This window comes from Streptomyces griseoloalbus, assembly GCA_014650015.1.
Classification (GTDB): domain Bacteria; phylum Actinomycetota; class Actinomycetes; order Streptomycetales; family Streptomycetaceae; genus Streptomyces; species Streptomyces griseoloalbus.
Map to the genome: position 1 here is coordinate 57,672 of BMUD01000019.1, position 87,440 is coordinate 145,111.

Genomic DNA, 87,440 nt, shown 5'->3' on the forward strand with positions numbered 1-87,440 from the left:
GCGAGCGGGACGGCTGGAAGGACTTCTACCGCGCCTGCCGGGAGGTCTCCGCGTGAGCGGCAGGGGGAGCGGTGCGGCGGGGCCGCTGCTGCTCGGGGTGCGGCATCACGGGCCCGGGTCGGCGCGGGCGGTGCGGGCGGCGCTGGAGGAGGCGCGGCCGGGCGTCGTGCTGATCGAGGGTCCGCCGGAGGCCGACGTGCTGATCCCGCTCGCCGCCGAGGAGGACATGCGTCCGCCGGTCGCGCTGCTCGCCCATGCCGTGGACGAGCCCGGGCGCTCGGCCTTCTGGCCGCTGGCCGGGTTCTCACCGGAGTGGGTCGCGATCCGCTGGGCGCTGGAACACGGGGTCCCGGCCCGCTTCATCGACCTGCCGGCCGCACACACGCTGGCCCGGGGGCGGGACGAGGGGGGAGAGGGGGAGGACGGGGAGGGCGGCGGTGGGGAGCCGGCGGCGGGCGCGGATGTGCGGGTCGATCCGCTGGGGGTGCTCGCCGGGGCGGCCGGGTACGACGACGCCGAGCGGTGGTGGGAGGACGTCGTCGAGCACCGGGGCGTGGGGAACGGCGACGCGGTCGCGCCGTTCACCGCGCTCGAGGAGGCCATGACCGCGCTGCGCGAGGAGTACGGAAGCGGGGGACACGGGCGGGACCTCGTGCGCGAGGCGCACATGCGGCTGCGGATCCGGGCGGCGCAGCGGGAGTTCGAGGACGGCGTGGCCGTGGTGTGCGGAGCCTGGCACGTGCCGGCGCTGCGCCACAAGGCCGCCGTCGCCGCCGACCGGGCCCTGCTGAAGGGGCTGCCCAAGGTGAAGACGGACATGACCTGGGTCCCCTGGACCAACCGCAGGCTCGCCCGGGTGAGCGGCTACGGCGCGGGCATCGACTCCCCGGGGTGGTACGCACACCTGTTCGGTGCCCCGGACCGGCCGGTCGAGCGGTGGCTGACCAAGGTAGCGGGGTTGCTGCGGGCCGAGGACCGCATCGTGTCGTCCGCGCATGTCATCGAGGCCGTACGGCTGGCGGAGACGCTCGCCGCGATGCGCGGGCGCCCGTTGCCCGGGCTGAGCGAGACGACCGACGCGGTACGGGCGGTGATGTGCGAGGGCTCCGACGTACCGCTGGCGCTGGTGCACGACCGGCTGGTCGTCGGCGAGGTGCTGGGGGAGGTGCCGGCCACGGCGCCCGCCGTGCCGTTGCAGCGGGACCTCGCGCGGATCCAGCGCCGGCTGCGGCTGAGACCGGAGGCCGCGCGGCGGGAACTGGAGCTCGACCTGCGCAAGGAGACCGACGCGGAGCGCAGCGGGCTGCTGCACCGGCTGCGGCTGCTCGGCATCGGCTGGGGAGAACCGGCCGCCTCGCGCGGCAGCACCGGGACCTTCCGGGAGACCTGGCGGCTGCGCTGGGAGCCGGAGCTGTCCGTGCGGGTCGCCGAGGCCGGCGTGTGGGGGACGACCGTGCTCGCCGCCGCGACGGCCAGGGCCGAGGCGGATGCCGTCGCCGCGCGGGGCCTCGCCGAGGTCACCGGGCTCGCCGAGCGCTGCCTGCTGGCCGTACTGCCCGAGGCGCTGCCCACGGTGATGCGGATCCTCGCCGACCGCGCGGCCCTCGACACGGACGTCGGCCACCTCGCCCAGGCGCTGCCCGCCCTGGTCCGCTCGCTGCGCTACGGCGATGTGCGGGGCACCGGCACCGCGGCGCTGGCCGAGGTCGCCGCCGGTCTCGCCGAGCGGGTCTTCGTCGGACTGCCCCCGGCCTGCGCCGCGCTGGACGCGGACGCCGCCGAGGAGATGCGCCGCCATGTCGACGCGGTGCACGGCGCGGTGGGTCTCCTCGGCGACGCCCCCGCACCGGGCCCCGGGGATCTGCGCGCCCGCTGGCGGTCGGTGCTGCGCACGCTGTCCGTACGGGACACCGTGCCCGGCGTCATACGGGGGCGGTCCGTGCGGCTGCTGCTGGACGACGGGGAGCTGGCGCAGGACGAGGCGGCGCGGCTCATGGGGCTGGTGCTGTCGCCGGGCACACCACCGGCGGACGCGGCCGCGTGGATCGAGGGCTTCGTCGGCGGAGGGTCCGGCGGCGGGCTGCTTCTGGTCCACGACGAGCGGCTGCTCGGGCTGGTCGACACCTGGCTGACGGGCGTACCGGCGGAAGCGTTCACGGACGTACTGCCGCTGCTGCGGCGGACGTTCTCGGCGTACGAGCCAGGGGTGCGGCGCACCCTCGGTGAACTGGTCCGGCGCGGGCCGGGGAGCCGCGGCGGCACGGCGACCGCCGGTGCCGGAAGACCCGGCTTCGCGCCCGGCCTCGACACCGCGCGCGCGGACGCCGTGCTGCCGGTCGTACGGCTGCTGCTGGGAAGGGACGGGGACGACGAGGCGGCGCGCGTCGCCGGTTCGGCGGGGGTGCCGGGATGACGGACACACGACACCAGGGGGAGGTGCGCATGGCGGACGCCATGACGACGGCGACGACGGACCCGGCGCGGGAGCGGCTGCGGCGCTGGCGGCTCGTGCTCGGCGGGAACGCGGCCGACGGGACCGGGTGCGCGCTGTCCGGGCAGGACGCGGCGATGGACGGGGCACTCACCGCGCTCTACGGCACGGGGGACAAGCCACCGGCGGGCCGGGACCGTTCGGCGGGGCTCGGGGCGTCGGCGCCGTCGGTGGCACGCTGGCTCGGGGACATCCGGACCTACTTCCCCTCCTCCGTCGTCCAGGTCATGCAGCGCGACGCCATCGACCGGCTCGGGCTCGCCGCGCTGCTGCTGGAACCGGAGATGCTGGAGGCGGTCGAGGCCGACGTCCACCTCGTCGGCACGCTCCTGTCGCTCAACCAGGCGATGCCTCAGACGACGAAGGAGACGGCACGGGCGGTCGTGCGCAAGGTCGTGGCGGACCTGGAGGAGCGGCTCGCCGCCCGCACCCGCGCCACCCTCACCGGCGCCCTCGACCGCAGCGCCCGCATCAACCGGCCGCGCCACCACGACATCGACTGGAACCGCACGATCGCGGCCAACCTCAAGCACTACCTCCCGGAGCACCGGACGATCGTGCCCGAGCGGCTCATCGGCTACGGGCGTGCCTCGCGGTCGGTGAAGAAGGAGATCGTCCTCTGCGTCGACCAGTCCGGGTCGATGGCGGCGTCCGTCGTGTATGCCGCGGTGTTCGGGGCGGTGCTCGCGTCCATGCGGTCGATCGACACGCGGCTCGTCGTGTTCGACACGACGGTCGTCGACCTCACCGACCAGCTCGACGACCCCGTCGACGTGCTCTTCGGCACCCGGCTGGGCGGCGGTACGGACATCAACCGGGCGCTGGCGTACTGCCAGTCGCGGATCACCCGGCCCGCGGAGACGGTGGTCGTGCTGATCAGCGACCTCTACGAAGGGGGGATACGCGACGAGATGCTCAAGCGGGTGGCGGCGATGAAGGCGTCGGGGGTGCAGTTCGTGACACTGCTCGCGCTGTCCGACGAGGGTGCGCCCGCGTACGACAGGGAGCACGCGGCGGCGCTCGCCGCGCTGGGGGCGCCGGCGTTCGCCTGCACCCCCGACCTGTTCCCGGAGGTGATGGCGGCGGCGATCGAGAAGCGGCCGCTGCCGATACCGGACGTGGTCTGAACGCACGGCGGGCCGGTGGGCCGGGAGCCGGCGGGCCAGTGATGAGGTGTCGACCGTCCTCGTCCGACGTGGGCCGGAACATACGGACATGACTACTCATCGGTAACAAAGAATCAGGGGGTGACGATCGAGCTGGTCCTGCACGGCCATGATGGAGGCGATCACCGACCTCCCGCCCATCGTCGTCAGCGACCTCTTCGGCATGCATCCCCACACCGCCTACGCCTCGGCCCAATACGCCCAGAACGACTGGTCGGAGACCTCGAAGCCATCCAGGCCACCAGCGAAGGCGTCCACGGCCTCCCTACCGCGCGGCGGCACTCGGACTGAAGTGGTCGTAGGAGGAACCTGCGGTCAGGTCGCCAGATGCCGCCGGCGCACCGGACCGGGTGCCGGGTCGCCGCGGTTGGGACCAAGATCAAGTGCTCTGACGCCAACGGCTGTACGGATGGTCCCCGAGGCCGGTCCAGGCCACCGAATAGCGCGGGGTCGGAACACCGACTCTTCACCAGGGGGCTTGCGCAACCTCCGGAGTCGCGTGCGAGGATCGACGCCGTTCGAATCCAACGCGTGAGGCGTCCTCGACCCGCACGACGCACGACGCGTCCCCACTCGTCCCGCCGTCCGGGAGGAACCGCTCCCCTTGACCTGGTCAGCAGCCTTGTCCGGTGCCGCTCCGCGCGCGATGCGCACGGCGGCCGGTCGGCGTGCGGTCCAGGTGGCACTGCTGGTGGGCGGGGTGTTCGTGTTCGGCGTGCTGTGCGGGGAGCGGGCGCAGGCGGCGGACGGCACCCCGGTGGGGGAGAGCCCGTCCGTCTCTTCCGTCTCCGTCACCCGCGGCGCGTCCGCCGCCGGAGGCATGCCGTCGACCGACCCGGGCGCGCCGCCGTCCGAGTCGAACGATCCCGAACCGGATGGCGTCGTTCCCGTGCCGCCGCGCCCGGATGCCGCCGACCCGATCCGCCCGTTCACCGCGACGGCGACGGCGACGGCGACGGCGAGGGCGACCGCGACGGGGAGGGCGACCGCGACGGCAACCGCGACCGCGACGGTGACCGCGACGGTGATCCGGTCCGCGGGTGAGCGGGCCGTGCGCCCGGTCGGGGAGCTGGTGGGCGCGGTGACCGGTGGTCCGGGCGACACGCCGGGGAACCTGCCCGCGCTGCCCGCGCTGCCCGGCCTGGCGCACCCCGCGCCGCTGCCGGAGCTCCCGGGCCTGCCCACCGTCCCGGGGATCCCCCTGCCCGAGCCGACCACGCCCGGCCCGGGTCCGGCGACCCCGACGTCCCCGCAGACCACCGTGCCGGCTCCGAACGGACCGGAGAGGCCGGAGAGACCGGCCGGCACCGCAGGGCCAGGGCACGTCGCCCACGGTCCGGAGTCCACCGGTACCACCGGTGCGACGCACGGCGACCGCGGACACGGCACCGCGCGGGACGCCGCGCACGCCGAGCCGGCTCCCGCACCGCACGCTCCCTCGGACCGGTCGGACGGCAGGCCGGGCCAGCGTTCGGCCGCGGACAACGGCACGCCGCGACACGGTGACGCGTACGCCGTCACCGCTCCTCACCGGCCCCCGCTGCGGCTCGTGCCCGGCGCCGTCGCGTGCGCCGAGGCGACGGGGACACGGGACCGGTACCGGGACGTTCCGGTCTCACCGGCCTAGCGGCACCTCCCTCCCTCGCCGCGACCGCGTAGGCGCGAGGGGGAGCAGCAGGCCTGCCCGCCCGCGGACCCCTTCCGTGTCCCGGCGGAAGCCGCCGGACCACCCTCGTGGACCTCGGCCCGGCGGCCGGACACGTCCCCGGCTTCCGAAGGCGCCCCCTCACCCGGGGCCTGGACCTGTCGGGCACCGTCCGGGCCGGGGCGGAGCCGCTCGGTTCCGGTCGCGCGGTCACCGGAACCGAGCGCCTCGCCGAGTCGGTCACCCCGGGCTACGTGCGGGGCCACTACCCGTACGGCACCCCGTACAGCGTCTGACCGGGACGCGCGGCGGCGGCCGAGCCGCACGCGGCCCGCACCACCAGCACCACCCGCACCTGACTCACGGGTAAAACTTATGAGTAACACTTACGGGTGAACAAACGACTCCACGGGGCATCAGGCCCCGGACAGCCGAAAGCCGTCGGCTCGTCCGGGCGGCACCTCGTGGAGGGGCGGCCGCCCCCATTGGGGTGGGGGCCCGCCGCCCGCACCTCGGAGAGCAGGGCGTTCACCGCCCCTCCAGGTGGCACGGAAGGGCCTCACCGGGTCAACCCCAGCCCGGTGAGGCCCCTCACGGTCGGCACGCCGTGCCAGAGATGGCGGCATCATGTGACAGGTATCACCGCTCATGTGTGACCCGCGATTTAGAGAGGCCCCCCAAGCGGCGATAACCTGCGAGACGGACATGCCGCGCGCTCGGACACCGTGTGCGCCTCCCTTGTGACACAGCGGACGTCACGTTGCCCTTCGCGGCACGCCCACGCATCCAACGAACCGCGAGATCACTGATAGGGACGGAAGCGCGTGGACCTGTTCGAGTACCAGGCGAGGGACCTCTTCGCCAAGCACGATGTACCGGTGCTGGCCGGTGAAGTCATCGACACGCCTGAGGCGGCCCGCGCAGCCACCGAGCGTCTCGGTGGCAAGTCCGTAGTCAAGGCCCAGGTGAAGGTCGGTGGCCGCGGCAAGGCCGGCGGCGTCAAGCTCGCCGCGACCCCGGACGAGGCCGTCGCCCGCGCGACGGACATCCTCGGCATGGACATCAAGGGCCACACGGTCCACAAGGTGATGATCGCCGAGACGGCCCCGGAGATCCTGGAGGAGTACTACGTCTCCTTCCTCCTCGACCGTGCCAACCGCACCTTCCTCTCCATCGCCTCCGTCGAGGGCGGCATGGAGATCGAGGAGGTGGCGGCCACCCGCCCCGAGGCCGTCGCCAAGACCCCGATCGACGCCAACGAGGGTGTGACCCCCGCCAAGGCCCGCGAGATCGTCGAGGCCGCGAACTTCCCGGCCGAGGTCGCCGACAAGGTCGCCGACATCCTCGTCACCCTGTGGAAGACCTTCGTCGCCGAGGACGCGCTCCTCGTCGAGGTCAACCCGCTGGCCAAGGTCGCCTCCGGTGACGTCATCGCCCTGGACGGCAAGGTCTCCCTGGACGAGAACGCCGAGTTCCGGCAGCCGGAGCACGAGGCTCTCCAGGACAAGGCGTCGGCCAACCCGCTCGAGGCGGCCGCCAAGGAGAAGAACCTCAACTACGTCAAGCTCGACGGCGAGGTCGGCATCATCGGCAACGGCGCGGGTCTCGTCATGAGCACCCTGGACGTCGTCGCCTACGCCGGTGAGGCGCACGGCGGCGTCAAGCCCGCCAACTTCCTCGACATCGGTGGTGGCGCCTCCGCCGCCGTCATGGCGAACGGCCTGGAGATCATCCTCGGCGACCCGGACGTCAAGTCCGTCTTCGTCAACGTCTTCGGCGGCATCACCGCCTGCGACGAGGTCGCCAACGGCATCGTGCAGGCGCTGCAGCTGCTCGCGGACCGCGGTGAGGAAGTCACCAAGCCGCTGGTCGTCCGGCTGGACGGCAACAACGCCGAGCTGGGTCGCAAGATCCTCTCCGACGCCAACCACCCGCTGGTCCAGCGCGTGGACACCATGGACGGCGCGGCCGACAAGGCCGCCGAGCTCGCGGCTGCGAAGTAAGGGACGAGGGACTAAACAGCCATGGCTATCTTCCTCAACAAGGACAGCAAGGTCATCGTCCAGGGCATGACCGGTGCCACGGGCATGAAGCACACCAAGCTCATGCTGGCCGACGGCACGAACATCGTCGGTGGCGTGAACCCGCGCAAGGCGGGCACGTCCGTCGACATCGACGGCAACGAGATCCCGGTCTTCGGCACGGTCGCCGAGGCGATGGAGAAGACCGGCGCCAACGTATCCGTCCTCTTCGTTCCGCCGGCCTTCGCCAAGGCCGCCGTCGTCGAGGCGATCGACGCCGAGATCCCGCTCGCGGTCGTCATCACCGAGGGCATCGCGGTGCACGACTCCGCCGCGTTCTACGCGTACGCCGTGGAGAAGGGCAACAAGACCCGGATCATCGGCCCGAACTGCCCGGGTCTGATCACCCCCGGTCAGTCGAACGCCGGCATCATCCCGGGCGACATCACCAAGCCCGGCCGCATCGGCCTGGTCTCGAAGTCCGGCACGCTGACGTACCAGATGATGTACGAGCTGCGGGACATCGGCTTCTCCTCGGCGGTGGGCATCGGTGGCGACCCCGTCATCGGCACCACGCACATCGACGCGCTCGCCGCGTTCGAGGCCGACCCCGACACCGACCTGATCGTGATGATCGGTGAGATCGGCGGCGACGCCGAGGAGCGGGCCGCGGCCTTCATCAAGGAGAACGTGAAGAAGCCGGTCGTCGGCTACGTCGCGGGCTTCACCGCGCCCGAGGGCAAGACCATGGGCCACGCCGGCGCCATCGTGTCCGGTTCCTCCGGCACGGCCGCCGCCAAGAAGGAGGCCCTCGAGGCCGCCGGCGTCAAGGTCGGCAAGACGCCGACCGAGACGGCGAAGCTGGCGCGCGCGATCCTCGCCGGCTGAGTCACCGGCACAGAGCACGGCACGGGTGGGCCCGTTCCCCGCAGGGGGACGGGCCCACCGTCGTCTCACGGACGGACTGCCCACCGTCGTCTCACGGACGGACTGCCCGCCGTCGTCTCACGGACGGGACGGGCCCACCGTCGTCTCCGCCCACGGCCGGTCACCGCACCGCGACCAGCGGCAGGGCTACCGGATCGAGCGTCGTCTCCGCCCAGGGCAGGTCACCGCGCCTGTGGTGTCAGCCGCTCCGGACCCTGCGACAGCTCCTCCCGCAGCCTGGCGCGCAGCTCCCGCTCGTCCTCCGACAAGGGGCCGGGTGCCACCCGCGGCGGAACGCCCCGGACCGTCTCACCCGGCGGCACCGGAGGCTCGTAGCGGGTGGGGGCCGTGCGCAGGGTGAGCGCCGTGGTGCCGATCAGGGCGACCGTGAAGGCGATGGCGGCCCGGGTCCAGAAGCGGGCCCGGCGCTCGCTGCGGCCGCGCACCGCCGGCGGGTCGGCCGACCGCAGCCGCCCGGTGGCGGCCAGTTCGGCCAGCCGCTCGTGCAGCTCCCGCGGATCCGACAGTTCCGGCAGCTGGGCGGCGACGGTCTCGCGTGCGTGCAGCAGCCGGCCGGCCGTCGCCCGGGTACTGGCCTCCGTCTCCGCCGCCGTCTCCGGCAGACCGAGGCCGACACCGTCGTACAGCAGGAGCGTGCGGCGGTACGGCGGCGGCAGGTGCAGCAGGACATCGAGGAGCGCGCGGTCGTCGTCATCGGGCGGCGGGGGCTCGGGCTGCCGGTAGCGGCGGCGGTAGCGGTGCCACGGGGAGAGCGCCCACTCGTGCGCGGCCGCGCGCACCCAGCCCGCCGGGTCCGGGTCGCGGGCCACCTCGGGCCAGCGGTCCCAGGCCAGTTGGAAGGCCCGCTCCACGGACTCGCGGGCGAGGTCGCGGCGGCCGGTGAGCAGATACGTCTGCCGGACGAGCGCGGGGGTGCAGAAGGAGTACAGGGCGTCGAAGGCCTGAGCGGGCGTCAGGTACCGGGAGTCCTCCCGGGCGGTGGCGGACCGCGCCGACGACGGCGGGGGTGCCTGCGTGAACGCGGAGGGCTCCGGCAGGACCGTTCCACCGCCTTGGCCGCCATCGCCCGGCCTGTCCGGACATACCGTCACCACCGTGGTGCCCTCCGCCTCCTGACGACCATGAAGACCCCGACGGCCCTCACGACTCCGACGACCCGACACGGGCGCCCGTGTCCCGGCGTCGGTGGTCCCTTCCGCCGGCTCGGCCAGACCGGCCAGCAGCTTGGCGTACGCCTCCCGCCGCCGGCCGCGCGGTGTGCTGCGGCCGGACTCCCACGCGCGCACCGTCTCGGGCCGGACGCAGACCCGCTCGGCGAGCTGAGCCCGCGTCAGCCCGCCCGCCTCGCGCAGGCGTCGGCGTTCCGCGGGCGGGGGGAGTGGGGTGACAGGGCTCCGCGTCACTGGGCGCCCCTCCGTACGTAAAAGTACATAAACGTATATTGAGCGACACAGCGATGGTTCGCCCGTTACGCCTGGAAAGCGCGTGTCGTTGGGAGCATGGCGGACGTGACCCCGATGACCGCTCGCCGTTCGACGCCGGCCGCCCTGCGCACCCGGATGCGCGACCGCTCGCCCGGGCTGGCCTCCGCCCTCCTCGGCGGAGCCCTCGCGGCCGGGCTGGGCCTCGCGGCGTTCACCGTGCTCGTGACGCTGCTGTGGATCAGCTCCCCCTACCCCGACAGTGGACCCGGCGGCGCGCTGCACATCGCCGCGGCGCTGTGGCTGCTGGCGCACGGCGCCGAACTGGTCCGCACCGACACCCTCTCCGGCCTCCCCGCGCCCATGGGCGTCCCGCCGCTGCTGCTGCTCGCGTTGCCGGTGTGGCTGCTGCGCCGGGCGGCCCGTGACGCCGCGGACGGGGACGCCGACGACGAGGCCCCGCTCGTCCCCGGCCGTACGGCCTGGGCGGGCGTCGTCCTCGGCTACCTCGCCGTCGCCACGCCCGCCGCGCTCTACGCCGCCGGGGGTGTGCTGCGCCCGGCGTGGGCGTGGACCGGCGTGAGCGTGCCCCTGGTCGCCGTGGTGGCCGCGGGGGCGGGGGTGTGGGCGGCGTACGGCCGTCCGAGCGGCCCGCTGGAACGGGTGCTGGGCGCGGTGCTGCCCAGGGGCGCACGCCATCTGGTCCTCGGGCCCGACGGCCGCCCCGGGCTGGCGGCACGGGCCGCGGCGGCCGGGGTGGCGGTGCTGACCGGGGGCGGGGCGTTGCTGCTGGCGGTGTCGCTGGCCTGGCACGGCGGGGAGACCCGGGCGGCCTTCGCGCGTCTGACGGAGGACTGGTCGGGATGGCTGGCCGTGCTGCTGCTCTGCGTCACGCTGGTGCCGAACGCCGCGGTGTGGGCGGCGGCCTACGCCCTGGGCCCCGGCTTCCTCCTCGGCACCGGCGCCCCGGTGACCCCGCTGTCCTCGGCACCGGCCCCGCTGCTGCCGCGGTTCCCGCTGCTGGCGGCGGTACCGGACGCGGGAGCGGGGACGTCGGCGAACTGGGCGGCCGCGGTGGTGCCGGTGGCGGCCGGAGCGGTGGTGGGGTGGTTCGTGGGCAGGAGCGCCCCGTCGGGCGGAGGCGCGCCCGGCGCGGCCTGGACGCGCGGCCGGACCGCCGGGGCGGCGGCGCTGGCGGCCGTGCTGTGCGCGGCCCTGCTGTCCGTCCTCGCCGGGCTCGCGGGCGGCCCGCTGGGGGTGGCCTCGCTCGCCCGGTTCGGCCCGGTGTGGTGGCAGGTGGGAGCCGCGACGGTGGCGTGGCTCGGGCTGACGGCGGTCCCCACGTCGCTGGCGGTACGAGCCCGGCGCCGCCGTCCGCCCGCCGGCGGGACAGCCCCCGGAGCCCGTCGGTCCGGTCCGGCGCCCCGACGCCCCCGGTGGCCGACGGCCCCGGGGCCTGGGCCCAGGCCTTCACCGCTTCTCCCGGGACGGGGGCTCGGGTGGCGAGCAGGACACACCGCACGGAGGCGAACTGCGGCAGCCGGCACCTCCGCACCCGCACGACGACCCGGACGACTGTGCGACATCCCGTGAGTTCCCCTGAGCCCCGCAGAGTCACCAACCTCGTGGCCAGGGGGCGCCCTCTCTGTGGTGACCCTCCGCACCCTGACGCGACTTCGGCATTCCTGAGCCGACCAGGCCTGGCACCGGCATGTTTGCCGGTCATGCCCCCGGGTCCTCCGTCACGGGCAGGCACTCGGCGAGCAGGTCGACGACGTCGCGCCAGGCTCGCTGCGCGTGCTGTGGGTGGTAGCCGACGCCGGGGACCACGGGGTGGTCGACCGGCGGGTGGTGGAAGGCGTGCAAGGCGCCGCCGTAGACCGCGAGGCGCCAGTCGACGCCCGCGGCCTGCATCTCGGCGGTGAACGCGTTTCGTTGCGCGGGCGGCATGATCGGGTCTTCCGACCCGACCCCGGCCCACACCGGGCAGCGGATGCGCGCCGCCTCGCCCGGTCGGCCCGTGGTAGTCGCGTTGACTGTCCCGATCGCGCGCAGGTTGACGCCGCCTCGCCCGAGTTCCAGCGCGATGGCGCCCCCGGTGCCGTAGCCGATGGCGGCGATCCGGTCGGGGTCGGTCCGGGGCTCGGTGCGCAACTCGTCGAGTGCCGCGTGGCCGATGCGCCGCATCCGGTCGGGATCAGCGAGCAGCGGCATGCAACGGGCCAGCATCTCCTCGGGGTCACCCACATAACGCCCGCCGTGCAGGTCGAAGGCCAGCGCTACATATCCCAGCTCGGCGAGAGCATCGGCCCGGCGGCGCTCGACGTCGCTGAGCCCCATGCCCTCTGGTCCGACCAGCACCGCGGGCCGGCGGTCGACACCGGCCGGGAGCGCGAGGTGCCCGATCATCGTCAAACCGTCGGCCGGGTACTCGACCGTGCGCGTCGTAATCGTCGTCATGGGACTGGACTGTAGTGATCGTCGAGCCCGGTCCGGCCGGTGTTCTGCCGCTGGCAGAGCAGCGTAGGTGTCCTTCTGACATACGGGACGGGCCCGGAGCTCAGCGCTTCAAGATCATCCCGTTGCCCCTTTGGCGCGCATCTCGGTCACTGCTTCCCGTGGCAGCGCAGACCGCCCGCTCCGTCCCGCGCCGGTCCTGCTTCTCCCGCGGCGTCTGCCGGCCGGACTCCTCGCCGGCGCCCCGCGGGAGCGCGGACGGGCGGCCGTCGTGGGCTCCCACACCTTCATGGGTCCCGGGTGGGAAGCGTCAGTCGGTCGTGCCCAGCAGGCCGCGCAGTTCCTCCGGAAGGAGGTCGGTGCAGGACTGGCGGGCCTCCTGGGTGAGGGCGTCGTTGGTACAGGTGTAGTAGTCGCTGTAGACCAGCTGGGCCGCGAAGGACGCGGCGACCAGGGCGAGTGCCAGGGACGCCGTGACCAGACCGCTCACCGCGGCGGTGGTCTGCGGGCGGCCCGTCTGCTCGGGTGCCGGGGAGTCCGGGTCCGGTGTGCGGGGCTTGGCACGCAGGGCGCTGACGCCCCAGTACAGGGCCAGGGCGCCCAGCATCAGCGCGACGTAGGGCCAGCTGAAGAGGGCGAAGAAGAAGGCCCACATGCCGGACAGCAGGGCGAAGCGCGCCCGGCGCTGGGCCGGGTCCGTCGGGTCCCAGCGCGGGCCGGGGCCCTGGGGCCCGCCCCCCTGCCCCTCCGGGCGGCCCGGGCGCTCGCCGAACCCGCCGGGGGAGCGGCCGGGCTGCCGGTCGCTCCAGCCCCAGGGGGAGCGACCGCCCTCCCCGCCGGACGGGTGCCTCGGCTGCCAGGGCCGGTCGGGAGTCCCCTCCGGCGGCGGCGCGAACGGATTGTCGTCCTGGGAGGACTGGGAGCCCTGGGTGTCGGGGGAGCTCCCGGGGTCCTGGGGTCCCCGCGCCCCCTCCGCGCCCTGGGAGTCACGGCGCCGGCCGTCGCCGCCGCCGCCCCCGCCCTGGGGCGCGTCGGGCGGGGAGGCGGGGCGCTCCCGCAGCAGCATGGCGCCACGCTCCCCTCCCTGGGCCGACTGCTGGGGGAGCGTGAGGAATCGCGGGCTGCGGTCCGGCATCAAGTGAGCGTCTTCCCCTTTATGAAGCACGGCGTGTGTCCGGCGCGACCGCCTCGCACGACGTTTCGACTACGACTGAGCAGTTGAGCCGGCGCGTTCGTGTCGGCTCTCCGGCCCGGGTCCGTCATCCTGTGAACGCTCGGTGCGCGGTGCGCGTTCCCACGCGCCCCCGACGTCCCGGATCCGGGCCCGGCCCCGGCCTTCCCGGACCGGCTCTTCCCAGACGCTACCTTCCGGCCATCCCCCCGTCCCGTGGGGGCCGCCCGGTGTGCCGGTATCGTTGCTGACGGTCGGCCGCTTCGTAGGCTTCCCCGTATCCGGGGGCACGAAGCATTCGTATGAATGTACAAAGCGCTGTGCCGCCGATCGTACAGACGCTCCCCGAGAAAGGGCCCCACCGTGGCCGCCAAGCCCGTGGCCGAGCGCGCCAGGCGTCTCGTCGTGCTGGTCTCCGGATCCGGCACCAATCTGCAGGCGCTCCTCGACGAGATCGCCGCCACCGGCACCGAGGCGTACGGAGCCGAGATCGTGGCCGTCGGCGCGGACCGCGAGGGCATCGAGGGGCTGGCCCGCGCCGAGCGCGCCGGGCTGCCGACCTTCGTGTGCAAGGTCAAGGACCACCCGACCCGCGAGGAGTGGGACGCGGCGCTCGCCGAGGCCGTCGCCGCCCACGAGCCGGACCTCGTGGTGTCCGCCGGATTCATGAAGATCGTGGGGAAGCGGTTCCTCGCGCGCTTCGGCGGGCGGTTCGTCAACACGCACCCCGCCCTGCTGCCCAGTTTCCCCGGAGCCCACGGTGTGCGGGACGCGCTCGCGTACGGCGCCAAGGTCACCGGCTGCACCGTCCACTTCGTCGACGACGGCGTCGACACCGGGCCGATCATCGCGCAGGGCGTGGTGGAGGTCCGGGACGAGGACGACGAGAGCGCTCTGCACGAGCGCATCAAGGAAGTCGAGCGAAGGCTGCTCGTCGAGGTCGTGGGGCGGCTCGCCCGCAACGGCTATCGCATTGAGGGACGAAAGGTAGTTATCCAGTGACCGCCGAGAGCAACAAGCGGGCCATCCGACGGGCGCTCGTCAGCGTCTACGACAAGACCGGCCTCGAGGACCTCGCGCGCGGCCTGCACGAGGCCGGCGTGGAGCTCGTCTCCACCGGGTCCACCGCCGCGAGGATCGCCTCCGCGGGCGTCCCCGTCACCAAGGTCGAGGAGCTCACCGGCTTCCCCGAGTGCCTGGACGGCCGCGTCAAGACCCTGCACCCGAAGGTCCACGCCGGCATCCTCGCCGACCTGCGCCTGGAGGACCACCAGCGGCAGCTCGCCGAGCTGGGCGTGGAGCCCTTCGACCTCGTCGTCGTCAACCTCTACCCGTTCCGCGAGACCGTCGCCTCCGGCGCCACGCCCGACGAGTGCGTGGAGCAGATCGACATCGGTGGCCCGTCCATGGTGCGCGCCGCCGCCAAGAATCACCCCTCCGTCGCGGTCGTCACCAGCCCCGCCCGCTACGGCGACGTCCTCGCCGCGGTCGAGGACGGCGGCTTCGACCTCGCCACCCGCAAGCGGCTCGCCGCCGAGGCCTTCCAGCACACGGCCGCGTACGACGTCGCCGTCGCCTCCTGGTTCGCCTCCGAGTACGCCCCCGTCGACGAGTCGCGGTTCCCCGACTTCCTCGGCGCCACCTGGGAGCGCAAGAGCACCCTGCGCTACGGCGAGAACCCGCACCAGCCCGCCGCGCTGTACGTCTCGGGCACCGGCGGCCTCGCGGAGGCGGAGCAGCTGCACGGCAAGGAGATGTCGTACAACAACTACACGGACACGGACGCCGCCCTGCGTGCCGCCTACGACCACGACGCCCCGGCCGTGGCGATCATCAAGCACGCCAACCCGTGCGGTATCGCCGTCGGCGCGGACGTCGCCGAGGCGCACCGCAAGGCGCACGCCTGTGACCCGCTGTCGGCGTTCGGCGGCGTGATCGCGGTGAACCGCCCGGTGTCCAAGGAGATGGCCGAGCAGGTCGCTGAGATCTTCACCGAGGTCATCGTCGCGCCGGACTACGAGGAGGGCGCGCTCGAAGCCCTCACCAAGAAGAAGAACATCCGCGTCCTGCGCGCTCCCGAGGCCCCGGCCGCCCCGGTCGAGGTGAAGCCGATCGACGGCGGTGCCCTCCTCCAGGTCACCGACCGCCTCCAGGCCGAGGGCGACGACCCGGCCACCTGGACCCTGGCCACCGGCGAGGCCCTCTCCGAGGCGGAGCTGGCCGATCTCGCCTTCGCCTGGAAGGCCTGCCGCGCGGTGAAGTCCAACGCGATCCTGCTCGCCAAGGACGGCGCCTCCGTCGGCGTCGGCATGGGTCAGGTCAACCGCGTCGACTCCGCGAAGCTGGCGGTGGAGCGGGCGGGCGCCGAGCGCGCGGCCGGTTCCTACGCCGCCTCCGACGCGTTCTTCCCCTTCCCCGACGGCCTGGAGATCCTCACCGAGGCCGGTGTGAAGGCCGTGGTCCAGCCCGGCGGTTCGGTCCGCGACGAACTGGTCGTCGAGGCCGCGAAGAAGGCGGGCGTGACGATGTACTTCACGGGAACCCGTCACTTCTTCCACTGACGGCCCGTGCGTCCGGCCGCCCGCGCGGGCGGCCGGACGCACGATCCCCTAGGCGTCGACCTCGTACCGGCCGACCTCCAGGAAGTACCGCAGTTCCTCGGGCGTACCGTCGATGACCTCCTCGGCCGCCGCGCGGAGCGCGTCGCTGATAGCGGGGTCGGCCAGCAGCCGCGCGACGGCGACGCGGTCGTCCTCGGCCTGCGCGAGGCGGTAGCCGGTTTCGAGGAAGGCGCGGGCGGTCTCCGGGGTGGGTGCGTCGAGGATCGCGTTGATTTCCCGGGTGACGCGCTTACCGGCGTAGGGCTTGGCGAGGATTGTGGTGATGGCGACGCGGTCGTCCTCGAACTGGGCGAGGCGGTAGCCGGTTTCGAGGAAGGCGCGGGCGGTCTCCGGGGTGGGTGCGTCGAGGATCGCGTTGATTTCCCGGGTGACGCGCTTACCGGCGTAGGGCTTGGCGAGGATCGTGGTGATGGCGACGAGGTCGTCCTCGAACTGCGCGAGGCGGTAGCCGGTCTTCAGGAAGGCGCGCATGTCCTCCACCGTGCCGTCGAGGGCTTCGTTGGCCTCCCGGGTGACGCCCTTGCCGGAGTCCGGATCGGCCAGGACGCGGGCGATGGCGAAGCGGAGCTCCTCCTCCGACATCTCGTCCACCGGCGTGCCGGGGTCCTCCGTGCCCGATGCCGCCGGCACGGTGACGGACGTCGGGGCCGTCTCCGTCGCGAAGGCGGGGGTGGTGAGAAGGAGGGCGGGTGCCAGAGCCGTGGTGGCGACCAGCAGTGCACCGCGGGACAGTCTCATACGTGAACCTGCCTTGTGAGTAGGGGTTTTCACGGCGGCGGCCGAGGCGGTCGCCGCTTCGAACATCCTTTCACTTCCCCGGGTCGGAGATCACTGCCGGATCCGGGCAGATCCGACGCCGCTTCCTTGCCGGTGCGGACCGTCGAGGTCACGTGGGACCGCGCAGCGCCGCCCAGGTCTTGGCGCCCACGTCGCCGTCGACGTCCAGCCCCTGGTCGCTCTGGAACCGCCTGACCGCCGACATGGTGTCCTTGCCGAACTGGCCGTCGACGCCCGAACGGCCGACGCCGTACCCCCGCTCGGTGAGCATGCACTGCACCTGGACCACGCGTTTGCCGCTGTCGCCGTAGACGGTGAGCCGGCTACCGGAGTAGTACGTGCACTGGGAGTTCCAGGGCGGAGTGGCGGTCCTGGTCGCCGACTCGGTGGGGGTGGGGGCCGGTGGACGGCCTTCGCCGCCCGATGAACCGGCGGTGCCCGGATCGTCGTCCCCGTCGCCCGCACCACCACCCGAACCCCCGGCCGCCTCACGGGGCTTCGCGTCGGCGCCCTCCTCCTCCGCCTTGCCGTCCTCGTCCTCACCCTGCTTCTCCTGCTCCGCCGCGCCGCCGGACGGCGAGGCGGACGGAACCGGCAGCAGCGAGGCGGCGTCGTCGTCGGCGGTGCTGCCGCCGGACGCCGCGGGGGAGGCGGAGGGCACGCGGTCGAGCGGCGGGCGGGTGAGCAGATAGGCGCCGACCGCCACGGCGCACACGGCGAGACCCGTGGCGACGGCGAAGTAGGGCTTGCGCCACCACCGGTGCCCGCGCTCGGTCACCGTCGGAGCCCCGTACGCGCCCGGTGGCGTCGCCGGTCCGAACCCGGACCCGGACCCGGGAACGGACCCGGGGCCGGGAACGGGCGCGGCGACCCGCTCGGTCGGCGTCCGTGAGGGGCCGGCCCGTCCGGCGGAGACGTTCTCCAGCGCGCCGTACGCCTGCTGCCGGGTCAGCAGGCGGGCGCCCAGCGGCTCCTGCCAGGTGGGGACGCCGCGGCACTGCCCCGCCGCCGTGGCCGCCTCCACCAGCTGCCGCGGCGTGGGCCGGCCGACGGGGTCCTTGGCGAGACAGGCGGACAGCAACGCGGTCAATCCGTCGTCGGCGGCGGCGAGTGCCGCCATGACCTCCGGGTTCGGCTCCTCGAACGCGACGCGGTGCATCACGTCCACGCCGGTCCCGTCGCCGAACGGCGCGTTCCCGGTGGCGGCGTAGACGAGTGTGCCGGCGAGCGAGAACACGTCGGAGGCGGCGTCGCAGCGGCCCTCGCGCAGGTACTCGGGGGACATGTAGGCGGGCGTGCCGACCCGCGCACCGGTCGTGGTGATCGCGCTGCTGTCCACCGCCCGCGAGATACCGAAGTCGATGACCTGGACGCCGTGCAGCGTGAGGATCACGTTGGACGGTTTGAGATCCCGGTGGATGATCCCGGCGTCGGACAACGCCGACAGGGCCTGCCCGAGCTCGCCGACGAGCCACCACACCCCGGTCGCGTCCAGCGTGCCGCAGCCGCGGACGGCGTCGGCGAGGTTGAGGCCGGGGAGGTACTGCGTGGCCATCCACAGCAGCGAGTCCGCGAACCCGGTGCCGAGCAGCCGCGGCGCGTACGGCCCCCGGACCCGGCCGTGGACGGCGGCCTCCCGCTCGAACCGCCGCCGGAACTCGGGATCCTCCGCGTACTCGGGCCGGATCACCTTCACCGCGGCGAGTCCCGGGCGGTCGTCGGCGGGCCGGGCCAGATAGACCCGGCCCATACCGCCGCTCCCGAGCCGCCCGAGCGGCACGTACGGCCCGATCCTCGCGGGATCCCCGGGCTGCAGCGGTGCGGCACCGGCTTGCCGCACGGCGGCTTCGCCGGACGCCGACGGGTACGGCGGCCCGGGCCGCTGGTCTGTCATGAATGAGTCCCCCGACTGTCCTTACGTCCATAAAGTGACGGTGTGTCACTCCGGCTGACGGGAGGTTACCGTCTCGCGGGCGGGGGAGTGGCCCGGAGTCACGGACGAGTGCGGGCCGCGATCCCTCTGACGAGGTCCCGCGGCCCGGCCCTGCGCGATCTTCAGCTCCCGCTCGTGGTCTCCTCGTCGTGGTCCCGCCGGTCACCGTGTGCCGCCGGGCAGGCCGGCCGCGGCGCTTCGTACGACGGCGGCACGACAACGACGCTGTACGGGGGAGTCGTCCCCCCTCCCCCGATGTCTCGGGGTCGACTTTCCCCAGTCCAACGGGGGAGGGGGTAAGGGACGCCTTGGTGAAGCGGCGACGCTTCGGTGCGGTACGCCGAGTCCCGGGGGCGGGCTGTCAGTACCGCGGTCGCCTGAACCACTCGGCGCTGGTCCGCTTCGCCGCGAAGATGATCACCAGGACCGACACGATCATGATGAGCAGTCCCAGGCCGTAGAGCGCCAGCGAGAAGATGCCGCTGACGATCGCGAACGAGGCGTACACGATGGAGCAGACACGGACGCCGTTGCCGCCCTTGGCGTACTGCAGCAGCAGCACCAGGCCGAGTATCGCGAAGACGGCGGCCAGGCCCAGGAAGAAGACGACGACGCCCTTGCCCAGGTCGGCGTAGCGCTCGGCCTCGGCGTCCCCGGTGATGCCGGCCTCCAGCATCGTCTCGTCCCACTCGGACAGCGCCTTGACGTACGCGCCCGCGATGATGACGTGGGCCACGGCGATCACGGCGAGCAGGATCTGCGCGGCGCGGGTGAGGCCCGGCATCTGGGTGGGGACGTAACCGCCGCCGTACGGCTGGGACACCGGCGGGGCCGCGGGGTAGCCGTAGCCCTGCTGCGGGGCGCCGGGCTGCTGGGGGTAGCCGTAGCCGGGTCCGGCCGGGGGCTGCTGGGGCGGCTGCCCGTAAGGGTTGTTCGGGTCGCCGAAACTCATGGCGGTTCTTCCTCCGTTTGTGCTTCAGGTGCGGGGACGACGCGAGGCACGGCGCGGAGGAAGTTCTACAGATGCGGTCCGTCCCCCCGGTTCTGCCCGCGGCACTGTGCCGCTCATCGTTCTTTACCGTTCTGTTGCTTGTCCAGCCGTACGCCGTATGTGTTGTGCAAGTGCAACATCACCGATCTTGGCCGGATGCGGGGGAAGAGGATCGGCTGTGGCGGCGGGCGCCGCGGTCGCCCGGAATGCGGGCGGATTGGAACCGGGGCCCGGTCATCCGCGAGGATGGGGCCATGACCGCCCAGATTCTCGATGGCAAGGCCACCGCAGCAGAGATCAAGACCGATCTGACCGCCCGCGTGGCGGCGCTGAAGGAGAAGGGCGTCACGCCCGGCCTCGGCACGATCCTCGTGGGGGAGGACCCCGGCAGCCAGAAATACGTCGCCGGAAAGCACCGTGACTGTGCCCAGGTGGGCATCGCCTCCATCCAGCGCGAACTGCGGGGCAGCGCCACGCAGGAGGAGATCGAGGCAGTCGTCCGGGAGCTGAACGAGGACCCCGCCTGCACCGGCTACATCGTCCAGCTGCCGCTGCCCAAGGGCATCGACGAGAACCGCATCCTCGAACTGATGGACCCGGAGAAGGACGCCGACGGTCTGCACCCGATGAACCTCGGCCGCCTCGTCCTCAACGAGCCCGCCCCGCTGCCCTGCACCCCGAACGGCATCATCACCCTGCTGCGCCGCCACGGCGTGGAGATCAAGGGCGCCGAGGTCGTGGTCGTCGGCCGCGGCGTGACCATCGGCCGCCCGATGCCGCTGCTGCTGACCCGGCGCAGCGAGAACGCCACCGTGACCCAGTGCCACACCGGCACCCGCGATCTGTCGGCCCACCTCAGGCGCGCGGACATCATCGTCGCCGCCGCCGGTTCGGCCCACCTGATCCGTCCCGAGGACGTCAAGCCGGGCGCGGCCGTCCTCGACGTCGGCGTCTCCCGCAGCGCCGAGGGCAAGATCGTGGGCGACGTCCACCCGGGCGTGGCCGAGGTGGCCGGCTGGGTCGCCCCGAACCCCGGCGGTGTCGGCCCGATGACCCGGGCCCAGCTGCTGGTCAACGTGGTCGAGGCGGCGGAGCGCAGTGTCGGCTGAGCGGAACTCCCCGGACGCCGCCGGGGCGCGGGAACGGGACGAGGACCTCACGGTCCGCGATCCCGTCAGCGCGCCCGACGCCGAGGGCGTGCCGCGGCGCACCACCCGCCGGTTCCCGCTGTTCACCAGGGACACCGCGCGCCCCGAGGGCGGCGGCAGGGCGGCGTCCGGTGACGCCCCCGCGCCCGCCCGCCAGTGGCCGATCCTCGCCGTGCTGCTCACGGTCGGACTGGGGCTGCTGCTGACCGCGCTGGATCTGTTCCGGCTCGGCACGCTGCTGATCGGCGTGGCCCTGCTGGCCGGGGCCGTGCTGCGCTGGCTCGTGCCGGACGTCGGCATGCTCGCGGTCCGCTCCCGCTTCACGGACATCGTCACCTACGGCGGGCTGGGCCTGGCGATCGCGCTGCTGGCGCTGATGGTGCAGCCGCATCCGTGGCTGGAGATCCCGTTCCTGAAGGACACGCTGCACTTCACGGTCAGCGCCTAGCCGGAAGCGATCGCCGCGAACGGCGGACCGCTCGCGAACGGTGGACCGCCCGCGAAGGGTGGACCGCCCGCGAAGGGTGGACCGCCCGCGATGGGTGGACGCCGCGAACGGCGGACCCGGCGAACGGCGGCCCGTCCACACCCCCGTGAGAGGACGGGCCGCCGCCGGGATCAACACTCCTGCACGGCGAAGCGCCTGTTCAACGGCTGCCCGGCCGCTGTGGCACGGAAGTGACCGTTCCGCTACGTCCCACGGAATCCCCGTACAGCCTCGCGATGTGTCAGCCGTGAGGCGGGAGTGCCGTCCGGTGCCCAAGTAATCGTCCATGTGGTCGGTCTGTGTCGATGTATTGACAAGTTCGCGGAAGTACGACGAAGTGGTGGTACTACAGGGCTAGCGTGAACAATTGGGGCGGCCCGGGACGCCCTGTTCGCTTGCTCCGGGTTCCGTTCGGTCGAGGGGGTGACCGATGGGACACTGGGCCGCAAGCGATGAGGCGTGCGAGGGTGCACGCCCGCAGCCCTGATGCTCCTGTGCGCCCCCACCCCGGGAACTGGGACCCCGCCTGGCAGCATCCCTGTGGGTAGCCAGAACGGGGACTCGGCAGAGGGCACCATGCGCGAGGGAAGAACCAGCACGAACCGGGGGGAAGAGGGGGGAAGCAATGCCTCGTTGGAAGGCCTTGCCGGATGAACTCGATCCGCAGATCAGAGAGTTCACGAGCCAGCTCAGGCGGGTCGTGGACCGCAGTGGCCTGAGCGTCGCGTCGGTCTCCGACCGCACGGGCTACAGCAAGACGTCCTGGGAGCGGTATCTGAACGGCCGGCTGCTCGCGCCCAAGGGCGCGATCGTGGCCCTGGCCGAGGTCACCGGGACCAACCCGATGCACCTCACGACCATGTGGGAGCTCGCCGAGCGTGCCTGGAGCCGCTCGGAGATGCGTCACGACATGACGATGGAGGCGATCCGGATCTCGCAGGCGCGTGCCGCGCTCAGCGAGCTCGCCGGGCCCTCGGCGGGTACGGGCGGCAGGTCCCGCAACGGTGGAGCCGCGGTCCGTCCGGGCGTCGCCGGACCGGCCGGTGTCGCGCCGACCGTGCCGCCGCAGCCGACCGCCTCGGACGTGCGTGATGCCTCCGGCGACGTGCGGGACGGCGGCGGGTGGGGCGGCTCGTCGGGGGCGAACTCCTGGGGGGTCACCGGATCCGCAGGGTCGCCGCAGGCGGGCCGTCGTGGCCCCGGTTCCGCGGTCGCCCCGCCCGCCGGGGGAGGACCCGTGCCGGGGGAGTACGGCGCACCGCCCCCGGGACCGGCCGGTCCCGGCCGCTCGGGCGGTGGTCCCGGCCGCTCCGGCGGCAAGCGGCGGACGTCGACGTTCATCGCCGGAGCGGTGGGGGCGCTGGTGCTGATCGCCGCCGCGTTCTACGTCACCGGGACCGAGAACGACAAGAACAGGGACGACGCCCGGAAGTCCCCGTCGCCCACCGCCACCACCGACGCGAACCTGCCCCCGGGGGTGAAGTGCAGCGGTGACAGCTGCAACGGCAAGGACGCGGAGGTCATGGGGTGCAGCGGCGACCTGGTGACCACGACGCGGACCGCGACGGTCGGCGCCGCCACCGTGGAGATCCGCTACAGCGAGGTCTGCGCCGCGGCATGGGGGCGCATCACCCAGGCCGCGCAGGGGGACACGGTCGAGATCACCGCGGGCACGTCGAAGCAGAGCGACACCATCACCGCGGCCGGCGACACGGTCACGTACACGCCGATGGTGCCGGTCGGTGAGGCGACGGAGGTGGAGGCCTGCGCGGTCCTGGCCGCCTCCGGCGAGAAGGGCTGCACGGAGTCGGAGTGAGGGAGCAGGCGCCCGGGGTGCTTCCCGAGGCGCCCCGTTCCGGTCGGACCCGTCCGTGCCGCTCCGGAAGTTCCGGAAGCGACGCGACCCCACCCGCATGGGCCCATACGGACGTACGCATGTGGGGGATTCGTGGGGACGCGCATGCGGCGCCGAAAGGCGGGCACGCGACAAGTACCCCCACGGGAGTCCGGCGCGATCGGTCCCCGACGGCGGTCGCCTCGTCCCCACCTCTCCCGGACGGAGCGGCCGCCTTCCCGTGCCCCACGCCGCCCGTCCTGTACCCCTCACGGGGGCCGGGTACCCGGACGGTCACACTCTGTGGGACGGGCCACAGGGAGCCCGGACGTCGACGATCGTGGATGCGCGATAGCCTGACCGCTGGATCTCTCTTGACGCCAAGAGATCGATCATTCAAAACGGTGATCGATCATCGCGGCGGGATCCCGCAACCCGGGGCAGGGACCGCCCCACCGCCAGCTGTCATACGGAGAACGCCATGACTCGCACTCCCGTGAACGTCACCGTCACCGGCGCGGCCGGCCAGATCGGTTACGCCCTGCTCTTCCGCATCGCCTCCGGTCAGCTGCTCGGCGCGGACGTGCCGGTCAAGCTGCGCCTGCTGGAGATCACCCCGGCGCTGAAGGCCGCCGAGGGCACGGCCATGGAGCTGGACGACTGCGCGTTCCCGCTCCTGCAGGGCATCGACATCACGGACGACCCGAACGTGGCCTTCGACGGTGCCAACGTCGCCCTCCTCGTGGGCGCCCGCCCGCGCACCAAGGGCATGGAGCGCGGTGACCTCCTCGAGGCCAACGGCGGCATCTTCAAGCCGCAGGGCCAGGCCATCAACGCCCACGCCGCGGACGACATCCGGGTCCTGGTCGTCGGCAACCCGGCCAACACCAACGCCCTGATCGCCCAGGCCGCCGCGCCGGACGTACCCGCCGAGCGGTTCACCGCCATGACCCGCCTGGACCACAACCGCGCCCTGACCCAGCTGTCGAAGAAGACCGGCGTCCCGGTCTCCGAGATCAAGAAGCTGACGATCTGGGGCAACCACTCCGCCACCCAGTACCCGGACATCTTCCACGCCACCGTCGCCGGCAAGAACGCCGCCGAGGTCGTGAACGACGAGAAGTGGCTGGCCGAGGACTTCATCCCGACCGTCGCCAAGCGCGGTGCCGCGATCATCGAGGCCCGTGGCGCCTCGTCGGCCGCCTCCGCCGCCAACGCCGCCATCGACCACGTCCACACCTGGGTCAACGGCACCGCCGACGGCGACTGGGCTTCCATGGGCATCCCGTCCGACGGCTCCTACGGCGTCCCGGAGGGCCTGATCTCCTCCTTCCCGGTCACCGTCAAGGACGGGAAGTACGAGATCGTCCAGGGCCTGGAGATCAACGAGTTCTCCCGCGCCCGCATCGACGCCTCCGTCAAGGAGCTCGAGGAGGAGCGCGAGGCGGTCCGCGGCCTCGGCCTCATCTGATCCGACCCGCTTCGGGCCACGGGCCCCGTACCGGTTGTGCCGGTGCGGGGCCCGCCGCGTTCAGCGCGTCGGGCGCGTTCAGCGGCCCAGGCGCTTCTCGAACCAGTGGTCGGCGTAGACGTGCTCGGCGTAGGCCGGGATCTCGGTGTAGCCGCACGCCCGGTACATCGCCTGCGCCTCGGTGAGCGCCGCGTGCGTGTCCAGTCGTACGACGGTCCAGTCGCGGCGCAGCGCCTCCACCTCCAGCGCGTCGAGGACGCGGCGCGCCAGACCCAGCCGCCGGGCGTCGGGGTGCACCCAGACGTGCCGGATCTCGCCGGTCCCGGCCGCCTGCCGCCGCAGCGCCCCGCAGCCCACCGGGCGGCCCTCCTCGTACGCCACGAAGAACGCGCCCGCCTCCCCCGACACCTCGTCCGGGCCCACCAGGTCCGTCCGGTCGAAGCCCTCGGGGAAGCGGACGTCGAGCTCGTCGGCGTAGGCGTCCAGGCAGGCGCGGGCGTCCGGGGCGTGACCGTCGACGTGCTCGACGGTGATCGCCGCCAGCCGCAGCAGGCGCCGGACGGTGGCCATCGCCTCGCAGAGCCGCGCCCGCCGGCCGGTGTCCAGCCCCGCCAGCACCCCGGCGGCGAGCGAGTCGGCCCGGCGGTTCTGCTCGGTGACCTCGACGCGCCCGGCCGGGGTCAGCCGGACCGTGCGCAGCCGGCTGTCGTGCGGGTGCACGCTCAGCCGGACCATGCCCTGCCGTTCGAGCGTCTTCGTCATCCGGCTCAGATACCCGGCGTCCAGACCGAGCCGGCTCCTCAGCTCGCGCAGCAGGACCCCGTCCGGGCCGTCGTGCTCCGCGATCTCGAACAGCAGCCGGGCCTCGCCGAGCGGCCGGTCCTGGCCGAGGTAGTGGTCGTTGAGGGCGCCGATCCGGCGCGTGAAGTAGCGATGGAACCGGCGGAAGTCCGCCACCTGCTCCGTCGACACCGACTCCATGGTCTTTGACCTTAGTCAAAGGATCGCGGGGGGACCGGAGGTGGCCCTGCCGCACCACGGAACGCAAGCCATTTCTCCCATTCGCCCTCATGTTCCGTGAGCCGGCGCACTTTCGGCCGTGGATCGCGCATGCATTCGGGGGCGAAGGGCAGGCGCACCCGGTCCCGTGGGTCACACCCGTGTGACGCACGGGCGCCGAACAGGAACGGAAGGCAGTAACCGATCATGGCGGACAGCACAGAACGTCGGGCGCGCGACACCATCCACGCCGGGGGCGAGTGGCGCGCGGCCGTCTCGGGGGCCACGCGCGAGATCCTCGACCCCGCGGACGCCCTGCCGTTCGCCGTGGTCGCCGAGGGCGACGAGAAGGACACCGACCTCGCGGTGGCCGCCGCCCGGCGCGCCTTCGACGCGGGCCCGTGGCCGCACACGCCCGTCGCCGAGCGGGCCGCCCTGCTGCGCCGCGTCGCCGACCTGCTCGTACGGGACCGGGAGACGCTCGGTCTGCTGGAGAGCCGGGACGCGGGCAAGACCGTCGAGGAGGGGCGCGTCGACATCGACTGCGTCGCCGACGCCTTCCGCTACTTCGCCGACCTGGTCGCCGGGGAGGCCCCCGGACGGGTCGTCGACGCGGGCTCGCCCGACATCCACAGCGTGGTCGTGCACGAGCCGGTCGGCGTCTGCGCGATGATCACGCCCTGGAACTACCCGCTGCTCCAGGCCAGCTGGAAGATCGCCCCCGCCCTCGCGGCCGGCAACACCTTCGTGATCAAACCCAGCGAGATCACCCCGCTCACCACCGTCGCGCTCATCGAGCTGCTGACCGAGGCCGGGCTGCCCACCGGGGTCGCCAACATCGTCACCGGGCCCGGTCACACCGTCGGCGCCCGGCTCGCCGAGCACCCCGACGTCGACCTGGTCTCCTTCACCGGCGGCCTGGCCAGCGGCACCAAGGTCGCCCAGGCCGCCGCCCCGAGCGTGAAGAAGGTCGCCCTCGAACTCGGCGGCAAGAACCCCAACGTCGTCTTCGCCGACGCCTGCGCCACCGAGGAGGGCTTCGACACCGCCGTCGACCAGGCCCTCAACGCGGCCTTCATCCACAGCGGCCAGGTCTGCTCGGCGGGCGCGCGGCTGATCGTCGAGGAGTCGGTCCGCGACCGCTTCGTCACCGAACTCGCCCGCCGCGCCGGGAGGATCAGGCTCGGCCGGGGCACCGCGGACGGCGTCGAGTGCGGGCCGCTGGTCTCCGAGCAGCAGCGGGCGAAGGTCGAGGCGTACGTCGAGTCCGCGCTCAAGGAGGGCGCGGTGCTGCGCTCCGGCGGCAAGCGGCCCGCGCCCTGCGCGGAGCGCCCCGAGGCCGGCTACTTCTACGAGCCGACCGTCCTGGACCGCTGCCACCGCGAGATGCGGGTCGTGCGCGAGGAGGTCTTCGGGCCGGTCCTCACCGTCGAGACCTTCCGCACCGAGGACGAGGCCGTCACCCTCGCCAACGACACCGAGTACGGGCTGGCCGGCGCCGTATGGACCGCCGACGCGGGGCGCGCCCGCCGGGTGGCCGGACGGCTGCGCCACGGCACCGTATGGATCAACGACTTCCACCCCTACCTCCCGCAGGCGGAGTGGGGCGGCTTCGGCAGGAGCGGAGTGGGCCGCGAGCTCGGCCCGGCCGGACTCGCCGAGTACCGCGAGACCAAGCACGTCTACCAGAACCTGGCGCCCAGGCCGGTGCGCTGGTTCGCGGGCTGAGCCGCCGCGACCGCCGGACGGGCCCACGCGCCGCCCTCTCCCGACGTCGCCGTCCACCCACCTGTCCCGAGTCCCCGGAGGAGTACCACCCCGATGCCGGATCACACCCACGAAAACGCGCAGGATCACGCCCCCACATACGACTACGTCGTCATAGGCGGCGGCACCGCAGGTTCCGTCATCGCCTCCCGGCTGACCGAGAACCCGGACGTCACCGTCGCCGTCATCGAGGGCGGCCCCAGCGACGTCGGCCGCGACGACGTGCTGACCCTGCGCCGCTGGATGGGCCTGCTCGGCGGCGAGCTCGACTACGACTACCCCACCACCGAGCAGCCGCGCGGCAATTCGCACATCCGGCACAGCCGCGCCCGGGTGCTCGGCGGCTGCTCCTCGCACAACACGCTCATCGCGTTCAAGCCGCTGCCGTCCGACTGGGACGAATGGGAGCGGGCCGGCGCCAAGGGCTGGGGCGCGGTGCAGATGGAGGCGTACTACGCCCGCCTCAAGAACAACATCGTCCCGGTCGACGAGAAGGACCGGAACGCCATCGCCCGCGACTTCGTCGACTCCGCGCAGGCCGCCTTGGACGTGCCGCGCGTGGAGGGCTTCAACAGCAAGCCGTTCCACGACGGCGTCGGCTTCTTCGACCTCGCCTACCACCCGGAGAACAACAAGCGCTCGTCGGCGTCGGTGGCGTACCTCCACCCGGTGATGGACGACCGCCCCAACCTGACGATCCTGCTGGAGACCTGGGCGTACCGGCTGGAGCTGAACGGCACCCGCGCCGAGGGCGTCCACGTGCGCACCAAGGACGGCGAGGAGATCCTCGTCCGTGCCCGGGGCGAGGTGGTGCTGTGCGCCGGCGCCGTCGACTCGCCCCGGCTGCTGCTGCACTCCGGCATCGGCCCGAAGGCCGACCTGGAGGCGCTCGGCATACCCGTGACGCACGATCTTCCCGGCGTCGGCGAGAACCTGCTCGACCACCCCGAGTCGGTGATCGTCTGGGAGACGAACGGACCCATCCCGCAGAACTCCGCGATGGACTCCGACGCCGGCCTGTTCGTACGCCGCGACCCCGGACACCCGGGTCCCGACCTGATGTTCCACTTCTACCAGATCCCCTTCACGGACAACCCGGAGCGACTGGGCTACCGGCGCCCGGAGTTCGGCGTCTCCATGACCCCGAACATCCCCAAGCCGAAGAGCCGCGGCCGGCTGTACCTGACCAGCGCCGACCCGTCCGTGAAGCCGGCCCTCGACTTCCGCTACTTCACCGACGAGGACGACTACGACGGCCGGACCCTCGTCGACGGCATCCGCATCGCCCGCCGGATCGCGGCGACCGAACCGCTGGCCGGCTGGCTCAAGCGCGAGGTGGCCCCCGGCCCGGACATCACCGGCGACGAGGAGCTCGGCGAGTACGCCCGTAAGGTCGCGCACACCGTCTACCACCCGGCCGGCACCTGCAGGATGGGTGCCGCCAACGACGAACTGGCCGTCGTCGACCCCGAGTTGCGGATCCGCGGCCTGGAGGGCATCCGGATCGCGGACGCCTCCGTCTTCCCGACCATGACCGCCGTGAACCCGATGATCGGGGTCCTCATGGTCGGGGAGCGCGCCGTCGACCTGATCGGTGGTGACGCGTGATGAGTACCGTCACCCCGTCCACCGGCACCGCAGGCGACACCCCCGCCGCCCCCGTCTTCTGCGTGGACGGGCTGTGGAAGGTCTTCGGCCCGAAGGCCGGCCGCGTACCCGGCGACCCCGAACTCACCGCCCTCGACCCGGCCGAGCTGCGCTCCCGCACCGGCTGCACGGCCGCCGTCCGGGACGTCTCCTTCGACGTGCGCAAGGGCGAGGTCTTCGTCGTCATGGGCCTGTCCGGCTCCGGCAAGTCCACCCTGGTGCGCTGTCTGACCCGGCTGATCGAGCCGACGGCGGGCACCATCGCCATCGACGGCGAGGACGTCCGCGCCATGGACAAGGCACGGCTGCGCACGCTGCGCCGGCATCGCGCCGCCATGGTCTTCCAGCACTTCGGCCTGCTGCCGCACCGCACCGTCCTCGACAACGTCGCCTACGGTCTGGAGATCCAGGGCATGCGCCGGGCGGAACGCCGTGAGCGGGCCGCCGAGGTCGTCGCCAAGGTCGGCCTGGAGGGCCTGGAGCAGCGCAGGCCCGCCCAGCTCTCCGGCGGCCAGCGGCAGCGCGTCGGACTGGCCCGCGCGCTGGCCGTCGACCCCGAAGTGCTCCTCTTCGACGAGCCGTTCAGCGCGCTCGACCCGCTCATCCGGCGCGACATGCAGGAGGAGGTGATCCGGCTGCACCGCGAGGAGGGCCGCACGATGGTCTTCATCACCCATGACCTCGGCGAGGCGCTGAAGCTCGGCGACCGGATCGCCCTGATGCGCGACGGGCGCGTGGTCCAGCTCGGCACGCCCGAGGAGATCGTGGGTTCGCCCGCCGACGACTACGTCCGCGCGTTCGTCCGGGACGTCCCGCGCGAGCAGGTCATGACCGTCCGCACGGCCATGCGCCCCGCCGCCTCCGCCGAGGAGGCCGCCACGGGCCCGGCCGTCCGCCCCGACGCCACGGTCTCCGAGGCCATCGAGGCGGTGGCCCGCGCCGGCACCCCGGCCCGCGTCCTGGACCAGGGACGCTGCCTGGGCGTGGTCGACTCGACCGCGTTGCTGGACGTGGTGGCAGGCGGCGTAGCCGCCCCACCCGCCGTAGCCGCGGGCAGCCGTGCCGCCGGGGCGGCACGGGTGGCGGCGGCTACGGCGGCCGAGCGCCGCGAGCCGGCACCCCCCACCGCCACCACCAGCGAGGAGCCGGTGTGATGGCGACGCTCACAGCCACGACCCCGAAGGCCCCGCCGCCGGGCATCCTGACCAGCCGAACCGCGCGCAAGCTCGTCGTGCTCGCGGTGGCCGCCGCCGTCCTGGTCCCCCTGGCCGCCACCCGCTGGACCGACGGCACCTGGCCCGACGCCCTCACCATCGACCTCTCCCGACCCCTCGGCGACGCCAGCGACTGGATCATCGACAACCGCGACAGCCACCCGCTGTTCCTGTACTTCTTCGGCCACGTCAGCAACGCCGTCGTCATCGCCGTACGCGCCGTCTACCTCGCCCTCCTCGCCGTCGGCTGGGCGGGGGTGACCGCCGTCGCCGGCCTGGTCGCCTGGCGTGTCGCGGGTGCCGGGCTCGCTCTCGCAACCGCCGCCGCGTTCGTCGCCTGCGGACTGCTCGGCATGTGGGTGCCGACCATGCAGACGCTCGCCCTGATGGCCGTGGCGGTCGCCGCGTCCGTCGTCGTCGGCACCCTGCTGGGGCTCGCCGCCGGACTGTCCGACCGGATGAACCGCGCCCTGCGCCCGGTCCTCGACACCATGCAGGTGCTCCCGGCCTTCGCCTACCTCCTGCCCGTCGTCCTGGTCTTCGGCATCGGCGTCCCGGCGGCCGTCCTGGCCACCGTCGTCTACGCCGCCCCGCCCATGGCCCGCCTCACCGCGCTCGGTCTGCGGGGCGCCGACAAGGAGGTGCTGGAGGCGGTCGAGTCGCTCGGGGCCACCGCCCGTCAGCGCCTGCTGACCGCCCGTCTCCCGCTGGCCCGCAAGGAACTGCTCCTCGGCCTCAACCAGACGATCATGATGGCGCTGTCCATGGCCGTCATCGCCTCCGTGATCGGCGCCGGCGGTCTCGGCGACCGCGTCTACCAGGCGCTGGCCTCGGTCGACGTGGGCGCCGCGCTCGCCGCCGGCATCCCCATCGTGCTGCTCGCCGTCGTCCTCGACCGGGTGACCGGCGCGGCCGGAGCGCGGCTCGGGCAGCCGCCCGCGCCGAACGCCCGCGCGCTGGGGGCGTACGCGCTCGCCGCCGCCGTGGCCGTCGCGGTCGCCGGACGTCTCGCGGGCCGCCTGGAGTGGCCCGACGGGTGGGTCGTGGGCATCGCCGAGCCGGTCAACCGGGCCGTCGACTGGATGACCGCCCACCTCTACTCGGGCGTCCCCGTCATCGGCGGCACCGCCGACTGGGCGGGCCACTTCACCACCTGGGTCCTCGACCCGCTCCGGGACGGCCTGCAGTGGCTGCCCTGGTGGGCGGTGCTCCTGATCGTCGCCGCCCTGGCCTGGCCGATCGGCACCTGGCGCACCGCGCTCACCGCCGTCCTCGCCATGGCCGCGATCGGGGTGCTCGGCGTGTGGAAGCCGTCCCTGGACACGCTGTCGCAGGTCCTCGCCGCCGTCGCCGTCACCCTCGTCATCGGCTTCGCGACCGGGATCGCGGCCGCCCGCAGCGACCGCTTCGAACGGCTGCTGCGGCCGGTCCTGGACGTGTTCCAGACGATGCCGCAGTTCGTGTACCTGATCCCGGTCGTCGCCCTGTTCGGCGTCGGCCGTGCCCCGGCCGTCGCCGCCGCGGTCGTCTACGCGCTGCCGGCCGTCGTCCGCATCACCACCCAGGGCCTGCGCCAGGTGGACCCGGCCGCCCTGGAATCGGCCCGCTCGCTCGGCGCGAGCGGCGCCCAGCAGTTGCGCCAGGTCCAGCTTCCGCTGGCCCGCCCGGCCCTGCTGCTCGCCGTCAATCAGGGCGTGGTCCTGGTCCTCGCCGTCGTCATCATCGGCGGCCTGGTCGGCGGTGGCGCGCTCGGCTACGACGTCGTCTTCGGACTCGCCCAGGGCGACCTGGCGACCGGCCTGGTGGCCGGGGCCGCGATCGTCTGCCTGGGCCTGATGCTCGACCGGGTGACACAGCCGACCGAACGCCGTGCGACGAAGGGAGCGTGACCATGCGACCGCGTACCACCACGGCGGTGGCCGCCGGCTCCGCGCTCCTGCTGCTGACCGGCTGCGGTGCCGCCGACATGACCAAGCAGGCGTCACCGTTCGCGAACGCCCAGGGCGCCCGGACGGTCACCCTGTCCGTGCAGTCCTGGGTGGGCGCGCAGGCCAATGTGGCCGTCGCCCGGTACCTGCTGGAGCACGAGCTCGGTTACCGCGTCGACACCGTCCAGGTCGACGAGGTGCCCGCCTGGGACGCGCTCAGCCAGGGCCGGGTCGACGCGATCCTGGAGGACTGGGGCCACCCCGAGCAGGAACAGCGCTACGTGGAGGACAAGAGGACGATCGCGCCCGGCGGCGACCTCGGTGTCACCGGGCACATCGGCTGGTTCGTGCCGACGTACTTCGCCAAGCGGCACCCGGACGTCACCGACTGGAAGAACCTCGACACGTACGCCGAGCAGTTCCGCACCCCGGAGAGCGGCGGCAAGGGCCAGCTGATGGACGGCTCACCGTCCTACGTCACCAACGACAAGGCGCTGGTGAAGAACCTGAAGCTGGACTACCAGGTGGTGTTCGCCGGCTCCGAGGCCGCGCAGATCACCCAGATCAAGCAGTTCGCCAAGGAGAAGAAGCCCTTCCTCACCTACTGGTACACACCCCAGTGGCTGTTCGAGAAGGTGCCCATGACCGAGGTGAAGCTGCCCGCGTACCAGGAGGGCTGCGACGCCGACCCGGAAAAGGTCGCCTGCGCCTACCCGGTCACGCCGCTGCAGAAGTACCTCAACGCGGACTTCGCGAAGGACGGCGGCGACGCGGCGGACTTCCTGAGGAAGTTCAGGTGGACCACCGAGGACCAGAACGAGGTCTCCCTGATGATCGCCGAGCAGAAGCTCCCGGCCGAGGAGGCGGCGAAGAAGTGGGTGGACAGCCACGAGTCCGTCTGGAACAAGTGGCTGCCCTGACGCTCACTTCGGCAGCAGCTCGGCCGCGATCTCCCGCAGCGCCCGCGCGGCGCGCAGCTGGAGTCCGGGCCCGAACGTGATGCGGGTGGCCCCGAGTGCGCCGAGTTCGGCGGGCGAGGGGCCCCGGCCGGGCAGCGCGTTCACGTTCAGCGGCCCCTCGATCCCCGAGCGCAGCAGGGGCAGCACGCCGGCCGGGGCGCCGATCGGATACACGCAGTCGGCGCCCGCGGCCACGTACAACGCCGCACGCTCGATGACCCGTTCGGGGTCGGTGATCCCCCTGACGAACGTGTCGATCCGGGCGTTGAGGAACAGCCGGTCCCCGGCCGCCGCCCGCACCTCGGCCAGCCGGTCGGCGTGCCGGTGCGGGTCCTGGAGCACCCCGTCCTCGGAGTCCTCCAGGTTGCAGCCCACGGCGCCCGCCTCCAGCAGCCGCTCCACCAGCTCCTTCGGCGCCAGCCCGTACCCTCCCTCGACGTCCGCCGACACCGGCACGTCCACCGCCCGGGTGATGCGTGCGACCGCCGCGAACATCTCGTCCGCCGGGGTCCGCCCGTCCTCGTGGCCGAGGGAGGCGGCGACCCCGGCGCTGGGCGTCGCGAGCGCCGGGAACCCGGCCTCCGCGAACACCCGGGCACTGGCCGCGTCCCAGGGGCCGGGCAGGACCAGCGGATCGCCGGGGGCACGGTGGTGGTGCAGGGCGCGGAAGACGCCGGCCCCGTCCGGCCCCGCGTGCTCCCCGGCGGTCACCACTGCGTGCTCCCGGGAGGGATCCGCCGGCCCACCATCAGCCGGTTCCAGCTGTTGATGACGGTGATCAGGGCGACGAGGTGGGCGAGCCGGGCCTCGTCGAAGTGCCGGGCGGCCCGCTCGTACACCTCGTCGGGCACGAAACCCTCGGTCAGCACGGTGACCGCCTCCGTCAGCGCCAGCGCGGCCCGTTCCCGCGCGTCGAAGGCGTCCCCGGCCTCCTCCCAGGCGTCCAGCAGATCGAGCTGCGACTCGCTCACCACCCCGTCCTTCCGGGCGATCGCGAGATGCATGTCGAGGCAGAACGCGCAGTGGTTGAGCTGCGAGGCCCGGATCTGGACCAGCTCGGCCAGCCCGGGATCGCCGAGGCCCTTCTTTGCGGCGGTGCTCACGGCCAGCAGGGCGGTGCGGACACCGGCGTCGAGGTGGGTCGTGCGAGCCGTCACGCGTGCTGCCCCGGCGTGTAGTGGCCCGGAGTCTTCCGGCACGTCACACCGAACCGGTTCCACGCGTTGATCACCGTGATCGCGGCGATCAGCTGCGCCAGCTCCGCCTCCTCGAAGTGCTTGGCGGCCCGCTCGTACACCTCGTCGGGCACGAAGCCGTCCGTCAGCACCGTCACGGCCTCCGTCAGCTCGAGCGCCGCGAGCTCCTTCTCCGTGTAGAAGTGCCGCGACTCGTCCCAGGCGCTGAGCTGGATGATCCGCTCGACGCTCTCGCCGGCCGCGAGCGCGTCCTTGGTGTGCATGTCCAGGCAGAAGGCGCAGTGGTTGATCTGGGAGGCGCGGATCTGCACCAGTTCGCGCAGCGTGGGGTCGAGACCCTTCCGGGCGGCGGCGTCCAGCCGGACCATCGCCTTGTAGACCTCGGGGGCGTGCTCGGCCCACTCCAGCCGGACGGGCAGCTCGGTGGCGTACGAAGGTGCCGTGGTCATCGTCTCGGTGTTCGTCATGCCTCGACCCTAGAAGGGGAGCAGCCCAGGAGTATGGTCCATTTCCATGGCAGACCGCTGGGCCACTTTCGGCATCGACCTCCACCTCGAACCGACCGGTCCCGGCCTGCGCCGGGGCCTGACCGACGCGCTGCGCGAGGCCGTCCGCGGCGGCCGGCTCGCCCCGGGGACCCGGCTGCCCTCCTCCCGCTCCCTCGCCGGCGACCTGGGCATCGCCCGCAACACCGTCGCCGACGCCTACGCCGATCTGGTCGCCGAGGGCTGGCTCACCGCACGGCAGGGCTCCGGCACCCGGGTCGCCGACCGCGCGGTGCCCCGGCCGCCGGCCCGTCCGCCCGCCCCGGGGCGCGCCCCGGGCCGGCTTCCGTACGACCTCGTCCCCGGCACCCCCGACCTCGCCTCCTTCCCCCGCGCCGAATGGCTCAAGGCCACCCGCCGCGCCCTCGCCACCGCCCCCCACGACGCCTTCGGCTACGGCGATCCGCGCGGCCGTCCGGAACTGCGCACGGCGCTCGCGGACTACCTCGCCCGGGTACGGGGCGTGCGCGCCGACCCCGAACGGCTCGTCGTCTGCTCCGGGTTCGCCCACGGCCTGCGCCTGCTCTGCGACGTCCTGCACGCCCGCGGCGCCCGCACCCTGGCCGTGGACTCCTACGGGCTGGACGTCCACTGGGGCCTGGCCGCACGCGCCGGACTGCGCACCGCCCCGCTCCCCTTCGACGCCCTCGGCACCCGCGCGCAGGATCCGGGTGACGTCGGCGCGGTGCTGCTCAACCCGGCGCACCAGTTCCCGCTGGGCGGTGCGCTGCGTCCCGAGCGCCGCGCCGCCGTGGTCGACTGGGCCCGCCGCACCGGCCAACTGATCCTGGAGGACGATTACGACGGCGAGTTCCGCTACGACCGCCAGGCCGTCGGCGCGCTCCAGGACCTCGACCCCGACCGCGTGGTCTACCTCGGCACGGCCAGCAAGTCCCTCGCCCCCGGACTCCGCCTGGGCTGGATGGTCCTGCCGCCGTCCCTCCTGCCGGACGTCGTCGCCCACGGAGACGGCCGGTCCGTCGGCGTCCTGGAACAGCTCGCCCTCGCCGAGTTCCTCACCTCCGGCGCCTACGACCGTCACGTCCGCGCCGCCCGGCTGCGCTACCGGCGCCGCCGGGACGCCCTGGTCGGCGCCGTCGCCGACCGGGCACCGGACGTCCGTGTCACCGGCATCGCGGCGGGACTGCACGCGGTCCTCCGACTCCCGCCCGGTACCGAGCAGTCCGTGGTCCAGGCCGCGACCTGGCAGGGCCTCGCCGTCCACGGCCTGTCCCGCTTCCGGCACCCCGCCGCCGACGTCGCCCCCGCGGACGCCCTGGTCGTCGGCTACGCGACCCCGCCGGACCACGCCTGGGCGAGCACCCTGGAGGCGTTGTGCAGGGCGCTTCCCTGACCCGCCAGGTCGGCATACCGCGCCAAGGGTCACAAAAGGACGGCGGGGGAGCGTCCTCGGCGGGGGGCTCCCGCACGCGCCGTCCGGCCGGTCTCTAGGCTGTCCGCCGCGAGCCGGGAGAGGTGACCCGGGGGAGTGCGAGGGGGAGCGGAGAACATGGCGGAGACACGGCGACGGGTGCGGTCCAGCACGGTGGTGCTCGGAGGCATGGGCGTCCTCGCGGCGGCGCTGACCTCGTGCGGGTCGGAACCGGACCGGCGGTGCGTGGACCGGGACAGCTACGACTACATCAACGGCTACAAGATCGTCGCCGACCGGAACTGCACGTCCTCCGCCCCTTCCGTCGGCAAGGGCGGCACGTCCCGCACCGTGGACGCCGACTGGTACTACGACGCCGACGTCAGCGGCGGCTACGCCGACTACGGCACCTTCAGCCGCAGCGAGGCCGTCGACCGGGGCGGCTTCGGCTGCTCGGGCTCCGGCAGCAGCGGCGGCTGAACAGCCCGCCGACCCAAGGAACCCTTCGTGGAACGCCGTACCATCGAGCCCCGCCCCGGGTGGCAGCAGACCGTCGAGGAACAGGGGCTCATCTACCCCCTGACCCGGTACGCCGACGACTCCCTGCGCCCTTACTGGGACGAGAGCGCCTACTACGTCTTCACGCTGGAGGAGGTCGAGGCGCTGGAGGAGGTCGTCGAGGAACTGCACCGCATGTGTCTCGCGGCCGCCGACCACATCGTCACCGCCGACCGCTTCGCCGACCTCGGCATCACCGATCCGCGCCTCGCCCACACGGTCGCCGAGGCCTGGCGGCGGCGCGCCGAACTCCCCTCCGTCTACGGCCGCTTCGACCTCCGCTACGACGGCACCGGTCCGGCCAAACTCCTGGAGTACAACGCCGACACCCCCACCTCCCTGGTCGAGGCCGCGTCGCCCCAGTGGTTCTGGATGGAGGAGCGCTTCCCCGGCGCCGACCAGTGGAACTCCCTCCACGAACGCCTCGTCGACGCCTGGAGGAAGCAGGCCGCCCTCCTCCCGCCGGGCAGCCCCCTGTACTTCGCCCACTCCTCCGCCGACACCTACGGCGAGGACCTCATGACCGTCGCCTACCTCAAGGAGACCGCCGAACAGGCCGGCCTCGACACCGACTGGATCTCCATGGAGGAGATCGGCTGGGACCGCCTGTCCGGACGCTTCGTCGACAAGGGGCTGCGGTTCATCCGCAGCATCTTCAAGCTGTACCCGTGGGAGTGGCTCACCACCGACCGCTTCGCCGACCACGTCCTCGACACCCTCGACAACGGCGGCGGCACCGGCTCCACCCTGTGGATCGAGCCCGCCTGGAAGATGCTGCTGAGCAACAAGGCCCTGCTGGCGATCCTCTGGGAGCTCTACCCCGGACACCCCCACCTGCTGCCCGCCTACCTGGACGGGCCGCGCGAGCTGGCGCGGACCACCGGCTACGTCGCCAAGCCCCTGCTCGGCCGCGAGGGCGCCGGCGTGACGATCCACGAGCCGGGAAGCCAGCAGCCCGTGCTCCGCGACGAACCCTGCTGCTACCAGCAGTTCGCCCCCCTCCCCACCTTCGACGGCAACCACGTCGTCCTCGGCACCTGGGTCGTCGAGAACGAGTCCGCCGGCCTCGGCATCCGCGAGTCCTCCGGTCTGGTGACCGACGAGTACGCCCGCTTCCTGCCGCACGTGATCTTGTGAACAGGGCGCGTCCCCCAGGGGCGCGGGGAACCGCGTGACCGGCCACCACGCGCCTGCGGCTGCGGACGCGCTCGTACCGCCACCCGGCAGACGCCGTCGCCCGCATGGTGGACGCCTCCCCGTGGCACTTCGTGCCGCCCGGTAATGTGACCGTGGGCCGTGACTGGCGTGCTGGGATGGAGCAACCATCGGGAAGCGGCCCCCGGAACCGTGACCGCCGGGACCGGCAAGTGTGCCGTGCGCCTGGGCCGTACCGTGAACGCTGAACGCCACGTCCGGAGGTCCCCCATGTCAGCCGAGCCCCTCTCCACCGCTTCCACCGCCTTCCGCTCCGCCCTCGACGTGATCCGCGCCGTCGAGCCGCGCGTCGCCGACGCCATCGGCCAGGAGGTCGCCGATCAGCGCGAGATGCTCAAGCTCATCGCCTCCGAGAACTACGCCTCCCCGGCCACCCTCCTCGCGATGGGCAACTGGTTCAGCGACAAGTACGCCGAGGGGACCGTCGGCCGCCGCTTCTACGCCGGATGCCGCAACGTCGACACCGTCGAGTCGCTCGCCGCCGAGCACGCCAAGGAGCTCTTCGGCGCCCGCCACGCCTACGTCCAGCCGCACTCCGGCATCGACGCCAACCTCGTCGCCTTCTGGTCCGTCCTCGCCCAGCGCGTCGAACTGCCCGCCCTGGAGAAGGCCGGCGTGCGCCAGGTCAACGACCTCTCCGACGCCGACTGGGCCGAGCTGCGCCGCGCCTTCGGCAACCAGCGCATGCTCGGCATGTCCCTGGACGCCGGCGGCCACCTCACCCACGGCTTCCGCCCGAACATCTCCGGCAAGATGTTCGACCAGCGCTCCTACGGCACCGACCCGGCCACCGGCCTGATCGACTACGAGGCGCTGCGCGCCTCCGCCCGCGAGTTCAAGCCCCTGATCATCGTCGCCGGCTACTCCGCCTACCCCCGTCTGGTGAACTTCCGGATCATGCGCGAGATCGCCGACGAGGTCGGTGCCACGCTCATGGTCGACATGGCCCACTTCGCCGGCCTCGTCGCCGGCAAGGTCCTCACCGGCGACTTCGACCCGGTCCCGCACGCCCAGATCGTCACCACCACCACCCACAAGTCGCTGCGCGGCCCGCGCGGCGGCATGGTGCTGTGCGACGACTCCCTCAAGGACCAGGTCGACCGCGGCTGCCCGATGGTCCTCGGCGGCCCGCTCCCGCACGTCATGGCCGCCAAGGCGGTCGCCCTCGCCGAGGCCCGGCAGCCCGCCTTCCAGGACTACGCCCAGCGCATCGTCGACAACTCCCGCGCCCTCGCCGAGGGTCTGATGCGCCGCGGCGCCACTCTCGTGACCGGCGGTACCGACAACCACCTCAACCTGATCGACGTCGCCACCTCCTACGGCCTCACCGGCCGTCAGGCCGAGGCCGCCCTGCTCGAGTCGGGCATCGTCACCAACCGCAACTCCATCCCGGCCGACCCCAACGGCGCCTGGTACACCTCCGGCATCCGCGTCGGCACCCCCGCGCTGACCACGCGCGGCCTGGGCACCGCCGAGATGGACGAGGTCGCCGGTCTCATCGACCGTGTGCTGACGACGGCCGAGCCCGGCACCACCAAGTCCGGCGCCCCCTCCAAGGCGGCCCACATCCTCGACGCGAAGATCGCCGACGAGATCTCCCGCCGCGCCACCGACCTGGTCGCCGGCTTCCCGCTCTACCCGGAGATCGACCTCGGCTGAGGCGTCCGGCAGGCTCCCCGGCACGGGTCCCGCCCCTCGCGCGCCCCGCGGCGGTCCGGTCATGTACCGGGCCGCCGCGGGCCGGTCTCAGGCGTCCAGCAGCTCCTGCCCCGGCCCCTGCTCCTCCCGCCGGCGGATCAGCGGCCACCGTGTCGGGTACGGGCGCGGCACCAGGGCCAGTGCCGCTCCGGCCACCGCCCCGGTATCGCCCACCACCCGCCGGTGCCGTCGCCCGCACCCGACGCGGCCCGTGTCCGCCGACGAGGGTGGTGCGGCGCGCTGCCTCGCGCGCTGTGTTCCTCGTCTCATTGGGCACGATCGACAGCAGCCACGGCCGGAACGCCGTGGCGTCCCGGAACCCGCCCAGCGCGCCGTACGACTCCACGAAGGCCCGTTGCGCCACGTCCTCCGCGTCCGCCCCCGCCTCGAGCGCGATGCCCGTAGGGCCCGCACCGGATCCGCGTACGCCTCCGGCTCCCCGGCGCGTACGCGTGCGATCACCGCGGCCTCATCGACGATGCGGCCCCCCTCCCGCGTCCCCGCGCTCCTGTCACACCGCCGGGGACGGATCGGTTCCCACCTGTTTCCGATCCGTTCCTGATCGCCCCGCGGGACCTGAGAGAATGGTGGGCATGGCTTCTGACCGACCCCGCGTGCTCTCCGGAATCCAGCCCACGGCAGGCTCGTTCCACCTCGGCAACTACCTCGGCGCCGTCCGCCAGTGGGTGGCCCTGCAGGAGACCCACGACGCGTTCTACATGGTCGTCGACCTGCACGCGATCACGGTCCCGCAGGACCCCGAGGAGCTGCGCGCCAACACCCGCCTGGCCGCCGCCCAGCTGCTGGCCGCCGGGCTGGACCCGGACCGCTGCACACTCTTCGTCCAGAGCCACGTCCCCGAGCACGCCCAGCTCGCCTGGGTCATGAACTGCCTCACCGGCTTCGGCGAGGCCTCCCGCATGACTCAGTTCAAGGACAAGTCCGCCAAGCAGGGCGCCGACCGCGCCTCCGTCGGACTGTTCACGTACCCGGTCCTCCAGGTCGCGGACATCCTGCTCTACCAGGCCAACGAGGTCCCCGTCGGTGAGGACCAGCGCCAGCACATCGAGCTCACCCGTGACCTCGCCGAGCGTTTCAACGGCCGGTTCGGCGCGACCTTCACCGTCCCGAAGCCGTACATCCTCAAGGAGACGGCGAAGATCTACGACCTCCAGGACCCGGCGATCAAGATGAGCAAGTCGGCGTCCACGCCGAAGGGCCTCATCAACCTCCTCGACGAGCCGAAGGCCACCGCCAAGAAGGTGAAGAGCGCGGTCACCGACACCGACACGGTGATCCGCTACGACGTCGTGGAGAAGCCCGGTGTGAGCAATCTGCTCACGATCTATTCGACCCTCACCGGGGCGGACATCCCCGAACTGGAGCAGAAGTACGCCGGCAAGGGCTACGGCGCGCTCAAGACGGACCTCGCCGAGGTCATGGTCGAGTTCGTGACCCCGTTCAGGGAGCGCACCCAGCAGTACCTGGACGACCCCGAGACGCTCGACTCGATCCTGGCCAAGGGCGCGGAGAAGGCGCGTTCCGTCGCCGCGGAGACCCTCTCCCAGGCGTACGAGCGGGTGGGCTTCCTGCCCGCGAAACACTGAACCGGCGCACTGAGCGGGCGCACTGAAACCGGCGCACCGAACCGGCCCACGGCACCGCTCCGTACCACCGCACAGCGCTGCACATCACTCCGGTTGCGCCTGCCCGGATCCGGGTGGTGGTCGTACAGTCGATAACCGGGTGGCCGTTTCGGCGGTCGCCCGGCGCTCACCAGCCTCACCACCACGCTTCACCACCACAACGACAGGAGACGACGTGGGGACCGTAACGATCGGCGTGTCGATCGCGGTCCCGGAGCCTCACGGCAGCCGGCTTCAGCAGCTGCGCGCGGGCTTCGGCGACGCCGCGGCTCACGGCATCCCCACACACGTCACCCTGCTGCCGCCGACCGAGGTCGACGACGCCGACCTGCCGGCCGTCGAGGCGCATCTGGACGAGGTCGCCGCGGCCGGCCGGCCGTTCCCCATGCGGCTGTCGGGCACCGGCACCTTCCGGCCGCTGTCGCCGGTGGTGTTCGTCCGGGTCGTCGAGGGCGACGAGGCCTGCACCTGGCTGCAGAATCGGGTCCGCGACGCCTCCGGCCCCGTCGCCCGGGAACTGCAGTTCCCGTACCACCCCCACGTCACCGTGGCGCACGGCATCGAGGAAGCGGCCATGGACCGCGCCTTCGAGGAGCTCGCCGACTACGAGGCCGAGTGGCCCTGCACCGGGTTCGCGCTCTACGAGCAGGGCGCCGACGGCGTGTGGCGCAAGCTGCGCGACTTCGCCTTCGGCTCCGCGGTGGTGCCCCCGCAGTCCGGGCACGCGGACCGGGGATCCGTCTCCGCCCACTGAGCCGCGCCACCCGGTCGCCTCAGACCGGCAGGCGCCGGAACACCGCGCGCGGCAGATGCCGCAGCGCCGACATCACCACCCGCAGCGCGCCCGGCACCCACACCGTCTCCGCGCGGCGTCGCAGCCCCAGCTCCACGGCCGCCGCGACCGCCTCCGGCGTGGTGGCCAGCGGCGCCTCGGGCAGTGAGGCGGTCATCCGCGTACGGACGAACCCGGGGCGTACGACCATGACGTGCACGCCCGTGCCGTACAGGGCGTCGCCGAGGCCCTGGGCGAAGGCGTCCAGGCCGGCCTTGCTGGAGCCGTAGATGAAGTTGGCGCGGCGCGCCCGCTCGCCCGCGACGGACGACAGCACCACCAGGGAGCCGTGGCCCTGCGCCTGGAGCGCGCCCGCGCACACCAGGCCCGACGAGACCGCGCCGGTGTAGTTGGTCTGCGCCACCCGTACCGCGGCCGCGGGGTCCCGCTCGTCGTGCGCCTGGTCGCCCAGGGTGCCGAAGGCGAGCAGCACCATGTCGACGTCGCCCTCGGCGAAGACCTTGCCGAGCGCGCCCTCGTGGGTGGCCGGGGCGAGCGCGTCGAAGGCGACGGTGCGCACCTCGGCGCCGAGCCCGCGCAGATGCTCGGCGGCCCGGTCCAGACCGGGGGAGGGACGGCCCGCCAGCCACACCGTGCGGGTGCGGCGGGCGATCAGCCGGCGCGCGGTGGCCAGCGCGATCTCGGACGTACCGCCGAGGACGAGCAGGGACTGGGGGAGGCCGAAGGCGTCCTTCACGGCAGCTCCTTGGGGAGGGGGTCGACGGGTTTCAGAGGTGGAGCCGACGGGACAGGTCGGAAGTGAACACCCCGCGCGGGTCCAGTTCGGCGCGCAGGGCGCGGAAGTCGTCCAGGCGGGGGTACATGGCGGAGAGCAGCTCCGGGCGCAGCCGGGAGTCCTTGGCGAGGTACACCCGCCCGCCGGCGCCGGCGACCTCCTCGTCGAGTTCGTCGAGGAAGCCGCCGAGGCCGGGCAGCGCCGCCGGGATGTCCAGGGCCAGGGTCCAGCCCGGCACGGGGAAGGACAGCCAGCCGGGGTCGGCGTCACCGAAGCGCTTGAGGACGGCGAGGAAGGACGGGCAGCGGCGTTCGGAGATCCGGCGCACGATCCGGCGCAGGGTGTCCTCCCGCCCGTGACCGACGGCGAACTGGTACTGCACGAAGCCGCTCCGGCCGTAGACCCGGTTCCAGTGGGGCACGCCGTCCAGGGGGTGGAAGAACGCCGGGATCCGCTGGAGTCGCCCGGTCCGCGAGCGAGGGGCCCTGCGGTACCAGAGCTCGTTGAACAGGCCCACGGTGGCGCGGTTGAGCAGGCCCTCCGGGACGAAGGAGGGGGCGGCCGGGAGGCGGGTGGTGCGGAAGGCCAGGGGCTCCCCGCGCGCGCGGGTGCCCCGGGGCAGTGCGTCCAGCGGCGCGTGGTCGCCGCGCGTGAGCACCGCGCGGCCGGTGGCGGTGGACCGGGCCAGCAGATCGATCCAGGCGACCGAGTAGCGGTAGCGGTGGTCGGTGTCGGCCAGCCGGGCCATCAGGTCGTCGAGGTCGCTCGCGCGCTCGGTGTCGACGCACATCAGCGAGGTCTCGACCGGCTGGAGCCGGATCGTCGCGGTAAGGATCACCCCGGTCAGGCCCATGCCGCCCGCGGTCGCATCGAACAGCGGCGTGCCCGGCACGACCGTACGGACCCGGCCGTCGGCGGTGAGCAGCTCCAGCGACAGGACATGGCGGGAGAAGGAGCCGGAGACGTGGTGGTTCTTGCCGTGGATGTCGGCGCCGATCGCCCCGCCGACGGTCACGTAGCGGGTGCCCGGCGTCACCGGCACGAACCAGCCGAGCGGCAGCAGCACCTCCATCAGCCGGTGCAGGGAGACCCCGGCGTCACACAGCACGGTGCCGCCGTCCGCGTCGATCGCGTGCACGCGGTCCAGGCCCGTCATGTCGAACACGGCGCCGCCCGCGTTCTGCGCGGCGTCCCCGTACGCGCGTCCCAGGCCCCTCGCGATGCCCCCGCGGGCCCCGCAGTCCCGGACGGCCAGCGCGGCCTCCTCGTACGTCCGTGGGCGGATCAGCCGGGTCACGGTGGGAGCGGTGCGGCCCCACCCCGTGACGGAAACGGTGTCGGCAGGCATGACGGCGACCGTATCGCCCATTTGTAACTGATTAGTTTTGAAACGTCAGCCCCATCCCCGAAATGGGTGATTAATGGGATGTCGCTCAATAGTGACGGAGTTCCGGCCCGCCGGGCGTGAACAGTGAGTCCACATGGACGACCTGCACGAGCTCCACCACCTCCTCGGTCCCCGCGGCATGGACCACCGGATCGTCTCGGCCCTCAGAGCGTGCGGCGGCGACCCGCGCGTGGCCGGTGCCGCGCGCGCCCTGTCCCGGGCGGGGGAGCACGGGGCGCTCTGGCTGGCGGCAGGACTCACCGGGGCCGTCGCGGACCGCCCGCGGCGGGGCGCCTGGCTGCGCGGCACCGCGCTGACCGCGGGCGCCCACGTCGTCAGCACGGTCGTGAAACGGGTGGTGCGCCGTCCGCGCCCCGCCCATGTCGAACCCCTGGTCGGCACGGTCGGCCGGCACTCCTTCCCCAGCTCGCACGCCACGTCCGCGGCGGCCGCCGCCGTCGCCTTCGGCGCGCTGGGGTCCCGCGCGGTGCCGCCGCTCGCCGTCGCCATGTGCCTGTCCCGCCTGGTGGCCGGCGTCCACTACCCCTCGGACGTGGCGGCCGGTGCCGCCCTGGGCGCGCTGACGGCCCGGCTCGGCGCCCGCTGGATGACGGGAGGCCCCGCGTGACCGACACAGCCCTCCGGCGAGGCCGCGTCCGAAGGCGGCGGGCGGCACCCCCCTCCCGGCGCGGCGGCCTCCTCGGGGGCCTGCTGCGCACCGCGCGGCCCAAGCAGTGGGTCAAGAACGTCCTGGTCATCGCCGCCCCGGCAGCCGCCGGCGAACTGTTCTCCGCCCACGCCCTGACCCGACTCGCGCTGGTCTTCGTCCTGTTCACCGCCTGCGCCGCCGCCGTCTACCTGGTCAACGACGCGCGCGACGCCGAGGCCGACCGCGCCCACCCCGTCAAGTGCCGCCGCCCGGTCGCCGCCGGCCAGGTCCCCGTACCGGTCGCCTACGCCGCCGGAATCACCCTCGGCGTCCTCGCGCCCGTCGTCGCGGCCCGGCTGTGCCCACCGGAGGTCGCCGCGCTGCTGACCGCGTACCTCGGGATGCAAGTGGCGTACTGCGTCAGCCTCAAGCACGTCCTCGTCGTCGACCTCGTGGTCGTCACCACGGGCTTCGTGATGCGGGCGGTGACCGGCGGGCTGGCCCTCGGCATTCCGCTGTCGCGCTGGTTCCTGATCACCACCGGGTTCGGCGCGCTGTTCATGGTCGCGGCCAAGCGCTACTCCGAGGCGGTGCAGATGGCCGGAGAACAGGGCGCCACGCGCGCGTTGCTCACCGAGTACAGCACCGGCTACCTGCGCTTCGTCTGGCAGCTCGCGGCCGGCGTCGCCGTCCTCGGCTACTGCCTGTGGGCCCTGGAGGAGGGCGGTGTCCCGCACACCAGCGTGCTGCCCTGGCGTCAGCTGTCCGTGGTCGCCTTCGTCCTCGCCGTCCTGCGCTACGCCGTCTTCGCCGACCGCGGGACCGCCGGCGAACCGGAGGACGTGGTGCTGGGCGACCGCGCGCTCGCCGTCATCGGCCTGGTGTGGGCGGCGATGTACGCCCTGGCCGTGGCGGACTGGTGAGTCCCCGCACCGACCAGTGGGCCCGCCGCCGGCGCGAACTCCTCGGCTTCGCCACCGCCGGTCTGCTCGCCTACGCCGTCGACCTCGCCCTCTTCATGTACCTGCGCGGCCCCGCCGGACTCGGCCCGCTCACCGCCAAGGCGCTCGCCTTCCTCGCCGGCTGCACGGTGGCCTACGTGGGCAACGCGCACGGCACCTACCGCGACACGCGCGTGCGCGGCCCGCGCCCCTACGCCGTCTTCTTCGCGGTGAACCTCGCCGGCGCGGCCGTACAACTGCTGTGCCTGGCCGTCAGCCACTACGGGCTCGGCCTCACCTCGCAGCGCGCGGACACCGTCTCCGGCGCGGTGGTCGGCATGGCGCTGGCCACGGGAGTCCGTTTCTGGGGCACCAGGACATTGGTCTTCCGTAACGGGGGCAGAGTCGGACCATGGACTGGCTGAAAAAACTCCCGGTCGTCGGGCCGTGGATGGCGCGGCTGATGCGCACGCACGCGTGGCGGTCGTACGAGCGCCTGGACCGCGTGCACTGGACGCGGCTGGCCGCCGCGATGACGTTCACCAGTTTCGTCGCCCTGTTCCCGCTGCTCACCGTGGCCGCCGCGATCGGCGCCGCCACACTCGGCCAGGAACAGCAGGACACCCTCCAGGACAAGATCGCCGACCAGGTCCCGGGGATCTCCGAACAGCTGGACATCGAGAGCCTGGTGCGGAACGCCGGCACCGTGGGCCTCATCGCCGGTGCCGTCCTGCTGTTCACCGGCATCAGCTGGGCCGGTTCGATGCGCGAGTGCCTCCGCGCGGTGTGGGAGCTGCCCGACGAGGAGGAGAACCCCCTCCTGCGCAAGGGCAAGGACGCGGGCATCCTCGTCGGGCTGGGCGGCGCGGTCCTGATCACCCTGGTCGCCTCCACCGTCGCCTCCGCGATGGTGGGGCGGATCAGCGACGCCATCGGACTGGAGAAGGGCGGCTGGGGCGGGGCGGTCCTGCACATCGCGGCGTTCGCCGTCGCCGTGGGCGCCGACTTCCTGCTCCTGCTGTACGTCCTGACCCTGCTGCCCGGCGTCGAACCCGCCCGGCACCGCCTGATGGTCGCCGCGCTCACCGGCGCGGTCGGCTTCGAACTGCTGAAGCTGCTGCTCAGCGGCTATATGCAGGGTGTGGCCGCGAAGAGCATGTACGGCGCCTTCGGCGTCCCCGTGGCCCTGCTGCTGTGGATCAACTTCACCATGAAACTGGTTCTGTTCTGCGCCGCCTGGACGGCGACGCAGAGCAAGCGGGACGAGGTGCCCGAGCTCACGGACGCGAGCGACGGCGCACCAGGTCGGGCAGCGGCCAGCGGCGGTTGACCAGGAACGCGCCGCCCGCCAGCAGCACCAGCACCCCGCCGGTGATGCCCAGCGCGACCCCCATGCCGTCCGTGCCGCCGCTCGCCGCGGCACTCGCCACCGCCTTCGACCCGCCCCCGGCGGCGCCGGTCCCGGCACCCCCGGCCTCGCCGGGAGCCTCACCGGGAGAGGCGGACGGCCCCGGCCGGGCACCGGCCTGCGCGGCGCTCTTCGGCGGCACCAGTTCACCCACCGGCTCGACCTTGCCGGCCGCCTCGAAGCCCCAGTCGAAGAGCCGCGCGGTCTCCTTGTAGACCTCGTTGCTCTCGTCCTTCTCCGGGTTCATCACGGTGACCAGCAGCACCTTGCCGTCCCGCTCGGCGACACCGGTGAAGGTGGCGCCCGCGTTGGTGGTGTTGCCGTTCTTCACACCCGCGATGCCCTGGTAGACGGGCACGTCGACGTCGCCGGCCAGCAGCCGGTTGGTGTTCCGGATCTCGAAGGACCCGCGGACCTTCTTGCCCTTCTTGTTCTTCTTCGTCTCGCCCGGGAACTTCGCGGTGACCGTCGAGGAGTACTCCCGGAAGTCCTTCTTCTGCAGCCCGGACCGGGCGATCAGCGTGAGGTCGTACGCGGAGGACACCTGTTCCTCGGCGTCGTAGCCGTCGGGGCTGACCACGTACGTGTCGAGGGCCTGGAGCTCCTCGGCGTGCTCGTTCATCTCCGCCACGGTGTTCTTGACGCCACCGTTCATCGCCGACAGCACATGCACGGCGTCGTTGCCGGATTGAAGGAAGACACCCAGCCACAGGTCGTGGACGGTGTAGGTCTCGTCCTCCTTGATGCCGACCATGCTGGAACCGGACCCGATGCCCGCCAGGTCGGACGGTTCGACCTTGTGCTCCGTCGTCCCGGGCCACTTCGGCAGCAGCGTGTCGGCGAACAGCATCTTCAGCGTGCTCGCCGGGGCCAGCCGCCAGTGCGCGTTGTGTGCGGCGAGCACCTCGCCGGACTCCGCGTCGGCGACGATCCAGGACCGGGCCGACACGTCCTTCGGCAGGACCGGCACCCCGCTCGCGAGATTGACCTGGGTGCCCGGCTGCCCGAGCCGGGCGCCGCCCACCGACGACATCTTCGCCGGGGGAGTCGCCGACGGACTCGTCGACGGCTTGGGAGCCGCGAGGGCGACGGGCGCGGTCAGCGCGGTGGACAGCAGGACGGCGGAAGCGATCAGCAGGGATCGCCGGACGGTGTTCTCGGGTGCGGGCACGGTCGGAAACGTACATGCCAAACCTGGCGACGTCCCACCCCGGTCCCCACCCCGGGCAGGGAACCGGACATCGGCCGGTGATACTGGACGTATGACGCTCAGCCGCCCCATCTCCTGGTTCCTGCTCGCCTTCGGGGTCTGGAGCTGGGTCATCTGGATCACTTTCGTCAAGAACCTGGTCAAGGACAGCAGCGGACTCGCGTTCGAGGACGGGCACCCGACGGCGTACTTCTTCGTTCATCTGACGCTCGCCGTCGTCTCCTTCGTACTGGGGACGGTCATCGGGGGCATCGGGTTGCGCGGACTGCGCGCACTGAGCCGGACGTCACGCACGTCCTGACGGGATACAGGGGAACTCCGCACCGTGGCCATCGTTTTCGTACTCATCGCACTACTGGTCGTGGCCGTCCTGGTGACGGGCAACTGGTATGTGTGGCGGCGTCTGTTCCGGGACACCACACAGGGCCCGGGCGCGGTGCGCCGCGCCGGCGCGGTGGTGATCGCCGGGGGCTGGGCGCTGACCGTCGGCGCACTCGTCGCCGAGCGCGGTGGGGCACCCTTCTGGCTCCAGCAGGTCCTGGCCTGGCCCGGTTTCCTGTGGCTGGCCCTGTGCCTGTATCTGCTGCTGGCCGTGCTCGCGGGTGAACTGGTGCGCCCGGTGCTGCGCCGGGTCCTCGAACGGCGGGCGCGGACGGCGCAGGCGGTGACCGTGCCGGCGAAGCCGGAGCCGATACCGGCCGGACGGAGCGCCGGCTCCGTCCCGGCCGCCACGCCGGGCGCCGGGACGTCCGGGCACGCCCCCGGGCCCGCGGACGACAGCACCCACGACGGCGGTGCCTCCGGCGCCGGCGAAGCACCCTCCGCGCCGCACACGCCCTCCGGCGCCCACGAAGCCCCCACTCCTCCCTCCGGCCCCTCGCGCCGTCTGTTCGTCTCCCGTGTCGTCGGCGGGGCCGCCGCGGCGGCGGCCGTGGGGACCGTCGGCTACGGGACGTACGGCGTGCTGCGCGGACCGCGGGTGAAGCGGGTCACCGTGCCGCTCGCCAAGCTCCCCCGCGCGGCGCACGGTTTCCGCATCGCGGTGGTCAGCGACATCCACCTGGGTCCGGTCCTCGGCCGCGGCTTCGCGCAGAAGGTCGTCGACACGATCAACGCGACCCAGCCCGACCTGATCGCGGTCGTCGGCGACCTGGTGGACGGCAGCGTCAAGGACCTCGGCCCGGCCGCCGCCCCCCTGGCCCAGCTGACGGCCCGTCACGGCTCCTTCTTCGTCACCGGCAACCACGAGTACTTCTCCGGCGCCGAACAGTGGGTCGAGGAGGTGCGCCGGCTCGGCCTGCGCCCCCTGGAGAACGCCCGCACGGAGCTCCCGCACTTCGACCTGGCGGGAGTCAACGACGTGTCCGGCGAGGACGAGGGTCAGGGACCCGACTACACGAAGGCGCTCGGCGACCGTGACCGGGCGCGCGCGTGCGTGCTCCTCGCCCACCAGCCGGTGCAGATCCACGACGCCGTCGATCACGGTGTGGACCTCCAGCTCTCCGGGCACACCCATGGCGGGCAGCTCTGGCCCGCCAACCTGATCGCCGGCGCGGCCAATCCGACGCTGGCGGGGCTGGAGCGCTATGGCGACACCCAGCTCTACGTCAGCCGGGGTGCCGGGGCGTGGGGGCCGCCGACCAGGGTGGGCGCGCCGTCGGACATCACGGTGATCGAGCTGGCGTCCCGGCAGGCTTGACGGCTGCGGGTCGGCGTCGGTGCGGGCCGGGGGTGGGACGCGCAGCCCGGCGTGCGCGGGGTGCCGCCGCGCCCGCCCTCCCCCCTCTCGGCTTCGCCCGAGTGGGGGACTCCTCGCCCCAGCGGCACGACTGCGTCGCCGCCGGGGCGCCGGCCGCTCAGCAGCCGAACAGCAGCAGGGCGGCCGTCATCACCGCGACCGGCTCGGTGGTCTGAAACCCGGCCCCGGTGCGGACGGTCGACGAGCAGTGCGTCGGCGTGGTCTCCGAGACGGACCGGCGGCCCTCTCGTGGCGCCACGGTGCTGGACGCCGGGGGCCGTACGGTCGGCACGCAGGGCCTGCTGGAGGCGGTCGGGGCGAGGGGTCCCGCCTGCGGGTCACGGGGCCGTGCGGTCGTCCCGCCGGGGGGTCGGCTCCCCTGACGGAGGTGTGCGCGGCGAAGAAGGATCCGGAAGCATCTTCGTCATCCCGGGCAGGAACTCCGTGAACAGTTCGTGCACCTCGCGCACCAGGGGCCGCAGGACCCGGAATCGGGCCAGGGAGACCCCCCGCGCGGTGAGCCGGGCACCCCGCTCGGCGAGCCGGTAGCTGCGCTCGCGGCCCTCGGTGCGGTCGAAGATCCAGTACAGGCACAGCCCCATCTGCGACAGCCACATCAACTCGGGCAGGACGTCGCGCAGTTCCTCCGGCACCTTGGTCCTCGCGCCGGCCAGCACCGCCCGGTGCACGCTGATCGCCTCCACCCGCGCGTGCTCCGACTCGGGCGAGAAAGGGCTGAGCGGGCTGTCCGGATCGGCGGCGTTCTTGAAGAACTGCACCGCGAACTCGTGGTACGGGGTGGCGATGTCCAGCCACGCCTTCAGCACACCCGCGAGCCGGGCCTCCAGGTCGGTCTCCCGGTCCAGAACCTCCCGGACCGCCACCTGGTGCTCGGCGGCGATCCGGTCGTAGAAGCCCTGGATCAGGTGCTCCTTGCCCGCGAAGTAGTAGTACGCGTTGCCGACGGAGACACCGGCCTCCTTGGCGATGGCCCGCATGGTCGTCCTGTCGTACCCGCGCTCCTGGAACAGCCGCATCGCCGTCTGAAGGATCAGGGCGCGGGTCTGCTCGGACTTGCTGGGTGCGGCGCCGTCATCGGGGCCGTCGTTCTTCGCGGGCACGGGAAGAGAGCCTAACGCCAGGGACGGGTGCCCTACGGAGCGGTGCAGGAGCCTGCGGCGCCGCCCCCTGCGACGCCACCGCGGTCAGCCCTGATCGGGGTTCTTCTTCGCCCGACCCGCCTGGAGGATCTCGGTCACGTCGAGGGTGACCTTGGCACCGATGGAGTCGGGGAGGGTGACCAGCTGGCCGGGGGAGTGGAAGCGGTGGGTGGCGTACTCGGACTCGACCGGGTCGGTCAGGACGTGGAGGCGCTGGTGCTTGCGGTCGACGATGACGTAGACGGGGACCTTCGCCTCGGCGTAGGCAGCTACCTTCGTCTTCAGGTCGGTCTTCCAGTTGCTGGACGTCACTTCGAGAACCAGACGGAAGCAGAGCGGCTCATAGCTGTTGTTCTCGACGTATCTGTCGCGGTAGTCCGCGTCCACCACAGCCAGGTCGGGGATGGCGTAGTCCTCGGCGCTCGCCGGCAGCCACAGTCCCACTCCCTGTAGTACTCGTGTCTCCGAGCCGTGCAGCCCTGCCGTCAGGAAGGGAACGCTCAGACTGGTGAGGGCGTCGGCGTGCGGGCCGTCCGGTGGCGGGGTCACGAGGAGCTGGCCTCCGATGATCTCGACGCGGTAGCCCGGATTGCGGTCCATGAGACGGTTCGCCTCCGCGATCAGCGGACGCTCCTCGTGGGGCCGCTCGACGGATGCTGCGGACATCGCGTGCCTCCTAGGGGCTGGTGTCGAGACCATCATCGTAGGGCGGACGGGGCCCGTACGTCCGTCTCGGCCGCGTTCACCCCAAGGTGTGGCATATGCCAGAGGGCCCCGTCTCCAGCGGAAACGGGGCCCTCGGACAGGTGCGAAGACGACCTCAGAAGCGGCGCGTGATCAGCGCCCGCTTCACCTCCGCGATCGCCTTGGTGACCTCGATGCCGCGCGGGCAGGCGTCCGTGCAGTTGAAGGTCGTGCGGCAGCGCCACACGCCGTCCTTGTCGTTCAGGATCTCCAGGCGCTGCTCGCCGGCCTCGTCACGCGAGTCGAAGATGAAGCGGTGCGCGTTGACGATGGCGGCCGGGCCGAAGTACTGCCCGTCGTTCCAGAACACCGGGCACGACGTGGTGCAGGCGGCGCACAGGATGCACTTGGTCGTGTCGTCGAAGCGCTCGCGGTCCTCGGCGCTCTGGAGGCGCTCACGCGTCGGCTCGTTGGTGTCCTTCGTGATCAGGAAGGGCATCACGTCCCGGTACGCCTGGAAGAACGGCTCCATGTCCACGACCAGGTCCTTCAGGACCGTCAGGCCCTTGATGGCCTCGACCGTGATCGGCTTCTCGGGGTTGATGTCCTTGATCAGCGTCTTGCAGGCCAGGCGGTTCTTGCCGTTGATCCGCATGGCGTCGGAGCCGCAGATGCCGTGGGCGCAGGAACGGCGGAACGTCAGCGTGCCGTCCAGATCCCACTTGATCTTGTGCAGCGCGTCGAGGACACGCTCCTTCGGGTCGATCTCCAGCTGGAAGTCTTCCCAGGTCGCCTCGGCCGAGATCTCCGGGTTGAACCGGCGGATCCGCATCGTGACGGTGATGTAGGGGGAGTCGGCGAAACCGGGCTCGGGGGAACCGGCCGCGTCCGCCTTGTCCAGAACAGGGGTAGCCATCAGTACTTACGCTCCATCGGCTGGTAGCGGGTCTGGACGACCGGCTTGTAGTCCAGACGGACGGTCTCGGAGCCGTCGGCGCCGACCTCGCGGTACGCCATCGTGTGGCGCATGAAGTTGACGTCGTCGCGGTTCGGGTAGTCCTCGCGGTAGTGACCGCCGCGGGACTCCTTGCGGGCCAGCGCGGAGACGGCCATGACCTCGGCCAGGTCGAGCAGGTTGCCCAGCTCGATGGCCTCGAGGAGGTCGGTGTTGAACCGCTTGCCCTTGTCCTGGATGGCGACGTTCCGGTAGCGCTCGCGCAGCTCGGCGATCTTCTCGACCGCCGTCTTGATCGTCTGCTCGGTGCGGAACACCATGACGTTGGCGTCCATGGTCTCCTGCAGCTCACGGCGGATGGTGGCCACCCGCTCGGTGCCGGTGGAGGACCGCAGCCGCTCGATCTGCTCGACGACCAGGGACTCCGGGTTCTCCGGCAGCTCGACGAAGTCGGCCTTCTGGGAGTACTCCGCCGCCGCGATACCGGCCCGCTTGCCGAACACGTTGATGTCCAGCAGCGAGTTGGTGCCCAGGCGGTTGGCGCCGTGCACGGAGACGCAGGCGACCTCGCCGGCCGCGTACAGGCCCGGGACGACGGTGGTGTTGTCCGCCAGGACCTCACCCTCGACGTTGGTCGGGATGCCGCCCATGGCGTAGTGCGCGGTCGGCTGGATCGGGATCGGGTCCGTGTACGGCTCGATGCCGAGGTAGGTGCGCGCGAACTCCGTGATGTCCGGGAGCTTGGCGTCCAGCTGCTCCGGCGGGAGGTGCGTGAGGTCCAGGTAGACGTGGTCGCCCTCGGGACCGCAGCCGCGGCCCTCGCGGATCTCCGTGTAGATGGAGCGCGAGACGACGTCACGCGAGGCGAGGTCCTTCATGACCGGCGCGTACTTCTCCATGAAGCGCTCGCCGTCCTTGTTGCGCAGGATGCCGCCCTCACCGCGGGCACCCTCGGTGAGCAGGATGCCCATGCGCCAGATGCCGGTCGGGTGGAACTGGAAGAACTCCATGTCCTCCAGCGGCAGCCCGCGCCGGTACACGGCCGCCTGGCCGTCACCGGTCAGCGTGTGCGCGTTGGACGTCACCTTGAAGAACTTGCCGGTGCCGCCGGACGCGTAGATCACGGCCTTGGCCTGGAAGACGTGGATCTCGCCGGTGGCCAGCTCGTACGCCACCACACCGGCCGACTTCTTGACGCCGTCGACCTCGGTGATCAGCTGGTCCAGGACGTAGAACTCGTTGAAGAACTCCACGCCCTCCTTGACGCAGTTCTGGTACAGCGTCTGGAGGATCATGTGGCCGGTGCGGTCGGCCGCGTAGCAGGACCGGCGGACCGGGGCCTCGCCGTGGTTGCGGCTGTGACCGCCGAAGCGGCGCTGGTCGATGGTGCCGTTCGGGGTCCGGTTGAACGGCAGGCCCATCTTCTCCAGGTCGAGGACCGAGTCGATGGCCTCCTTCGCCAGGATCTCGGCGGCGTCCTGGTCGACCAGGTAGTCACCGCCCTTGACCGTGTCGAAGGTGTGCCACTCCCAGTTGTCCTCCTCCACGTTGGCCAGCGCGGCGGCCATGCCGCCCTGCGCGGCGCCCGTGTGGGAGCGGGTGGGGTAGAGCTTGGTCAGGACGGCGGTGCGGCTGCGCTTCGTCGACTCGATGGCCGCGCGCATGCCCGCGCCGCCGGCGCCGACGATGACGGTGTCGTACTTGTGGATCTTCATGATTCTCGCAGCCCCGTGCCTAGCGGATGTTCGGGTCGAAGGTGAAGATCACCAGCGTGCCCAGCAGGATGGTGAACACCGTGGCGGTGTAGAGCAGGCCCTTGAGCCACAGCCGGGTGTTCGGCCGCTCCGCGTAGTCGTTGATGACCGTGCGCAGGCCGTTGGCGCCGTGCAGCATCGCCAGCCACAGCATCAGCAGGTCCCAGACCTGCCAGAACGGCGAGGCCCAGCGGCCCGCCACGAAGGCGAAGCCGATCTTGGAGACGCCGCCGTCGAGGACGAGCTGGATCAGCAGGTGGCCGATGACCAGGACGACCAGGACGACACCGGACAGGCGCATGAACAGCCAGGCGGCCAGCTCGAAGTTGCCCCGGGTGCTCTTCGGGGTCTTCTTGGTGCGCTTGCGCGGGGGCTCGATGACCGGCGCCGGGTTGTCGACGGAGTAGAGCGAGTCGCCCTCGACGGGGCCGATGCCCGAGGCGGGGGTTTCAGTCGTGGACATTGGCGTCAGCTCCCGAACAGTTCACGAGCGGCGTGGCCGAGAACGGGGTAGATCGCCCCGATCATCAGCACGACCCACAGGGCGACGACGGTCCAGAGCATCTGCTTCTGGTACCGGGCGCCCTTGACCCAGAAGTCGACGGCGATGACGCGCAGGCCGTTGAGCGCGTGGAAGAGGATGGCGGCGACGAGGCCGTACTCCAGCAGCGCGACGATCGGCGTCTTGTACGTGGCCACGACGGTGTCGTAGGCCTCGGGGGACACGCGCACGAGGGCGGTGTCCAGCACGTGAACGAACAGGAAGAAGAAGATGAGGACGCCGGTGACTCGGTGAGCCACCCAGGACCACATTCCTTCCCGGCCGCGGTACAGCGTTCCAGCCGGCACGGAAGTTTCCTCCGGAAGCGGGGTTCGGGGCCGCGCCGGCTTTCCTTGTCGGTCGGGCCCGGCCGGGTACGGTCCACCGGCCCCCAGCATCGTAGCGATGCGTCGGCGCCGCGCTCATCGGGGGTCGTTGATGTGATCGAACTGGCACGCTTACGGGCTAGAGCGGCGGCACCCGCGGTGGTGTGTCCCGCTACGTTCCGGGTGCGGCGCCGTCGTGGCTCGTCGCGCGGCTCCCCGCGCCCCTGAGCATGTGCGTCAGCCGTTCCCTGGCCAAACGGCGCAGTTCCTCGGCCGCCACCACGCGCTCCTCGTCCGGATCGTTCGCCAATCGTGACCGGATGTCCTCGAGGATGCGGTCCAGGGTCTCCTCGGGGGGCACGCCGTCGAGGCAGATGACGAAGGCGTGGCCGAACTTGGTCTCGTAGGCCGCGTGAGCCGCGTTCAGGGCCGTGTGGGCGGCGGAGTAGGTGCCCTCGGGGAGGGCGGGCAGGGCCTCCGCGGCCAGGGCCTCGGCGAGTTCCTCGGGGGACAGGTCGTACGCCGCCTCGTCCGAGGCGGCCAGCAGGGACGCCAGATCGGGATAGGGGCGGTGGCCGGCCATGCGCAGGGCCCAGCGCAGGCTGTGCAGGCAGGCCAGAAGGGCGCGCTCGGCGTCCTGCGCGGGAGCGGTGTTGAACCGCTCCAGCGGGGACGGGGTGCCGGGCACGCCGCGGGTCTGCCCGGGTATGGCGACTCGGCCGGGGAGGTCTGGTAGACGGTGCGCAGGCAGCGTGTGTCCTCGTGGGCGTCGCGTGTGTGTCGGTGGAAGATGCTGTGAGAGTTCTGACGTCACGTTATCGAGTAAGTCCGAGACGTGTCCGATCGGTACCCAGAATTCACCCGAACGGCAGAGTTTGAGAGCGGTTCGACGACGCCCCTCACTCGAATGGGTCGTACGTTGGCGGAGTGAGTCAGCACAGGCAGCACAGGCAGCACAGGCGGCGCGCGGCGCCGCGGACGGTGAGGCAGCGGCGGGTGTTGATCGTGTCCGTCGCCGCGGGAGCGCTGGTGGCCGCGTCCGGCGTGAGCCTCGGACTCTGGGCGGCCTCGGACGGCGACGACGCCTTCGCGGGGTCGACGGCGGCGTCCGCCGCGGAACGCCCCGCCGGTACGGCCCCGGGCGAGGGGCCGAGTCCGAGCCCCACCCGCTCCTACCCCCTGTCGCAGGCACCGCGCACCATTCCCGCCGTCCGCGAGCACACGGCCGGGCGCGGCCCGGGGTGGCGCCCCGAACGGGCGCACCGGGTGGTCGTGGACGATCCGGCGCTGGCCGACGAGGGACGCCTGATCGCCGGCGAGCTGAAGCTCACCTACGCGGGGGAGAAGGACGACCGGCGTGACGGGGACCTGCGGCTGGAGCTGAACCGCGACGCGGGCGCGAACCCCGAGTCGTACACGATGACCGTGCGGGGCGGGACGGTGACGGTCGGCGCTCCCGGCGAGGCGGGCGTGTTCTACGGCACCCGCACGCTCAAGCAGGAGATACGCGGTGCCGGAGCCGCCCCCGAGGGCGTGGTGCGCGACGAGCCGGCCAAGCAGCGGCGCGGGCTGATGCTGGACATGGCGCGCAAGCCCTACACCGCCGACTGGATCGAGGACCGGATCCGCGAGCTCGGGGATCTGAAGTTCAACGAGATCGGCCTGCACTTCTCCGACGACCAGGGCTTCCGCATCGAGTCGGAGTCGCACCCGGAGATCGTGTCGGAGGACCACCTGACCAAGGCGCAGGTGAAGAAGATCGTCGACCTGGCGGCGAGCCGGCACATCACCGTCGTCCCCGAGATCGACTCGCCCGGACACCTCGGCGCGGTCATCGCCGCCCACCCGGACCTGCAGCTGCGCAACGCGGGCGGCGGCGCGGTGCGCGGCGCGATCGACATCTCCCAGGCCGAGTCCGCCGAGATCGTCGACGACCTGCTGAACGAGTACGCCGGACTCTTCCCCGGCGGGCAGTGGCACCTCGGCGGCGACGAGTACCAGGCGCTGGTGGTGTCCGACCCCGAGGCGTCGTTCCCCGGCCTGGCCGCCGCCGCGCGGGAGAAGTACGGCTCCGGCGCGACCGTCGAGGACCTGACCACGGGCTGGCTCAACGACCGGGCCGCCACCGTCCGCGCCCACGACCGCACGCCCCGCGCCTGGAACGACGGCTTTTTCCGGGGCGGATCGGTGCGGGCCGGCAAGGACATCCAGGTCGCGTACTGGACCGGCAAGGAGATCGGCGCCCGGCAGCCCGCGGAGTACCTGAGCGAGGGCCGCGAGGTCATCAACTACAACGACGAGTTCCTCTACTACGTGCTGGGGGAGCCCCTGACCTTCGTCTATCCGACGGGCGAGCGGATCTACGAGCAGTGGACGCCGCTGGTGCTGCGTGGCACCACCGCCGTCCCGGACCGCTACGACGACCAGATCCTCGGCGGGTCCTTCGCCGTCTGGGGCGACCTCCCCCGCGCCCAGACCCAGGACCAGGTCGCGGCCGGGATCCGGATGCCGCTGCGGGCGACCGTCCAGAAGCTGTGGGACCCGGGCCAACCCGAACTGTCCTGGACCGAGTTCCGGGCCCTGGCGGAGAAACTGGGCTGACCGGCGTCGCGCTCCCCGTACCGGACGGATGTGCCGCATACGCCTGCGAACCCCCGTGCGACTGTGGTGGTCTTTTCGGTGAGCCGAACCGATGCACCGGGGGGACACCAGCACATGGGCTACTGGGGGTATTTCGTCGTGGGCCGTGGGGACCGGCCGCTCGCCGAGCTGGACGCGCTGGCCGGTGCCGCCGGGGGCATGACCCTGCGCACCTCGGCGCCGGACGGATGGCAGGTCTGGGAGTACCCGGGCGGCGGGGGCGACATCGGGAACATGAACGACCTGGCCCGGGAGACCGGCGCGCCCGCGCTGTTCGGATACGTCATGGACAGCGACTGCGTGGTGGTGGAGGCGGCGTCACCGCGGAGCGGGGCGTGGACGACCTGTCTGGCGCGGGCCGCGATGGCCGGGTACCTCGACGGGCAGGAGGAGGGACTCACCGTCGAGGACTACTTCCTGGAACCCGCCGACGCCGCCGAACGTGCCGTCTTCTGGGCCGAGGAGGCCGGGCACACGGTGTCCGCCGAGGACCTGCTGGACGTGTTGACCGCCGACCCCGACCCGCTGGCCGAAAACCTCCTCTTCCGCCTCCTCGACCGGCTCGGTGTGGTGCCCGAGTGACACTCCCGGGCCGTCGCACGCAGTAAGGGGAGGTGCGGGCTCCGTAGGGGTTGAGGGCCGTGAAGGGCTTCATCGGGGGCCTGCGACGACCCGCAGAGGGAGGCGTGGATGAGCCTGGTGGAACTGATCGCACAGGCCGACGAGCGCGGGCTTGCCGTGAGCGGGTTGGCTTGTTTGGATCGGTGCGTGCCGTTGCTCGGCGGTGACGACGAGGTGCTGCGGCCACTGTGGGCCGGCCTCGCGGAGGACGCCGCCGCCGCTGACTGGGCGCAGCGACTGGAGCGGACGCGCGGCGAGCTCGACGCGGCGGCCGGCGCCGAGGACGAGGCCGTGGCGCTCGCGCACCGGATGCTGGCCGCAGCCCCCGCTCGGCGGTCCGCCGCCGGTCTGCGGGAGTGGGCCGACGCCTGCTCCCTCGCCGCGCTGCGGATCCACCGGCTGCTGGACGGCACCGCTGCCGCCGCCGACGACGACGGGACGGACCTGGACGACGCCCGCCGTGGGGGCCGTACGGAGGGCGTCTCGCCGCTGCTCGCCGCCGAACTGCGTCGCCAGATCACGGTCCTGGAACTGCTGTCCGCCCACGGCCCGGCGGGCCTGCGCGGAGCGCTGGAGGTGTCGACGGAAGGGCGGCGGGTGCTCCGTGCCGCCGTGTCCCGCCGTAGCCGCAGGGGCGGCTGACGCCCGCCAACTCCCCTTACGGGCAGGACTTGTGACGGTCCTGCGGTGGTCCTGCACCGGTTGCGGACGTCCCCCCGGATCCCGGGTGACGAAACGCTTCACCGGAGCGCTCTTCAGAGTGTGACGACCGTGACGACTGTGACGACACAGCAGGAGACCAGGCCCTCGGCCGCGGCGAAGCCGGTCCGCTGGGCGGCGGATGCGGTGGCGGCGATGCGCGAGGGGGCACGGCTGCGCCTCGACTACTCGGCGCGCAGTCTGTGGAGCATCGACCGGATGATCGAGGACATACGCCAGGAAGCGGCCCCCTACGAAGCCGTGGAGCTGGTGCTGCGCGGATTCGGTTCCTACGCCGGTGAGGTGATCGCCCGTCAGACCGGCGGCGAATGGTGGTCCTCCGGCGGCGACCACTGGATACGCACCCCCGACGGCCGCCTCTGGGACCCCATCGACGAGGCGCGGCGCTGCTACACGGGCGACGGGTCCCTGCGGCTGCTGTGCCGGGACGCGTCGGACGGTGCGTCCCGGACCTGACGGTGGCGCCGTCGTGACAGCGCTGCCGCCCGCCGCGTGACAGGAGGCGGCCGGTGGTGCGGCGTGACGGCCTTCACGGACGTACGCCGAGAGGCCGTACGCGGGAGTCGCCGTGAGGGGCGGTCGGGGGCGGCCCCCGCCCCGCTCTCCCGTGTGCCCCACGAGGCCAGTGAGGTGCTGTGACATTTTCGTGGCGCCGGACGCTGATGACCGTGGGGGTGTGGGCGCTTTCGTGCTCACACAAGCGAGAGCCATGCGCTACGCGCTCGGTACGGACGAGGACAGTTCTTGGGCCACGGAGGGGAATCCCGCCGCGCACAGGCGTACGACGGGGAACTGGGTGCGGCCGTCGCGCTGGCCCAGAGTGGGGACGAGGCCGCCTTCGCCGTGGCCTACCGGCTCGTGCAGCCCGGACTGCTCGCCTATGTGCGCGGGCTGGTCGGGGACGACGCCGAGGACGTGATGTCGGACGCCTGGCTGGAGATCGCCCGTGACCTGGGCAGGTTCAAGGGCGACGGAGCCGGGTTCCGGGGGTGGACGGCGACCATAGCCCGGCACCGGGCGCTGGACCATCTGCGCCGGCAGCGGGTACGGCCCCGGCCGTCGATGCTGGAACAGGACGTACTGGACCTGCCCGGGCCGCAGAACACCTACGACCAGGCCATGGAGGCCATATCCACCGAGTACGCCCTGGAACTGGTCGGCGGGCTCCCGCGCGACCAGGCCGAGGCCGTGCTGCTGCGCGTGGTCGTCGGTCTCGACGGCCCCGCCGCCGCCCGCGTCCTCGGCAAGCGGCCGGGCGCGGTACGGACGGCCGCGTACCGGGGTCTGAAGCGCCTGGCCAAACAGCTCGGCGCCGAGAGTGTGACGGATGAGGCGTCGCAGACGCTGGGTGAGTCGAAATGAACGTAGGCCGGGACGGGGTACCCGGCGGGCCGCGCGGCGACGTCCGTAGCGGGCCGGCCGGACCCGGCGGCCCACGGCGGCCGCTTGGGGCCGGTGGCTGAACGGGCCGGACATGCGGAACGTATCCGAGCGTATCCGTCGGTCCGGGCGGTACCACCCCCACGGAGGGACCACGGGCACGGCGGGCCGGGTGGGCCGCGTGTGTCGATGGATCGATCAGGATCGAGCAGGGACGGGAACGGACATGGGTGAACGGCAGAGCGACGGCGGGCCGGCCGGCCGTCGGCGTGTGCACCCTGAGGGCACGCCGCCCTTGCAGGGCGGCCCTGGTCCCGTTCTCGGCGGGCACCGCGTCGTCACCGCCGCCGATCTGGAGAAGCTGCTCGCCGCCGCGCTGATCCGCGACGGCGTGGACGCCGGTGCGGAGCAGCGGGCCGTCGCCGCCTTCCTGGCCGCCCGGGAGACGGGCGCGCTGCGGGCACGCACCCGGCGCCGGGACGACTGGCGGGCCCGTCGGCGGCGGCTCGGCAGCCACTCGCTGAGAGCCACGCTCTCCATGGTGTTCGCCGGCCTCACCCTGAGCGGGGTCGCCGTCGCCGGTATAGGAGTGGCGGGCTCGTCCTCGGACGGCCCGGCGGACGAGGGCAGGCCCACCGGAGTCCCGTCCCGCACCACCGCTCCCTCCCTGACGGAACCCGCCGGCCCGGGCTCCGGCTCCGGTCGGCCGGACCGCCCCGGCACCGCCGGGGACACCGAGGCCCACTGCCGTGCCTACGAGAAGGCGGAGGGGCGCGGTCGGGCGCTGGAGGCCACGGCCTGGAAGCGGCTCACTGAAGCGGCGGGCGGCGCGGCGGACGTCGACGCCTACTGCGCCGAGCAACTGCGACGAGCCTCGGCGGAGGCTCGGCCCGAGGACACCCGGGCGCCCGGGGCGGGGAACAACGGTGCGTCCGGCCGGGCCGGAAACGGCTCCTCGGGCAACGCGAGCGACAACGCCTCCGGGAACGCCTCCGAGAACGCCTCCGGCAACGCGAGCGACAACGCCTCCGGGAACGCGAGCGACAACGCCTCCGGGAACGCCTCCGAGAACGCCTCCGGCAACGCGAGCGACAACGCCTCCGGGAACGCGAGCGACAACGCCTCGGGCAACGCCGGCAACGGCTCGGACAACGCTGCCCGCGGCGCGGACAACGGCTCGGACAGCTCGGACAGCGCGGACAGTGGTGCCGGCGACGGCGAGGGCGGCGCCACGGCCGACCCCGAGGGGAAGTCCGTCGAACCGGGCGCCAGGAACCCGTAACGTGCCTCTGCGGTCACCGTGACATGCGGATACGTGTGATACCGGTGATCAAGGATGGTCGGGAATCCCGCGTTCGTGGGCGCGCCCGCGGCGCTGCCGCCGCGGCGACGGCCGGAGCCGCCACCCCCCACAGGAGAGGCCCCGGCCGTCGCGCGGCACGGACCGCGCGGCGGCCCGTACTTCCTACAGCGCCCTGCGTGCGTTTTCTGTCACACCATCCTGTGTCACGGGTCAGTTGCATCTTGGACGGACATGGACGGGGAGTGGTTTCAGGTCGTAACGTGCCTTTCGCGCCAGGTCGCCGGGGACAAAAAACCACAAGTCACCAGCGGCCTAGAGACCGCAACCACCAATTGAGCAACCACGACGGCGAGCAACCCGGTCCGCGAGAGCGGCGCCGGCTGAGGCGCAGAAGGGCGCGCGCGGTGCTGGGGGACGACGCGGAGCTGACCGCTGCGGTGCGTGCGGCACAGGACGGGGACGAGACCGCGTTCCGGACTGTGTACCGCGCCGTGCACCCGCGGCTGCTGGGATATGTGAGGACACTGGTCGGCGAGCCCGACGCCGAGGACGTGACGTCCGAGGCCTGGCTGCAGATCGCCCGTGACCTGGAGCGGTTCACCGGCGACGCGGACCGCTTCCGCGGCTGGGCCGCCCGCATCGCCCGCAACCGTGCGCTGGACCACGTCCGCATGCGCGGGCGCCGCCCCGCGATCGGCGGCGACGAGACCGAGCTCACCGGCCGGGCCGCCGAGTCCGACACGGCCGGCGAGGCCATCGAGGCGCTGGCCACCGACAGGGCGTTCTCCCTCATAGCCCGGCTGCCGCAGGACCAGGCGGAGGCCGTCGTCCTGCGCGTGGTGGTGGGCCTCGACGCGAAGACGGCCGCCGAGACGCTGGGCAAGCGTCCGGGCGCCGTGCGGACGGCCGCGCACCGGGGTCTGAAGCGGCTGGCCGAGTTGCTCGGTGACGATCCGGAAGCCCACGCGGAATCCGCCGGTGTGCTCGACGCGCTTCCGCCCCAGAGAGAACCACGCCGTCGTACGGTGACGTCCGCGAGTGTGACGCAGATGCGAGCGCGGACGCAGAAGGACATGTGATGGCCGACGAGCAGTACAGGTGGCTGGACCGCGAAACAGCGGAGCGTTTGCTGAGCGGAGAGCCCCCCGAAGCTGCCGATCCCGTCGACCGTGACCAGGCCGAACGGCTTGCCGGAACACTGCGCGCGCTCTCCGCCCCACCCCCTGGGACCGGCGAGGAACTCCCCGGGGAGGCGGCCGCGCTGGCCGCCTTCCGCAAGCTGCGTGAAGAGCGGGAAGGACGCACCGCGTTCGCCGCGGGAGACGGCCACCGCGCCGGAACGCAGCCCTCCGACCTCGGCCCGATCCGTATCGGCACCCCGCGCGGTGATCGTTCCGGAACCGCGGCCGGGCCCCGCAGGGCGGGCCTCCTGCGCCTCGGACTGGCCGCCGCGCTGGTCGCCGGCCTGGTCGGCGGCGCCGCGGTCCTGGCCGGAACCGGGGTCCTGCCGACGCCGTCCGACGGCTCCCCGTCCGGCCCGGCCGCCTCCGCCACCGGTACGCATGCCGAACGTCCGCTGCCGTCGCCCGGGGAGGTCACCACGGGCGCGGCCACACCCGGGGGCCGGCACCCGGACGGTGCCGGCGGTACGGCGCGGGACGGGGCGGGCGCCCTGGGCGAGGGTGCCGACGGGGCGAGTCCGCCGGGGAAGCCCGGATCGGAGCCGGGGGACACCGGGGCCGGTTCCGGACACGGCGGGAAGCAGATCGTCGCGGCCTGCCGCGCGTGGCGCGACGGCGAAGCACTGAACGGCGAACGCAAGCGCCTGGTCGAGGAGGCGGCGGGCGGCCCCTCCCGCGTCGGCGCCTACTGCGCCGGCGTGCTGTCCACGGACGGCGCGGACGGCGCGGCCGACACCGGTTCCACGGTCGGGGGGAGCGCCGACGAGGAAGCCGCCCCGGGCAGCGGCCAGAGCAACGGCCAGGGTCAGACCAACGGGAACGGCAACGGGAACGGCAACGGCCAGGGCAACGGGAACGGCCAGGGCAACGGGAACGGCGGCAACAACAAAGGCGCCAGCCAGAACCAGGGCAACCAGGGGAACCAAGGCAACCAGGGCAACCAGGGGAACCAGAAGAACCAAGGGAACCAGGGCAACCAGAAGAACCAAGGGAACCAGTGAAACCATCCCTGACCAGCGGTTTTGTTGACCGCTGAAATTTCTTCGCCGACGGGTGTGACACTTTCGGCCCTCGTGGCGCAGTAATGAGTGAGCCGACTGGTCATCGGCCGTCGCACGGAGCCGGGGTTCCCCCCGTACCCGCGGCTCGTGCACATCGGCGCGGGCGGGACACGTTCCCCCGGTCCCGCCCGCGCCCCATCTCACCAGTGCACGACGACCTTGTCGCCGTCGCGCACCTGCCCGTACAGCCGCGCGACGGCACCCTCGTCCCCCACGTTGACGCAACCGTGCGAGGCACCGGCGTATCCCCGCGCGGCGAAGTCGGCCGAGAAGTGCACGGCCTGGCCGCCGCTGAAGAACATGGCGTACGGCATGGGCGAGTCGTAGAGCGTGGACACGTGATGCCGGGACTTCCAATAGATCCGGAAGACACCCTCGCGGGTCGGCGTGTACGCGGAACCGAAGCGGACCGGCATCGTCGACACCGTCCGCCCGTCGATCATCCAGCGCAGGGTGCGGCTCGACTTGCTGATGCACAGCACCCGGCCCGTCCGGCAGCGCGCGTCGGGCGCGTCGGCCGGCTGGCCGCCCATCAGATACAGCTCCCACCTGCCCGGTTCGCGCGTCATGGCGAGCAGCCGCTGCCAGGTGACGGTGTCGGTCACCCCGGTCCTCGGCAGTCCGCGCTTGCCCTGGAAACCCCGGACCGCCTTCTCCGTCAGCTCGTCGTACGTCCCCGTGGGCCCGTGGAAGATCCAGGCGACCTGACGCAGCCGGGCCTGGAGCTCGCGTATGTCGCGCCCGGAGGCGCCCCGGGACCACAGCACGCGCGGCGCCCGTCGCACCGACGGAGTCCCGGCACCGGACGGACTCCCGCCGTCGTCGGGAGCCTGTGACGACGGCGCGGACGGCGTCCGGCTCGGCACCTCCACGCGCACCGGCGTGGCGCGCTTCCCGTCCGTGCCGGCCGGCTGCACCGTGCAGCCGGCCGCACAACCCGCCAGGACGACGAGGGCCACGAGACCGCCGCCGCCCTTCCCCCCGATGCCCGTCCTCCGCACACCAGCCCCCCGTCGTCTCACCGGCCGCGCCCGGTCGCCACCTGAGTTGTACCCAGGACGTGACCGCCGTCGAACAACGGAGCATGGTGGACAGTGAGGCGGGACAACGGCCGAGGTGGACGCTGTGAGCGGGGTCCCATCGTGGCTGTGAGGAAGGTCCCAGCGTGCGCCCCTCCACCGGGCCGCACGCGCACCGCTACAGTCCGTCGAAGGGTCGGCCTGTACTGACGAGTGAGTGACGGGTCACGGGCGGTCAAGTCGAGCAACGCTGCTCAGCGGGAGGCATCACACCATGGCGCGCGAGTCGGAGTCCGGACTGCCCATCGAACCGGTCTACGGGCCGGAGTCCCTGGAGGGCTGGGACCCGGCCGAGAAGCTGGGCGAGCCGGGGAAGTTCCCCTTCACGCGGGGCGTGTATCCGTCGATGTACACGGGCCGTCCGTGGACGATGCGTCAGTACGCCGGTTTCGGTACGGCGACGGAGTCCAACGCCCGCTACAAGCAGTTGATCGCGAACGGCACGATGGGTCTGTCGGTGGCGTTCGACCTGCCCACGCAGATGGGTCACGACTCCGACGCGCCGATCGCGCACGGTGAGGTCGGCAAGGTGGGTGTGGCGATCGACTCGGTCGACGACATGCGGGTGCTGTTCGGCGGGATCCCGCTGGACAAGGTCTCGACGTCCATGACGATCAACGCGCCCGCCGCGCTGCTGCTGCTCCTGTACCAACTGGTGGCCGAGGAGCAGGGTGTGCCGGCCGACCGGCTGACCGGCACGATCCAGAACGACGTGCTGAAGGAGTACATCGCGCGGGGCACGTACATCTTCCCGCCGAAGCCGTCGCTGCGGCTGATCGCGGACATCTTCAAGTACTGCCGGGCCGAGATCCCGAAGTGGAACACGATCTCGATCTCCGGCTATCACATGGCCGAGGCCGGCGCCTCCCCGGCGCAGGAGATCGCGTTCACGCTCGCGGACGGCATCGAGTACGTGCGTACGGCGGTCGCGGCCGGCATGGACGTGGACGACTTCGCCCCGCGTCTGTCGTTCTTCTTCGTGGCGCGGACGACGATCCTGGAGGAGGTCGCCAAGTTCCGTGCCGCGCGCAGGATCTGGGCGCGGGTGATGCGCGAGGAGTTCGGCGCGAAGAACCCCAAGTCGCTGATGCTGCGTTTCCACACGCAGACGGCCGGGGTGCAGCTGACGGCGCAGCAGCCGGAGGTGAACCTGGTGCGGGTCGCGGTGCAGGGCCTGGCGGCGGTGCTGGGCGGCACGCAGTCGCTGCACACCAACTCCTTCGACGAGGCGATCGCCCTGCCGACGGACAAGAGCGCGCGCCTCGCCCTGCGCACCCAGCAGGTCCTCGCCTACGAGACCGACGTGACGGCGACCGTCGACCCGTTCGCCGGCTCCTACGTCATCGAGAAGATGACCGACGACGTCGAGGCCGCCGCGCTGGAACTGATGCGCAAGGTCGAGGACCTCGGCGGCGCGGTCAACGCCATCGAGCACGGCTTCCAGAAGAACGAGATCGAGCGCTCCGCCTACCGCATCGCCCAGGAGACCGACTCCGGCGAGCGGGTCGTGGTCGGCGTCAACCGCTTCCAGCTCGACGCGGAAGAGCCCTACGAACCCCTGCGCGTCGACCCCGCCATCGAGGCCCAGCAGGCCGAACGCCTGGCGAAACTGCGCGCGGAACGCGACCAGCAGGCGGTCGACTCCGCCCTCGCCGCCCTGAAGAAGGCCGCCGAGGGCGAGGACAACGTCCTCTACCCGATGAAGGACGCGCTGAAGGCCCGCGCGACGGTGGGCGAGGTGTGCAACGCGCTGCGGGAGGTGTGGGGGACGTACGTGCCCTCGGATGCCTTCTGACCTGCTCGGTTACCACCTATGAGTGATCGCGGGCGGAAGCCGTCCGTCCCCGGTTGCTCTCGTGGAGAGTGGGCCCCGAGCAGGGGAGGCTCACTGTGACACGTCAGGACGTGGTCGTACCGGAGTCGGTCGGCGTGTGTGTCGAGCTCTCGGTGGACACCCTTCTCGACGGCTGAAACACCGGAGCGGAGTGCCGCGCCCCCGTGCGACACTCCCCCCATGTTCGGCGTCATCGACCTCCCCACCTACCTGGCAGGCCTGGTCCTCATCGTCCTGCTGCCCGGCCCCAACTCCCTCTACGTCCTCTCCGTCGCCGCCCGTCGCGGTGTGCGCTCCGGGTACACGGCCGCCGCCGGCGTCTGGTGCGGGGACACCGTGCTGATGACACTCTCGGCCGCCGGGGTCGCCTCCCTGCTCCAGGCCAACGCCGTGCTGTTCGGGATCGTGAGGTACGCGGGCGCCGGATATCTGACCTGGCTGGCCGTCGGCATGCTGCGGGCCGCGTGGGAGATGTGGCGGACGCGCCGGGACAAGGACGCGAGCGAGGCCCCCGCCGCGGTCGCGCCCGGTGAGCGCCCGTTCCGCCGGGCCCTGGTCGTCAGCCTGCTCAACCCCAAGGCGATCCTGTTCTTCATCGCCTTCTTCGTGCAGTTCGTCGACCCGGGCTACGCCTATCCGGCGCTCTCCTTCGTCGTCCTCGGCACCCTCGCCCAGATCGCGAGCGTGCTCTACCTCAGCGCGCTGATCTTCGGCGGCACCCGGCTCGCCGCGGCCTTCCGCCGCCGCAGGAGCCTGTCGGCGGGAGCCACCTCGGCGGCCGGCGCCCTGTTCCTGGGCTTCGCGGCCAAACTGTCACTGGCCGCCTGAAGCCTGTCTGACAATTCGCGTCGTCGCCCGCAGGCAGGCGGGAATTGTCAGACAGGCCCTGGACACGTCCAGGGCCCTACGGCCGGTCAGGAAGCGCTCCCCGGCACCGCCCGCAGCTTCAGGGGGCACCGTGAGTGGTCAGGAGGCCCGCAGGAACGCCGAGAGCGCCGCCTTGCCGAGGTAGGTGAAGCGGGTGTCGCCCGTGAGGTGCTTGTCCAACGCCTCCTTGATGCCCGGCCACTTGGGGTCGCCGAAGTCGTCCAGGACGACGATCCCGCCCGGGGCGGCGATCTCCTCCGCCCACTGAAGGTCCTTGGCGACGCCCTCGGCCGAGTGGTCGCCGTCGACGACGATCACGCCGTAGCGGCGGTCCGAGACGGCCGCGCGGGTCTCGGGGTCCTCGGAGAAGCCCCGCTGGATCCGGGCGGCCACGCCCGCCGGACCGGCCAGGGCGAGGTTGGTGCGGACGGCGTGCTCGTCGACCGGGGTGCCCGTGGGGTCGGAGCGCCGCGGGGTGCCGGGCTGGAGCTGCACACCGGCGAACGGGTCGACGATCGTCACGTTCGGGCTGCGGCCGTCGCGCTGCATCATCCGGATCAGCCCGGTGGAGAACATGCCGTAGAGCGTGCCGATCTCGAGGATCTCGTCGTTCGGCGGGTCGAGCAGGGGGACGGTGCCGAGCTTGCCGCAGATGTTCATGGTGCCGCCGGCGATCCGGCCGACCCCGAGCGACTCCAGCCCGATCAGCAGCCGGTAGGCGGTGGCGACGTTGCGGACGGCTGCGTCACGGTCCCCGGCCAGCTCGGCCACCTCGGACTGCAGACGCTTCAGCGGGCCGGGGCTCACGATCCGGGACAGACCACGACCGGGGGAGCCGAGCAGCAGGTCAAGGGTGAGCTGCTGGCGCTTCACCACGTCGGCGGTCTCCCGGAGCGCCTCCCTGCCCGCCGCGTCCGCGGCGGCCACCGCACGCAGACGCCGGTCGATGCGCTGGTCGATGAGGTCGGCGACCGGTCGCAGCAGACGCCGGGATGCCGAACTGGTGAGCAGGGAACGGGTGTTCATGGATCCGGAGACCTCGATCCGTCGGACGCTCGGTGAGTGGTGTGGCTCGCGGGTTGAGGGCAGGCTAGGTGGGAGGCGGCGGTGGGCGAAGGATGCGGAGTTGAGCGGAGCGCGAACAACTGGCGAACTCCGCAGGGAGCCCGCACGGCTTCCGGAGCGCCGGCCGGGTCAGCCGAGCAGCCGCCGCAGGTTCAGCCTCCCCCACAGCAGACTGGTGGCGAACGACAGCGCCATGACCGTGATCAGCAGGCCGACCAGCAGCAGCCCCGCCACCGCTCCGCCCAGGTCCGGCGAGACGAAGCGGGGGACGATCTCCTCGACGAACAGCACATGCACCATGTACGCGCCGAGCGCGGCGTTGGCCAGCTTGCGCACCGACGGCCGCCACTTCTCGGGAACCCGGACCCGCGAGATCAGCAGCAGCACGCAGATGCTCATCGCGGCCACGAACAGGTGCGCGTTGGGCATCACATAGTGGATCTGCGTGTTGTACCAGAGGGCCCCGGCCATGGTGAGCGGCAGCAGCACGTACAGCGGCCACCGCCACCGCAGGGTGTCGGCCGGGAGGGCGAGCAGCAGTGCGCCGCCGACCGCGTACACCAGCGAATAGGTAGTGAAACCCCAGGCCACGGACGGCAGTTCGCGACCCGTGACCTCGGTGACCGTGGTCATGACGCTCGGCAGGACCGCGATGCCCAGCAGGGCCGCCCCCAGCCCCCAGGGCCGCTTGCCCGCCTTGATCAGCATCGCGAAGGCGAGCAGCGCGATGATCGGGATGTAGGTGTACATGAACCACAGGTGGTAGGCGGGCTGCACGGAGCCGAACAGGGAGTCGGCCGCCAACTCGGTCATGGGCCGCTCGTTGCGGTCCCGCAGCCAGGCCCAGACCAGGTAGACCGCCGTCCACGCGAAGAGCGGCACGGTGTTGCGGACGATCCGCTGCCACATCCGGGCGCTGTCCCGCGGGGGCGCGCCCACCAGTACGGCCCAGCCCGCGATGGCGAAGTACAGGGGAACGGCGAACGGGTTGATCGCCTCGGCCACATGTCCCGCCCAGTACGACCCCGAGCCGTTCGCCGGGTCGTTGCCGGTGGAGTGGATGAACTGGGCGCCCACGTGCCCCAGCATGATCGTCGCGGAGCAGATCAGCCGCATCAGGTCGATGTCGAAGCGGTGTTCCCGCGGCGCGGCGGTCTGTCCGGAGGGGGCGCTGCCCCGCTGCTGCGGCAGGAGTACGGCGATGTCGTTCGGCACCGCGCAACTCTCAGCCCGTCCGGTGTACGGGAGTTGACGAGCGGATGGCACCCCCGTGGCCGGTGCGTCTCGGTTGACGGCCGGGGCGGGTGGGGCGGCCGACCGCACCCACCGCTCGCACCGGCCGCACCCACCGGCCGGCCCCCGCCCGCCTGCCCGTGTCATCCCTTCCGCATCCCGCGCCGTACCGCCCGTGTCATCCCTTCCGGGTGCCGCGCCGTACCGCCCTGCCCACCACGCGCTTGGCGCGGCCGACCCGGATCCTGGCGCGCGACCGCGGGCGGCTGCCGGGCAGACCCAGCTCGGCCAGCCGCAGCTCCGGGAAGTAGTAGCCGGGGCTGCCCGCCAGATGGGCGCGCAGCCACTGCGCCGTCGGCTCCCGCAGCCGCGCGTACGTCTTGGGCTGCATGCAGAAGCCGATCGCCCGGACCAGCGGCGACAGGCTCTCGGGCGCCGGACCGACGAGGGCCGGTGTCTCCTCGCGCTCCAGGTCGGGCACCAGGTGGTCGATCACGGCCAGCGGCACGCGGTTGCTGTTCGGGTAGGGCCTGAGGCGCCCCATCACCAGCCCGGTCCCGACCCGGGCGATGGGCACGTCGTAGTAGGCGGAGGCGGTCACCATCGCCGTGGAGAAACAGCCGACGACGAGTTCGGGACGGCAGTGGTGGTACAGCGTCTCGGCCAGCAGGGGAGCGTCCAGCACGGTGAGCCGCACGCCCGCGTCCGCCGCCGCCTTGCTCAGCGCGGCCGAGTAGCCGGCGGGAGCCGTCGGATGCGGCTTGAAGACGATGGACCGGTGCCCGGCCCGCACGGCCCCGGTGAGCATGCGGACGTGCAGGTCCTCCTCCTCCTGCGCGCTCAGGATGTTGATCGCCGCCAGGTACTGGCCGAGCAGCACGGCCGTCGGCGCCTCCTCGAGGACGGGCGCCAGCCTCGCGTCGTCCGCCGCCTCCACGGAGATCTCGTCGAGCACACCGCGGAACGCCTCGTCCGGGACGACCACCGGTTCGACGCCGTACTCGGACAGCAGCAGCGGCCTCAGGCCCGGGATCAGATCGAGGTGGAGCAGCCGCCGGATGCGGCGCGCGATGGTCAGCGGCAGCTTCTCCCGGGTCGGGCCGTAGCTCATCAGACCGTCGGCGTACACGTCGACGGCGGCCTCGGTGAAGATCGCCGATAGCGCGCGGGCCGGATTGGCCTGGATCGACTCGACGGCGAGCTCGATCAGGTCCTCTTCGTCGATGTCCCACAGCAGACGGAACGCCCGCTGCCACAGCACCGTGTCGTTCCCGCGCGGACCCCAGGCGCTGGGGTGGTACGGGCTGATCGCCTCGTTCCAGCTGACCACGGAGTCGAACCGGCCGGCTATCGGCCCGTAGCCGTGCATCTCGTCCATGCGCAGCGCGGTCTCCGGGACGGCCGCGTTGTTGGAGACCAGCAGGATGCGCCGGGCCCCGGCGCGCGGTCCGAACAGGCCCGCGTCCAGCGCCGCGGCGAGGGTGGCCGCTCCGTAGAGCGTCGAGACCTGGAAGATCTGGGTCGTGTGGGGCATGGATCAGGCAGCCTTCCGCCCGTCACGCAGGCGGCTGAGCAACCTGCTCCGTGTGCTGTCGATGGTCTTGAGGGTCTCCTCCAGCGCCTGCTCGGGCATCCGCTGGAGCGCGGCCCGCGTCTCACGCCGCAGCCGCTGGGCCGCCGAGGGCTCGTACTCGTTCACCTTGCCGATGTGAAAGGCGATCATGGCGCAGTAGGTGCGTACGGCCTTGAGGAGGAAACGGTCGGCCTCCGGGTCGTCCTGCACGTCCCGCAGCAGCGCGTCGTACGCCGGGATGAAGTCCAGCTGACGGTCGTCCTTGATCTGGGTGAGCGAGGTCGCCACGCCCCGCCGGTAGAACACCCCGTGCAGCCCCAGGGACGCGTACGTACCGGCCTTCAGATGCAGCCGCCAGATCCACAACCGGTCCTCGGCCGTGCGGAGTTCGGTCGCGAAGCGCATGCCGCCGTCGGCGAAGAGGTGCCGGCGGTAGATCCCCGCCCAGACGAACGGGTAGTCGACCATCGTCTCCGTGTCGGCGGGCGCGATCCCGTCACGCGGATCCATCACGGCGTTGCGCACGGCGGCCGGGGGCCGCCGGATCACCCGCTCGGTGCCGGTGGCCTGGACGTGATCGGTACGGGCGAAGTCGCAGCCCAGCTCCTCCATGGCCCGCACCATGCCGACGAGGTGGCGCGGTCCGTACCAGTCGTCGCCGTCGAGGAACGTGACGAACTCGCCGTCGGCCGCGTCGATACCGCTGTTGCGCGCCTGGGCGATCCCCCTGTTCGTCTCGTGCCGGATCACCCGCGCGCCCGGGAGCTTCTCCGCCCAGCGGTCGATCACCCAGGGCGTGGCGTCCGTGGAGCAGTCGTCGACGAGCAGGAACTCGAAGTCCGGGTGCGCGTTGGCGGCCAGACTGCGCAGGGTGCTCTCGGCGAAGGCCTCCACATTGTGCATCGGGACGACGACGGACAGTTTGGGCACGTGGTTCTCTCTTTCGGGGCTCGTAGCGGCGGTGATGCGATGGCTCATGCCCGGCCGAAGGTCTCCCGGAGTTCGTCGAGGTTCGACCGGGTGGTCTCCCACAGGGCCTTCTGCGCGCCGTGCACGTCCGCCACCGCGGCCGCGTGGTCGTCGAGGAGCGCCGCCGCCCGCTCCCCGAGCCGGGGGCCGAGGTCCCGGTCGTGCACGGACAGGCCCCACTCCTCGCGTCCGATGTCGGAGAGGAAGTAGGCGAGCTTCGGGTGGGAGACGAGGCTGAGGATCGGGGTGCCGCAGCCGAAGGGGATCATCCCCGCGTGCCCGCGCATCCCGATCACCAGCCGGGAGCGGCGGTACAGCTCGCGGATCCCGTCGTTCGACAGGTCGTACAGCTGCTCCACGGGCAGGGCGACGCCGTGCTCCCGGCGCAGGTCGTGCACGAACTTCTCGTCGGCGGGCATGTGGGCCGCGTACCGGACGTCCGCCCTGTCCCGCAGGCCCTTCAGCGCGGTGGCCAGCTGGGCGAGGAAATGGCCGTAGTCGTGGCCGAAGCGCAGACCGGCCCGGTCGTACGCGCAGTTGACCAGGACGGTGTCGTCCCGCTCCACCGGGTCGAGCCACCCCGGGACGAGGTGCCGCGCCACCGTGGTCGGGCAGGGCTGGTAGCGCACCCGGTCGCGCAGTTCGGCGGGGAGCAGCTCGCGGACCCGCTCGATCGAGCCGTGGTTGCGCAGCCCGAAGAACGCCGACCGTTCGACGAGGACCCGCAGGCTCTCGGCGAACCGGCCGCGGCGGTAGAGCTGCCCGTCGAACACGTTGTAGCCGACCGCGAACACCGCCAGCGGCGCGGTCAGCCGGCCCAGGACGCCGTCCGGGACGTTCCACTGCCAGTGGCTGTTCCCGTTGGGGGAGGTGTCCGGCAGGAAGAGCCCGCCGCCGCCCACGACCACCCCGCGCCGCGCGTTCAACTGCTCCAGCGCCGCCTCGTCGACCAGCCGGTGCACCGGCTGCTGAAACCAGCGGCGCGGTCCTGTGTCGGTGTCGAAGCACAGGCGCACGGCCTCGGGCAGGACCTTGTCGCCCGCGTTCTCCTGGCCCTCGGCGAACAACGCCACATGCGCCAGCTGGTCCTCGGCGGCGACCGGCTCCGGCCGCTCCTCCGGCGTCTTTGGGCGCGTACGGACGTACCAGGCGTGGCAGCCGGAATCGGTCGGGTCGGCCTCCAGGCCCTCGCGGGCGTAGGCGTGCGCGTCCGCCTCCCGCCCGCACAGCCACGCCAGGCGGGCCAGCTGGGCGAAGGCACGCGGGGCGACGTCGGGTGACGCCGCCGCCAGCAGCAGCCGAGCCTCGGCCTCGTCGTAGCGCGACAGCGCCATCAGACAGACGCCGAGCGTCTCCTGGCAGCGCGGCGCGTCGAGCCGGTCGCCGACGACCGGGGCGAGGACGTCGACGGCCTCGTCGTAACGGCCCTGCCCGCGGTACACGTCGGCGACCGTACGGGCGAGGCCGAGCGAGGGACGCGCCCGGAGCAGGGGCGGCGCGAGGTGCGCCAGGAGGTCGGGGTGCTTGTCCCCGGGCAGGGCGCAGTACGCGGCCCGGAACTCCTCGTCGCTCATCTCGAAGCGGCGCCGCGCCTCGGCGGCCGGACCGTACCCGGGTTCGTCGAACGGGCCGGTGAAGTGCAGGATCGCGACCTGCGCGGGCACCGGCGTGTCGTCGTACAGCCGGCGGGTGAGGAAGTCGAAGCGCGCGTCGAGCGGCGTCAGGAGCCCCTCGGGCACCGTGTCCCGGCCCGCCGGCACGACGCCGTCCACGTCGGCGCGCTGGACGACCAGCAGGCCGTCCGGCAGGACCGCACGCCGCTCACGGCCCGCCCCGTCGCAGAGCGGCTGCGGTACGGCACCCACACCGTGCCGCATCCGCAGCAGCTCACCGATGTCCCCCAGCACGACCATGGCCGGAGCGAGGGCGACGACGGTGTCGTAGCCCTCCAGCCGGAAGACGTCCCCACGGCTGTCCGCCCGGCGCGTGACCACGCGCGGGTGCAGCCGGCGCAGCGGGTCGAAGGAGGAGTCCGTCAGCCCGGGGTGCAGCACCACGAAGTCCTCGCACACGCCCGGGTTGGTGAGCGCCAGGCTGCGGAGCAGCGTGGGCAGGCCGGGCAGGCGGTCGGTGTCGGTGTGGACGGCGAAGGCGATCCGGCGTCTGCCGGTGACGGTGCTCCGGTCGTCCGCGGAGGAGTGGGTCATCGCAGGGCGATCCTCATCTTGCTGTCGTCGACGTGCGTCGCGCGGTCCATGACCCACTCGGCCTCCTTCGGCCGCAGCCGGCCGGGCTTGTCGAAGCCGATGAGGTCCAGGCGGGGGCAGGCGTCCAGGAAATCCAGGAGCCTGAGGACGGTGAAGGCGGTGGTGGTCCCCGGGTCCCACCCGTCCTCGCCCAGCAGCGCCGGGTCGCTCAGGGGCCGGCGCAGGGAGGCGTCACCGATGTGCTCCTGCGCCCCGGGCGCGAGGCGCTGTCGGGTGGCGCGCCGCCACGCCCCGGCCGGGTCGCCGAACACCAGCCGGATGCCGGCCCGCCGCGTCCACCGCGGACCGTCCCACGGGGCGTCGCCCCGCAGCGAGACGGCGTGCAGGCCGGTGCGTTCGCCGGTGCCCCTCGCGTCGGTACGGAAGGAGTCGCAGCGCACCACCAGGTCGTAGCGGTCGATCTCGGCGCCCAGGGCGCTCCCGGCGACCTCCGGCGCGTTCGACACCAGGCACACCGTCCGTCCCGCCACCAGGCCGCGCAGCCCGCCGACGCCGACCGGGGTGCTCCCGCCGAGCAGCGGGTCGGACATCCCGGACCGCTCCACGAGCCGCCGGTAGGTGCCGTACAGCTCCAGCAGGCGCCGGACGGCCGGGTCGCCCATGCCGTGCTCGGCCACCCGCGCCTGTGCGTGGGCGGCGAACTCCGGCGCCGCGACCGGGGCGGGCTTTCCGATCAGCTCGCGCAGCGCGGCCCCGGAGTCGGGGAAGAGCGCGGCGGCCTGCTCCAGGCACGCCCGGCGGCGCCGCAGCGTGTCGATCCTGCGGGCGACCTCCTCGGCCACCTCGCTGTCCCCGAGCAGCGTGAGGTGGCGCTCGTAGCACTCCAGCGCCTCGTCGCCGCGGCCGAGCCCGTCCAGTGCCCGGCCGCGCAGCCGCCACGCCCCCCTGGACCGCTGCCGGATCTCGGTCGACGTCTCGGCGACGCCCAGCGCCAGGGCGAGTCCGTCGTCCCCTCCCGCCTCCAGCGCGCGCACGCCTACCTGGAGCAGGGCGTCGAAGGGATCGGCCGACGGGGCGCCGAGGGAGCCGGCGAGGACGCCGATCGCCTGCGTGAGGCGGGTGTCCCGGACAGTGGGCCGCTCGCCCCGCGACGCGAGGTACTCACCGCACAGGCGCAGGCCCCGGGCGTACAGCTCCCGCCTGGCGGCCTCCTTCTGCCGTGCCGTGAACAATCCCGCCAGGGGGTTCGCCATGCTTCCACCGTCCTCCGATCGGAGGCCGAATGTGCCCCAGCGCGACGGTCCGCCGGTGGCTTCCGGGTGGACAAGGGGTGAACAATCGGCTTCCAGCGACTGGCTGTGCGTGCGCCCTCCCACGCGTGGGCCCGTCGGCCCGGCACGGCCTTCTTCGGCGTCCGCGCCCGTCGGCGTCCGTGGTGCCCGCGCCCGTCGGCTCGGCGCGGTCTTCTGTGGTGCCTGCGCCCGTCGGCTCGGCACGGCCTTCTTCGGTGCCCGCGCACGCCGGCTCGGCACGGCCTTCTTCGGCGTCCGCGCCCGTCGGCTCGGCACGGCCTTCTTCGGTGCCCGCGCACGCCGGCCCCGCACGGCCTTCTTCGGTGCCCGTGCCCGTCAGCCCCGTACTGCCTTCTTCAGCGCCCGTGCCCGCCGCACCACCCGGCGCGCGGTGGCGTTGCGGGGCAGGAACGCCAGCCGCCTCGGGATGCCGCCGGGAAGTCCCAGCGAGGTGAGCCGCTTGCGCTTGAACCAGCGCCGGGTGCGCGGGCCGAAGTGCTGGGCGAGGTACCGCTCGGCGACCGGGCGCAGGGGCGGGTGGATCTGCGGCTGCATGGTGAAGCCGAGCGTGGTGACCAGGGCGTTCAGCTCGTCGGCGGGAAGGGCTTCCTCGCCCCGGCCGGGCTCCAGGTCCGGCAGCAGCGCGTCGGCCAGCACGGCCGGGACGCGATCACCGTTCTGATAGGGCGTGAGCCGCTCCAGGAGCCGCTCGGTGCCGGTGCGGGCGACCGGCAGGCCGTAGAGCGCGGACGCCGTGAACAGCGCGGTGGAGAAGCAGCCGACGACCAGTGCGGGCCGGGACTTCTGGAACAGCACCTCGGCGAGGACGGGCGTGTCGAGGACGGTGAGGTCCACCCCGAGCTTCTCCGCCTCGGTCTCCAGCGCGCGGCCGAAGTGGGCCGGCGCGGTCGGGTGCGGCTTGAGGACGACGGCGCGGTGGCCGCGTTCGACCGCCCCCCGCAGCATCCGCAGATGCAGGTCCTCCTCTTCCCCGGGGGAGAGGACGCCGAGCGCGGACAGACTCTGGCCGAGCAGCAGCGCCGCGTCGTCCGGCAACGCGGGCAGCCCGTCGGCGGTCGCGGCGACTTCACCGACCGCCCGCAGAAAGGCCCCCGTCGGCACCACGCGCGCCGGCACGTCGAACTCGGTCAGCAGCATCGGCGTGAGACCCGGCACCAGATCCAGGTGCAGCACCTGACGGACCCGCGTGCCCACCAGCGGGTCGAGCTTGTGGCGGGTGGGGCCGTAACCCATCAGCCCGTCGGCGTAGACATGGAGCGGGGCCCCGGTGAACACCTGGGCCACGGCGAGGGCGGGGGGAACGGGGAGGGACGCAAGGACCAGCTCCACGCGGTCGTCGCCGAGTCCCCACAGCCGCCGCAGATGACGCTCCAGGAGCGGGATGTCGTCGGAGCGCGGCGTCCAGGCCCCCGGGTGGAAGGGACTGATGGCCTCGTTCCAGGAGAGCACGTCGTCGAAGTGGTCGCGCAGCGGCGCGAAACCCGGCATCTCGTTCAGGGCCGGCGCGGTCTCCGGGACCGGGGAGTCGCCGCAGACCAGCAGCACCCGCCGCTCCGCCTCCGCGAAGCAGTCGGACTCGATCGCGGCCGCCAGCGTGGCCAGGCCGTACAGGGTCGAGGCACAGAAGATCTGGGTGGTGCGTGACATCAGGCGGCCCCCCTCGCCGTGCCGGTCCGGCGCCGCAGCCGTCGCAGCCGGGCGGAACGATCCATGTCCATGCTCCCCAGTACGTCGTCGAGCGTGTCCTGCGGCATGCGGTGCAGCGCCGCCGCGCTCATCGCCCGCAGCCGCCTCGCCACGGCCGGTTCGAACTTGTCCTCCTCGGCCAGGTGGTGGGCCATGATCGCGCAGTACTGCCGCACCGCCTTGGGCAGCAGCCGGTCGGCGTCCCGGTCCGCCGCCGTCTCCTCGATGATCTGGTCGAAGGCGCGGACGAAGTCGAGCTGGCGGGCATCGCCGATCCGGGTGAGGGAGGAGGCGACCCCGCGGCGGTAGAACACACCCAGCAGGTTGATCACGGCGAAGGACTCCGCCTCGCGGTGCAGCTTCCACGTCCACGGCCGGTCCTCCGCCGTGTGCAGTCCCTCGGTGAAGTGCAGCAGCCCCCGCTCCAGCAGCCGCCGGTGGTAGGCGCCGGCCCAGACGGACACGTAGTCCACCGAGGTCGTCCGGTCCGCGGGCAGGATCGCGTCCCGCGGGTTCAGCACCTCGTCGCGCAGGCCGACCGGGACCCGCCGCACGGACCGGGCACGGTCGGTGACCCGCACATGGTCGGTGCGGACGAAATCGCAGCCCAACTCCTCGATGGCCGCCACCAGACCGGACAGATAACCCGGGGCGAGCCAGTCGTCGCCGTCCAGGAACGCCAGGTACTCGCCCCGTGCCGCGTCCAGCCCGGTGTTGCGCGCGGTGGCGATCCCGCCATTCTTGTCATGACGGATGTAGCGCACCTGGGCGAGGTCCGCGAGGTCCTCGGCCGCACGCTCGAGAAGCGCCGGGGTCTCGTCCTCGGAATGGTCGTCGACCAGGACGAACTCGAAATCCGGCCGGGCGTTCGCGCGAAGACTTCTGAGGGTGTCCGGGGCGTATTGCCGAACATTGAAGAACGGGACGATCACGGAGAGCTTTGGCACCCGCAGAACACTAGGAGGCCGTCCGGCCAGGCGACTTTCCGGAGACCGTACGAGGGGTGAACTCCATGTGTCGGTACGGTGGATCGCGCCTACGTACCGCGCTTTCGCAGGCCGGTTCGGCTTGCCGTGGGGTGTTGTTAACTTCTCGTTGATTCACGGTTGGGCCATACCTAGAATTCGCTTCCTAGCGTCTTCGACGTGCCAGCAAGTGCAACGAAGCCCCTCAGGGTCGCGGTCCTCGCGGATTCCGACACCCGGTGGAAATGGGGCGCCCTCACCGCGAACCGCATCGCGCCGTCCGGCCCCGGAAACCCGGGCGACACGGCCGGCGCCGCCGACATCCGTCTGGACGGATATCTGCTGCGGGGCCGCGCCACCCCCACCGCCCGCCAGCTCGGCGAGGTCGGCGTCCGCGCGGACTCGCTCCGTGAGGTCACCGCGGTCGAGTTCCTGCGCGCGATGCGCGAGGAGTCCTACGACCTCCTCGTGCTCGCCCTGGTCGGCGGCGGTGTGCAGGCGATGCTGCACGGCCTCAAGCGGATCTGGGAGGACCGGCCGCAGCGCCCCGTCGTCGTCACCGGATACGTCGGTGTCGTCTACGAGAAGCTCGCCGACGGCCTGCTGCTGCGCCACGGAGCCGACCTGGTGCTGGCCAACTCCCGCCAGGACGCGGAGCGTTTCCGCACCGTCTACGAGGGAGTGCGCGCCGACTCCGGCTCGGTCACCGAGGTCGCGCTGCCCTTCCTCGGCGGGGCCGCCTACACCGGCGAACACGACCCCTACACGGTCGTCTTCGCCGCCCAGCCCTCCGTCCCGGAGAGCCGCAAGGACCGTACGTACCTGCTGAACCGGCTGGTGCAGCACGCCCGTCGGCACCCCGAGCGCGAGGTACTGCTCAAGCTGCGCTCCAAGCCCGGCGAGCACACCACGCACATCGAGGAACTGCCCTACCAGAAGCTGTCCCAGCGACTCGACCTCCCGCCCAACTTCCACCTGGTCTACGGACACATGGGCGACGTGCTCGACCGCACCGACCTGCTGGTCACGGTCAGTTCCACGGCCGCCCTGGAGTCGCTGCACCGGCGCATCCCCACCGTGGTCCTCACCGACCTCGGGGTGCGCGAGGCCCTCGGCAACCACCACTTCGTGGGCTCCGGCTGCCTCGCCTCCTGGGACCAGCTCGACGCCGGTCACCGCCCCGAACCCGACGAGGAGTGGGTGGCGCGGCAGGGCGTGGCCGCCGACGGTTCGTACGCCACCGCCTTCGACGCGGCCCGCGAACGCATCACCAAGCTGCTCGCCCGGCCCGGCGGACTGCCCCCGCTCACCCCGTACTACACGCCCGTCACCGCGCCCGGCTATCTGCCCGGCATCCTCGCCCGCCACCACCTCGGCCCGGACGGCACCCCGCTGCCCGGCGCCCCCGCCGCCGACAAGGAGCCCGGACCGGTCCGGCAGATCGTGCGCCGGGCGGCGCGCGGCGCCTACCGGCACGGCGTGCAGCGCGTGGCCCCGGTGATCCGCCGGATGGGCGAGCTGTGACCGCCCCCACTCCCGCTCAAGGAGCTGATCCCATGTCCCACCCGCAAGCGGGCCAGGGCGCCTCGGCGCGCCGGGTGCTCGCCGTGATCCCCGCGCGCGGCGGCTCCAAGGGCGTGCCCGCGAAGAACCTCGCGCCGGTCGGCGGCGTCCCCCTGGTGGCGCGCGCCGTCCGCGAGTGCCGGGCCGCGCGGTACGTCACGGACGTCGTGGTCTCCACCGACGACCAGGCCATCGCGGCCGCCGCCCGGCAGGCCGGCGCCGAGGTCGTGCTGCGGCCCGCCGCCATCGCCGGCGACACCGCCACCTCCGAGGCCGCCGTCCTGCACGCCATGGAGTCCCACGAGACCCTGCACGGCGCCCCGGTGGACGTGGTGCTGCTCGTGCAGTGCACCAGCCCCTTCCTGGTCCGCGAGGACATCGACGGGGTGGCCGGCGCGGTCGTCGACCAGGGCGCCGACACCGCGGTGGCCGTCGCCCCGTTCCACGGCTTCATCTGGCGGGACGCCACCGACGAGGCGACCGGGGGCGGGTACGGCGTCAACCACGACAAGTCCTTCCGCCCCCGCCGCCAGGACCGGCCGCAGGACCTGCTGGAGACCGGCGCCGCCTACGCCATGGACGCGGCCGGCTTCCGCGAGCACGGGCACCGCTTCTTCGGCCGCACCGAACTCGTGCGCACCGACCCGGCCCGCGTCCTGGAGATCGACGACCCGCACGACCTGGCGCGCTCCCGGGCGCTGGCCCCCCTCTTCGACGCCGAGCGGCCCGGCGCCCTCACCGTCGATCCCCCTGCCCACCTCCCCGCGGCCGACGACATCGACGCGGTCGTCCTCGACTTCGACGGCACCCAGACCGACGACCGGGTGCTGATCGACTCCAGTGGACAGGAATTCGTCGCCGTGCACCGCGGCGACGGCCTCGGCATCGCCGCCCTGCGCCGGAGCGGCCTGAAGCTGCTCGTCCTGTCCACCGAACAGAACCCGGTCGTCGCCGCCCGCGCACGCAAGCTCAAGCTCCCCGTGCTGCACGGCATCGACCGCAAGGACCTCGCACTGAAGCAGTGGTGCGAGGAGCAGGGCATCGCGCCGGAGCGCGTGCTCTACGTCGGCAACGACGTCAACGACCTCCCGTGCTTCGCCCTCGTCGGCTGGCCCGTGGCGGTCGCGAGCGCCCACGACGTCGTACGCGGCGCCGCACGCGCGGTCACCACCCTCCCCGGCGGTGGCGGCGCGATCCGAGAGATCGCCGGCTGGATCCTCGGTCCCTCTCTCGACTCCCTCCCCAAGTAAGGAAATCCCCGGACATGAGCACCAACTCCCGTATCCGCACCTTCGGTACCCGCGAGGCCGGCCCCGGCCGCCCCGTCTACGTCACCGGCGAGATCGGCATCAACCACAACGGCGACATCGAGAACGCCTTCAAGCTGATCGACGCCGCCGCCGAGGCCGGCTGCGACGCGGTCAAGTTCCAGAAGCGCACGCCGGAGATCTGCACCCCGCGCGACCAGTGGGACATCGAGCGCGACACCCCCTGGGGCCGGATGACGTACATCGACTACCGCCACCGCGTGGAGTTCGGCGAGGACGAGTACCGCCAGATCGACGAGTACTGCAAGTCCAAGAACATCGACTGGTTCGCCTCCCCGTGGGACACCGAGGCCGTCGCCTTCCTGGAGAAGTTCGACGTCCCCGCCCACAAGGTGGCCTCCGCCTCCCTCACCGACGACGAGCTGCTGCGCGCCCTGCGCTCCACCGGCCGCACGATCATCCTCTCCACCGGCATGTCCACCCCGAAGCAGATCCGCCACGCGGTCGAGGTCCTGGGCTCGGACAACATCCTGCTCTGCCACGCGACGTCCACCTACCCGGCGAAGGCCGAGGAGCTGAACCTCCGTGTGATCAACACCCTCCAGCAGGAGTACCCGAACGTCCCGATCGGCTACTCCGGCCACGAGACCGGCCTGCAGACCACCCTCGCCGCCGTCGCCCTCGGCGCCACCTTCGTCGAGCGCCACATCACCCTCGACCGCGCCATGTGGGGCTCCGACCAGGCCGCCTCCGTCGAGCCGCAGGGCCTGACCCGCCTCGTCCGCGACATCCGCACCATCGAGGCCTCCCTCGGCGACGGCGTGAAGAAGGTCTACGAGTCCGAGCTGGGCCCGATGAAGAAGCTCCGCCGCGTCCCCGGTGTGGTCGCCGAGGCGGAGATCGCGACCGCCGCCGGCGAACCGCTGGCCGTCTGACGCACCGAACCCACCCCCCCACCAGACGACGGGAACGGTCCTACGTCGATGAGCCCCCGCGCCGGCCGGCCCGGCCCCCACACTCTCGCCTTCGTCGAGAGCCCGGTACAACTGCTCAACGTGCTGGAGTGGGCGCACGCGCATGCGCCCGGCGTGGGGCTCACCCTCGTGGTGCTGTCCCCGGTCGACCCGATGACCCGCGGTCAGCTGCGCCGCATGGCCGAGCTGGCCCGCGAGGAGGGCCACGAGGTCCGCTGGGAGGAGGCACGAGGAGGAGCGGGCGCACCGCTGCAGACGGTCGGCGGACTGTCGCGCCTGCTGCGCCGGGCCACCCGGATCGTCCTCGGCGACCCCTTCTCCCGGTACGTCCAGCTGCTGCTGACGATCACCCGGGCCCGCGACCTCGTCGTCGTCGACGACGGCACGGCGACCATGGAGTTCGTCGGCCAGCTGGCCCGGGGCGAACGCCTGGTGCGCTGGCACCGCAAGGGCGGCCGCCCCCACCCCCGGGACCTGGTCCTCGCCCCCGTGTCCGCCGTCGCCCGGCGCCGCCTCACCCCGGGCGGGAAGCGCACGGTGGAGGTCTTCACCTCCATGCCCATGACGGACACCCCGCCGGGAGTCACCGTCAGCGCCCACACCTTCGCCTGGACCCGGGACCGCTTCGGCCCGCCGAGCGTTACCCAGGGCGCCGACATGGTGGGCACGTCCCTGGTGGAGACCGGCGTGGTGGACGCCGACGCCTACCTGGAGGCCGTCCGCTCCCTGGCGAAGACCCACGGCGCGCGGCGCTACTTCGCCCACCGCCGCGAGAGCACGGAGAAACTCCACCGCCTGGCCGTCGAGACGGGACTGGAGATCGTCCGCCCCGAACTGCCCCTGGAGCTGATCGCCCGCCGCGGCCCCATCGGCCGCACCGTCCTCAGCTTCCCCTCCACGGTCGTGCACACCCTCCCCCTCGCCCTCACCGGCACCGAGGTCCGTGTGGCGGTCTGCGACATAGACCCGGCCTGGCTGACCAAGACGGCCTCCCCCCGCGCCCAGGGCTTCCTGTCCGGGGTGACGGGCTCGGCCCGCGACGTCCACCGGCTGTCGGCGGTGGCGGGCACGGCGTAGCGGGGCCCCTCGCGCCGCGGACCCCGTCTGCGCACCCCGCGGGACGTCCTCCCGCACGTCACCGGGACCGCGTGCCACGCGGGTCACCTCGACGCCGCGCGGGAACTCGTCGACGGCCGCCGCCGGTTGCTTCCCACCGGACGCGACCGGGTGGGTACCGCCCCGGGGTGTCCGGCAGCCGGACCCGTACGCGTGGCGCGGGCGTCGCGTGGTATCCGTGAGGGAAGGACGGGTGCCGGTGAGCGGGCGATGTCACTCCCGGTGGATCTCACGATCGGCTCGGTCGGAAAGGCGGGCGAGTTTACCCAAGCGAGACGACGGCTATGCGTAGGGACGCCAATTTTTTTGACCCTAACGGACTGATTTTTCTTGATCGAGGCTCGGTCCGCGGCTCCGGCGCCCTACTCTTCAAAGGGTGAAACCACTGATGTCACTGGAGTCCGAGGTCGACCTCCCCGGGGGAGCAGTGCTCCCCGGCGCGTTGCCCGAGGCCCTGCGTGCCGAGCTCGTCGCGTTCCGCCGCGACCTGCACATGCACCCGGAGCTCGGCAACCAGGAGTTCCGCACCACCGCCGCGATCAAGGAACGACTCGAGCGGGCAGGCCTGCGGCCACGCGTCCTCTCCAGCGGGACCGGCGTGATCTGTGACATCGGGACCGACGGCGAGGCCGGCACCGACTCGGCGATGCTCGCGATGCGCGCCGACATCGACGGCCTGCCCATCCCCGACATGAAGACCGGGTGCCCCTACCGCTCCACCGTGCCCGACCGCGCCCACGCCTGCGGTCACGACGTGCACACCACCGTGGTGCTCGGCGCCGGCCTCGTCCTCGCCGAACTGCACCGGCAGGGCCTGCTGCCCCGCCCCGTGCGGCTGATCTTCCAGCCCGCCGAGGAGGTGCTGCCCGGCGGCGCAGCCGACGCCATCGAGGACGGCGCGCTCGACGGCATCGGCCGGATCATCGCCGTGCACTGCGACCCCCGCGTCGACGCCGGGCGGATCGGACTGCGCGAGGGGCCCATCACCTCCGCCTGCGACCGGCTGGAGATCGCCCTCGACGGCCCCGGCGGCCACACCGCCCGCCCGCACCTGACCACCGACCTCGTCACCGCCGCCGCCCGCGTCGTCACCGACGTGCCCGCCCTGATCGGCCGGCGCGTCGACAGCCGCAGCGGACTCGCCGTGACCTGGGGCAGGGTCGAGTCGGGCCACGCGCCCAACGTCATCCCGCAGCACGCCGAGCTGTCCGGCACCGTGCGCTGCCTGGACCTGGAGACCTGGCGGCAGGCCCCCGACCTCGTGGTCGCGGCCATCGACGAGGTGGCCAATCTGCACCGCGCCAAGTCGGAGATCACCTACGTGCGGGGCGTCCCGCCGGTCGTCAACGAGGCCGGCGCCACCGAGCTGCTGCGCGACGCCATGATCGCCCGGCGTGGAGTGGAGGCGGTCGAGGGCACCGAACAGAGCCTCGGCGGCGAGGACTTCTCCTGGTACCTGGAGCGCGTCCCCGGCGCCATGGCCCGTCTCGGCGTCCGCACCCCCGGCGAGCGCACCGTGCGCGACCTGCACCAGGGCGACTTCGACGTCGACGAGCACGCCATCACCGTGGGCGTGGAACTCTTCACCGCCGCCGCACTCCTGGACGCCCTGCGCTAGCTAGGGGGTGTCGTTCGGGTCAGGCCGATTCCAGGGTCCGCGACCTCGGCAAGATCCGAACGACACTCCCTAGGCACACCGGCCACGGACACCTCCCGGTCCCCCCGCCCGCTCCGCTTGCGCGCCGGGCGGGGGAGGGGCAGCGTGGGGCCGTGCCGCCCAGGCATGCGCGTCCCACCGGTTGCCCCCTTTCGATCCCGTACGGTCCCCTGGTTCACAAGGGCGTAACCGGCCATCGGCACGAATGGATAACGGCCCCGCGGTATCCCGTTCCCAGGAGTGTCTACGCGCGTTAATGTGCGCCGAACCGAGCACCCGCTGCGGGGCTTTGGAGAATGGGGAGCTTCAGATGCGTCGGATATCCAAACTGACCCGCGTCGCGGTGGGGGTCGCTTCGCTCGCGCTCGCCGCCACCGCCTGCGGCGGTACCAGCAGTGACAACGGCGACAGCGGCGGCTCCAAGGAAGACCTCGGCCTCGCCATCGCCTACGACATCGGCGGCAAGGGCGACCAGTCCTTCAACGACGCCGCGTACGCGGGCCTCACCAAGGCCAAGGACGAGTTCGGCTACAAGACCGCCGACGTCGAGCCCACCGAGGGCGAGACCGACGCGGACAAGGAGCAGCGCCTCGCCTCGCTGGCCCGCCAGGGCTACGACCCGATCGTCGGCGTCGGCTTCGCCTACGGCCCCGCGATGAAGGCCGTCGCCGCGAAGTACCCGGACACCACCTTCGGCATCGTCGACTCCGTGGTCGAGGGCGACAACGTCGCCTCCCTCGTCTTCGCCGAGGAGCAGGCCTCCTACCTGGCCGGCGTCGCCGCCGCCAAGGCCACCAAGACCAAGACCGTCGGCTTCGTGGGCGGTGTGGACATCCCGCTGATCCACAAGTTCCAGGCGGGCTTCGAGCAGGGCGTCAAGGAGACCGACCCCAAGGTCAAGGTGATCCCGCAGTACCTGACGCAGACCGCGGAGGAGGGCGGCTTCTCCAGCCCCGACAAGGGCAAGGCCGCCGCCGAGGGCCAGATCGAGAAGAAGGCCGACGTCGTCTACCAGGCGGCCGGTCTGTCCGGGCAGGGCGTGATCGAGGCCGCCGCCAAGGCGAAGGTCTGGGCGATCGGTGTCGACTCCGACCAGTACCGGCAGGAAGCCCTCGCCGCCTACAAGGACTACATCCTCACCTCCGCCCTGAAGGACGTCGGCGGCGCGGTGTACGCCCTGGCCAAGTCGGTCCACGACGACAAGCCGCTGACCGGCACCCAGGTCTTCGACCTGAAGGTGAACGGCGTGGGCCTGTCCGAGAGCAACCCGAAGATGGCCGAGGTCCCCGGCCTGACGGACGCCGTGGCCAAGGCCAAGGAAGGCATCACCGACGGCTCCATCAAGGTCAGCACGGAATAGCGGAACCCGGCGGATCCGTACGCGGCGGGCGGGCGCATCGAGCGCCCGCCCGTTCCGCCGTCCCCGTTATGTTTTCCGCGGTCCTGCAACGGGGCCGCTGGCCTCCGGGCCCGGCATGACTGTGTCCCCCTGTCGAAGGCATGACCTGGGGGGTGGTG

At 72.5% G+C, this 87,440-nt stretch carries 77 protein-coding genes, 1 pseudogene and 1 riboswitch (1 of these 79 only partly in view); of the genes and pseudogenes, 47 read left to right on the forward strand and 31 right to left on the reverse strand.

Going from position 1 to position 87,440, the window contains the following annotated elements; all coding sequences use genetic code 11:
• From IE178_RS25900 to sucD, 7 genes are all read left to right on the forward strand, one after another.
• Positions 1-56: the 3' portion of an ATP-binding protein gene (locus IE178_RS25900; RefSeq protein WP_184761078.1), read on the forward strand. 1,099 nt of this gene lie to the left of the window's left edge; the window shows 56 of its 1,155 coding nt (coding positions 1,100-1,155); its start codon lies beyond the left edge, outside the window; it ends in the stop codon at positions 54-56.
• Complete coding sequence (locus IE178_RS25905; RefSeq protein ID WP_193513976.1) at positions 53-2,413, forward strand: DUF5682 family protein; 2,361 nt, start codon at positions 53-55, stop codon at positions 2,411-2,413. The genes IE178_RS25900 and IE178_RS25905 overlap by 4 nt, the downstream gene beginning before the upstream one ends.
• A 41-nt stretch (positions 2,414-2,454) precedes the next feature.
• On the forward strand, positions 2,455-3,618 hold the full coding sequence (locus tag IE178_RS25910) for a VWA domain-containing protein (RefSeq protein WP_193514023.1): 1,164 nt from the start codon (positions 2,455-2,457) through the stop codon (positions 3,616-3,618).
• A 643-nt stretch (positions 3,619-4,261) separates the two neighbouring features.
• Positions 4,262-5,284: a hypothetical protein gene (locus IE178_RS25915; protein ID WP_193513977.1), complete on the forward strand. Its 1,023-nt coding sequence runs from the start codon at positions 4,262-4,264 to the stop codon at positions 5,282-5,284.
• 107 nt (positions 5,285-5,391) lie between these two features.
• Positions 5,392-5,598 (forward strand): hypothetical protein, encoded by a 207-nt coding sequence (locus IE178_RS25920; protein WP_193513978.1) that lies wholly within the window; start codon positions 5,392-5,394, stop codon positions 5,596-5,598.
• 528 nt (positions 5,599-6,126) lie between these two features.
• On the forward strand, positions 6,127-7,305 hold the full coding sequence (sucC, locus tag IE178_RS25925) for an ADP-forming succinate--CoA ligase subunit beta (RefSeq protein WP_184761082.1): 1,179 nt from the start codon (positions 6,127-6,129) through the stop codon (positions 7,303-7,305).
• A gap of 21 nt (positions 7,306-7,326) precedes the next feature.
• Positions 7,327-8,211 (forward strand): succinate--CoA ligase subunit alpha, encoded by an 885-nt coding sequence (gene sucD / locus IE178_RS25930; protein ID WP_030871259.1) that lies wholly within the window; start codon positions 7,327-7,329, stop codon positions 8,209-8,211.
• Between the two features lie 221 nt (positions 8,212-8,432).
• On the opposite strand, the gene IE178_RS25935 is transcribed toward sucD, so the two are convergent.
• On the reverse strand, positions 8,433-9,674 hold the full coding sequence (locus tag IE178_RS25935) for a helix-turn-helix domain-containing protein (RefSeq protein WP_193513979.1): 1,242 nt from the start codon (positions 9,672-9,674) through the stop codon (positions 8,433-8,435).
• Positions 9,675-9,770: 96 nt separating this feature from the next.
• Here IE178_RS25935 and IE178_RS25940 point away from each other — a divergent pair, with 96 nt between their 5' ends.
• Positions 9,771-11,285: a cell division protein PerM gene (locus IE178_RS25940; protein ID WP_318280251.1), complete on the forward strand. Its 1,515-nt coding sequence runs from the start codon at positions 9,771-9,773 to the stop codon at positions 11,283-11,285.
• 129 nt (positions 11,286-11,414) lie between these two features.
• Here IE178_RS25940 and IE178_RS25945 read toward each other — a convergent pair whose 3' ends face one another.
• Together IE178_RS25945 and IE178_RS25950 are read right to left on the reverse strand one after the other, a co-directional pair.
• Complete coding sequence (locus IE178_RS25945; protein WP_193513980.1) at positions 11,415-12,152, reverse strand: dienelactone hydrolase family protein; 738 nt, start codon at positions 12,150-12,152, stop codon at positions 11,415-11,417.
• A gap of 307 nt (positions 12,153-12,459) precedes the next feature.
• A complete protein-coding gene (locus IE178_RS25950) occupies positions 12,460-13,284 on the reverse strand; it encodes a hypothetical protein (protein ID WP_184761085.1) in 825 nt (274 codons plus the stop codon).
• Between the two features lie 399 nt (positions 13,285-13,683).
• Between IE178_RS25950 and purN the strand changes: the two genes are divergently transcribed.
• Both purN and purH read left to right on the forward strand, forming a co-directional pair.
• Positions 13,684-14,322 carry a phosphoribosylglycinamide formyltransferase gene (gene purN / locus IE178_RS25955; protein WP_184761086.1) on the forward strand — a complete coding sequence of 213 codons (639 nt, stop codon included), beginning with the start codon at positions 13,684-13,686 and terminating at the stop codon, positions 14,320-14,322.
• Complete coding sequence (purH, locus tag IE178_RS25960; protein WP_193513981.1) at positions 14,319-15,881, forward strand: bifunctional phosphoribosylaminoimidazolecarboxamide formyltransferase/IMP cyclohydrolase; 1,563 nt, start codon at positions 14,319-14,321, stop codon at positions 15,879-15,881. The genes purN and purH overlap by 4 nt, the downstream gene beginning before the upstream one ends.
• A 48-nt stretch (positions 15,882-15,929) precedes the next feature.
• On the opposite strand, the gene IE178_RS25965 is transcribed toward purH, so the two are convergent.
• From IE178_RS25965 to IE178_RS25975, 3 genes are all read right to left on the reverse strand, one after another.
• Entirely contained in the window at positions 15,930-16,679 is a 750-nt protein-coding gene (locus IE178_RS25965; RefSeq protein ID WP_184761088.1) for an ALF repeat-containing protein, read from the reverse strand.
• A gap of 148 nt (positions 16,680-16,827) precedes the next feature.
• Complete coding sequence (locus IE178_RS25970) at positions 16,828-18,612, reverse strand: serine/threonine-protein kinase (protein WP_193513982.1); 1,785 nt, start codon at positions 18,610-18,612, stop codon at positions 16,828-16,830.
• Positions 18,613-19,012: 400 nt separating this feature from the next.
• Entirely contained in the window at positions 19,013-19,603 is a 591-nt protein-coding gene (locus tag IE178_RS25975) for a hypothetical protein (protein WP_184761090.1), read from the reverse strand.
• A gap of 293 nt (positions 19,604-19,896) precedes the next feature.
• Between IE178_RS25975 and IE178_RS25980 the strand changes: the two genes are divergently transcribed.
• The 4 genes from IE178_RS25980 to IE178_RS25995 all read left to right on the forward strand — a co-directional run bounded on the left by IE178_RS25980 (position 19,897) and on the right by IE178_RS25995 (position 24,582).
• On the forward strand, positions 19,897-20,751 hold the full coding sequence (locus tag IE178_RS25980; protein ID WP_184761091.1) for a bifunctional methylenetetrahydrofolate dehydrogenase/methenyltetrahydrofolate cyclohydrolase: 855 nt from the start codon (positions 19,897-19,899) through the stop codon (positions 20,749-20,751).
• Positions 20,741-21,238: a DUF3017 domain-containing protein gene (locus IE178_RS25985; protein ID WP_184761092.1), complete on the forward strand. Its 498-nt coding sequence runs from the start codon at positions 20,741-20,743 to the stop codon at positions 21,236-21,238. Before IE178_RS25980 ends, IE178_RS25985 begins: the two co-directional genes overlap by 11 nt.
• Before the next feature lie 664 nt (positions 21,239-21,902).
• Positions 21,903-23,093 carry a helix-turn-helix domain-containing protein gene (locus tag IE178_RS25990; RefSeq protein ID WP_193513983.1) on the forward strand — a complete coding sequence of 397 codons (1,191 nt, stop codon included), beginning with the start codon at positions 21,903-21,905 and terminating at the stop codon, positions 23,091-23,093.
• A 499-nt stretch (positions 23,094-23,592) separates the two neighbouring features.
• Entirely contained in the window at positions 23,593-24,582 is a 990-nt protein-coding gene (locus IE178_RS25995) for a malate dehydrogenase (protein ID WP_184761094.1), read from the forward strand.
• A 78-nt stretch (positions 24,583-24,660) separates the two neighbouring features.
• Here IE178_RS25995 and IE178_RS26000 read toward each other — a convergent pair whose 3' ends face one another.
• Positions 24,661-25,563, reverse strand: coding sequence for a bifunctional helix-turn-helix transcriptional regulator/GNAT family N-acetyltransferase (locus IE178_RS26000; RefSeq protein ID WP_193513984.1), 903 nt, complete (start codon positions 25,561-25,563; stop codon positions 24,661-24,663).
• A gap of 225 nt (positions 25,564-25,788) precedes the next feature.
• On the opposite strand from IE178_RS26000, the gene IE178_RS26005 reads away from it, so the two are divergent.
• From IE178_RS26005 to IE178_RS26025, 5 genes are all read left to right on the forward strand, one after another.
• Positions 25,789-27,309: an aldehyde dehydrogenase family protein gene (locus IE178_RS26005; RefSeq protein WP_193513985.1), complete on the forward strand. Its 1,521-nt coding sequence runs from the start codon at positions 25,789-25,791 to the stop codon at positions 27,307-27,309.
• A 93-nt stretch (positions 27,310-27,402) separates the two neighbouring features.
• A complete protein-coding gene (locus IE178_RS26010; RefSeq protein WP_193513986.1) occupies positions 27,403-28,956 on the forward strand; it encodes a GMC family oxidoreductase in 1,554 nt (517 codons plus the stop codon).
• The gene (locus IE178_RS26015) at positions 28,956-30,149 is read left to right on the forward strand and encodes a quaternary amine ABC transporter ATP-binding protein (protein WP_193513987.1); all 1,194 of its coding nucleotides are present in this window, start codon (positions 28,956-28,958) and stop codon (positions 30,147-30,149) included. The genes IE178_RS26010 and IE178_RS26015 overlap by 1 nt, the downstream gene beginning before the upstream one ends.
• Positions 30,149-32,098, forward strand: coding sequence for an ABC transporter permease (locus IE178_RS26020; RefSeq protein WP_193513988.1), 1,950 nt, complete (start codon positions 30,149-30,151; stop codon positions 32,096-32,098). Before IE178_RS26015 ends, IE178_RS26020 begins: the two co-directional genes overlap by 1 nt.
• Positions 32,099-32,100: 2 nt before the next feature.
• Positions 32,101-33,057, forward strand: a complete 957-nt coding sequence (locus IE178_RS26025; protein WP_193513989.1) for an ABC transporter substrate-binding protein — start codon at positions 32,101-32,103, stop codon at positions 33,055-33,057.
• A 3-nt stretch (positions 33,058-33,060) separates the two neighbouring features.
• Here IE178_RS26025 and IE178_RS26030 read toward each other — a convergent pair whose 3' ends face one another.
• From IE178_RS26030 to IE178_RS26040, 3 genes are read right to left on the reverse strand one after another with little or no spacing between them, the layout of a single operon-like run.
• On the reverse strand, positions 33,061-33,810 hold the full coding sequence (locus IE178_RS26030; protein WP_318280252.1) for an isocitrate lyase/PEP mutase family protein: 750 nt from the start codon (positions 33,808-33,810) through the stop codon (positions 33,061-33,063).
• Positions 33,804-34,253 carry a carboxymuconolactone decarboxylase family protein gene (locus tag IE178_RS26035; RefSeq protein WP_193513990.1) on the reverse strand — a complete coding sequence of 150 codons (450 nt, stop codon included), beginning with the start codon at positions 34,251-34,253 and terminating at the stop codon, positions 33,804-33,806. The genes IE178_RS26030 and IE178_RS26035 overlap by 7 nt, the downstream gene beginning before the upstream one ends.
• A complete protein-coding gene (locus IE178_RS26040; RefSeq protein ID WP_184761102.1) occupies positions 34,250-34,759 on the reverse strand; it encodes a carboxymuconolactone decarboxylase family protein in 510 nt (169 codons plus the stop codon). The genes IE178_RS26035 and IE178_RS26040 overlap by 4 nt, the downstream gene beginning before the upstream one ends.
• 46 nt (positions 34,760-34,805) lie before the next feature.
• Between IE178_RS26040 and pdxR the strand changes: the two genes are divergently transcribed.
• From pdxR to IE178_RS26060, 4 genes are all read left to right on the forward strand, one after another.
• Complete coding sequence (pdxR, locus tag IE178_RS26045) at positions 34,806-36,191, forward strand: MocR-like pyridoxine biosynthesis transcription factor PdxR (protein WP_193513991.1); 1,386 nt, start codon at positions 34,806-34,808, stop codon at positions 36,189-36,191.
• A 156-nt stretch (positions 36,192-36,347) separates the two neighbouring features.
• Positions 36,348-36,689, forward strand: coding sequence for a hypothetical protein (locus IE178_RS26050; protein ID WP_184761104.1), 342 nt, complete (start codon positions 36,348-36,350; stop codon positions 36,687-36,689).
• 27 nt (positions 36,690-36,716) lie between these two features.
• A complete protein-coding gene (locus tag IE178_RS26055; RefSeq protein WP_193513992.1) occupies positions 36,717-37,904 on the forward strand; it encodes a glutathionylspermidine synthase family protein in 1,188 nt (395 codons plus the stop codon).
• 149 nt (positions 37,905-38,053) lie between these two features.
• Positions 38,054-38,160, forward strand: a riboswitch (ZMP/ZTP riboswitch).
• Between the two features lie 32 nt (positions 38,161-38,192).
• The gene (locus IE178_RS26060; protein WP_184761106.1) at positions 38,193-39,641 is read left to right on the forward strand and encodes a glycine hydroxymethyltransferase; all 1,449 of its coding nucleotides are present in this window, start codon (positions 38,193-38,195) and stop codon (positions 39,639-39,641) included.
• Positions 39,642-39,897: 256 nt separating this feature from the next.
• Here IE178_RS26060 and IE178_RS26065 read toward each other — a convergent pair.
• A pseudogene (locus IE178_RS26065) lies at positions 39,898-40,142 on the reverse strand (sigma factor); the annotation flags it as partial.
• 131 nt (positions 40,143-40,273) lie between these two features.
• Between IE178_RS26065 and trpS the strand changes: the two are divergent.
• Complete coding sequence (gene trpS, locus IE178_RS26070) at positions 40,274-41,287, forward strand: tryptophan--tRNA ligase (RefSeq protein WP_193513993.1); 1,014 nt, start codon at positions 40,274-40,276, stop codon at positions 41,285-41,287.
• 214 nt (positions 41,288-41,501) lie between these two features.
• Positions 41,502-42,080, forward strand: a complete 579-nt coding sequence (locus tag IE178_RS26075) for a 2'-5' RNA ligase family protein (protein ID WP_184761108.1) — start codon at positions 41,502-41,504, stop codon at positions 42,078-42,080.
• A 19-nt stretch (positions 42,081-42,099) separates the two neighbouring features.
• Here IE178_RS26075 and dprE2 read toward each other — a convergent pair whose 3' ends face one another.
• Positions 42,100-42,855 carry a decaprenylphospho-beta-D-erythro-pentofuranosid-2-ulose 2-reductase gene (gene dprE2 / locus IE178_RS26080; protein ID WP_184761109.1) on the reverse strand — a complete coding sequence of 252 codons (756 nt, stop codon included), beginning with the start codon at positions 42,853-42,855 and terminating at the stop codon, positions 42,100-42,102.
• A gap of 31 nt (positions 42,856-42,886) precedes the next feature.
• Positions 42,887-44,242: a decaprenylphosphoryl-beta-D-ribose oxidase gene (dprE1, locus tag IE178_RS26085; RefSeq protein ID WP_193513994.1), complete on the reverse strand. Its 1,356-nt coding sequence runs from the start codon at positions 44,240-44,242 to the stop codon at positions 42,887-42,889.
• A gap of 133 nt (positions 44,243-44,375) precedes the next feature.
• On the opposite strand from dprE1, the gene IE178_RS26090 reads away from it, so the two are divergent.
• From IE178_RS26090 to IE178_RS26105, 4 genes are read left to right on the forward strand one after another with little or no spacing between them, the layout of a single operon-like run.
• Entirely contained in the window at positions 44,376-44,909 is a 534-nt protein-coding gene (locus tag IE178_RS26090) for a phosphatase PAP2 family protein (RefSeq protein ID WP_193513995.1), read from the forward strand.
• Complete coding sequence (locus tag IE178_RS26095) at positions 44,906-45,853, forward strand: decaprenyl-phosphate phosphoribosyltransferase (protein WP_193513996.1); 948 nt, start codon at positions 44,906-44,908, stop codon at positions 45,851-45,853. Before IE178_RS26090 ends, IE178_RS26095 begins: the two co-directional genes overlap by 4 nt.
• Positions 45,850-46,296 (forward strand): GtrA family protein, encoded by a 447-nt coding sequence (locus IE178_RS26100; RefSeq protein WP_229875478.1) that lies wholly within the window; start codon positions 45,850-45,852, stop codon positions 46,294-46,296. The genes IE178_RS26095 and IE178_RS26100 overlap by 4 nt, the downstream gene beginning before the upstream one ends.
• Complete coding sequence (locus IE178_RS26105) at positions 46,284-47,201, forward strand: YihY/virulence factor BrkB family protein (protein WP_184761114.1); 918 nt, start codon at positions 46,284-46,286, stop codon at positions 47,199-47,201. The genes IE178_RS26100 and IE178_RS26105 overlap by 13 nt, the downstream gene beginning before the upstream one ends.
• Here IE178_RS26105 and IE178_RS26110 read toward each other — a convergent pair.
• Positions 47,149-48,450: a D-alanyl-D-alanine carboxypeptidase family protein gene (locus tag IE178_RS26110; protein ID WP_318280253.1), complete on the reverse strand. Its 1,302-nt coding sequence runs from the start codon at positions 48,448-48,450 to the stop codon at positions 47,149-47,151. The two genes, IE178_RS26105 and IE178_RS26110, sit on opposite strands and share 53 nt — an antisense overlap.
• Positions 48,451-48,541: 91 nt before the next feature.
• Here IE178_RS26110 and IE178_RS26115 point away from each other — a divergent pair, with 91 nt between their 5' ends.
• Positions 48,542-48,790: an SCO4848 family membrane protein gene (locus IE178_RS26115; RefSeq protein WP_184761116.1), complete on the forward strand. Its 249-nt coding sequence runs from the start codon at positions 48,542-48,544 to the stop codon at positions 48,788-48,790.
• A 24-nt stretch (positions 48,791-48,814) separates the two neighbouring features.
• Complete coding sequence (locus IE178_RS26120) at positions 48,815-50,188, forward strand: metallophosphoesterase (RefSeq protein WP_193513998.1); 1,374 nt, start codon at positions 48,815-48,817, stop codon at positions 50,186-50,188.
• Between the two features lie 157 nt (positions 50,189-50,345).
• On the opposite strand, the gene IE178_RS26125 is transcribed toward IE178_RS26120, so the two are convergent.
• The 8 genes from IE178_RS26125 to IE178_RS26160 all read right to left on the reverse strand — a co-directional run bounded on the left by IE178_RS26125 (position 50,346) and on the right by IE178_RS26160 (position 56,356).
• Positions 50,346-50,519, reverse strand: a complete 174-nt coding sequence (locus tag IE178_RS26125) for a hypothetical protein (RefSeq protein WP_193513999.1) — start codon at positions 50,517-50,519, stop codon at positions 50,346-50,348.
• Positions 50,520-50,565: 46 nt separating this feature from the next.
• Complete coding sequence (locus tag IE178_RS26130) at positions 50,566-51,348, reverse strand: TetR/AcrR family transcriptional regulator (protein ID WP_193514000.1); 783 nt, start codon at positions 51,346-51,348, stop codon at positions 50,566-50,568.
• Positions 51,349-51,432: 84 nt separating this feature from the next.
• Positions 51,433-52,053, reverse strand: a complete 621-nt coding sequence (locus IE178_RS26135) for a Uma2 family endonuclease (RefSeq protein ID WP_184761119.1) — start codon at positions 52,051-52,053, stop codon at positions 51,433-51,435.
• 154 nt (positions 52,054-52,207) lie between these two features.
• Positions 52,208-52,987 carry a succinate dehydrogenase iron-sulfur subunit gene (locus IE178_RS26140; protein ID WP_145867618.1) on the reverse strand — a complete coding sequence of 260 codons (780 nt, stop codon included), beginning with the start codon at positions 52,985-52,987 and terminating at the stop codon, positions 52,208-52,210.
• Entirely contained in the window at positions 52,987-54,741 is a 1,755-nt protein-coding gene (gene sdhA, locus IE178_RS26145; protein WP_193514001.1) for a succinate dehydrogenase flavoprotein subunit, read from the reverse strand. Before sdhA ends, IE178_RS26140 begins: the two co-directional genes overlap by 1 nt.
• 19 nt (positions 54,742-54,760) lie before the next feature.
• Positions 54,761-55,243, reverse strand: coding sequence for a succinate dehydrogenase hydrophobic membrane anchor subunit (locus IE178_RS26150; RefSeq protein WP_193514002.1), 483 nt, complete (start codon positions 55,241-55,243; stop codon positions 54,761-54,763).
• A gap of 5 nt (positions 55,244-55,248) precedes the next feature.
• Positions 55,249-55,629 carry a succinate dehydrogenase, cytochrome b556 subunit gene (sdhC, locus tag IE178_RS26155; protein WP_079163643.1) on the reverse strand — a complete coding sequence of 127 codons (381 nt, stop codon included), beginning with the start codon at positions 55,627-55,629 and terminating at the stop codon, positions 55,249-55,251.
• 190 nt (positions 55,630-55,819) lie between these two features.
• A complete protein-coding gene (locus tag IE178_RS26160; protein WP_318280256.1) occupies positions 55,820-56,356 on the reverse strand; it encodes a 2-oxo-4-hydroxy-4-carboxy-5-ureidoimidazoline decarboxylase in 537 nt (178 codons plus the stop codon).
• A gap of 290 nt (positions 56,357-56,646) precedes the next feature.
• Between IE178_RS26160 and IE178_RS26165 the strand changes: the two genes are divergently transcribed.
• The 8 genes from IE178_RS26165 to IE178_RS26200 all read left to right on the forward strand — a co-directional run bounded on the left by IE178_RS26165 (position 56,647) and on the right by IE178_RS26200 (position 64,493).
• A complete protein-coding gene (locus IE178_RS26165) occupies positions 56,647-58,248 on the forward strand; it encodes a beta-N-acetylhexosaminidase (protein WP_193514025.1) in 1,602 nt (533 codons plus the stop codon).
• A gap of 114 nt (positions 58,249-58,362) precedes the next feature.
• Positions 58,363-58,869 (forward strand): hypothetical protein, encoded by a 507-nt coding sequence (locus IE178_RS26170; RefSeq protein WP_184761317.1) that lies wholly within the window; start codon positions 58,363-58,365, stop codon positions 58,867-58,869.
• A 108-nt stretch (positions 58,870-58,977) separates the two neighbouring features.
• The gene (locus IE178_RS26175; protein ID WP_193514004.1) at positions 58,978-59,550 is read left to right on the forward strand and encodes a hypothetical protein; all 573 of its coding nucleotides are present in this window, start codon (positions 58,978-58,980) and stop codon (positions 59,548-59,550) included.
• Between the two features lie 138 nt (positions 59,551-59,688).
• Positions 59,689-60,084 carry a hypothetical protein gene (locus tag IE178_RS26180; protein ID WP_193514005.1) on the forward strand — a complete coding sequence of 132 codons (396 nt, stop codon included), beginning with the start codon at positions 59,689-59,691 and terminating at the stop codon, positions 60,082-60,084.
• A 288-nt stretch (positions 60,085-60,372) separates the two neighbouring features.
• Positions 60,373-60,990, forward strand: a complete 618-nt coding sequence (locus tag IE178_RS26185) for an RNA polymerase sigma factor (RefSeq protein ID WP_193514006.1) — start codon at positions 60,373-60,375, stop codon at positions 60,988-60,990.
• A 244-nt stretch (positions 60,991-61,234) separates the two neighbouring features.
• Entirely contained in the window at positions 61,235-62,290 is a 1,056-nt protein-coding gene (locus tag IE178_RS26190) for a hypothetical protein (protein ID WP_193514007.1), read from the forward strand.
• 425 nt (positions 62,291-62,715) lie between these two features.
• Positions 62,716-63,390, forward strand: a complete 675-nt coding sequence (locus tag IE178_RS26195) for an RNA polymerase sigma factor (RefSeq protein ID WP_193514008.1) — start codon at positions 62,716-62,718, stop codon at positions 63,388-63,390.
• Positions 63,390-64,493: a hypothetical protein gene (locus IE178_RS26200; protein ID WP_193514009.1), complete on the forward strand. Its 1,104-nt coding sequence runs from the start codon at positions 63,390-63,392 to the stop codon at positions 64,491-64,493. Before IE178_RS26195 ends, IE178_RS26200 begins: the two co-directional genes overlap by 1 nt.
• Positions 64,494-64,693: 200 nt before the next feature.
• On the opposite strand, the gene IE178_RS26205 is transcribed toward IE178_RS26200, so the two are convergent.
• Complete coding sequence (locus IE178_RS26205) at positions 64,694-65,554, reverse strand: L,D-transpeptidase family protein (RefSeq protein ID WP_193514010.1); 861 nt, start codon at positions 65,552-65,554, stop codon at positions 64,694-64,696.
• 292 nt (positions 65,555-65,846) lie between these two features.
• Here IE178_RS26205 and IE178_RS26210 point away from each other — a divergent pair, with 292 nt between their 5' ends.
• Both IE178_RS26210 and leuE read left to right on the forward strand, forming a co-directional pair.
• The gene (locus IE178_RS26210; protein WP_193514011.1) at positions 65,847-67,427 is read left to right on the forward strand and encodes an acyl-CoA mutase large subunit family protein; all 1,581 of its coding nucleotides are present in this window, start codon (positions 65,847-65,849) and stop codon (positions 67,425-67,427) included.
• Between the two features lie 219 nt (positions 67,428-67,646).
• Complete coding sequence (gene leuE, locus IE178_RS26215; RefSeq protein WP_193514012.1) at positions 67,647-68,294, forward strand: leucine efflux protein LeuE; 648 nt, start codon at positions 67,647-67,649, stop codon at positions 68,292-68,294.
• 138 nt (positions 68,295-68,432) lie between these two features.
• On the opposite strand, the gene IE178_RS26220 is transcribed toward leuE, so the two are convergent.
• The 8 genes from IE178_RS26220 to IE178_RS26255 all read right to left on the reverse strand — a co-directional run bounded on the left by IE178_RS26220 (position 68,433) and on the right by IE178_RS26255 (position 79,326).
• Positions 68,433-69,359, reverse strand: a complete 927-nt coding sequence (locus IE178_RS26220) for a class I SAM-dependent methyltransferase (protein WP_193514013.1) — start codon at positions 69,357-69,359, stop codon at positions 68,433-68,435.
• Positions 69,360-69,527: 168 nt separating this feature from the next.
• Positions 69,528-70,613 (reverse strand): acyltransferase, encoded by a 1,086-nt coding sequence (locus tag IE178_RS26225; protein ID WP_193514014.1) that lies wholly within the window; start codon positions 70,611-70,613, stop codon positions 69,528-69,530.
• A gap of 196 nt (positions 70,614-70,809) precedes the next feature.
• Positions 70,810-72,165 carry a polysialyltransferase family glycosyltransferase gene (locus tag IE178_RS26230; RefSeq protein WP_193514015.1) on the reverse strand — a complete coding sequence of 452 codons (1,356 nt, stop codon included), beginning with the start codon at positions 72,163-72,165 and terminating at the stop codon, positions 70,810-70,812.
• 3 nt (positions 72,166-72,168) lie between these two features.
• Positions 72,169-73,134, reverse strand: a complete 966-nt coding sequence (locus tag IE178_RS26235; RefSeq protein ID WP_184761134.1) for a glycosyltransferase family 2 protein — start codon at positions 73,132-73,134, stop codon at positions 72,169-72,171.
• Between the two features lie 44 nt (positions 73,135-73,178).
• Positions 73,179-75,380, reverse strand: coding sequence for a polysaccharide pyruvyl transferase family protein (locus IE178_RS26240; RefSeq protein WP_193514016.1), 2,202 nt, complete (start codon positions 75,378-75,380; stop codon positions 73,179-73,181).
• Positions 75,377-76,633: a tetratricopeptide repeat protein gene (locus IE178_RS26245; protein WP_193514017.1), complete on the reverse strand. Its 1,257-nt coding sequence runs from the start codon at positions 76,631-76,633 to the stop codon at positions 75,377-75,379. The genes IE178_RS26240 and IE178_RS26245 overlap by 4 nt, the downstream gene beginning before the upstream one ends.
• Positions 76,634-77,008: 375 nt before the next feature.
• Positions 77,009-78,340, reverse strand: a complete 1,332-nt coding sequence (locus IE178_RS26250) for a polysialyltransferase family glycosyltransferase (protein ID WP_193514018.1) — start codon at positions 78,338-78,340, stop codon at positions 77,009-77,011.
• Positions 78,340-79,326, reverse strand: coding sequence for a glycosyltransferase family 2 protein (locus IE178_RS26255; RefSeq protein ID WP_193514019.1), 987 nt, complete (start codon positions 79,324-79,326; stop codon positions 78,340-78,342). Before IE178_RS26255 ends, IE178_RS26250 begins: the two co-directional genes overlap by 1 nt.
• A gap of 198 nt (positions 79,327-79,524) precedes the next feature.
• On the opposite strand from IE178_RS26255, the gene IE178_RS26260 reads away from it, so the two are divergent.
• The 6 genes from IE178_RS26260 to IE178_RS26285 all read left to right on the forward strand — a co-directional run bounded on the left by IE178_RS26260 (position 79,525) and on the right by IE178_RS26285 (position 87,282).
• Positions 79,525-80,868 carry a DUF6716 putative glycosyltransferase gene (locus tag IE178_RS26260; RefSeq protein ID WP_184761139.1) on the forward strand — a complete coding sequence of 448 codons (1,344 nt, stop codon included), beginning with the start codon at positions 79,525-79,527 and terminating at the stop codon, positions 80,866-80,868.
• A 32-nt stretch (positions 80,869-80,900) separates the two neighbouring features.
• Positions 80,901-82,157, forward strand: a complete 1,257-nt coding sequence (locus IE178_RS26265; protein ID WP_193514020.1) for a cytidylyltransferase domain-containing protein — start codon at positions 80,901-80,903, stop codon at positions 82,155-82,157.
• Between the two features lie 14 nt (positions 82,158-82,171).
• A complete protein-coding gene (locus tag IE178_RS26270; protein ID WP_184761141.1) occupies positions 82,172-83,110 on the forward strand; it encodes an N-acetylneuraminate synthase family protein in 939 nt (312 codons plus the stop codon).
• 48 nt (positions 83,111-83,158) lie between these two features.
• Positions 83,159-84,226 (forward strand): hypothetical protein, encoded by a 1,068-nt coding sequence (locus tag IE178_RS26275; RefSeq protein WP_193514021.1) that lies wholly within the window; start codon positions 83,159-83,161, stop codon positions 84,224-84,226.
• A gap of 427 nt (positions 84,227-84,653) precedes the next feature.
• Positions 84,654-85,883: a M20 family metallopeptidase gene (locus tag IE178_RS26280; protein ID WP_184761319.1), complete on the forward strand. Its 1,230-nt coding sequence runs from the start codon at positions 84,654-84,656 to the stop codon at positions 85,881-85,883.
• 349 nt (positions 85,884-86,232) lie between these two features.
• Positions 86,233-87,282, forward strand: coding sequence for a BMP family lipoprotein (locus IE178_RS26285; RefSeq protein WP_184761143.1), 1,050 nt, complete (start codon positions 86,233-86,235; stop codon positions 87,280-87,282).
• Positions 87,283-87,440: the final 158 nt, after the last annotated feature.

Bases quoted from the DNA above. Each gene is read 5' to 3' on its own strand.
- IE178_RS25910 (WP_193514023.1), top strand. From the start codon at position 2,455: ATGACGACGGCGACGACGGACCCGGCGCGGGAGCGGCTGCGGCGCTGG.
- sucD (WP_030871259.1), top strand. From the start codon at position 7,327: ATGGCTATCTTCCTCAACAAGGACAGCAAGGTCATCGTCCAGGGCATG.
- IE178_RS25940 (WP_318280251.1), top strand. From the start codon at position 9,771: ATGGCGGACGTGACCCCGATGACCGCTCGCCGTTCGACGCCGGCCGCC.
- IE178_RS25945 (WP_193513980.1), bottom strand. From the start codon at position 12,152: ATGACGACGATTACGACGCGCACGGTCGAGTACCCGGCCGACGGTTTG.
- IE178_RS25950 (WP_184761085.1), bottom strand. From the start codon at position 13,284: ATGCCGGACCGCAGCCCGCGATTCCTCACGCTCCCCCAGCAGTCGGCC.
- IE178_RS25965 (WP_184761088.1), bottom strand. From the start codon at position 16,679: ATGAGACTGTCCCGCGGTGCACTGCTGGTCGCCACCACGGCTCTGGCA.
- IE178_RS25970 (WP_193513982.1), bottom strand. From the start codon at position 18,612: ATGACAGACCAGCGGCCCGGGCCGCCGTACCCGTCGGCGTCCGGCGAA.
- IE178_RS25975 (WP_184761090.1), bottom strand. From the start codon at position 19,603: ATGAGTTTCGGCGACCCGAACAACCCTTACGGGCAGCCGCCCCAGCAG.
- IE178_RS25980 (WP_184761091.1), top strand. From the start codon at position 19,897: ATGACCGCCCAGATTCTCGATGGCAAGGCCACCGCAGCAGAGATCAAG.
- IE178_RS25990 (WP_193513983.1), top strand. From the start codon at position 21,903: ATGCCTCGTTGGAAGGCCTTGCCGGATGAACTCGATCCGCAGATCAGA.
- IE178_RS25995 (WP_184761094.1), top strand. From the start codon at position 23,593: ATGACTCGCACTCCCGTGAACGTCACCGTCACCGGCGCGGCCGGCCAG.
- IE178_RS26000 (WP_193513984.1), bottom strand. From the start codon at position 25,563: ATGGAGTCGGTGTCGACGGAGCAGGTGGCGGACTTCCGCCGGTTCCAT.
- IE178_RS26005 (WP_193513985.1), top strand. From the start codon at position 25,789: ATGGCGGACAGCACAGAACGTCGGGCGCGCGACACCATCCACGCCGGG.
- IE178_RS26010 (WP_193513986.1), top strand. From the start codon at position 27,403: ATGCCGGATCACACCCACGAAAACGCGCAGGATCACGCCCCCACATAC.
- IE178_RS26015 (WP_193513987.1), top strand. From the start codon at position 28,956: ATGAGTACCGTCACCCCGTCCACCGGCACCGCAGGCGACACCCCCGCC.
- IE178_RS26020 (WP_193513988.1), top strand. From the start codon at position 30,149: ATGGCGACGCTCACAGCCACGACCCCGAAGGCCCCGCCGCCGGGCATC.
- IE178_RS26025 (WP_193513989.1), top strand. From the start codon at position 32,101: ATGCGACCGCGTACCACCACGGCGGTGGCCGCCGGCTCCGCGCTCCTG.
- IE178_RS26040 (WP_184761102.1), bottom strand. From the start codon at position 34,759: ATGACGAACACCGAGACGATGACCACGGCACCTTCGTACGCCACCGAG.
- pdxR (WP_193513991.1), top strand. From the start codon at position 34,806: ATGGCAGACCGCTGGGCCACTTTCGGCATCGACCTCCACCTCGAACCG.
- IE178_RS26050 (WP_184761104.1), top strand. From the start codon at position 36,348: ATGGCGGAGACACGGCGACGGGTGCGGTCCAGCACGGTGGTGCTCGGA.
- IE178_RS26060 (WP_184761106.1), top strand. From the start codon at position 38,193: ATGTCAGCCGAGCCCCTCTCCACCGCTTCCACCGCCTTCCGCTCCGCC.
- trpS (WP_193513993.1), top strand. From the start codon at position 40,274: ATGGCTTCTGACCGACCCCGCGTGCTCTCCGGAATCCAGCCCACGGCA.
- dprE1 (WP_193513994.1), bottom strand. From the start codon at position 44,242: ATGCCTGCCGACACCGTTTCCGTCACGGGGTGGGGCCGCACCGCTCCC.
- IE178_RS26090 (WP_193513995.1), top strand. From the start codon at position 44,376: ATGGACGACCTGCACGAGCTCCACCACCTCCTCGGTCCCCGCGGCATG.
- IE178_RS26105 (WP_184761114.1), top strand. From the start codon at position 46,284: ATGGACTGGCTGAAAAAACTCCCGGTCGTCGGGCCGTGGATGGCGCGG.
- IE178_RS26115 (WP_184761116.1), top strand. From the start codon at position 48,542: ATGACGCTCAGCCGCCCCATCTCCTGGTTCCTGCTCGCCTTCGGGGTC.
- IE178_RS26135 (WP_184761119.1), bottom strand. From the start codon at position 52,053: ATGTCCGCAGCATCCGTCGAGCGGCCCCACGAGGAGCGTCCGCTGATC.
- IE178_RS26140 (WP_145867618.1), bottom strand. From the start codon at position 52,987: ATGGCTACCCCTGTTCTGGACAAGGCGGACGCGGCCGGTTCCCCCGAG.
- sdhA (WP_193514001.1), bottom strand. From the start codon at position 54,741: ATGAAGATCCACAAGTACGACACCGTCATCGTCGGCGCCGGCGGCGCG.
- IE178_RS26150 (WP_193514002.1), bottom strand. From the start codon at position 55,243: ATGTCCACGACTGAAACCCCCGCCTCGGGCATCGGCCCCGTCGAGGGC.
- IE178_RS26170 (WP_184761317.1), top strand. From the start codon at position 58,363: ATGGGCTACTGGGGGTATTTCGTCGTGGGCCGTGGGGACCGGCCGCTC.
- IE178_RS26175 (WP_193514004.1), top strand. From the start codon at position 58,978: ATGAGCCTGGTGGAACTGATCGCACAGGCCGACGAGCGCGGGCTTGCC.
- IE178_RS26190 (WP_193514007.1), top strand. From the start codon at position 61,235: ATGGGTGAACGGCAGAGCGACGGCGGGCCGGCCGGCCGTCGGCGTGTG.
- IE178_RS26200 (WP_193514009.1), top strand. From the start codon at position 63,390: ATGGCCGACGAGCAGTACAGGTGGCTGGACCGCGAAACAGCGGAGCGT.
- IE178_RS26210 (WP_193514011.1), top strand. From the start codon at position 65,847: ATGGCGCGCGAGTCGGAGTCCGGACTGCCCATCGAACCGGTCTACGGG.
- leuE (WP_193514012.1), top strand. From the start codon at position 67,647: ATGTTCGGCGTCATCGACCTCCCCACCTACCTGGCAGGCCTGGTCCTC.
- IE178_RS26220 (WP_193514013.1), bottom strand. From the start codon at position 69,359: ATGAACACCCGTTCCCTGCTCACCAGTTCGGCATCCCGGCGTCTGCTG.
- IE178_RS26230 (WP_193514015.1), bottom strand. From the start codon at position 72,165: ATGCCCCACACGACCCAGATCTTCCAGGTCTCGACGCTCTACGGAGCG.
- IE178_RS26240 (WP_193514016.1), bottom strand. From the start codon at position 75,380: ATGACCCACTCCTCCGCGGACGACCGGAGCACCGTCACCGGCAGACGC.
- IE178_RS26245 (WP_193514017.1), bottom strand. From the start codon at position 76,633: ATGGCGAACCCCCTGGCGGGATTGTTCACGGCACGGCAGAAGGAGGCC.
- IE178_RS26250 (WP_193514018.1), bottom strand. From the start codon at position 78,340: ATGTCACGCACCACCCAGATCTTCTGTGCCTCGACCCTGTACGGCCTG.
- IE178_RS26265 (WP_193514020.1), top strand. From the start codon at position 80,901: ATGTCCCACCCGCAAGCGGGCCAGGGCGCCTCGGCGCGCCGGGTGCTC.
- IE178_RS26270 (WP_184761141.1), top strand. From the start codon at position 82,172: ATGAGCACCAACTCCCGTATCCGCACCTTCGGTACCCGCGAGGCCGGC.
- IE178_RS26275 (WP_193514021.1), top strand. From the start codon at position 83,159: ATGAGCCCCCGCGCCGGCCGGCCCGGCCCCCACACTCTCGCCTTCGTC.
- IE178_RS26280 (WP_184761319.1), top strand. From the start codon at position 84,654: ATGTCACTGGAGTCCGAGGTCGACCTCCCCGGGGGAGCAGTGCTCCCC.
- IE178_RS26285 (WP_184761143.1), top strand. From the start codon at position 86,233: ATGCGTCGGATATCCAAACTGACCCGCGTCGCGGTGGGGGTCGCTTCG.